Annotated in this window: 104 protein-coding genes and 2 pseudogenes (1 of these 106 cut by a window edge); 62 read left to right on the forward strand and 44 right to left on the reverse strand. The window is 61.7% G+C overall.

The genetic code is table 11. The annotated features are described in order from the left end of the window. The first annotated feature begins 169 nt into the window (after positions 1–169). The 6 genes from ACSBPU_RS09560 to ACSBPU_RS09585 all read left to right on the forward strand — a co-directional run bounded on the left by ACSBPU_RS09560 (position 170) and on the right by ACSBPU_RS09585 (position 4,381). Positions 170–661, forward strand: a complete 492-nt coding sequence (locus tag ACSBPU_RS09560; RefSeq protein ID WP_180070614.1) for a low molecular weight phosphotyrosine protein phosphatase — start codon at positions 170–172, stop codon at positions 659–661. Positions 662–844: 183 nt separating this feature from the next. After that, a complete protein-coding gene (gene iscR, locus ACSBPU_RS09565; RefSeq protein ID WP_180070612.1) occupies positions 845–1,348 on the forward strand; it encodes a Fe-S cluster assembly transcriptional regulator IscR in 504 nt (167 codons plus the stop codon). 19 nt (positions 1,349–1,367) lie between these two features. Continuing rightward, positions 1,368–2,585 carry an IscS subfamily cysteine desulfurase gene (locus ACSBPU_RS09570; RefSeq protein ID WP_442597584.1) on the forward strand — a complete coding sequence of 406 codons (1,218 nt, stop codon included), beginning with the start codon at positions 1,368–1,370 and terminating at the stop codon, positions 2,583–2,585. A 25-nt stretch (positions 2,586–2,610) separates the two neighbouring features. Next, positions 2,611–2,997, forward strand: coding sequence for a Fe-S cluster assembly scaffold IscU (gene iscU, locus ACSBPU_RS09575; protein ID WP_442597586.1), 387 nt, complete (start codon positions 2,611–2,613; stop codon positions 2,995–2,997). Between the two features lie 3 nt (positions 2,998–3,000). Beyond that, entirely contained in the window at positions 3,001–3,324 is a 324-nt protein-coding gene (iscA, locus tag ACSBPU_RS09580) for an iron-sulfur cluster assembly protein IscA (protein WP_442597588.1), read from the forward strand. A gap of 127 nt (positions 3,325–3,451) precedes the next feature. Next, a complete protein-coding gene (locus ACSBPU_RS09585) occupies positions 3,452–4,381 on the forward strand; it encodes a methylglyoxal synthase (RefSeq protein WP_442597590.1) in 930 nt (309 codons plus the stop codon). A gap of 71 nt (positions 4,382–4,452) precedes the next feature. Here ACSBPU_RS09585 and ACSBPU_RS09590 read toward each other — a convergent pair whose 3' ends face one another. The 5 genes from ACSBPU_RS09590 to ACSBPU_RS09610 form a co-directional block, all read right to left on the reverse strand. Then, positions 4,453–4,980 (reverse strand): DUF2799 domain-containing protein, encoded by a 528-nt coding sequence (locus ACSBPU_RS09590; RefSeq protein ID WP_442597592.1) that lies wholly within the window; start codon positions 4,978–4,980, stop codon positions 4,453–4,455. Between the two features lie 90 nt (positions 4,981–5,070). After that, positions 5,071–6,591, reverse strand: a complete 1,521-nt coding sequence (lysS, locus tag ACSBPU_RS09595) for a lysine--tRNA ligase (RefSeq protein WP_442597594.1) — start codon at positions 6,589–6,591, stop codon at positions 5,071–5,073. Positions 6,592–6,604: 13 nt separating this feature from the next. After that, positions 6,605–7,357 (reverse strand): SDR family oxidoreductase, encoded by a 753-nt coding sequence (locus tag ACSBPU_RS09600; protein WP_442597596.1) that lies wholly within the window; start codon positions 7,355–7,357, stop codon positions 6,605–6,607. A gap of 2 nt (positions 7,358–7,359) precedes the next feature. Continuing rightward, positions 7,360–8,464, reverse strand: a protein-coding gene (prfB, locus tag ACSBPU_RS09605; protein WP_442597601.1) for a peptide chain release factor 2 whose coding sequence is annotated in 2 segments (ribosomal slippage) — positions 7,360–8,382 and positions 8,384–8,464 — 1,104 coding nt in all. Because the reading frame shifts where the segments join, the coding sequence is not laid out codon by codon here. A gap of 84 nt (positions 8,465–8,548) precedes the next feature. Further along, positions 8,549–10,273, reverse strand: a complete 1,725-nt coding sequence (locus ACSBPU_RS09610) for a methyl-accepting chemotaxis protein (protein ID WP_442597603.1) — start codon at positions 10,271–10,273, stop codon at positions 8,549–8,551. A gap of 187 nt (positions 10,274–10,460) precedes the next feature. Here ACSBPU_RS09610 and ACSBPU_RS09615 point away from each other — a divergent pair, with 187 nt between their 5' ends. Continuing rightward, positions 10,461–11,714: a metallophosphoesterase family protein gene (locus ACSBPU_RS09615; protein WP_442597605.1), complete on the forward strand. Its 1,254-nt coding sequence runs from the start codon at positions 10,461–10,463 to the stop codon at positions 11,712–11,714. A 2-nt stretch (positions 11,715–11,716) separates the two neighbouring features. Beyond that, positions 11,717–15,253, forward strand: coding sequence for an AAA family ATPase (locus ACSBPU_RS09620; RefSeq protein ID WP_442597607.1), 3,537 nt, complete (start codon positions 11,717–11,719; stop codon positions 15,251–15,253). A gap of 96 nt (positions 15,254–15,349) precedes the next feature. On the opposite strand, the gene ACSBPU_RS09625 is transcribed toward ACSBPU_RS09620, so the two are convergent. Then, the gene (locus ACSBPU_RS09625; RefSeq protein WP_442597609.1) at positions 15,350–15,895 is read right to left on the reverse strand and encodes a hemerythrin domain-containing protein; all 546 of its coding nucleotides are present in this window, start codon (positions 15,893–15,895) and stop codon (positions 15,350–15,352) included. 74 nt (positions 15,896–15,969) lie between these two features. Between ACSBPU_RS09625 and ACSBPU_RS09630 the strand changes: the two genes are divergently transcribed. The 6 genes from ACSBPU_RS09630 to ACSBPU_RS09655 all read left to right on the forward strand — a co-directional run bounded on the left by ACSBPU_RS09630 (position 15,970) and on the right by ACSBPU_RS09655 (position 21,066). Next, positions 15,970–16,572 (forward strand): peroxidase-related enzyme, encoded by a 603-nt coding sequence (locus ACSBPU_RS09630; RefSeq protein ID WP_442597611.1) that lies wholly within the window; start codon positions 15,970–15,972, stop codon positions 16,570–16,572. Between the two features lie 99 nt (positions 16,573–16,671). After that, positions 16,672–17,445 carry an ABC transporter ATP-binding protein gene (locus ACSBPU_RS09635; RefSeq protein WP_442597613.1) on the forward strand — a complete coding sequence of 258 codons (774 nt, stop codon included), beginning with the start codon at positions 16,672–16,674 and terminating at the stop codon, positions 17,443–17,445. Further along, positions 17,442–18,437, forward strand: a complete 996-nt coding sequence (locus ACSBPU_RS09640) for an ABC transporter substrate-binding protein (protein ID WP_442597615.1) — start codon at positions 17,442–17,444, stop codon at positions 18,435–18,437. Before ACSBPU_RS09635 ends, ACSBPU_RS09640 begins: the two co-directional genes overlap by 4 nt. Positions 18,438–18,548: 111 nt before the next feature. Next, positions 18,549–19,322 (forward strand): ABC transporter permease, encoded by a 774-nt coding sequence (locus ACSBPU_RS09645; protein WP_442597617.1) that lies wholly within the window; start codon positions 18,549–18,551, stop codon positions 19,320–19,322. A 10-nt stretch (positions 19,323–19,332) separates the two neighbouring features. Then, positions 19,333–20,160 (forward strand): ABC transporter substrate-binding protein, encoded by an 828-nt coding sequence (locus tag ACSBPU_RS09650; protein ID WP_442597619.1) that lies wholly within the window; start codon positions 19,333–19,335, stop codon positions 20,158–20,160. Between the two features lie 147 nt (positions 20,161–20,307). After that, a complete protein-coding gene (locus tag ACSBPU_RS09655; RefSeq protein ID WP_442597621.1) occupies positions 20,308–21,066 on the forward strand; it encodes an aspartate/glutamate racemase family protein in 759 nt (252 codons plus the stop codon). Between the two features lie 35 nt (positions 21,067–21,101). Here the strand turns inward: ACSBPU_RS09655 and ACSBPU_RS09660 are convergent, their stop codons facing one another. Continuing rightward, entirely contained in the window at positions 21,102–22,004 is a 903-nt protein-coding gene (locus tag ACSBPU_RS09660; RefSeq protein ID WP_442597623.1) for a LysR family transcriptional regulator, read from the reverse strand. Positions 22,005–22,131: 127 nt separating this feature from the next. On the opposite strand from ACSBPU_RS09660, the gene ACSBPU_RS09665 reads away from it, so the two are divergent. From ACSBPU_RS09665 to ACSBPU_RS09675, 3 genes are read left to right on the forward strand one after another with little or no spacing between them, the layout of a single operon-like run. Then, positions 22,132–23,469: an acyclic terpene utilization AtuA family protein gene (locus tag ACSBPU_RS09665; protein WP_442597625.1), complete on the forward strand. Its 1,338-nt coding sequence runs from the start codon at positions 22,132–22,134 to the stop codon at positions 23,467–23,469. A 1-nt stretch (position 23,470) separates the two neighbouring features. Further along, entirely contained in the window at positions 23,471–23,788 is a 318-nt protein-coding gene (locus tag ACSBPU_RS09670; protein ID WP_442597627.1) for an AtuA-related protein, read from the forward strand. A 41-nt stretch (positions 23,789–23,829) separates the two neighbouring features. Beyond that, entirely contained in the window at positions 23,830–24,795 is a 966-nt protein-coding gene (locus tag ACSBPU_RS09675) for a tripartite tricarboxylate transporter substrate-binding protein (protein WP_180070566.1), read from the forward strand. 72 nt (positions 24,796–24,867) lie between these two features. Here the strand turns inward: ACSBPU_RS09675 and epsC are convergent, their stop codons facing one another. Further along, positions 24,868–25,821 (reverse strand): serine O-acetyltransferase EpsC, encoded by a 954-nt coding sequence (gene epsC / locus ACSBPU_RS09680; protein WP_442597631.1) that lies wholly within the window; start codon positions 25,819–25,821, stop codon positions 24,868–24,870. Positions 25,822–25,947: 126 nt separating this feature from the next. Between epsC and ACSBPU_RS09685 the strand changes: the two genes are divergently transcribed. Next, positions 25,948–26,859 carry an EamA family transporter gene (locus ACSBPU_RS09685; RefSeq protein ID WP_180070562.1) on the forward strand — a complete coding sequence of 304 codons (912 nt, stop codon included), beginning with the start codon at positions 25,948–25,950 and terminating at the stop codon, positions 26,857–26,859. A gap of 96 nt (positions 26,860–26,955) precedes the next feature. Here the strand turns inward: ACSBPU_RS09685 and ACSBPU_RS09690 are convergent, their stop codons facing one another. Continuing rightward, on the reverse strand, positions 26,956–27,642 hold the full coding sequence (locus ACSBPU_RS09690) for a winged helix-turn-helix transcriptional regulator (protein ID WP_442597633.1): 687 nt from the start codon (positions 27,640–27,642) through the stop codon (positions 26,956–26,958). Positions 27,643–27,767: 125 nt separating this feature from the next. On the opposite strand from ACSBPU_RS09690, the pseudogene ACSBPU_RS09695 reads away from it, so the two are divergent. Together ACSBPU_RS09695 and ACSBPU_RS09700 are read left to right on the forward strand one after the other, a co-directional pair. Next, positions 27,768–28,157: pseudogene (locus tag ACSBPU_RS09695) on the forward strand (YybH family protein); the annotation flags it as partial. A 33-nt stretch (positions 28,158–28,190) separates the two neighbouring features. Beyond that, entirely contained in the window at positions 28,191–28,715 is a 525-nt protein-coding gene (locus ACSBPU_RS09700; RefSeq protein WP_442598291.1) for a VOC family protein, read from the forward strand. A 16-nt stretch (positions 28,716–28,731) separates the two neighbouring features. On the opposite strand, the gene ACSBPU_RS09705 is transcribed toward ACSBPU_RS09700, so the two are convergent. After that, positions 28,732–29,700: a bile acid:sodium symporter family protein gene (locus tag ACSBPU_RS09705; protein WP_442597635.1), complete on the reverse strand. Its 969-nt coding sequence runs from the start codon at positions 29,698–29,700 to the stop codon at positions 28,732–28,734. Between the two features lie 297 nt (positions 29,701–29,997). Here ACSBPU_RS09705 and ACSBPU_RS09710 point away from each other — a divergent pair, with 297 nt between their 5' ends. After that, on the forward strand, positions 29,998–30,897 hold the full coding sequence (locus ACSBPU_RS09710) for a DMT family transporter (RefSeq protein ID WP_442598293.1): 900 nt from the start codon (positions 29,998–30,000) through the stop codon (positions 30,895–30,897). A gap of 48 nt (positions 30,898–30,945) precedes the next feature. Here the strand turns inward: ACSBPU_RS09710 and recJ are convergent, their stop codons facing one another. Together recJ and ACSBPU_RS09720 are read right to left on the reverse strand one after the other, a co-directional pair. Continuing rightward, positions 30,946–32,688, reverse strand: a complete 1,743-nt coding sequence (gene recJ / locus ACSBPU_RS09715; RefSeq protein ID WP_442598295.1) for a single-stranded-DNA-specific exonuclease RecJ — start codon at positions 32,686–32,688, stop codon at positions 30,946–30,948. Then, positions 32,634–33,578, reverse strand: a complete 945-nt coding sequence (locus tag ACSBPU_RS09720) for a hypothetical protein (protein WP_442597637.1) — start codon at positions 33,576–33,578, stop codon at positions 32,634–32,636. Before ACSBPU_RS09720 ends, recJ begins: the two co-directional genes overlap by 55 nt. 40 nt (positions 33,579–33,618) lie before the next feature. Between ACSBPU_RS09720 and ACSBPU_RS09725 the strand changes: the two genes are divergently transcribed. The 3 genes from ACSBPU_RS09725 to ACSBPU_RS09735 are packed head-to-tail and all read left to right on the forward strand — an operon-like array spanning position 33,619 to position 36,442. Then, complete coding sequence (locus ACSBPU_RS09725) at positions 33,619–34,890, forward strand: lipoprotein-releasing ABC transporter permease subunit (RefSeq protein WP_442597639.1); 1,272 nt, start codon at positions 33,619–33,621, stop codon at positions 34,888–34,890. Continuing rightward, positions 34,883–35,599, forward strand: a complete 717-nt coding sequence (gene lolD, locus ACSBPU_RS09730) for a lipoprotein-releasing ABC transporter ATP-binding protein LolD (protein WP_442597641.1) — start codon at positions 34,883–34,885, stop codon at positions 35,597–35,599. Before ACSBPU_RS09725 ends, lolD begins: the two co-directional genes overlap by 8 nt. A 12-nt stretch (positions 35,600–35,611) precedes the next feature. Continuing rightward, positions 35,612–36,442 (forward strand): TatD family hydrolase, encoded by an 831-nt coding sequence (locus tag ACSBPU_RS09735; protein WP_442597643.1) that lies wholly within the window; start codon positions 35,612–35,614, stop codon positions 36,440–36,442. Position 36,443: 1 nt separating this feature from the next. Here the strand turns inward: ACSBPU_RS09735 and ACSBPU_RS09740 are convergent, their stop codons facing one another. Both ACSBPU_RS09740 and ACSBPU_RS09745 read right to left on the reverse strand, forming a co-directional pair. Further along, on the reverse strand, positions 36,444–37,442 hold the full coding sequence (locus ACSBPU_RS09740) for a Bug family tripartite tricarboxylate transporter substrate binding protein (RefSeq protein ID WP_442597645.1): 999 nt from the start codon (positions 37,440–37,442) through the stop codon (positions 36,444–36,446). A gap of 30 nt (positions 37,443–37,472) precedes the next feature. Continuing rightward, positions 37,473–38,342 (reverse strand): fumarylacetoacetate hydrolase family protein, encoded by an 870-nt coding sequence (locus ACSBPU_RS09745; protein ID WP_442597647.1) that lies wholly within the window; start codon positions 38,340–38,342, stop codon positions 37,473–37,475. 148 nt (positions 38,343–38,490) lie between these two features. Between ACSBPU_RS09745 and ACSBPU_RS09750 the strand changes: the two genes are divergently transcribed. Next, complete coding sequence (locus ACSBPU_RS09750) at positions 38,491–39,204, forward strand: FadR/GntR family transcriptional regulator (RefSeq protein ID WP_442597649.1); 714 nt, start codon at positions 38,491–38,493, stop codon at positions 39,202–39,204. 87 nt (positions 39,205–39,291) lie between these two features. Here the strand turns inward: ACSBPU_RS09750 and ACSBPU_RS09755 are convergent, their stop codons facing one another. Genes ACSBPU_RS09755 through ACSBPU_RS09765 form a run of 3 tightly spaced genes read right to left on the reverse strand, consistent with a single transcriptional unit; the run spans position 39,292 to position 42,013 of the window. After that, on the reverse strand, positions 39,292–40,263 hold the full coding sequence (locus ACSBPU_RS09755) for a Bug family tripartite tricarboxylate transporter substrate binding protein (RefSeq protein ID WP_442597651.1): 972 nt from the start codon (positions 40,261–40,263) through the stop codon (positions 39,292–39,294). Positions 40,264–40,295: 32 nt separating this feature from the next. Next, a complete protein-coding gene (locus tag ACSBPU_RS09760; protein ID WP_442597653.1) occupies positions 40,296–40,766 on the reverse strand; it encodes a DUF3237 domain-containing protein in 471 nt (156 codons plus the stop codon). Then, on the reverse strand, positions 40,763–42,013 hold the full coding sequence (locus ACSBPU_RS09765; protein WP_442597655.1) for a flavin-dependent oxidoreductase: 1,251 nt from the start codon (positions 42,011–42,013) through the stop codon (positions 40,763–40,765). The genes ACSBPU_RS09760 and ACSBPU_RS09765 overlap by 4 nt, the downstream gene beginning before the upstream one ends. A 117-nt stretch (positions 42,014–42,130) precedes the next feature. Here ACSBPU_RS09765 and ACSBPU_RS09770 point away from each other — a divergent pair, with 117 nt between their 5' ends. Continuing rightward, the gene (locus ACSBPU_RS09770; RefSeq protein WP_442597657.1) at positions 42,131–42,628 is read left to right on the forward strand and encodes a MarR family winged helix-turn-helix transcriptional regulator; all 498 of its coding nucleotides are present in this window, start codon (positions 42,131–42,133) and stop codon (positions 42,626–42,628) included. A 51-nt stretch (positions 42,629–42,679) separates the two neighbouring features. On the opposite strand, the gene ACSBPU_RS09775 is transcribed toward ACSBPU_RS09770, so the two are convergent. From ACSBPU_RS09775 to ACSBPU_RS09800, 6 genes are all read right to left on the reverse strand, one after another. Continuing rightward, the gene (locus tag ACSBPU_RS09775; protein WP_442597659.1) at positions 42,680–43,573 is read right to left on the reverse strand and encodes an alpha/beta fold hydrolase; all 894 of its coding nucleotides are present in this window, start codon (positions 43,571–43,573) and stop codon (positions 42,680–42,682) included. Positions 43,574–43,631: 58 nt separating this feature from the next. After that, positions 43,632–44,114 (reverse strand): GNAT family N-acetyltransferase, encoded by a 483-nt coding sequence (locus ACSBPU_RS09780; protein ID WP_442597661.1) that lies wholly within the window; start codon positions 44,112–44,114, stop codon positions 43,632–43,634. Between the two features lie 73 nt (positions 44,115–44,187). Further along, positions 44,188–45,414 (reverse strand): hybrid sensor histidine kinase/response regulator, encoded by a 1,227-nt coding sequence (locus ACSBPU_RS09785; protein ID WP_442597663.1) that lies wholly within the window; start codon positions 45,412–45,414, stop codon positions 44,188–44,190. Continuing rightward, complete coding sequence (locus tag ACSBPU_RS09790) at positions 45,411–45,986, reverse strand: chemotaxis protein CheB (protein WP_442597665.1); 576 nt, start codon at positions 45,984–45,986, stop codon at positions 45,411–45,413. Before ACSBPU_RS09790 ends, ACSBPU_RS09785 begins: the two co-directional genes overlap by 4 nt. After that, positions 45,983–46,807, reverse strand: coding sequence for a CheR family methyltransferase (locus tag ACSBPU_RS09795; protein WP_442597667.1), 825 nt, complete (start codon positions 46,805–46,807; stop codon positions 45,983–45,985). The genes ACSBPU_RS09790 and ACSBPU_RS09795 overlap by 4 nt, the downstream gene beginning before the upstream one ends. Before the next feature lie 4 nt (positions 46,808–46,811). Continuing rightward, positions 46,812–50,252 carry a response regulator gene (locus ACSBPU_RS09800; protein ID WP_442597669.1) on the reverse strand — a complete coding sequence of 1,147 codons (3,441 nt, stop codon included), beginning with the start codon at positions 50,250–50,252 and terminating at the stop codon, positions 46,812–46,814. A gap of 167 nt (positions 50,253–50,419) precedes the next feature. Here ACSBPU_RS09800 and ACSBPU_RS09805 point away from each other — a divergent pair, with 167 nt between their 5' ends. Then, positions 50,420–51,037 (forward strand): HD domain-containing protein, encoded by a 618-nt coding sequence (locus ACSBPU_RS09805; protein ID WP_442598297.1) that lies wholly within the window; start codon positions 50,420–50,422, stop codon positions 51,035–51,037. 61 nt (positions 51,038–51,098) lie between these two features. Here ACSBPU_RS09805 and ACSBPU_RS09810 read toward each other — a convergent pair whose 3' ends face one another. Then, positions 51,099–51,425: a hemagglutinin gene (locus ACSBPU_RS09810; protein WP_442597671.1), complete on the reverse strand. Its 327-nt coding sequence runs from the start codon at positions 51,423–51,425 to the stop codon at positions 51,099–51,101. 73 nt (positions 51,426–51,498) lie between these two features. On the opposite strand from ACSBPU_RS09810, the pseudogene ACSBPU_RS09815 reads away from it, so the two are divergent. Continuing rightward, positions 51,499–53,042, forward strand: a pseudogene (locus ACSBPU_RS09815) (FAD-dependent monooxygenase). A gap of 169 nt (positions 53,043–53,211) precedes the next feature. On the opposite strand, the gene ACSBPU_RS09820 reads toward ACSBPU_RS09815, so the two are convergent. Both ACSBPU_RS09820 and ACSBPU_RS09825 read right to left on the reverse strand, forming a co-directional pair. Continuing rightward, positions 53,212–53,514 carry an addiction module antidote protein gene (locus ACSBPU_RS09820; RefSeq protein ID WP_442597672.1) on the reverse strand — a complete coding sequence of 101 codons (303 nt, stop codon included), beginning with the start codon at positions 53,512–53,514 and terminating at the stop codon, positions 53,212–53,214. A gap of 29 nt (positions 53,515–53,543) precedes the next feature. After that, complete coding sequence (locus ACSBPU_RS09825; RefSeq protein ID WP_442597674.1) at positions 53,544–54,158, reverse strand: ABC transporter ATP-binding protein; 615 nt, start codon at positions 54,156–54,158, stop codon at positions 53,544–53,546. Between the two features lie 147 nt (positions 54,159–54,305). Between ACSBPU_RS09825 and ACSBPU_RS09830 the strand changes: the two genes are divergently transcribed. The 10 genes from ACSBPU_RS09830 to guaB all read left to right on the forward strand — a co-directional run bounded on the left by ACSBPU_RS09830 (position 54,306) and on the right by guaB (position 70,296). After that, a complete protein-coding gene (locus ACSBPU_RS09830) occupies positions 54,306–56,792 on the forward strand; it encodes a DNA internalization-related competence protein ComEC/Rec2 (RefSeq protein WP_442597676.1) in 2,487 nt (828 codons plus the stop codon). Between the two features lie 128 nt (positions 56,793–56,920). Beyond that, positions 56,921–58,156, forward strand: a complete 1,236-nt coding sequence (locus ACSBPU_RS09835) for a 3-methyl-2-oxobutanoate dehydrogenase (2-methylpropanoyl-transferring) subunit alpha (protein WP_442597678.1) — start codon at positions 56,921–56,923, stop codon at positions 58,154–58,156. Positions 58,157–58,158: 2 nt separating this feature from the next. Next, the gene (locus tag ACSBPU_RS09840) at positions 58,159–59,250 is read left to right on the forward strand and encodes an alpha-ketoacid dehydrogenase subunit beta (protein WP_442597680.1); all 1,092 of its coding nucleotides are present in this window, start codon (positions 58,159–58,161) and stop codon (positions 59,248–59,250) included. A gap of 2 nt (positions 59,251–59,252) precedes the next feature. Further along, on the forward strand, positions 59,253–60,635 hold the full coding sequence (locus ACSBPU_RS09845; RefSeq protein WP_442597682.1) for a dihydrolipoamide acetyltransferase family protein: 1,383 nt from the start codon (positions 59,253–59,255) through the stop codon (positions 60,633–60,635). A gap of 5 nt (positions 60,636–60,640) precedes the next feature. Next, a complete protein-coding gene (gene lpdA, locus ACSBPU_RS09850) occupies positions 60,641–62,038 on the forward strand; it encodes a dihydrolipoyl dehydrogenase (RefSeq protein ID WP_442597684.1) in 1,398 nt (465 codons plus the stop codon). Positions 62,039–62,104: 66 nt separating this feature from the next. Beyond that, a complete protein-coding gene (locus tag ACSBPU_RS09855) occupies positions 62,105–63,055 on the forward strand; it encodes an alpha/beta fold hydrolase (RefSeq protein ID WP_442597686.1) in 951 nt (316 codons plus the stop codon). Between the two features lie 30 nt (positions 63,056–63,085). Beyond that, positions 63,086–63,916, forward strand: coding sequence for a 3',5'-nucleoside bisphosphate phosphatase (locus ACSBPU_RS09860; protein WP_442597688.1), 831 nt, complete (start codon positions 63,086–63,088; stop codon positions 63,914–63,916). Between the two features lie 12 nt (positions 63,917–63,928). After that, on the forward strand, positions 63,929–64,483 hold the full coding sequence (greB, locus tag ACSBPU_RS09865) for a transcription elongation factor GreB (protein ID WP_442597690.1): 555 nt from the start codon (positions 63,929–63,931) through the stop codon (positions 64,481–64,483). 213 nt (positions 64,484–64,696) lie between these two features. Then, positions 64,697–68,752, forward strand: a complete 4,056-nt coding sequence (gene purL, locus ACSBPU_RS09870; RefSeq protein ID WP_442597692.1) for a phosphoribosylformylglycinamidine synthase — start codon at positions 64,697–64,699, stop codon at positions 68,750–68,752. An 83-nt stretch (positions 68,753–68,835) separates the two neighbouring features. Next, complete coding sequence (gene guaB, locus ACSBPU_RS09875) at positions 68,836–70,296, forward strand: IMP dehydrogenase (RefSeq protein ID WP_180070510.1); 1,461 nt, start codon at positions 68,836–68,838, stop codon at positions 70,294–70,296. Here guaB and ACSBPU_RS09880 read toward each other — a convergent pair whose 3' ends face one another. Next, a complete protein-coding gene (locus ACSBPU_RS09880; RefSeq protein WP_442597694.1) occupies positions 70,297–71,457 on the reverse strand; it encodes a YbfB/YjiJ family MFS transporter in 1,161 nt (386 codons plus the stop codon). A gap of 108 nt (positions 71,458–71,565) precedes the next feature. Here ACSBPU_RS09880 and guaA point away from each other — a divergent pair, with 108 nt between their 5' ends. Continuing rightward, positions 71,566–73,158 (forward strand): glutamine-hydrolyzing GMP synthase, encoded by a 1,593-nt coding sequence (guaA, locus tag ACSBPU_RS09885; RefSeq protein WP_442597696.1) that lies wholly within the window; start codon positions 71,566–71,568, stop codon positions 73,156–73,158. Positions 73,159–73,501: 343 nt separating this feature from the next. Here guaA and ACSBPU_RS09890 read toward each other — a convergent pair whose 3' ends face one another. The 4 genes from ACSBPU_RS09890 to ACSBPU_RS09905 all read right to left on the reverse strand — a co-directional run bounded on the left by ACSBPU_RS09890 (position 73,502) and on the right by ACSBPU_RS09905 (position 78,579). Further along, positions 73,502–76,378: a hypothetical protein gene (locus ACSBPU_RS09890; RefSeq protein ID WP_442597698.1), complete on the reverse strand. Its 2,877-nt coding sequence runs from the start codon at positions 76,376–76,378 to the stop codon at positions 73,502–73,504. Further along, on the reverse strand, positions 76,345–77,337 hold the full coding sequence (locus ACSBPU_RS09895; RefSeq protein WP_442597700.1) for an SIR2 family protein: 993 nt from the start codon (positions 77,335–77,337) through the stop codon (positions 76,345–76,347). The genes ACSBPU_RS09890 and ACSBPU_RS09895 overlap by 34 nt, the downstream gene beginning before the upstream one ends. 202 nt (positions 77,338–77,539) lie before the next feature. After that, entirely contained in the window at positions 77,540–78,115 is a 576-nt protein-coding gene (locus ACSBPU_RS09900) for a PIN domain-containing protein (protein ID WP_442597702.1), read from the reverse strand. Then, positions 78,112–78,579, reverse strand: a complete 468-nt coding sequence (locus tag ACSBPU_RS09905) for a helix-turn-helix domain-containing protein (RefSeq protein WP_442597704.1) — start codon at positions 78,577–78,579, stop codon at positions 78,112–78,114. Before ACSBPU_RS09905 ends, ACSBPU_RS09900 begins: the two co-directional genes overlap by 4 nt. A gap of 218 nt (positions 78,580–78,797) precedes the next feature. Here ACSBPU_RS09905 and ACSBPU_RS09910 point away from each other — a divergent pair, with 218 nt between their 5' ends. The 5 genes from ACSBPU_RS09910 to ACSBPU_RS09930 all read left to right on the forward strand — a co-directional run bounded on the left by ACSBPU_RS09910 (position 78,798) and on the right by ACSBPU_RS09930 (position 82,056). Next, on the forward strand, positions 78,798–79,046 hold the full coding sequence (locus ACSBPU_RS09910; protein WP_442597706.1) for a FitA-like ribbon-helix-helix domain-containing protein: 249 nt from the start codon (positions 78,798–78,800) through the stop codon (positions 79,044–79,046). After that, the gene (locus ACSBPU_RS09915; protein ID WP_442597708.1) at positions 79,043–79,468 is read left to right on the forward strand and encodes a type II toxin-antitoxin system VapC family toxin; all 426 of its coding nucleotides are present in this window, start codon (positions 79,043–79,045) and stop codon (positions 79,466–79,468) included. Before ACSBPU_RS09910 ends, ACSBPU_RS09915 begins: the two co-directional genes overlap by 4 nt. A gap of 247 nt (positions 79,469–79,715) precedes the next feature. Next, on the forward strand, positions 79,716–80,264 hold the full coding sequence (thpR, locus tag ACSBPU_RS09920) for an RNA 2',3'-cyclic phosphodiesterase (RefSeq protein ID WP_442597710.1): 549 nt from the start codon (positions 79,716–79,718) through the stop codon (positions 80,262–80,264). Positions 80,265–80,270: 6 nt separating this feature from the next. Beyond that, entirely contained in the window at positions 80,271–81,062 is a 792-nt protein-coding gene (locus tag ACSBPU_RS09925; RefSeq protein ID WP_442597712.1) for a DUF72 domain-containing protein, read from the forward strand. 43 nt (positions 81,063–81,105) lie between these two features. After that, entirely contained in the window at positions 81,106–82,056 is a 951-nt protein-coding gene (locus ACSBPU_RS09930; RefSeq protein ID WP_442597714.1) for an aldo/keto reductase, read from the forward strand. A 28-nt stretch (positions 82,057–82,084) separates the two neighbouring features. Here the strand turns inward: ACSBPU_RS09930 and ACSBPU_RS09935 are convergent, their stop codons facing one another. Continuing rightward, positions 82,085–82,891, reverse strand: coding sequence for a DUF72 domain-containing protein (locus ACSBPU_RS09935; RefSeq protein WP_442597716.1), 807 nt, complete (start codon positions 82,889–82,891; stop codon positions 82,085–82,087). Positions 82,892–83,010: 119 nt separating this feature from the next. Here ACSBPU_RS09935 and ACSBPU_RS09940 point away from each other — a divergent pair, with 119 nt between their 5' ends. Continuing rightward, a complete protein-coding gene (locus ACSBPU_RS09940) occupies positions 83,011–83,214 on the forward strand; it encodes a hypothetical protein (RefSeq protein ID WP_442597718.1) in 204 nt (67 codons plus the stop codon). Positions 83,215–83,526: 312 nt separating this feature from the next. On the opposite strand, the gene ACSBPU_RS09945 is transcribed toward ACSBPU_RS09940, so the two are convergent. From ACSBPU_RS09945 to ACSBPU_RS09955, 3 genes are all read right to left on the reverse strand, one after another. Then, the gene (locus ACSBPU_RS09945) at positions 83,527–84,402 is read right to left on the reverse strand and encodes a lipid A biosynthesis lauroyl acyltransferase (protein WP_442597720.1); all 876 of its coding nucleotides are present in this window, start codon (positions 84,400–84,402) and stop codon (positions 83,527–83,529) included. 106 nt (positions 84,403–84,508) lie between these two features. Continuing rightward, positions 84,509–85,120, reverse strand: a complete 612-nt coding sequence (locus ACSBPU_RS09950; RefSeq protein ID WP_442597722.1) for a superoxide dismutase — start codon at positions 85,118–85,120, stop codon at positions 84,509–84,511. Between the two features lie 41 nt (positions 85,121–85,161). Beyond that, entirely contained in the window at positions 85,162–85,638 is a 477-nt protein-coding gene (locus tag ACSBPU_RS09955; protein WP_442597724.1) for a hypothetical protein, read from the reverse strand. A gap of 88 nt (positions 85,639–85,726) precedes the next feature. Here ACSBPU_RS09955 and ACSBPU_RS09960 point away from each other — a divergent pair, with 88 nt between their 5' ends. Genes ACSBPU_RS09960 through ACSBPU_RS09975 form a run of 4 tightly spaced genes read left to right on the forward strand, consistent with a single transcriptional unit; the run spans position 85,727 to position 89,323 of the window. Beyond that, positions 85,727–86,626, forward strand: a complete 900-nt coding sequence (locus ACSBPU_RS09960) for a metal ABC transporter substrate-binding protein (protein ID WP_442597726.1) — start codon at positions 85,727–85,729, stop codon at positions 86,624–86,626. 5 nt (positions 86,627–86,631) lie between these two features. After that, on the forward strand, positions 86,632–87,522 hold the full coding sequence (locus ACSBPU_RS09965; protein ID WP_442597728.1) for a manganese/iron ABC transporter ATP-binding protein: 891 nt from the start codon (positions 86,632–86,634) through the stop codon (positions 87,520–87,522). Then, complete coding sequence (locus ACSBPU_RS09970) at positions 87,519–88,376, forward strand: metal ABC transporter permease (RefSeq protein ID WP_442597730.1); 858 nt, start codon at positions 87,519–87,521, stop codon at positions 88,374–88,376. The genes ACSBPU_RS09965 and ACSBPU_RS09970 overlap by 4 nt, the downstream gene beginning before the upstream one ends. Next, entirely contained in the window at positions 88,373–89,323 is a 951-nt protein-coding gene (locus tag ACSBPU_RS09975) for a metal ABC transporter permease (protein ID WP_442597732.1), read from the forward strand. The genes ACSBPU_RS09970 and ACSBPU_RS09975 overlap by 4 nt, the downstream gene beginning before the upstream one ends. A 1-nt stretch (position 89,324) precedes the next feature. Here the strand turns inward: ACSBPU_RS09975 and ACSBPU_RS09980 are convergent, their stop codons facing one another. After that, positions 89,325–92,555, reverse strand: coding sequence for an autotransporter domain-containing protein (locus tag ACSBPU_RS09980; protein ID WP_442597734.1), 3,231 nt, complete (start codon positions 92,553–92,555; stop codon positions 89,325–89,327). Between the two features lie 182 nt (positions 92,556–92,737). Between ACSBPU_RS09980 and ACSBPU_RS09985 the strand changes: the two genes are divergently transcribed. Continuing rightward, the gene (locus tag ACSBPU_RS09985) at positions 92,738–93,685 is read left to right on the forward strand and encodes an aldo/keto reductase (protein ID WP_442597736.1); all 948 of its coding nucleotides are present in this window, start codon (positions 92,738–92,740) and stop codon (positions 93,683–93,685) included. A 34-nt stretch (positions 93,686–93,719) separates the two neighbouring features. Here ACSBPU_RS09985 and ACSBPU_RS09990 read toward each other — a convergent pair whose 3' ends face one another. Beyond that, complete coding sequence (locus ACSBPU_RS09990) at positions 93,720–94,646, reverse strand: alpha/beta hydrolase (protein ID WP_442597738.1); 927 nt, start codon at positions 94,644–94,646, stop codon at positions 93,720–93,722. Between the two features lie 160 nt (positions 94,647–94,806). Between ACSBPU_RS09990 and otsB the strand changes: the two genes are divergently transcribed. Beyond that, positions 94,807–95,568, forward strand: a complete 762-nt coding sequence (gene otsB, locus ACSBPU_RS09995) for a trehalose-phosphatase (protein ID WP_442597740.1) — start codon at positions 94,807–94,809, stop codon at positions 95,566–95,568. Positions 95,569–95,651: 83 nt separating this feature from the next. On the opposite strand, the gene ACSBPU_RS10000 is transcribed toward otsB, so the two are convergent. Together ACSBPU_RS10000 and ACSBPU_RS10005 are read right to left on the reverse strand one after the other, a co-directional pair. After that, positions 95,652–97,022: an alpha,alpha-trehalose-phosphate synthase (UDP-forming) gene (locus ACSBPU_RS10000; protein ID WP_442597742.1), complete on the reverse strand. Its 1,371-nt coding sequence runs from the start codon at positions 97,020–97,022 to the stop codon at positions 95,652–95,654. 134 nt (positions 97,023–97,156) lie between these two features. After that, positions 97,157–97,579 carry a BON domain-containing protein gene (locus ACSBPU_RS10005; RefSeq protein WP_442597744.1) on the reverse strand — a complete coding sequence of 141 codons (423 nt, stop codon included), beginning with the start codon at positions 97,577–97,579 and terminating at the stop codon, positions 97,157–97,159. Between the two features lie 144 nt (positions 97,580–97,723). Between ACSBPU_RS10005 and ACSBPU_RS10010 the strand changes: the two genes are divergently transcribed. Further along, positions 97,724–97,960, forward strand: coding sequence for a hypothetical protein (locus ACSBPU_RS10010; protein WP_180069740.1), 237 nt, complete (start codon positions 97,724–97,726; stop codon positions 97,958–97,960). Between the two features lie 49 nt (positions 97,961–98,009). On the opposite strand, the gene ACSBPU_RS10015 is transcribed toward ACSBPU_RS10010, so the two are convergent. Then, positions 98,010–98,687, reverse strand: a complete 678-nt coding sequence (locus ACSBPU_RS10015; protein WP_442597747.1) for a thiopurine S-methyltransferase — start codon at positions 98,685–98,687, stop codon at positions 98,010–98,012. A 169-nt stretch (positions 98,688–98,856) separates the two neighbouring features. On the opposite strand from ACSBPU_RS10015, the gene ACSBPU_RS10020 reads away from it, so the two are divergent. Then, positions 98,857–99,288 carry an ester cyclase gene (locus tag ACSBPU_RS10020; RefSeq protein WP_442597749.1) on the forward strand — a complete coding sequence of 144 codons (432 nt, stop codon included), beginning with the start codon at positions 98,857–98,859 and terminating at the stop codon, positions 99,286–99,288. Positions 99,289–99,325: 37 nt separating this feature from the next. Here ACSBPU_RS10020 and ACSBPU_RS10025 read toward each other — a convergent pair whose 3' ends face one another. Next, on the reverse strand, positions 99,326–99,535 hold the full coding sequence (locus tag ACSBPU_RS10025; RefSeq protein ID WP_442598299.1) for a DUF3079 domain-containing protein: 210 nt from the start codon (positions 99,533–99,535) through the stop codon (positions 99,326–99,328). Positions 99,536–99,814: 279 nt separating this feature from the next. On the opposite strand from ACSBPU_RS10025, the gene ACSBPU_RS10030 reads away from it, so the two are divergent. After that, positions 99,815–100,570: a sulfite exporter TauE/SafE family protein gene (locus tag ACSBPU_RS10030; RefSeq protein WP_442597751.1), complete on the forward strand. Its 756-nt coding sequence runs from the start codon at positions 99,815–99,817 to the stop codon at positions 100,568–100,570. A 66-nt stretch (positions 100,571–100,636) separates the two neighbouring features. Further along, complete coding sequence (locus ACSBPU_RS10035; protein ID WP_442597753.1) at positions 100,637–101,017, forward strand: RNA-binding S4 domain-containing protein; 381 nt, start codon at positions 100,637–100,639, stop codon at positions 101,015–101,017. A gap of 1 nt (position 101,018) precedes the next feature. Here the strand turns inward: ACSBPU_RS10035 and ACSBPU_RS10040 are convergent, their stop codons facing one another. Then, on the reverse strand, positions 101,019–101,834 hold the full coding sequence (locus ACSBPU_RS10040; protein ID WP_442597755.1) for a hypothetical protein: 816 nt from the start codon (positions 101,832–101,834) through the stop codon (positions 101,019–101,021). Between the two features lie 78 nt (positions 101,835–101,912). Between ACSBPU_RS10040 and ACSBPU_RS10045 the strand changes: the two genes are divergently transcribed. From ACSBPU_RS10045 to ACSBPU_RS10060, 4 genes are read left to right on the forward strand one after another with little or no spacing between them, the layout of a single operon-like run. Beyond that, positions 101,913–102,665 carry a DUF3348 domain-containing protein gene (locus tag ACSBPU_RS10045; RefSeq protein WP_442597757.1) on the forward strand — a complete coding sequence of 251 codons (753 nt, stop codon included), beginning with the start codon at positions 101,913–101,915 and terminating at the stop codon, positions 102,663–102,665. Positions 102,666–102,680: 15 nt separating this feature from the next. After that, positions 102,681–104,687 (forward strand): DUF802 domain-containing protein, encoded by a 2,007-nt coding sequence (locus tag ACSBPU_RS10050; protein WP_442597759.1) that lies wholly within the window; start codon positions 102,681–102,683, stop codon positions 104,685–104,687. Then, the gene (locus ACSBPU_RS10055; RefSeq protein WP_442597761.1) at positions 104,684–105,331 is read left to right on the forward strand and encodes an OmpA family protein; all 648 of its coding nucleotides are present in this window, start codon (positions 104,684–104,686) and stop codon (positions 105,329–105,331) included. The genes ACSBPU_RS10050 and ACSBPU_RS10055 overlap by 4 nt, the downstream gene beginning before the upstream one ends. Beyond that, the gene (locus ACSBPU_RS10060; protein ID WP_442597763.1) at positions 105,324–105,716 is read left to right on the forward strand and encodes a DUF2894 domain-containing protein; all 393 of its coding nucleotides are present in this window, start codon (positions 105,324–105,326) and stop codon (positions 105,714–105,716) included. The genes ACSBPU_RS10055 and ACSBPU_RS10060 overlap by 8 nt, the downstream gene beginning before the upstream one ends. Here ACSBPU_RS10060 and ACSBPU_RS10065 read toward each other — a convergent pair. Beyond that, complete coding sequence (locus ACSBPU_RS10065; protein ID WP_442597765.1) at positions 105,713–106,666, reverse strand: LysR family transcriptional regulator; 954 nt, start codon at positions 106,664–106,666, stop codon at positions 105,713–105,715. The two genes, ACSBPU_RS10060 and ACSBPU_RS10065, sit on opposite strands and share 4 nt — an antisense overlap. A 124-nt stretch (positions 106,667–106,790) precedes the next feature. On the opposite strand from ACSBPU_RS10065, the gene ACSBPU_RS10070 reads away from it, so the two are divergent. Continuing rightward, complete coding sequence (locus ACSBPU_RS10070; RefSeq protein WP_442597767.1) at positions 106,791–108,251, forward strand: N-acyl-D-amino-acid deacylase family protein; 1,461 nt, start codon at positions 106,791–106,793, stop codon at positions 108,249–108,251. Between the two features lie 35 nt (positions 108,252–108,286). Then, entirely contained in the window at positions 108,287–109,261 is a 975-nt protein-coding gene (locus ACSBPU_RS10075; protein ID WP_442597769.1) for a tripartite tricarboxylate transporter substrate binding protein BugE, read from the forward strand. Between the two features lie 67 nt (positions 109,262–109,328). Here the strand turns inward: ACSBPU_RS10075 and ada are convergent, their stop codons facing one another. Beyond that, entirely contained in the window at positions 109,329–110,519 is a 1,191-nt protein-coding gene (gene ada, locus ACSBPU_RS10080; protein ID WP_442597771.1) for a bifunctional DNA-binding transcriptional regulator/O6-methylguanine-DNA methyltransferase Ada, read from the reverse strand. 136 nt (positions 110,520–110,655) lie between these two features. On the opposite strand from ada, the gene ACSBPU_RS10085 reads away from it, so the two are divergent. Then, a protein-coding gene (locus ACSBPU_RS10085) for a M20 family metallopeptidase (RefSeq protein ID WP_442597773.1) crosses the window boundary here: on the forward strand, positions 110,656–111,218 show its 5' end (the start). The gene runs 907 nt beyond the window's last position; only the first 563 of its 1,470 coding nucleotides appear in the window; the start codon lies at positions 110,656–110,658; its stop codon lies beyond the right edge, outside the window.

A 111,218-nucleotide genomic window follows, 5' to 3' on the forward strand; every position in this document is an offset into this window, starting at 1 on the left:
CGCTACGTGGCAGCGAACCCTGCTGTCCGATGTTATTGAAAGTTCACGCGATTAGCCGGTAACGCCTTATCACCATTAAGTTTTTGCAATTGTCAATCGATAAGATTCGATAAATGTGGTATTGCAAAAACTCTTGCTATATAACGGGTTTTCCCTCACACTCTCGTCTATGATGACTAAGGTACTTTTCGTTTGCATGGGTAATATCTGCCGCTCGCCGAGCGCAGAGGGTGTTTTCCGCCGTCTAATAGACGAAGCGGGGCTCTCTGAGGTGGTGGGGGTGGATTCCGCTGGCACCCACAGCTTTCATATCGGCGAGCCGCCCGACGCACGCGCCCAAGCCGCTGCGCGCAAGCGCGGGTATGAACTTTCGCACTGTGTCGCGCGGCAAGTCACCGCCGATGACTTCCGCGAATTCGACCTGATTCTGGCCATGGACTGGGAAAATCTTTCGGCTTTGCAGCAGCAATGCCCCAAAGTATACCAGCACAAGCTCATGCTGCTCATGCGCTTCGCCAACGAGTTCGAAGAGGCCACTGTGCCCGATCCTTATTATGGCGGTCCCGACGGTTTCGGCAAGGTGCTTGATTACCTCGAGGACGCCTGTCAGGGCGTTATTGAAATGGTGCGCAAGCGGGCGCTGCAATACCAGGCGGCCTAGTTTTCAACTTGTCCGACTCTAAAAAAAACCGTGCGCCGCACGGTTTTTTGCCGTTTGGGCCCTGTGTCCTGGCTGTAATATCCTAGTAAATTAGTCGGGAATTTGCTATACTTGACTATATTAGTCGGGTAAAGCGCTGGCTAATTTCCCTAGTAATAAACAGGCTTTGGCAAGGACATCACCATGCGTTTAACGACCAAAGGGCGTTTTGCGGTGACCGCCATGATCGATTTGGCGTTGCGGCAGCAAAGCGGGCCCGTTACCCTGGCGGCCATCAGTCAGCGTCAGAACATTTCCCTTTCCTACCTCGAGCAACTGTTCGGCAAGCTGCGCCGGCACGAACTCGTGGACAGCATGCGCGGCCCGGGCGGCGGCTACTCGCTGGGGCGCCTGGCTCGCAACATTACCGTGGCCGACATCATCTTCGCGGTCGACGAACCGCTCGACGCCACCAGTTGCGGCGGCAAGGAAGATTGCAATATCGGCCGCAACGGCGGCACCGGCAAATGCATGACACACGAACTATGGGCAACACTCAATCGTAAAATGGTCGATTACCTCGATTCGGTGTCCTTGCAGGACCTGGTCGATCAGCAGCGCATGCGTCAACTGCACGAAGCCAACGAGGCCAGGGCCGCCATGCGTATTGCGCGCTCGCCCGACATGATCATCGCCAACCCGGTATAACGCCCACAGGAGCCCAAGCATGCAGCACAGCCGCCCCGTTTATTTCGACTATTCCGCCACTACGCCGGTCGACTCGCGTGTGGTCGAAAAAATGGTTCCCTGGCTGTCCGAGCGCTTCGGCAATCCGGCGTCCAACAGCCATGCCTATGGCTGGGAAGCCGAAGAGGCGGTCGAGCAAGCCAGGGCGCAGGTGGCGGAGCTGGTAGGCGCCGACCCGCGCGACATCGTCTGGACTTCCGGTGCCACGGAATCCAACAACCTGGCAATCAAAGGCGCGGCCCAGTTTCATGCGGGGCGGGGCAAGCACATCGTTACCGTCAAGACGGAACACAAGGCGGTGCTGGATACCTGTGCGGAATTGCAACGGCAGGGCTTCGAGGTCACTTATCTTGATGTCGGCGCCGACGGGCTGCTGGACTTGGACGCCTTCCGCGCGGCGCTCCGCCCCGACACCATCGTGGCGTCGGTCATGTTGGTCAACAATGAAATCGGTGTGATTCAGGATATTGCGGCCATCGGCGATATCTGCCGCGAGCGGGGTATCGTGTTCCACGTCGACGCCGCCCAGGCGACCGGCAAAGTTGCCATAGATCTCCAGGCTCTGAATGTAGACCTCATGTCGTTCTCGGCTCATAAAACCTACGGCCCTAAAGGCATAGGCGCCTTGTATCTGCGCCGCAAGCCGCGGGCGCGCATCGCGGCGCAGATGCACGGCGGCGGCCATGAACGCGGTGTCCGATCAGGGACGCTTCCCACCCATCAGATTGTCGGCATGGGAGCCGCCTTCCAGCTGGCCGGGCTCGAAATGGCCGCCGAGCACGCGCGCATACTCGCACTGCGCGACCGTTTCTGGGCCGGGCTGTCGGCAATTCCCCAGGTCTACCTGAATGGCGACCTGCATCGGCGCGTGCCGCACAACCTGAACCTCAGTTTCAGCTACATCGAGGGCGAAGCACTGATCATGTCGCTCAAAGAGCTCGCCGTGTCCAGCGGTTCAGCCTGCACGTCCGCCAGCCTGGAGCCTTCATACGTACTGCGCGCATTGGGCCGCAGCGATGCGCTGGCCCACAGTTCGCTGCGCTTCTCGATCGGGCGCTATACGACCGAACAAGATGTGGACTTCGCCGTCCAGGTCGTCACGCAGCGCGTGGCCAAACTGCGCGACATATCCCCCCTGTGGGAAATGCACCAGCAGGGGGTGGACGTCGAAGCCTATCAGTGGGCGGTCAATGCATAGTTCAGGACGGGCAACAGGCAGCATCATGGCGATATACAGCGACAAAGTGCAAGATCACTACGAGCATCCGCGCAATGTCGGCGCATTCGATGCGTCCGACCGCCGGGTCGGCACCGGCATGGTGGGCGCGCCGGCGGAGGGCGGGGTCATTCGGCTGCAGATACAGGTGGGCGAATCGGGTATCATTGAAGATGCGCGCTTCAAGACCTACGGCTGCGGCTCGGCCATCGCTTCGAGCTCTCTTGCCACCGAATGGGTAAAAGGCAAGACACTGGGCGAAGCCTTGCAGATCCGCAATGTCGATATCGCGAAAGAGCTGGCGTTGCCGCCAGTAAAGATTCATTGTTCCATCCTGGTCGAAGACGCCATCAAGGCGGCCGTTCGTGATTACCAGGACAAGCATCAGGACTAAGACATGGCTATTACGCTTACACAACAGGCGGCTGACCATATCAATCGCTACCTCCAGAAACGTGGCGCAGGCCAGGGCTTGCGTCTGGGCGTAAGGCTGACGGGTTGCTCCGGCATGGCCTACAAGCTCGAGTACGTCGACGAGCCCAAACCAGATGATCAGGTCTTCGAGCAGCGGGGCGTGAAGGTATTCGTGGACCCCAAGAGCTTGCCGTTCATCGACGGCACCGAGCTCGACTACGGACGCGAAGGCCTGAACGAAGGTTTCAAGTTCTCCAACCCCAACGAGAAAGCATCTTGCGGTTGCGGCGAGTCCTTTACAGTCTAAATTGATGTTCTGGGGTCAGAACCCGCATGGGGTCAGACCCCATGCGGGGTCTGACCCCAGGCATAGTCTTCCATTACATTGTTTCAGGGGTCAGACCCCATACGGGGTCTGACCCCGCCTCATTCTCATGACGACCACACCTCCCGTTTTGCGGTTCGGCCTGGCCGCCAATCGCCTGCACCACGAAACCTATGGCGCCGCGATCTTCCGCTGGCTGGAGCAATCGGCGGTCGGCATCCGCGAGCTCGGGCTCGAACTGTACACCGTCGGCCGCACGCTGGATGCCATTGAACGGTCGGATCTCCTCAAAGGCTATCCTGGCCTCATCCGCTACCCCTACGGCCGGGAGGGCGGGCTCATGAAGCTGGTTGCCCGGGTCACCGAAGGCGCGGGTGACGAACGCCCGTTCGACGGTGCCATCTATCTGATCGATCCGGTCGATCCCTCATCCATTTTTCCCGAAGCGCTGGCCCTGAAGCGCCAATGCATCACCCACGGCCGGCCTTTTGTGTCGACCCTGATGGGCGCCATAGAGTGGGTAGAGGTCGAGCGCCTGTGCCGGGGCTTGCCGGCTGATCCCAAGCTCGATCCGATTTTCGATTTCTCGCGGCAGACCCTGGCCTTGATCGCGCACGATGCGCTCAAGGATGAAATGGTTGAATATGCGGCGCAGCATTTCGATTTGCTGTCCAGATTCGCGCACCGGGTCGGTACCGGTACGACCAGCGGCCGGCTGAACGAATTGGCGAAATCTCGTGGCTGGCCGGCGGACCGTCCCTGGGTGCAGCCTTTCTTGAGCGGCCCCCTGGGCGGCGATGCGCAGATTGCGGAACTGGTGCTCGAAGAACGCTGCCAGCGCGTGATCTTCTTTGAGGACCCTCACGTTGCGCGCCAGCACGAGGCCGATATCCAGCTGCTGGAACGCGCGGTCAGGGTCGTCACCGACAAGGCCTGCTGCATCGCCTCGCCCGCAGTGGCGCGCAAGTGGGCGGACGCAGTAGCGCGGCGGGGCCTGGGGTCAGACCCCGTACGGGGTCTAACCCCTCACAATCCTTAGGGACAGACCCCATGCGGGGTCTGTCCCGTCACAGTCTTTAGGGTCAGACCCCGTACGGGGTCTGACCCTGCCTAGTATCGCAGCCGGCGCTCGGCCTCGTAGACGTCGTTGCGGGCGTTTCGCAAACTCCAGTCCAGGTCACGCAGTTCCTGGCGCAGGCGCTTGCGCTTGTCATCGTCTTTCTCTTTCTCCAGGCGCCGTTGCAGGTCGCGCGCGCGGCTGTCGAGATTGTTGACGCGCTGTTCCGCGTCATATACGCGCTTGCCCGCCCGGTAATGATCAAGAAAGCGACCTTCCAGTTCAGGAGGGCAGGCGTTTCGGTAGCTGGCGCCGCGCCGTCCTTCCCTGACGCCGTTATCGGCGGTGCAGTATTCCAGAATGCCTTTGGCGCGGCCGGCCTTGTATGCTGCAAGATCCGGCGCAACCCCCACTTTGGCGCAGGCTTCGCGATGGTCTTCAATACGCGACAGGGATTGGCCGTTGCGGCCGTCCCGGTAGCCTTGATCATGCCAGTCCGCGGACAGGCATTCTTTCTCGGACATGCTGGCGCAGCTTGCCAGGAGTGCGGCTGCCGCAAGCGCGGCGCCCAGTCTAACCATTCGAATCCCGCGATTCATCGTCGCCCTTGTTACGTTATGTATCGATAGCTCGAATTATGCAACAAAGGACGGGAGGCGGTAAAGTCCGGGTCAGTCTTCCGGCCGGAGATGAGGAAAGAGAATGACGTCGCGGATGCTGGGGCTGTCGGTAAGGATCATGACCAGGCGATCTATGCCGATGCCGCAGCCTCCCGTGGGGGGCATGCCGTATTCCAGGGCCCGGATGTAATCGGCGTCGTAGTACATGGCTTCCTCGTCGCCGGCGTCCTTGGCTTCGACCTGCGCCTGGAATCGGGCGGCCTGGTCTTCGGGATCGTTGAGCTCCGAAAACCCGTTGGCGATTTCCCGTCCGGTGATGAAGAGCTCGTAACGCTCGGTAATGCCGGCCTGGGCGTCGGAGGCGCGCGCTAGCGGGGAGACCTCTATGGGATAGTCGACGATGTAGGTGGGATTCCAGAGCTGCGATTCCGCGGTTTCTTCAAAGAGGGCGAGCTGCAAGGCGCCCAGGCCCGCGCGAGACAGCACAGGACCGCCCACGTCGGCGCCCAGGCGCTTGAGCTCGCCGCGCAGGAAGGCTGCATCAAGCAATTGTTCTTCGGTGTAGCTTGGCGCGTACTTCAGGATGGCCTGGACGATGGTCAGACGATCGAAGGGCCGGCCGAGGTCCAGCGGCTTGCCCTGGTAGGTAAGCATGGCGCTGCCGCAAGCGGCAATGGCGGCCTCGCGTATCAGGGCTTCGGTGAAATCCATGAGCCATTTGTAGTCGGTGTAGGCGGCGTAGAACTCCATCATGGTGAATTCGGGATTATGCCGTGGGCTGACGCCTTCGTTGCGGAAATTCCGATTCACTTCGAAGACGCGCTCAAAGCCGCCCACGATGAGCCGCTTGAGATAAAGCTCGGGCGCGATGCGCAGGAACATTTCCATGTCGAGCGCATTGTGATGGGTGACAAAAGGCTTGGCGGCGGCGCCGCCGGGAATCGGATGCAGCATGGGCGTCTCGACTTCCAGGAAGCCGGCGTTCAGCATGTGCTGGCGGATGCTGCCGATGGCCTTGCTGCGCGCAATGAAGGTATTGCGCGTTTCTTCGGTCATGACCAGATCGACATAGCGCTGGCGATAACGCAATTCCTGGTCGGCCACGCCGTGGAACTTGTCGGGCAGGGGACGCAGGGACTTGGAGAGCAGCCGTATCGCCGATGCATGAACCGAGAGCTCGCCCTTGTTGGTCTTGAACATCGAGCCCTCGACAGCGATGATGTCGCCGATGTCCCAGGTCTTGAAATGCGCATACGCGTCCTCGCCCACGGTGGCCTTGTCCAGAAAGATCTGGATGCGGCCGCTGCCGTCTTGAAGCGTCGCAAAACTGGCTTTGCCCATGACGCGCTTGAGCATCATGCGGCCCGCCACCTTCACGGTGGCCGCGGTCGTCGCGAGCGAGTCCTTGTCTTGAGCGCCGTAAGCGGCATGCAGATCGGCCGCCTTGCTGTCGGGCTGGAAGTCGTTGGGGTAGGCCACGCCATCGGCGCGCAGTTTCGCCAGTTTGCCACGGCGTTCGGCAATGAGGTGGTTTTCGTCCGTGACTGAGCTGGATGGCGTAGGTTCGTTCATGATTCTGATTTGCTTATGCGTAATTTCTGATGTCGTCGAGTACGGTCGCGCCGAAGTCGGGTTCGTCGACATAGCGCAGGATGCGCGCCGCGACGTCGGCGGGGGCGGCAAGCTGTTTCTGTTCGTGCAGTTGCTCGAAGCGCTGGACGTTGGGGAAGTCCTGCGGGTCGCTTGCGCGGATGGCCTGCTGCATGCCGGTATCGATGACGCCCGGTGCCAGCGAAACGGCGCGTACCCCATGGTTTTCGGTATTCAGCACTTGAGTGTAGTGATCGAGCGCTGCCTTGGTGGCGCAATACACCCCCCAGCCAGGCGTTGCGCTGCGTCCGGCGCCGGACGAGATGTTCACGATGCGGGCATCGGCGTCCAAGGGCTTGACGGCCTTCAGGAAGGCGGAGCAGAGCAGGATGACGCTGGTGACATTCAAGCTGAACGCGGCTGAAATGGCATTGGCGCTGTCGAGGTCGCTGGCTTGCCTGACGGGGTCGACCATACCGGCATTGTTGATCAGCAGGTAGCGCCCCGCATCTTTCGGCAAGCCGTCCGCCAGTTGTGCGGCGACGCGCTCGGCCTCGGCCGGGTCGGAAAGGTCTGCCTGGATTTGCTGCAGGCTGCCCCGGCCAAGGTCCGCAATGCGTTCGAGTTCGGCGCTGCGGCTTCGAGCTATGGCGATCAGGTGCGCGCCCTGCTCCAGCAGTGCGGCGGCCAGCGCCTGGCCCAGACCCCGGCTGGCCCCGGTGACGATGGCGACGGTGCGTTCTTTCATGGTCATACCCCTTGTTTCAAGCTTGCTTGGATGAACGGGTCCAGGTCTCCGTCGAGCACCTTCTGGGTGTTGGAGATTTCGACGTTGGTGCGCAGGTCTTTGATGCGGCTCTGGTCCAGGACGTAGGAGCGGATTTGATGGCCCCAGCCCACATCCGTCTTGGCATCTTCCATTTTCTGCTGCTCGGCCATGCGCTGCCGCATTTCGAGTTCGTAAAGCCGCGAACGCAGCATCTGCATGGCTTCTGCGCGGTTGCGGTGCTGCGAACGGTCGTTCTGGCACTGCACCACGATGCCGGACGGCATGTGGGTGATCCGGACGGCGGAGTCGGTTTTGTTGATGTGCTGGCCGCCGGCGCCGCTGGCGCGATAGGTGTCGACGCGCAGGTCGGCGGGGTTGATCTCGACCTCGACGGTGTCATCGACTTCAGGATAGACGAACACGCTGGCGAAGGAGGTGTGCCGGCCGTTCGCGGAATCGAAGGGGCTTTTGCGCACCAGGCGATGCACGCCGGTTTCGGTACGCAGGAAGCCGAAAGCGTAATCGCCCTCGATCTTGATGGTGGCGGACTTGATGCCGGCCACTTCACCGTGCGATTCTTCCAGGATCTCGGCCTTGAAGTCCTTGCGTTCGCAGTACTTGAGATATTGGCGCAGCAGGATGGACGCCCAGTCCTGCGCTTCGGTGCCGCCCGCGCCGGCCTGGATGTCCATGAAGCAGTTGAGCGGATCGGCGGGGTTGGAGAACATGCGCCGGAACTCGAGTTCCTCGAGCTGTTCGCCGAGCGCTTCGGTATCGTGCTCGACCGCCAGCAGGGTTGCCTCGTCGTCGTCGGCGGCGGCAAGTTCAAAGAGTTCGTGCGCGTCCTTCAGGCCGATGGCGATGTCGGACAGCGTGCCGACGACATTCTCCAGGCTTTTCTTTTCGCGCCCAAGTTCCTGGGCGTGCTTGGGGTCATTCCAGACGTCGGGGTTCTCGAGTTCGGCATTTACGACGTGCAGGCGTTCCGCTTTGGCATCGTAGTCAAAGATACCTCCGAAGGGCAGCCTGACGCTCCGCGTAGTCTTCAAGGCGGGCGGCGAGTTGGTTCTGGCGTTCGGCTTCCATAAATGTTCCTGAGTTGCGAAGGCGCTCAAAGCGCCTTCATTGGGTCAACCCAGTATTTTAACCTGTTACTGCGTTCGCCAGTTGTCAGGCGTAGCCCGCCGCCGTCAGACTGCCTGCGCCATTCTGCAGCAGGCCCACAGGCCTTCTCGCCGCGGTGGCGGCGGTGGAGGCATGCGCGGCGTCGGCCGGCGCAGATTGCCGGCCTTCTTCCTCGAGCCTGAAGCGTGAAAGCGTAGCAATGAGTCCTTCCGCCTGCTGTTGTTGGCTATGGGTGGCATGCGCTGCCTCCTGCACCATGGCGAGGTTCCGTTGCGTGATCGTGTCCAGGTGAGAGATCGCCAGAGTGACTTCGCCGATGCCCGTCGCCTGCTCGCGCGATGCTTCGGCGATCGCGCTCATGATCGCCTGGACCTCGCTGACCGATTCCACGATTTCGTTCATGCTTTTGCCTGCGCCGTCGACCAGGCTGGCTCCCGCATCGAGCTGGGCGACGGACTCGGCAATCAGGGTTTCGATCTCGCGCGAAGCCTCGGCCGAGCGCAAGGCCAGGCTGCGGACCTCGGCGGCGACCACCGCGAAGCCTTTGCCGTGCTGTCCCGCCCGCGCCGCCTCGACCGCGGCGTTCAGGGCCAGGATGTTGGTCTGGAAGGCGATGCTTTTGATCAGGCCGGTGATGTCCTGCACTTTGCGCGTATCCTGACAGATCTGCCGCATGCTCCGGACCGCGTCATGGACGATGCGGCCGCCGCGGTCGGCGCATTCGGACGCTTGTGCCACGATGTCCCGGGACTTGCCGGTGTTTTCGGCGTTCTGCTGGACGGTGTCCGCAAGCTGCCGCATGGCCGAGGCGGTTTCCGTGACATTGGCGGCTTGCTCGTTCGTCCGATGGGAAAGATCGATGTTGCCGTCTGCGATCCGGTGCGAGGCGGACGCGATCTGTTCGGCTCGCGCATGCACGTCCTGCACCGCTGAGCGCAGGCCGTCGCCGATGCCGTTCAGGGCCTGCAGCAATTCACCCAGTTCATCGCGCCGCAGGACGTCGGCGTGTGCGGTCAGATCGCCTCCCGCCAGCCGCTGCGCCAGGCGCACGCCCTGGTCCAGCGGGCGCTTGACGGAGCGGTAAAGGCTCCACAAGGCCAGGGCGCTGCACAGCAGGAGGGCCGCGATGGCGGAAACAGCGATCCGGCCGGCCAGTGCGCTTGCCGCGCTCGCTTTCTCCACATCCAGCGTGAGCCGCTGAGACTGCATGGCATCGAACTGGTCGATCGCTTTGGCGATGCCGGCGGTGGCTTCGGCATACTGCTGGCCGAAGATCATGACCTTGGCCATCAGCGCATTGGGCAGGGCGACGCGCACGCCTCCTTCGCCGTCGTCGAACTCGCCCTTGGCCGTGCTGATGGCCTCGACTTCGGTCTTGGCCAGCTCGATGATCTGCTCATGGGCGGATTGCAGTTGCGCCAGCTCGTCATCCGTAAAGCCCGCATTGTGGAAGCGTTCGATCATGGCCTGCTGCGTTCCGCCCTGGTCGGGCGCCTTGCCATGAAGCACGGCGGTCAAATGCTTGTAGCTTTCGTGGAACTCGGGTTGTTCGCTGGCCACGAAGGCCATCACGTCGCGGGTCATGGCCTGCGTCAGGTTCTTGTACTGGGTGGCCAGCGCGGTGGCCTGCTCGCGCTGGCGCTCGATGTCTTTCAGGTAGCCTATGCTGCGCGTGAGATTGTGAACGGCTGTCAGCACCAGCGCCGACAACAAGGTCAGAATGATCAAAAAGATGATGAAGCTTTTCTTCAGGCTGAAAATACTCTTCATGCCGCTATGCCCGTTTTCTAAAGGTTGCCGCCCGGGATCTCGTGAATCCGCCGGACGCATGTTACGGCGGCCATTATTGCCTTGCAGCATTACAGGCTCATGACGGGGCTCTGCGCTGCGTAGTAGTATTGACCGGCTTGCGCTCAGCGAGCATGCCTTCCACATGGTCATAGATAGGAAACCGTTCGTGAGATTCATTCATGCCGCCGACATTCATCTGGACAGCCCGCTGGTGGGCTTGAGCGCCTACGAGGATGCGCCAGTGGAAATGCTGCGCACCGCCACCCGGGAAGCCTTCGACAAGCTCGTGTCCGTGGCGGTCGACGAGGAAGTCGACTTCATGGTGATTGCGGGAGACCTGTACGACGGCAACTGGAAGGACTACAACACCGGCCTGTTTTTCGTCGCCCAGATGGGTCGGCTGAAGCGGGCGGGCATACCCGTTTATCTGCTGCACGGGAATCATGACGCGGAAAGCGAAATGACGCGCAAGCTGCTGCTGCCGGACAACGTGCATGTGTTCGATGCTCGCAAGCCTTGCACCTACGTGATCGACGGCTTGGGCGTTGCGCTGCACGGCCGCAGCTTCAAGGTGGCGGCGACGACCGAAAATCTGGCAGCCACCTATCCCGATCCGGCGCCGGGCATGTTTAACATCGGCGTACTTCATACCGCCCTGGAGGGCAGTGCGGCGCATGCCACCTATGCGCCATGCTCTTTGCAGGAGCTCCAGGCCCGAGGCTACCAGTACTGGGCCTTGGGGCATGTCCACGAGCATCGGGTCTACCCGCTCGGAGATGCGCTGGCCGTGTTTCCGGGCAATCTGCAGGGGCGCAACATACGCGAGACCGGGCCGAAGGGCGCGGTGCTCGTCACGGTGGACGACGCCGGCCGCCCCGAGGTCGAGCGGCTGTTCGTCGATGTGCTGCGTTGGCATCGTCTCGAGGTCGACGTCAGCGCTTGCGTTTCTTTCGAGCAAACCGTGCGCACCATAGGCGCAGAGCTGGAGCGCCTGAGCAGCGAGACGCTGTCGGATCATCCCCTGGCGCTGCGGATCGAAGTGACCGGCCGCAGCGAAGCGCACGGCGCCTTGTTCGGCCTGGAGCGCCACCTGCGCGAGGAAATCCTGGCGCAGGCGGGCGCCCTGGGACAGGAACGCCTGTGGGTCGAAAAAGTGAAGCTGAGAACCGCGCCGCCGCAGGAAACCGAACCGTCGGGCGACCATGCCGAGGCCCTGTCCGATCTGCGGACCATGATTGCCGAGGCGCATGACGACGAGGCATTCCTGGCCGGCCTTCAGGCGGGCCTGATGGCGCTGGTCGCCAAAGCGCCGCAAGAGCTCCAGGACGAAGTGGAATGGTTTCGCGACATACGCAACGGTGATGTGTCGGGACTGCTGCGCGAGGTCGCCCCGGGCTTGATGGCGCAGTTGGACGAGTAGCCATGCGATTCAAGCGACTCGATCTCATCCGTTACGGCAAGTTCACCGATCGCCGCCTGGAGTTTCCCTTCCGGGAGGCCGATTTCCATCTGGTGATCGGGCCGAACGAAGCCGGGAAATCGACATTCCGGATCGCCGTCCTGGACCTGCTTTTCGGTTTCCCGCTGCGTACGCCGCTGGATTTCCTGCATGCCAAGGCCGACCTCCTTTTAGGAGCCGCCATCGAACGGAATGGAACCGCACTTGAGCTCCTGCGGCGGAAGGCCAATCGCAATACCTTGCGCACGCCAGACGAGGCCCCCTTGCCGGACGACACGCTGGATTCATGGCTTGGCGGCGCCCACCGGCCATTCTTCGACAAGATGTTCGGCCTGGACCACGAGCGCCTGGTGGCCGGCGGCAACAGCATCCTGAACGCGCAGGACGACGTCGGCCAGGTGCTTTTCCAGTCGGCATCGGGCATTGCGAGCCTGGGTAAGGTGCGCGACGCCCTGGAAGCGGAAGCGGATGCCTTGTGGGCGCCGACCAAGTCTTCCAAACGCGTCTACTATGCCGCGCGCGATCTTTACGACCAAGCGAGTTCGGACCTGAAGAACGCTATTGTCCGCACTCGCGACTGGGCTTCGGCCAGCGAACGCGTGCAGGCGCTTTCGGAGCGCAGTGCCGAACATCGCCGGGAACAGTCGGCCCGTCAGGAGACGCGTGCCAGGCTGGAGCGCTTGCGCCGGGTCATCCCGCTGCTGCACGAGCTCGAGGAATGCGAAAGGGAACTGAAGGACCTGGACGGCGTGGCCTTGCTTCCATCCGATGCGGCGCAGGTACTGGCTCAGGCGCAGTTGTCGCTGGCCAGGGCGGGCCAGCGCCTGGAAATCCATCGCGGCGAACTCGATCGATTGAAAATCCAGGCCTCTGCCTTGCAGGTCGACGACAAGGTATTGAGCCTGTCGGAGGACATCGAGTCCCTGGACGCGTTGCGGCATCGCTATGCGGGCCACGAGGCGGCCATCATCCAGGCGGAGGGGCAGAGCGCATTGCTGCATGGCGAATTGATGCGCATGGCCAAAGAGCTGGGCTGGCAGATCGCCGATCCCGCGGCCCCGGACGCGCTGTCGATGCTGCGGGAACGCATGCCCGGCTTGCCTTTGCGTGAGCGCCTGGGGCAACTGCTCCGCGAGCATGAAACCATCTCCTTGGCCATTGAGGCGGCGGACGCTGTCCATGCGAACCGGCTGGCCGACGCCAAGGCTCTTGACGCCAAGCTGAAGAACCATGCCGCGCCCGAGCCCGGAGCGGATCTTCGTTCGGCGCTTGCTCAGGCGCAGAGCTTGGGCGATGCGGAGCTGGCCTTGAGCAGGGCGGACTTGGCGGTCCGGCGTCGCAGGGAAGCGCTGGAACAGTCCATGGCGCGCCTGGGCCCATGGAAACGTGCGCCCGAAGCGCTGGCGGCGGTGGTCTGGCCGACGCCGCAAAGCGTGGCGGCATGGCTGGCGGAAAGGCAGTCCTGCCAGGCCGATCTCAAGTCGATCTCCTCACGGCGCGACGACAAAGCCGCCACGGTGCAGCGTCTGTCCTTGTCGGTCGAACAATTTCAAAGGCTTCACCAGCCCGTGACCCAGGAAGACGTGATTGCTGCGCGCGAACAGCGGAACGCCGTCTGGCGCTCGATCCGGGAAGGCGGCCGGCCGCTGGCCGCGTCGGCCGATGCGTACGAAGCCAAGGTGCAGCATGCTGACGCGCTGGCCGATCAACGCCACGACAAAGCGCGGGAAGCTGCCGAGTTCCAGGCGCTGGACCAGCAACTGGAACAGGAGCGCACCGCTTATCAGGATATCTTGCGCCGCCACGAGGCCTGCGCCTCGGCGTTGGACGTTCAGGAAAGCGCATGGCGGGAGCGGTCCATCGGACTGGCCTTGGACGGCATGGCTCTGGAAGAGCTTCCCGACTGGCTGGCCCGAAAGGATGCAGCGCTCGAGGCGGCCGGCGCGCTCGCGCTGGCGCAGGAAGAGCTGGATGCCCTGGCCGGCGCCCATTCCCGGGCGAAGGAAGCCTTGGGACGCGCGCTCTTGCGGCATGGGCATGCCATGGACGCGGACGCGGAACTGGCGGACTTGCGCACGCAGGCGCAAGTCCGCATACGAGAGGCGGATGATGCCCGTGTTCTTCGCCAGGAGTGGGAAGCGCGGCGGGTTGAGGCGCGCCCCATGCTGCAGGCGTCGGAGCAGGCGGCAAAGGCCGCCCGAGGCAGGCTGGAAGCCTGGCATGCCGAATGGCGGGAAGCGGCGACCCGAGCCGGCCTGGCCGAAGGAACTTCCATAGGCGAGGCCGTCGGCGCGCTGCAGCTTTTGTCCGGCATGGTGGACAGACTGGACGAGCTGCAGCGTCTGCGGCAAGAACAGATCGATGCCCGGCGGGGCGACTTGCATGGATTCGCCACGCGTGCCGTTGCGCTATGCCGGGCTGCGGACCTAGCGGTGCCTGACGGTGGCGTCGACATCGAAGCCGCGTTCGCGATGTCGCGCGAATTGATGCGCCGGGTCGCGCAAGCGCGCCAGGCCCAGGAGCATGCCGGGGCCACGGCACGGGCCATCCAGGAAGAGCAGGCGCAATTGCGCGCGGCGGAGCATAGCGCGGCCGAAGCCCAGGCGCAGCTTCAGCCTTTGCTGGAAAGTTCGGGAAGCAATGATCCGGCGGCCCTGGCTCTGGCCATCGCCCGTTCCGATCGGCTGCGCGCGCTCAAGTCTAAATTGCAGGGTGTTCAGAAACGCCTTGCAGAGGACAGCGATGGCATCAGCCGCGAACGTCTGCTTGCCGAGATGGCGGAGGTGGACGCCGCGCGGCTGCAGGTAGACCTGGCGGCGATCCAGGAAGAAATGGCGCAGGCGCAGGAGCAGCAGAACGCGCTGGCGGTGGAGCTGGCTCAGGCGGAAGCGGAGCTGGCCTCCATTGCAGGTTCCGACGATGCCGCGCGCGCCGAAGCCAGGCGGCAGGAAGCGCTGGCGACGATGGCCGACGCCGCATCGCGCTACGTCAAGGTCTATACGGCAGCGCGTCTGTTGCGCTGGTCCATAGACCGGTATCGCGAGGAAAAGCAGGGGCCGGTCCTGGCGCGCGCCAGCGATATTTTCTCGAAGCTGACATTGGGCGCATTCGAAAGGCTGCGGGTGGATTTCGAGCGGGAACCCATGGCGCTGCAGGGCCAGCGCGCCGATGGAAGGCTGGTCGGCATAGAAGGCCTGAGCGACGGCACGCGCGACCAGCTGTATCTGGCCTTGCGGCTGGCTGCGCTCGAACTTCATCTGGATCAGTCCGCGCCATTGCCCTTCATCGCCGACGACTTGTTCATCAATTACGACGATGCGCGCGCCGAAGCGGGATTGAGGGCGCTGGCGGACCTTTCGCGGCGCACTCAAGTGATCTTCCTGAGCCATCACGATCATATTGAAGAGCTTGCCCGATCGGTTTTCGGTGATGAATTGAGCGTGATCCGGCTGGAGAGGCAGGCGGATCCTGCTCGGGGTCAGACCCCGAACGGGGTCTGACCCCTGGCCTAGGTGTGGAGGGGTCAGACCCCATGCGGGGTCTTACCCCTTGGCTCAGGTCCGGCTGGGGTCAGACCCCGTACGGGGTCTGACCCCTCACTCCCGGATCCCGCGCCGTTCCCGCATGGCGCGTCCGATCCGGTCGATGTCGTGATCGGACAGCAGCCGAGCCGCCATGGGCAGGAGTTCGTCGTCCTCCCGTTTCGTATGCGAGGCATAAAGCTCATTGAATTGCTCCAGCGCCTCGGGCGGCAGGGTGGCGTCTTCGCCGGCCGCGATGCGTTCCAAATAACGCCGAAGGTTGCGCCACAGGGCCTCGAGCCGGCGGTGTTCGGCGCTCAGGCCGTCGGTCAGTCCCTTGATGCAGACCGCATCCGATCCCGCCATGGATTCCAGCAGCGCCGGGAACAAGTCGGTTTCTTCGTCGGCATGGTGCTGGACGGCGGCGGTGTCGAAGTAGCGGATGATGTTGCTTGCCGCAAGCCGTGCCTGGTCGTCGCAGCCGTGGGCCGGAAGGTGCGCCGCCAGGCGCTCCAGGGTGGCGCATTGGCGCTCTATGCGGATGTGGCAGGCCGCCAGCATTTCCAGTGGCGCTTCGGTGCTGGCCGAGGGGCCCGAGAAGCCCGGGAATTCAGTGCCCATACGGCCTCCTTGGGGTAGTGATAAAGTACGATTCACTATACCAAGAATCACAAGCCCGAGAGGAGAGGAAAGCCATGCCGCAACCTGATTATGTTTCCGCGCTTGGTGCGCCCGACGCCGGCACACTGGATCCCGACCTGCAGGAGGTCTTCCAGAAATGCGTCGAGAAGTTGGGCCTGGTCCCCAATGTGCTGGCCGCCTACAGCCTGCGTCCCAACAAGCTGCGCAACTTCATGGCCATGTACAACGAGCTCATGCTGGCGCCGTCCGGGCTCAGCAAGCTGGAACGCGAAATGGTGGCGGTGGTGGTGTCCAGCGCGAATCGCTGCTATTACTGCCTGGTTGCACATGGCCAGGCGGTGCGGGCGCTTTCCGGCGACCCCCAATTGGGCGAAATGCTGGTCATGAACTACCGGGTGGCGCCTTTGGATGCTCGTCAGCGAGCCATGTTGGATTTCGCCTGGAAGCTGACCCGAACGCCCGACGAGGTTGTACAGGAAGACCGCAAGCGGCTCAAGGATGTCGGCCTCAGTTCGGAGGATATCTTCGATCTTGCCGATACGGTGGGTTTCTTCAATATGTCGAACCGCATGGCAATCGGAATGGACATGATCCCGAATCCGGAATATCACGGCATGAACCGGCCCGCCGCCTTTCAGCCGCCTGAAAAGAAATAGTTTTATAACTGAAAGGCATAAGTATAGAGCGTAAAAATTCTTGTCCGGCATTTGGCGTGTCGCTAAAGTTTCATATAACTATTTGGAACACGTCCACGCATGAAACTGTCGTTCAAGAATATAGAGAAGGAATTTTCCGATCTCCGGGTCATCGATGAGTTCAGTCGCGACATCGCCGACGGCGAGCTGGTCGCGCTGGTCGGACCGTCCGGTTGCGGAAAATCCACACTGCTGCATATGGCGGCCGGGCTGGAAACACCTACTCGCGGTCAGGTTCTGGTGGACGGAGCCCCGGTGCGCGGGCCCCACCCGGAACGCACCCTGATGTTCCAGGAAAACGCCTTGTACCCCTGGCTCACGCTTGCGCAGAACGTGGCGCTCGCCCTCGAATTCCAGGGGTCCGACAAAGCGGCTGCCTTGAAGCAGGCGGCTTTCTGGCTGGGCAAGGTCCAGTTGCAGGGTTTTGAGCAGTATTACCCTCACCAAGTCTCGGGCGGCATGCGCCAACGCGCGGCGCTGGCGCGTGCGTTCATCTCCCATCCCAAGGCCCTGTTGCTCGATGAGCCCTTCGGGGCGCTCGATGCGCTCACGCGCATGACGCTGCAAGATGTTCTGCGCCAGCTGATCCGCGAGGCCGGCCCTACTGTGTTGCTCGTTACGCACGATGTCGACGAGGCTCTGTTCCTTGCCGACCGGATCCTGGTGTTCAGCGCCCGGCCGGCCACCGTGCTGAAGGAATTCAACCTGGCGCATCACGAAAAAACACACGACTTATCCGAATTCGCCGCAATGCGACGAGAAATACTCGGCTTGCTCGGTATACACGCGGAAGCGGGTGAAACGGCAGCCCAACCAGAGGAAATAGAAGCATGAAGTTTGCACGATTCATATTGCCCGTCGTGGCGGCATTCGCCATTGCCGGCCAGGCCGTTGCCGCAGAGAAGTTCAAGGTAGGCTACCTGCGCGTCATGGACGATGCGCAGGCCATCGCCGCCTACGAGGGCGGCTACTACAAAAAGCACGGATTGGACGTGGAGCTGGTGGAGTTCAAATCCGGCACCGACCTGATCAAGGCCATCGTGGGCGGGCAGCTGGATACGGGCGTGCTGGGATTCACCAACGCGGCATCCTGGTCTTCCAAGGGCGCTGACCTGAAAGTGGTCGGTGGCGCGCAGCATGGCTTTCACGCCATCGTCGTCCGCGACGACGCCGATATCAAGGACGTGGCGGGCCTGAAGGGCCGCACCCTCGCATCCCAGAAAGAAGGCAGTACCGCCGACACCGTGCTGCGGGGCGTAGTCCTCAAGGACGCGGGCCTGAAAGCCGACGACCTGACCATCATGGGCGTGAGCCCGCAAGTGGCGGTGCAGTCGCTGGTGGGCAAGCGGGTGGAAGCGGCGTTCCTGTTCGAGCCCCAGGCACGCATTGCGCAGCTGGTCGCTCCCGTCACGCAAATCTATGAGATCGGCGAAGTCTGGCCTTTCCCATGCATGGTGGTGATCACGTCCGGCGACACGCTCAAGAAGCGCAAGGAAGACGTCTGGAAATCCCTGGACGCCCAGCGCGATGCCATCGATCTGCTGCAGAACAAGCCGGAAGAGGCCGCCAAGCTGATTGCCGGCTACTTCATTTCCGAGCCCACGCTCAAAACGCTGAAGCACGGCGAGGTGCCGCGTGAAGACATCATCCGCGACGCCATCAAGAGCCAGACCTTCAGCCCCATCCTGACAGACAAGGAACAGGCGCGCATGCAGGAGATCGCCGACATCATGCAAGGCCAGGGCGCATTGAAGACGCGCGACGGCCAGCCGTTCAATGTCAGCACTATCATCGACCTCGAATGGCAGAAGGCCCGCAATCTGTAAGATAGCGAAGCCCCGGCGGCGCAGGCCGCCGGAGTGCCCAGACCATGGCAGAGTCCCAAAATCCAGAGATGGCCGGCATTTGCTCCGGCCGTCTTTCATTTCAAATTACACATGAGCACCCAGAAACGTATCTCCGGTTATCAAAAAAAGCTTGCTATGGTGATAGCGGTGCTTGCCATCCTGCTGTTGTGGCAGTCGGCGGCATGGACGCTGCCCGACTTTCTCATGCCGGGGGTTCCGGCCGTCGTCGTCAGGCTGTGGGAGGACATCCGGGCAAGCGAATTCCAGGCGGCGCTGTCGGGCAGTTTGCTGCGGCTCGGCCTGGGGTACGGCTTCGCGCTGCTGTTCGGCATTGGCTTCGGCCTGATCGGCGGCATCCTGTTCTTCTTCCGCGAAGTCCTGAAGTCCGCCATCATCATCCTGCAGTCCATCCCTTCCATTGCCTGGGTGCCGCTGTTCTTGATCATGATGGGCTTCGGCAATATGCCGATGATCGTCGTGATCGCCTTGTCCGCCTTCTTTCCGGCGGCGCTGTCAGTCATGAACGCGACGGAAAGCGTGCTGCAGGTGCACGTTTCGGCGGCGCGGGTCATGGGCGCGGGGCGTTGGGACATGCTCAGGCGCGTATACCTGCCGGCGGTGATGCCGGAACTGATCACCGGTGCGCAGCTGGCTTTCGGCAATGCCTGGCGCGCCTTGATTTCCGCCGAGATGCTGATCGGCTTCGGGCAGGGCCTGGGGCGATCGCTGGCCTATGCGGGCGAGACCGCCGACATGGTCGGCGTGATGGCCAACATCCTGACCATTGCCGTGCTCGCCACCCTGATCGACCAGGTCATCCTGGAAAACCTCAAGCGGCGCGTGCTTCGCTATCAATACGTATAGTTCGTCCAACATGAATAAAGCCGGTCCTCTGATCCGTTCTTCGTTTTCACCCGCGTCGTGGATCGTCGCGGCGGCTACCGCGTTGGCTTTTGTCTCCAGCGGGACTGTCGCGGCGGGCAATCCGCAGCCGGATCCCGGGCCCTTGACGGTCGGCTTGCAATACGTGGTCCCGCCTTTTGTCGGGGGCTCCAAAGTCCGCACGCCTGAATCTCTGGACGGCGATCTTGCCGAGGCGCTGGCGGGGCGGTTGAACAAGCCATTGCGTGCCGTGGCGCTGGATGAGTCCAAGGACGCCGTTTCCGCGCTCGAAGGCCGGGACATCGAGCTGGCCGCGCTCGACGCGGCCCAGCTTCCGGACGGTGCCGTCGCCGTTCCGTCAGGCTATGTGGCGCGGCCCATGGCCATCATGCGCACGGACACCGACATCAAGACATGGGGTCAGTTGAGGGGCCGCACGGTGTGCTTGTCCGAGGGTGGCCTATATGTCGGAAGAATGGCGGCGCAGTTCGGCGCGATCGAGAAAGTGCAGCGCGCGCCGGCGGATTCCCTGCTTGCGCTGCGCATCGGCGAATGCGACGCGGCGGTGCATGACGACATCATGTTAAAAGAACTGCTGAAGCTTCCCGAGTGGAAGAAGTTTTCCGCCAGCCTGCCGCCGGGGCCCGCAAGGCCGCTGACCTTCGTACTTGCCGGCGAAAATGCCGATGCCGTTGCTGCGGCAAGGAAGCTGGCCGTGGAATGGAAGGCGCGCCGCTATCTGGCCGAGCTGACCCGCCAGCGCGTGCACGACATCGCGTTCGAGGTCTATCTGGATCAGGTCGTGGCGGATTGCCATTGAAAGAGTGGTACCGGGGTCAGACCCCGTACGGGGTCTGACCCCTCGCACAACAGAAGCAGGCCATTGGGGTCGGACCCCGCATGGGGTCCGACCCCATGACGCAAGATTAGTCCCATGCGGGGTCCGCCCCCCTTTGATGGAGCCGACATGAAGACGATAGGCCTTTTAGGAGGCATGAGCTGGGAAAGCACCGTGGACTACTACCGCGGCATCAATACCGGCATCAAGCAAGCGTTGGGCGGCCTGCACTCCGCGCGTATCGTACTGTACAGCGTAGACTTTCAGCCCATCGAGCGCCTGCAGCATGCGGGCGATTGGCCGGCTGCCGGCCGGCTCTTGGCGGATGCGGCCGGAAGCATCGAAGTGGCGGGCGCCGATTGCCTGCTGCTTTGCACCAATACCATGCATAAAGTGGCGGATGAGATCGAGCATGCCGTCTCGATTCCGTTCCTGCATATTGCGGATCCGACCGCCGCCGCGCTTGCCGCAGACGGGGTCGAAAAAGTGGGATTGCTGGGAACCGGCTTCACGATGGAGCAGGACTTCTACAAGGGGCGCCTGCGCGACCTTCACGGCCTGGATGTGATCGTGCCCGGCGACGATGACCGTCAAGCGGTGCACGACATCATCTATCAGGAGCTATGCCAAGGCAGCATCTTGCCCGAGTCGAAGCAGCGCTACCTTGGCATCATCGACGGGCTGGCGCGGCAGGGCGCCCAGGCGGTCATACTGGGTTGCACCGAGATCGGCCTGCTGGTCAAGCAGGCGGACACTGCCGTCCCCCTTTACGATACGACCCGACTGCATGTCGGTTGTGCGGTGGACTTCGCGCTGGGAAGGGGGCAGGAGGGGTCAGACCCCGTACGGGGTCTGACCCCAGAAGAGGCGAATCGGGGTCAGGCCTGATCCAGGGTCTGACCCCCAGAATGGGCGAATCGGGGTCAGACCCCATCCGGGGTCTGACCCCATGCTTCGATCAGCTCCAGCATGGCCTGGGCGGCCAGGGACAGCGACTGGTCCTTGCGTTTGACGAGCAGGATGGGCCGCTTGTGATTCGATTTCAAGGGGATCGCCACCAGATCCAGCTGCCTGAACTGATACAAGGTCAGTTCAGGAACCAGGCATACGCCCAATCCTTCCTTGACCAAGCCGGCGGCTGTCGCGAGGTGTTCGACGTCGAAGCCGGAATCCAGGGCGTTGGCGTCGCCCAGCAGCACGTCCACGTGCTGGCGTACGCTGGATGACTTGGCCAGATGCACGATCTCCTGGCCGGCGAGTTCCGCAGGCTTCACGGCTTTCTTGCGCGCCAGGGGGTGGTCGCGCCGGCACACCACATAGAACGGATCGCTGAGCAGGGTGCGTGAATCGAATTCGGCCACCTTGGGTCCCGCAGCGGTAAGAGCCAGGTCGGCATTGCCGGCGCGCAGCAGAGACAGGCATTGGTCGGAAAGCGCGTCATGCAGGCTCACCGCCACGCCTGGGTGGCGCCTGCGATATTCGGCAATGACCTTGGGCAGTACCGTGGCAGCCAAGGACGGCAGGGCGGCGATCGATACCCGTCCGCGCCGGCGTGCCACATAGTCCGCCATGTTCTCGAAGGCCGATTCGATTTCCGCAATGAGCGAACGCGCGGCTTCGAGAAACAATTCTCCTTCCGGCGTCAGCGCGACCTTTCGGGTATCCCGCTCGAAGAGCCGCGTGCCGACTTGCGCCTCGAGCTTCTGGATCATCACGCTGAGCGCGGATTGCGATGTATTGCAGCGCTCGGCCGCACGGGTGAAGTGCTTCAGTTCCGCCAAGGCGACAAAGGCATACAGCAGCCGGGACGAAATGTTGGCGGGCATGTATTGATATTAAAAAACGATCAATTGATCGAAGATTTTCATTTTACTTAATTTATCGTGCGCTCCACAATCATCACATTCTCCCTTCAACTCGCTGGCCATTGCCGCGGAAACCTCAGGGGTTTGCATGAGATGCATAAGAATCGGTTCGGGCGCAGGCTACTCGGGTGATCGCATCGAGCCGGCCGTAGAGCTCGCCGAGCGCGGTGATCTGGACTACATGATTTTTGAATGCCTGGCCGAGCGCACCATTGCGTTGGCGCAGCGTGCGAAGGCCTCCGACCCGGCCTCGGGCTTCGACCCCTTGCTCGAAGACCGCATGCGCGCGGTATTGCCAGCGTGCCGACGGAACGGAATCCGGATCCTCACCAACATGGGGGCGGCCAATCCACTGGCGGCCGCCGAGAAAGTACGGGACATCGCCCGTTCCCTGAACCTGACGGGAATGAAGGTGGCGGCCATTCTCGGCGACGATGTCCTGGACCGCATACGGGCCGATGCCCATATTGACGATACGGGCCAGCCCATCAGCCGTTTCGGCGGGCGCCTGCTGTCCGCGAACGCATATATCGGCGCAAGGTCGCTGGTCGATGCCCTGGCCCAGGGCGCCGACGTCATCATCACGGGCCGTGCCGCGGATCCGGCGCTGGTACTGGCCCCCATCATTCACGAATTCGGCTGGGCCATGGACGATTGGCACAGGCTGGGGCGGGGCACGCTCATCGGGCATTTGCTGGAGTGCGGCGGACAGATCACAGGAGGCTATTTCGCCGACCCCGGCTACAAAGACGTACCGGGCCTGGCGCGGCTGGGTTTTCCCATCGGGGAAGTCTACGAGGACGGATCCGCCGTCATCACGAAAGTGGCGGGCAGCGGCGGCCAAGTCACGGCGGCTACCTGCAAGGAGCAGATTCTCTACGAAATCCATGATCCCGGCTCCTACATCACGCCCGATGTGATCGCGGATTTTTCCGGCGTCCAGGTCGAGGCCCTGGCTCCCGACCGGGTGCGCATCGACGGCGCTAGCGGTCGGCCGGCACCCGACACGTTGAAGGTCTCGGTGGGCTATGTGGACAGCTATGTCGGGGAAGGCCAGATTTCCTATGCCGGACCTGGCGCGCTGGCTCGGGCGCGACTGGCCCTGGACATCGTGGCCGAGCGCCTGGAGCTGACCGGCGTCCGGGCCCGGGACCTGCGCTACGACCTGATCGGCGTGAACGCCATGCACGGAGAAGGCTTGTCCGCCCTGGCGGCGGAACCCTATGAGGTAAGGGCGCGCGTCGCGGGACGCACGGATAGCCTGAAAGAAGCCATGCGCATCGCGAACGAGGTGGAAAGCCTGTACACCTGCGGTCCTGCGGGCGGGGGCGGCGCGACGAAATCGGCCAAGGACATCGTTGCAGTGGTTTCCACATTCCTGCCGCGCGAGGAAGTGAAGACTTCTGTGCATTTGAGGGAGAGCTGACATGCTTCTAAGAGACATCGCACATTCCCGCGCCGGCGACAAAGGCAATATTTCGAGCATAGCCGTGATCGCCTACGACCCGAAGGATTATCCCCTGATCGAAAGACATCTCACGCCGGAGCGCGTGAAGGATCATTTTTCAAGCCTCGTGCAAGGCACGGTGAAACGCTACGCCGTGCCCAGCCTTGGGGCGCTGAACTTCGTGATGCACGATGCGCTGGCGGGCGGCGTCACACGGTCGCTGGCGCTCGACGCGCACGGCAAATCATTGAGCTCAGCCATTCTGAGCATGGAAATTCCCGAGACCCCGGTCGACTGAAGACGACCGTCACCATTGACGACTACAAAAGGAGACATCTCATGCGTTCAATGAAATTACCTTATCTGGCCGCCTTGTGCCTGGCACTCGCGGCGGGACCCGCAGCGGCCGAGTATCCCGACAAGCCCATCCGCCTGGTGGTTCCGTTCGCGGCCGGCACGGCCACCGACCAGCTGGCCCGCGCATTGGGGCAGGCCATCACCGAAGAGTCCAAGCATCAAGTCGTCGTCGACAACCGGCCCGGCGGCAATGGCTTCATCGGCGCCAACGAAGCGGCGCGCGCCGCGCCCGATGGCTATACGGTATTCATCACCACCAATACCACGCATGCTGCGGCCGAGCACCTGTTCAAGTCACTGCCTTACGACCCGGTAAAGGATTTCGAGCCGATCACCGGGCTCGGCAAGGGCGGCCAGATCATGGTCGTGAACAGCCAGTCGCCCGTGAAGAGCGTGAAGGATTTCATCGCTTTGGCAAAGAAGGAACCCGGCACGCTGACTTTCGGCAGCGGTAGCTCCTCGAGCCGCGTGGCGGGCGAGCTGTTCCAGCAACTCGCAGACGTGAAGATCCTGCACGTGCCGTACAAGAGCAATACTTTCGCCGTGACGGACCTGCTGGGCGGGCAGATCGACATGATGATCACCGATACCTCGACGGGACTGCCGCACATCCAAAGCGGCAAGCTGCGAGCGCTGGGCTATTCAGCCAATACCAGGTCGTCATTGGCGCCCGACGTGCCCACCATTGAAGAGGCGGGCGTGCCGGGCTATGGTATCGGCTACTGGTTTGCGGCCTATGCGCCCGCCAAGACGCCCGAGCCCATCATCGCCAAGCTGAACGAGCTGCTGACGCGCGCCGCGCAAAGCCCCAGCGCCAAGTCCGCGTTCTATGGCCGCAGCGGCGTCGACGTATTCGTGACGACACCTGGCGAGCTCGCTAAATTCCAGGCGGAGGAAACCCGGAAGTGGGGTGAGATCATCAGCAAGGCGGGTATAGAGAAGGGTTGACGCAGTGGGGTCAAACCCCGTTGGGGGGAGGGGTCAGACCCCGTACGGGGTCTGACCCCAGGAAACCCAGGGTCAGACCCTTGCAGGGTCTGACCCCTCATCCGCCCCTTCAACTGCGGGATCGCAGGTGCGCGTTCCCTGCGAGTCGGCTTGGGTGACATGGCTGCCAGGGGGCACGTCGTGGATCAGCCAGACATTGCCGCCTATCGTACAGCCGCGGCCCAGTGTGACGCGGCCCAATATCGTGGCGCCGGCATAAATGACCACGTCGTCTTCGACGATGGGGTGGCGTGGCAGGCCTTTTTCGAGCTTGCCGCTTGCATCGGTGGGAAAGCGCTTGGCGCCCAGGGTGACGGCCTGGTAGATGCGGACGCCTTTGCCGATGATGGTGGTTTCGCCGATCACCACGCCCGTGCCGTGATCGATGAAGAAGCTTTCGCCGATCTGGGCGCCCGGGTGGATGTCGATGCCGGTCAGGGAGTGCGCGATCTCGGACGACATGCGGGCAAGCAGTGGCAGCCCCTGCTTGTAGAACTGGTGCGCGACGCGGTGATGGATCATGGCCAGCACGCCCGGATAGCAAAGCAGGACCTCGTCTACGCTGCGTGCCGCCGGGTCGCCTTGGTATGCCGCGAGTACGTCGGAGTCGAGCAGCCGGCGGATATCGGGAAGAGAGCTGGCGAAGGCCTGTACCACCGATATGGCGCGCGCCTCGACGTCGATCTGCGCCTCCGGTTCGAGGCGGGCCTGGTATCGCAGTTCGAGCATCACCTGGCCCAGCAAGGCATGCAGGGCCGAGTCCAGCGTATGGCCGATGTAGAAATCCTCGCTTTCCTGGCGCAGGTCGAGCGGACCGAGGCGCATGGGAAACAAAATGCCTTTCAGGTCGTCCAGAATGCGGGTCAGCGCCTGCGGTGACGGGAACTCGCGCCCGCCAGGCTCGCGCGAGCGTCCTTGCCGGATGCGCCAATCCTGCCGGATCGCATTGAGGGACTGGACGATAGGGTTGATCTCGAAAACAGCCATGTGGGGATTCTCCTGCGGGAAACAATTATGATACCAACTGCCTGGGCCGGGGGGTCGGGCCCCATACGGGGTCTGACCCCGTTCTGCTCTATTTCTTCAAACAAACCGCAACCGTTACACGCAACAATGGATCATAAGCTCAGCCCTTCGACCGTCCTTCTTCTGCTGATTCCGCCATTACTTTGGGCCGGCAATGCAGTGGTGGGGCGGCTGGTCATTGAAATGATTCCGCCGATCACGCTCAACTTCCTGCGCTGGGCCATCGCCGCCGTCTTCGTGCTTCCCTTGGGCTATTCGGTGTTCAGGAAGGGCAGCGGACTGTGGCGGCTGCGCCGCCGCTACGCCATGCTGGGATTGCTGGGCATCGGGCTGTACAACGGAATGCAATACCTGGCCCTGCATAGCTCCACGCCCATCAACGTTACGCTGGTGGGCGCCAGCATGCCGATATGGATGCTGCTGATCGGCATGCTGTTCTTCCGCAGTCGTATCGCCGGACGGCAGTTGCTGGGCGCCTTGCTGTCCCTGACAGGGGTGCTCGTGGTGCTGGGGCGTGGCGAGTGGCAGCAATTGATGCAGCTGCGTTTCGTTGCGGGCGATATTTTCATGATCGTCGCGACCATCATCTGGGCTTTTTACAGCTGGATGCTGGTGCAGTCGACCGATACGCCCGAAATCCGGCGCAACTGGGCGACGTTCCTCGTTGCGCAACTGTCGTTCGGCATGATGTGGTCGGCGCTGTTTGCTGCGGGGGAATGGGCGTTGACCGACGCGCGGATCGAATGGAGCCTGCCGCTGTGGGCGGCCTTGATGTATGTGGCGATAGGCCCCGCCATCATCGCCTTCATGTGCTGGGGCATAGGCGTGCAGCGGGCCGGCCCGGCTACGGCCGGCTTCTTCAGCAACCTGACGCCTTTGTTCGCCGCCTTGATGTCATCGGCCTTTCTGGGCGAGATGCCGCATCTGTATCATGCCGCGGCTTTTGCTTTGATCGTGGGCGGGATCCTGTTTTCCACGCGGCGCCGGGACAGAGGCTGAATCTGGGAGGTCAGACCCCATGCGGGGTCTGACCCCTGTCCAGTCGGCGGGCGGCGGTAAATGGGGTCAGACCCCGTACGGGGTCTGACCCCAGGACTAAACGGGGTCGGACCCCGTATGGGGTCCGACCCCTGGCCCGGGCAGCGAGAACAGATCAAAGAAGCCCTGAAGCACCGCGGCATCCCCCGACAGAGAAATCGTGCCGGCGCGCTGCGCCTCTTGCAGGCTCCCCTTGCCGTATGCCAGGCGCAGCATGGTCTGTGTATCGCTCACGACGCTGACCTGGGCATGCTGGTCCTCGCCCCGGCGGACGTTCAGCGCGCCGCCACTTGCTTGCACACTGAAAACCTGGGTGTCGAACCGCATTTGAAGACGGAGCTCGCATCCGGCAAGCGCTTGCGGATCGGCCAGGGCCTTGAACGAAAGCACCAAGGGATCTATACCCAGCGGAGCGCCGCGGATGAAAGCGGGCGAGCGCAGTCCCCAGCGTACTAGCTCCAGGATTGGAGGCTCGAGTTCTCGCCCCCAATCCGTCAGTTCGTAGGCCCAGGCGCTGGCGGGAGGAGGAAGCCTGCGGCGTCGGACCACGAAAGCGGATTCCAGTTCACCGAGCCGTTGGGTCAATACATTGGGGCTGATGCCCGTCAAGCCGGCGCGAAGGTCCGTGAATCGCTTGGGACCCAGGAGCAGCTCGCGAACGATGAGCAGCGCCCAGCGTTCGCCGACGAGATCCAGTGCGTGGGCCGCGGCGCAGCCATCCGCGTAGCTTCGTTTTATTGCCATACGTAACAGTATACCTGATGAAACTCCTGAATAAATTTTAATTGGTTGTTTATTAGGACTAAGTGATGATAAATTGATATCAAGGGTGCATGCATCCTTTTTCTTATCAACGATGGGAGACAACAATGCAGGAAACAGATATCAACACCGCGCGCGCTGGCGTTGAGCGCACCATAAAAGCCTGGGCGGATGCCGTCGGCAGGTCGGACGTTCCGGCCATCATGGCGCACTACGCCGACGACGTGCTGGCGTTCGACGCCGTGCAGACCTTGCAGTTCAAAGGTGCGCGGGCTTACGGAGAACACTGGAAAGCGTGCATGGAAATGTGCCCGGGCCCCATGGTCTTTCAGCTGCGCGATCCGGTCATACATGTCGCGGGCGACTTCGCCACCGCCTATGGGCTGATCCGCTGCGGGATGATCGACGAGCAGGGCAAAGAGCAGGCCTCATGGATGCGCATGACTTCGGTCTATCGCCGCAAAGGCGACAGATGGCTGATCGAGCATGAGCATTTCTCGGCGCCTTTCGATATGAAGTCGTGGAAGGCGATGTTCGACCTTCAGCCGGAGGGCAACGAGGCGGTGCGCCCGATACCGTCGAGCATGAACACCATCACGCCGCATCTGGTCTGCGAGGATGCGGCTGGTGCCATCGAGTTCTACAAGAAAGCCTTCGGCGCCATGGAGGAAGGCAGGCTGCACGCGCCGGGCGGGAAGATCGCCCACGCCTGCCTGCGTATCGGCGACTCCACCGTCTTCCTGGTGGACGAAACTCCTGAATGGGGCGCGATGGGGCCCAAGCAGCTTAAAGGTACGCCGGTCAGCATCCACCTCTATGTCCGCGATGTGGATGCACAGGCGAAGAAACTGGAAGAGGCCGGGGCAACGGCCATGCTTCCCGTCCAGGACATGTTCTGGGGCGATCGCTACGGAATGTACGAGGATCCTTACGGCCATCGCTGGTCCATCGCCAGCCATATCAAGGACTTGAGCCTGGAAGAAGTTGAAGAGGCCGGCCGCAAGGCGATGGCCTCCGGAGAAATGTGCGCGTCTCAGGCGCAGGCCGGCGCCTGACCTGCGCACGCCGGCTTCATTCCGCGGCGGCGGCTCCGCCCGTCACGGCTTTACCGGGCTCGTTCTTGAAGCGCTGGAAGAGCGTAGCGACCAACGGACCCGAGATGTTGTGCCAGACGCTGAAGATGGCGCTGGGCACCGCCGCCAAGGGCGAAAAGTGAGCGGAGGCCAGCGCCACGCCCAGTCCCGAGTTCTGCATGCCCACTTCGATCGACAAGGTCTTGCGCTGGGCGACGCTCAAGCCGGACAGCTTGGCCAGCCAGTAGCCCAGCAGCAGCCCCAGGCCATTGTGCAGCACCACCACGGTGAAGATCAGCAATCCGCTGGTGGCGATCTTCTGCTGGCTGCCTGCGACCACGGCGGCCACGATGGCCACGATGGCGATCACCGACACCAGCGGCAGCACGTCGACGCAGGCCTTGACCTTCTCTTTCAGTAGCGACTGGGCGATCAGACCCAGGATGATGGGCAGCACCACGACCTGGACGATGGACCAGAACATCGCTGCCGCGCTCACTTCCAGCCACTGGCTTGCCAGCAGATAGATGAGCGCGGGCGTCACCACGGGCGCCAGCAACGTAGTGACCGAAGTGATGGCCACCGACAGGGCCACGTCTCCGCGAGCGAGGAAAGCCATGACATTGGATGCGGTGCCGCCGGGACAGCAACCCACCAGTATGACGCCCACGGCGATCTCGGGAGGCAACTGCAAGGCGGTGCTGAGCAGCCAGGCCAGGCCCGGCATGATGATGAACTGTCCGAGCACGCCGATCATGACGGTGCCGGGCCGCTTGAACACTTCGGCGAAATCGTTCTTGGACAAGGTCAGGCCCATGCCGAACATGATGATGCCGAGCAGAGGCACGATGTAGGGAGCGATCCAGCGAAAATGGTCGGGCGAGAAGAAAGCGAGAATGGCGAACAGGAGCACCCAGACGGCAAAAGTCTTGCCGACGAAGCTGCTCAAGCGGGCGATGGCCTGCATGACAGAGTCCTTGATTGGTATATTGCGGAGAGCATGGCGGCACGCGGGCAGGCGCGCACCTGGCGCGAAGGCGGCTACCTTGATAGGCCGCCGTATGGCAAGCAACAGTGGGGTGTCGTGCTGTCTGCCTGTGCCGCGCAGATCATGCGCCGGCCGGGGACGCGGTCCGTGTAGGACCGGTGCGATGGCGGTCGGTTGGTATTGTACGCTTATGATATTTTTGGAAGAAACACGTTGCTAAAGCATCAGTCCGTTCCCGCAACCCGTCTGGCCGCCTACGGCTGCCTGGCGCTCAGCATGTCGCTGGTGGGAGCCTACGTGGCGCTCAGCAAGCCCCTCGCGACCGTGTTTCCGGTATTTCTGCTGGGTTGGCTTCGCTTTGGCATCGGCGGCGTGGCCATGCTGAGCTGGATACGGAAGCCGGCCCACGAGCCCGCGCTTTCGTCGCGCACACGTTGGCTCGTTTTCCTGGAATCGTTTCTCGGCAATTTCCTCTTCACCTTGTGCATGCTGGCAGGGGTCAGCCTGACCTCCGTGGTCTCCGCTGGCGTCATACTGTCTTTCATTCCGGCCGCCGTGGCGCTCTTGAGCCGGATTTTCCTCAAGGAGCGCATCGGGTGGCGGATATGGGCCGCCGTTGTCTTCGGAGGGCTCGGCATGCTGGTGCTTTCGCTCGCACAGGCGCAGTCCGGCGGCGCTTCGTTGCCCGCTTCCGCGAAATCCGACGACCTAGCCTGGCTGGGCAACCTGCTGATCTTCGGTGCCGTGCTTTGCGAAGCGTCGTACGCCGTCATCGGCAAGCGGCTGACGGCGGTGATGGGGCCGAAGCGCATCAGCGCCGTCATCAATCTATGGGGATTCGTGCTGATGACGCCCTTGGGCCTGTATGCGGGCGCGAGCTTCGATTTCTTTGCTGTTCCCGCGACGATGTGGCTGTCGCTGCTGTTCTACGGGCTGGCTGCCAGCGTATGGACGGTATGGCTGTGGATGACCGGACTGAAGTCGGTTCCCGCTTCGCGGGCCGGCGTCTTCACCGTCATGCTGCCCGTCGCCGCCGCCTTGGTGGGCGTGGCGGTGCTGGGCGAAACATTCAGTCCCATGCAATTGCTGGCATTCGCGATGGCGTTGGCCGGTTTGCTGCTGGCGACCCTGCCTGCGCCCGAGGGGTCAGACCCCGTACGGGGTCTGACCCCATGATTCTTGCCAAGGGGTCAGACCCCATTCGGGGTCTGACCCCTGCTCAGGCTAGGCCCCGCAGGCGTATTCGATGATCAATTGCGCCGACACCGTTCCGTTCCACACGTTCTGGTCGAGCCGATAGGCGGCATCGACGGTTTCGGGCAGCATTTCGGCGCGATTGAACCAGATTGCGTCGAAGCGCTGGTGGCCGCGTTCCAGGCTGAGCTTCAGATGCTTGTCCTTCAGCAGGCGTTGCTGCCTGACGTAGAAGGTATCGCGGAAGATGGGCGGCGGAAAGCCGGCTCCCCAGACTTGTTGCTGGAGCAGTCCGGCCACGTCGGCATTGGCGTAGCCCGTTTCAAGCGATCCGTCGGTTTCGATGACCGGATCGAAGCTGTTTTTGCCGCTCAGTTCGCGTACGGCCTGATCGAATCCTTGCGTGAAAAGCGCGTAGGCATCCTCGCGCAGCGTCAATCCCGCGGCCATGGCGTGGCCGCCGAATTTCAGGATGGCGCCCGGGTGCCGCTTCGACACCAGATCCAGCACGTCGCGCAGGTGTACGTCTGGAATGGAGCGGCCCGATCCGCGCAGTTCGCCGGTGTCCGAGCGTGCGAAGGCGAGCGTCGGGCGCCAGTATGTTTCCTTCAGGCGGGATGCCACCAGGCCCACCACCCCTTGATGCCAGTCGGGATGATAGACGCACACGCTTGCTCCGACGGTCGGCGAGGCGGCCTCCAGGGACGCAAGGGCTTCTTCGCGCATGGTCGCCTCGATGCCGCGCCGTTCATGGTTCATGGCGTCCAGTTCGCGCGCGAGCCGCAGCGCCAGGGATTCGTCGTCCGTGGTCAGGCAATGGATGCCCAGGCTCATGTCGGCCAGACGGCCGGCGGCATTGATGCGAGGACCGATGGCGAAGCCCAGGTCGAAGCCGTTGGCCTGCCGGGGCTCGCGTCCCGCGACGGCGAACAGCGCGCGGATGCCCGCCTGCATGCGGCCGCCGCGCATTTTCTGCAGCCCCTGCGTGACCAGCAGGCGATTGTTGGCGTCCAGCTTCACCACGTCGGCCACCGTGCCCAGGGCGACCAGATCGGCCAATTGATCCAGGCGCGGCCCGCCGTCCGATGGGAAGACACCGCGCCGGCGCAATTCGGAACGCAGGGCCAGCATCAGGTAGAAAATCACGCCCACGCCGGCCAGGTTCTTGGAAGGAAAACCGCAGCCGGGCTGATTGGGATTGACGATGGCCAGCGCCCGCGGCAATTCGTCTCCGGGCAGGTGGTGATCCGTGATCACGACGTCCATGCCGGCGTCACGGGCGGCATCCACGCCGTCCACGCTGGCGATGCCGTTGTCCACCGTGATCAGCATGTCCGGCTTGCCCGACGGATGCCGGACGGCCAGTTCGACCACGGCGGGCGAAAGCCCGTAGCCGGTCTCGAACCGGTTCGGCACCAGGAAATCCACGCGGGCGCCCATGCCGCGCAGGGCACGCAGGCCCACGGCGCAAGCCGTGGCGCCATCGCAGTCGTAGTCGGCAATGATGAGCAGTTTCTTCTGTGCTTGGATGGCATCGGCCAGTACCTTGGCCGCATGCTCGGCCTGGGTAAGGCGGCCCGGCGGTATCATCGCGGCCCAATTCAGTAAAAGATCTTCCGCGCATTCGACCCCGCGCGCCGCCCACAGGCGAGAGAGCAGGGGATGTACGCCTGCCTCTTCAAGCGCTTTGGCGGCCGAGTGATTGACCGTCCGGGTACTCAGTTGGGGGGTGACCACCATTTTCTCCATGCTTCGCGGCTGCCGGGCAGCCATTGTTTCCATTTGTTCCACCGGGCGGTCTCGAGTTCGACCAGCCGGGTTCTGCCGGTCAGCACCAGCTTTGGCGTTTCGTGACGGGCCAGCGGCTGGAAAACGCCGGCTTCGAGCTCGCCCAGCGCTGCGAGCCAGCCTGCCCAGTCTTGTGCGACCGACGCGGCCAGCAGCGTGCCGTGCACCTGGACGTCGGATGGCGCCGAGCGAAGCTGCTCCGGCCGGCCGCCTCCGTACAGCCACAGGCTGTTCACCGGAAGCAGCCCTTGCTGGTAGCGTTGCTGATTGACCGGATGATCGAACCACAGCATCTGTACTTCGTTGACGAGCTTGCGCCATGGCCGCGCGTTCATGTCTTGCGGCCACCAGTCATTCACCGACGTCAGGCTGACCACGACCGGGCTTGCACACTGCGGCCTGAACGAACCAGGCAATTCCACACGCCAGAAATCGCCGCCCGCCTCGTGCAGCATGAAGCCGGCGTCGGCGAAGCTTTCGCGCACGGAAGCGAACAAGGCTACACTTTGTTCAGGAGTGATGGTCAGTTCCCGGGCGGGCAGCAGCGCCGCGCCGTCGCGCGCCGGCGAAACGTGCACGAGCTCGGTGAGCCACACCGCGTCTTCGGGCGCGACAGAAGCATTTTGCAACGCCGATGCCCGCATGGGGCCCAGCCCTGTGGCAAAATTCTGTCCATCTTCCGGCTCGAAGCCGCGGGCCCGCAACTGCCAGTACTCGAACGGCGTGCAGCCTGTTCTGGCGGGGTCGGCGTCCAGGATGCGAGCCTGAGCATGTTCCAGCCATCCGAACAGGGTAGGGGCGGTTTTTTGAAGATATGGGATCAGTTCGCGCGCTTCGCGCGGATCCGGCAGAGCGCCTGGTAGTACGATTCGCATTCCTGAATTGTAGTGTTAATGGGAAACGGTGGCTTGAATAATGTCTTATGAATGGTGGATAGGGGCCCGGTACGCAGGCCTGGCGCGCTCCAGGCGACGAGGAGGGCGCGGCGACCGCTTCGTGTCGTTCATCGCGGCCAGTTCCATGGCGGGCATTGCATTGGGCGTTGCGGCGCTCATCGTCGTGTTGTCGGTCATGAACGGTTTCCAGACCCAGGTTCGGGACCGCATGCTGTCGGTGCTGCCACACATAGAGCTCTATGTGCCCAGGGTGTCGGCCGACGATGCCTTGTCGCAATGGCGCCAGATCGCCGACATCGCCTCCAAGAATCCGGCGGTCCGCGGTACCGCGCCGTTCGTGGCGGCGCAAGGCATGATCGTGCGTGGGGAAACCTTGGCCGGCGTGCAGGTGCGCGGCATCGATCCAGCGGCCGAAGGGGCCGTGTCCGACATTGCCGGCCAGATGGTCTCGGGCCGCCTGGACGCGCTCAAGCCTGGAGGATTCTCGGTGGTGCTGGGCAACCAGCTTGCGGCCAGCCTGGGCGTCGGCGTGGGCGACACCGTGCTGCTTCTGGCGCCGCAAGGCTCGATATCGCCGGCCGGATTCACGCCGCGCATGCGCCAGTTCACGGTGAGCGGCATTTTTTCCTCGGGCTATTACGAATACGATGCCTCGCTTGCCTTCATCGATGTCGAAGACGCCGCGAAAGTTTTTCGCGACAGCGGCTCGAGCGGCGTGCGCCTGCGCATTACAGACATGCAGCAGGCGCCTCTTGTCGCGCGCGAGCTGGGCGGGCTGCTCCCGCCTTATGTCCATGCGCAGGACTGGACACAGAACAACCGCACCTGGTTTGCCGCCGTACAGACGGAAAAGCGCATGATGTTCCTGATTCTGGCGCTGATCGTGGCGGTGGCCGCCTTCAACCTGCTTTCTTCCCTGGTCATGGCGGTCAAGGACAAGCGGTCCGACATCGCCATCTTGCGCACCATAGGCGCGACCCCGCGTGAAATCGCCCGCATTTTCCTGGTGCAGGGATCGTTGATCGGGGTCGTGGGCACTTTGCTGGGGGTGGGCTTCGGCATGCTGGTGGCCTACAACATCGATGTGATCGTGCCGCTCATCGAACGCATGCTGGGCGTGCAGTTCCTGCCCCAGCAAATCTATTTCATCAGCGAATTGCCGTCCAATCCCCAGGTCAGCGACATCGTCGTCGTGGCCTTGACGTCGCTGGTGCTGTCCCTGCTGGCAACCTTGTATCCCAGCTGGCGAGCGTCCAGCCTCCAACCCGCCGAGGTATTGCGCCATGACTGATTCCTTGCCAGTGCACGCGCTCAGCGCCCGCAATCTCGTCAAGACCTATCAGGAAGGCGGCCGCGAGGTTCCCGTGTTGCGCGACGTAAGCTTGCACGTGGACCAGGGCGAAATGGTGGCCATCGTGGGCGCCTCCGGATCGGGCAAGAGCACCCTGCTGCATACCCTGGGTTTGCTTGATCGCCCCACTTCGGGCTCGGTTTTCATCAATGGCGAGCCCGTCAAGGGCTTGTCCGAGAAGCAGCGCAGCCAGTTGCGCAATCGCAACCTGGGCTTCGTCTACCAGTTCCACCATCTGCTCGCCGAGTTCTCGGCGCTGGACAACGTGGCCATGCCGCTGATCGTGCGGCGCGAAAGCCGCAAGGCAGCGCGCGAACAGGCCCAGGCAGTGCTGGAACAAGTCGGGCTTGCCGAGCGCATCGATCACTACCCGGGGCAACTGTCCGGCGGCGAACGGCAGCGCGTGGCACTGGCCCGCGCCCTGGTGACGCGGCCGCGCTGCATATTGGCCGACGAACCGACCGGCAACCTGGACCGGTACACGGCGGAAAGCATGTTCGAGCTGCTGCGGCGCGTGAACCGGGAGTTCGGTACGGCATTTGCTATCGTGACCCACGATCCGGCGCTCGCCGCGCTGGCCCATCGGCAACTGGCCATGGAAAAAGGACGCTTGATCGATCCCGAGACACCGCCGTTGCCACTGTCCTAGAAGAGGGGTCCTATGTTGATCGATACGCATTGCCACCTTGACGCGGCAGAGTTCGCGCATGACCGCAAGGAAGTCATAGAGCGCGCCGGAGCGGCTGGAGTCAGTGCCATCATCATTCCCGCCATCGACACCGGCAACTTCGATGCCGTGCGGTCGCTGGCGCATTCTTTCAAGGGCGGCACTTACGCGCTGGGCATACATCCCATCTGCGTGCCGCATGCTCAGGATCAGGACCTGGAGCGCCTGGATTCCTGCATCCAGGAAAACCTGGAAGATTCACGCTTCATCGCCATCGGGGAAATCGGCCTGGATTTTTTCCTGCCGGCGCTCAAAGAAGATACCATGCGCGAGAAACAGGAGCGCTTCTACAGCGCCCAACTCGACTTGGCGCAGCGTTACGGGTTGCCGGTGCTATTGCACGTAAGGCGTTCCCAGGACCTGCTTTTGAAGCATTTGCGGCGCAGACCCTTGATAGGCGGCATTGCGCACGCCTTCAACGGCAGTTTGCAACAGGCGAAGCTGTTCATCGAACATGGCTTCGCGCTGGGCATGGGCGGCGCCATGACGTTCACGCGGGCGCTGCAGATACGCCGGATTGCCCGGCAGGTGCCGCTGCGCGACCTGGTGCTTGAAACGGACGCGCCCGACATTCCGCCGGCTTGGCTGGGCGGTCCCGGAAAGCCGGCGGCGCGCAACGAGCCGGCCCAGGTGGGACGAATTGCGCAGTCGCTGGCGGAAGTCCGGGAGATAAGCCGCGAGGAGGTGGTGTTCGCCACCGCCGCGAATGCGAAGCGGGTATTGCCCCGGCTGGCCGGCTACGCGGTGCCGGCCATGGCGGGTTGACTCAATCGACCTTGCCCATTTTCTGAACGGCCTTGGCGATCGATTGCGAGTCCGCTTTCCAGTAGGCGTCGAAATCGGCGGCGTTCTGGAAGTCGAGCGGACTGCCGGTTCCAAGCATGGTCTTCTGGAAGTCGGGGTTGGCTGCGATCTTTTGCACCGCGGCGCTGAGCGTGTCGATGGCCTCAGGCGGCGTGGCGGCGGGAACGAACACGCCCGACCATTGGATGAACTTGGCGTCGTAGCCCAGGGAGCTCAGGCTGGGGACATCGGGCATGGAGTCCAGCGGCTTGTCGCCCCAGTGCGCCAGGGCGCGCAGCTTGCCCGCCTTGATCTGCTGGAGCGCGCTGGCCGGCCCGGTTGCCAAGGCCTGGACGTGACCGCCCAACAGGGCAGCCACCGCCGGGCCTGCGCCCGTATAAGGAATGTGCGAAAGCTTCACACCCGATGCCTGTGCGAGCATTTCCATGGGCACGTGCATCGTCCCGTAGATGCCCGAACTGCCATAAGTGATGTCTTCCGGGTTCTTGCGGGCGTCTTCGATGAATTCCTTGGCGGTTTTCCAGGGCGCGTCGGCACGGACGACCAGGACGGTCGGGTCCGCCGTGATGCGGCCGATGGGCTTGAACTGATCGAGCTGGAAGGCCGCCTTGCGCTCGAGAATCTTGTCGGCCTCGGGCAGGATGGAAATGGACGACAGGCTGAGCAATATGGTGTAGCCGTCGGGCTTCGCGTTGGCGGCGGAACCGATGCCGATGGCACCGCCGGCGCCCGCCTTGTTCTCGATGACCACGCTTTGGCCCAGTTCCCTGGACAATGCATCGGCCACCGGCCGCGCGACCGTGTCGGCCACGCCTCCGGGCGGGAAGGGCACGACCATGGTGATGGGGCGCTCGGGGTACTGCGCCAGCGCATGGCTGGACAGCGTCAGCGCCGCCAAGGCGCAGGCTGTCTTCAGCCATGCCACTGCGCCGGTCGGCCTGCAAAGGGATGATGCGTTCATGAGTCTCCTCCGGATGCGGAATACGCTTGCTTACTTGAATGTGTTTTCCAACACGCCGATACCGTCGATCTCGATGCGGACCACGTCGCCAGTCTTCAGGTATTGCGGCGGATTCAGGCCCATGCCGACCCCGGCGGGCGTGCCGGTGGCGATGATGTCGCCGGGATATAGCGTGATGCCGCGCGAGCAGGTTTCGATCAGCGAGGGCAAGTCGAAAATAAGGTCGGGCGTGGCGCCGTCCTGGCGAAGTTCGCCATTCACCCAGCAGCGGACCCGTGTGTTGCTGCCGTCGAGCTCATCGGCCGTGACGATCCAGGGGCCCATGGGGCAGAAGGTGTCGAAGGACTTGCCCATGTCCCATTGCTGGTGGCGCATTTGCACGTCGCGGGCGGTCACGTCGTTGACGATGGTGTAGCCGAAGACATGGCTCATGGCATCGGCGCGAGAAATATTCTTGCCGCCTTTGCCGATGATGATGGCCAGTTCGGCCTCGTAGTCGATTTGCTCCGAGACGCCCTTGGGCAGCTCCACGGCATCGTTCGGGCCGACCACGGACTCGGGCACCTTGGTGAAAACGATGGGCCAGGACTGCACGTTCTTGTCGTTGTCCTTGAAGACCGAGCTGGATAGTTCCTTGGCATGCGCGTGGTAATTGCGGCCGACGCAGAACACGTTGCGGAACGGGCGCTCGATGGGAGCAAGAAGCAGGGAGGCGTCCAGCGCTTGCCCTTCGCCGCGTGGCTGAATCTGGGCACGGATTTGGTCAAAGTTTTGTACCAACTGGTGCATGTCGGATTTGAATCCGGGAACGAGGTCGGAGAGAGGCCAGTAGCGTTGCTTGTCGGCATCGATCAGGCATACTGCCGAACCGCCATTGAGCTTGAGAGTAGCGAGCTTCATATTGCTTCCTGTATGTTGTGAGCCAATGGCGGTAATGTAGCACAAAAATAAGACCAAATTGGATCTAAAAATTCAGTTTTTTGATCGATATATTGACCAATTGGTTCAATTTAGTAGAATAGGAGCAATTTCATACAAGGAGCCGCCAGTGCAGGAACGTTTTGCCGTACCCGGAGCACGCGCGGAGGGTATCCGTGCGCTTTCCGATCATTTGTTGAAGGAGATGTCCGAAGGCGGTTTGCGGCAAGGGGTGAAACTGCCGCCCGAGCGCGAACTCAGCGAGCGCTTCGGCATTTCACGCGGCTCCGTACGGCGCGTGCTTGCGCATTTCCGTGAACAAGGCCTGATCACCCAGACCGTAGGCAGCGGTACTTTTGTGTCGGCGCAGGCCGAAGCGCTGCGCCAATCGCTGCCCGAGCCCCAGTCCGGGCCGGTGCACACCAGCCCGGCCGAGCTCATGGTGGCGCGCCTGCTGATCGAGCCCCTCATGCCGGGACTGATCGTGCAAAATGCCACTGCGGCAGACTTCCACGAAATGTTCCACTGCCTCGAGCAGTCCGAGGCGGCGGGCAGCATCGAAGAATTCGAACACTGGGACGAAGCCCTGCATCGCTCTTTTGCGCATGCCACCCACAACAGCTTCTTCGTGCAGGTCATGGATCTTACCAACAAGGTCAGAGAGCAAGGCGAATGGGGCAGGCTGAAACGCATTTCGCTCACGCCCGAAACACGACGCCAGTACGAGGTCCAGCACCGCGCCATGGTCGAGGCCTTGAAGGACCGCGACGCGGTCCTGGCGCGCCGGCTGCTGGTCGAGCACCTGGAACAGATACAGCACAATCTGTTCTCCAGGGCCTTTTAGGGTAGCGGGCCCCGGCATGCTGTTCGGCCGGGCAGCATGCCGCGCCGGACGTCTGATCGCGCGGCCGGTTTCGGGCCGCGGCTTCACTCAGTTGATCTTGAATCCGGTTTTCTTGACCACTTCAGACCAGGTCTTCTGTTCGGAAACCAGCAGCTCTTTCAACTGATCTCGCGAAGATGCCGTGATGACGAAGCCGGCGTTTTCCAGTGTCGTCTGCACTTGCTCATGCTTGAGCGCCGCAACGATCTTCTGGTTCAGCGTATCCAGGACCGCGTCGGACGCGCCGGCCGGCGCGAAGAACGCGAACCAGGCACCGAAGTTGACCGAGGGCATGCCCTGTTCCTTGAAGGTCGGGATGTCGCCCAGCATCTTGGTGCGTTCCGAGCCCGTGATGGCCAGCGCGCGCATCTTGCCGCCGGCCAATTGGGGAGCCGCCATGGCGGTCGTGATGAAGGCTGCCTGCACCTGGCCGCTGACGATGGCGGTGACGGCATCGCCGGTCGAACGATAGTGCACCGGCTCGATCTTGAAGCCGCCGGCCTCGGCCAGCATTTCCGCGCCAAAATGGCCTGGCGTGCCGGCGCCGAAGGTCGCCATATTGAATTTTTCCGGATTCTTTCGCGCGTTGTCCACGAAATCCTTCAAGCTCTTGTAGGGCGAGTCGGCCGGCGTGACGAGCACGAAGTTGGCACGGACCGCCTCGGTGATGGGCGCGAAGTCTTTCTGCGGCTTGTACGAAAGCGTGGAGGTGGTTTCGGGCGAAATGCTGATGGAGCCCACCTCGCCGAGCAAGATGGAATACCCGTTGGGCGTGCTGGTGGCCACCGATTGCGCGGCGATCTGCCCGCCTGCGCCCGCCTTGTTCTCGACGACCACGGATTGCCCGATCTCCTTGGACAGTTGGTCGCCGACGCTGCGGGCGACGATGTCGGGGCCGGTGCCGGCGGGAAAGCCCACCGTCAATCGTATGGGCTGCTCGGGCCAGCTCGCCGCCAGCGCGGATAGCGGAATTGCCATGCAGGCCGTGAATACCAGCTTGCCGAGGAATGTGGGCTTCATGGATGGGTCTCCTGTTTGTTTTATTGGATCAGTCAGCGGATCAGAAAGAAGTTGAGTTCGACGCGGTCCGGGTGGCGCGCGCCGGTGCCTACGAACAGATGCGTGTTGAGCCATTGCAGCCGGGGAGCCGCGGTTTCGAAATGGGGATAGCTGCGAAAATAAATGCGCGCCGGATCAACCGGTATGCCTTGAGCCAGCGCGGCAATGTCCTGGGCGGATCCCGTCCGTATCCCGGTGTTTTCGACATAGACGGTTTCCCCTTGTTCGGTTTCGATCACATAGCGCGCGTGAATATCGGTGAACTCGGGCGAGCGTATGGATTGGAAGTCGGCGCCGCCCGGCAGAATGGTGCCGGTAAGCTCGCGGCCTTTCACGGTGCCGCCGACAATGGGAATGACGCGCCGCTTCCCGCCGGGCGTTTCACCCACTTCAATCGGAGCGGCGACGTCCACGATCAAGGTTGCAAGGTGTTCCAGCCCGGGGGCGGTGGCAAGAGTATTCATGGCTTTTTCAGTGCCTTGGGATCGAAGCCCGCGAGCCGCTTGTAGCGCGCCGCAATGCCGTTCAGTTCGGTGTCCGGGATGACGTCGTGGATATGATGAAAACCTTGGGGCGCGCGCTCATGGGCGAGCTGCATGACTTGCTCCGGACCGTTCAGGCGGTTGCGCAGGACGATGCCGGCGGTTGCCGGCAAGCGTTCCGCTTCGTATTCGAGCAGGGCGAGCTCGATGCCGGTCGGTGTCCGCGCTTGCGCTTCGGCCAGGCGGTCGGCCAGGCAACGCGCATCCAGTATGGCTTGCGCCGACCCGTTCGAACCGATGGGATACATGGGATGCGCGGCATCCCCCAGCAGAGTGGCGCGTCCGTAGGTCCATTTCGGCAGCGGATCCTTGTCGACCAAAGGGAATTCGTAGATGGCGGGTGCCTTGCGGATGATGTCCGGGATGTCGATCCAGTCCCAGCGCCAGTCCGAGAATCGCGCCGCGAACACCGACGCATCGACTTCCCGGTTCCAGTCGGTGGCGGGCAGGTCCGGCTCGGGCACGCGCAGTTCAGCGATCCAGTTGATGAGCGAACGGCCTTGCCGGCGCAGTGGCTCGGAAATCGGATAGCACACGAATTTCTGGTCCTGGTGGCCGGCCATGAACATCGTCTTGCCATCCAGATAGGGTGGGGCCTCCGTGGTGGCACGCCACAGCATGCGTCCCGAAAAGCGCAGTCTGTCGGCCTCGGGATGGAACTGTCGCCGCAGCGCCGAATGGATGCCGTCGGCGCCGATGAGCACGTCGCCGCGCACCTGCCGAACCTGATCGGCGTTGCGATCCAGGAAGTTGACGGTCACGCCACGGGCATCCTGGCTGAAGGACTGGAAGGACATGCCGGTGTGCAGGCAGCCATTGCCCAGGCGCGCGCGCACCGCGTCGGCGAGCAGCAACTGCAGTTCGCCGCGATGGATGGACAACTGCGGCACCGGATAGCCCGCCGCCAGGCCGCGCGCTTCCTGCCAGATGGCCTGCCCATATTGGTTGTAGTAGTGCAGCGCGGAAGTGGCCACGGCGCTTTGTGCAAGCGTGTCCACCATGCCAAGTTGCTCGAGCTCGTTGACGGCATGCGGCAGCAGATTGATGCCGACACCCAGCGGTTTGATCTCGCGCACGCTTTCATAAAGCTCGCAAGCGATGCCGCGCCGTTCCAGCATGAGCGCCAGGGTCAGGCCGCCGATGCCGGCGCCCGCGATGATGACTTTCAAGCGTATGCCTCCTCGATTATTTGTTATGTATCATAACAATCTGATCGGGGGATATGCCTATACGGATAAACCCGACATTCTGATATGGTTATTGCCCTATTGTGCGCAGGAAATTCCGTGAGCAGAAAATTGAGATCCCGTCCCAACAATCGCCGTCCCGATCAGCGCGGCGAGCCCTTCAATGCGCAAGTGCCGGGCGTGGACTACGGTGTGCTCGATGAGCTTGTCGGCTACTGCCTGCGCAGGGCTCAAATCCGCATTTACCAGGACTTCCTGGATGCGCTCGGATCCTGGTCCATCACGCCGCCGCGCTTTTCCGCCATGACGCTCATCGGCAACAACGCCGGCATGAAACTGACAGAACTGGCCCGCGCCATGGGCATCGCCCGATCCGGCGCGGTCGAGGTCGTGAATTCCCTGGAAAAGCTGGGCTACGTCGCCCGCGGCGCCTCGCAGAGCGACAAGCGCGCGCACTCGCTGGCCTTGACGCCGGAGGGCGGGCAGGCGCTGGCCGGCATCACGCAGGCCATACGCGAGCACGACGCGCGCATCAGCGCATCGCTGAGCCTGGAAGAACAGGGGGAGCTGAGGCGGCTGCTGAACAAGCTGGGGTGAGCACGTCGCGGCCCATTATCTGTTTTGAGTATCGGATGCAACAGCGGCGCGCTAGGCGGCCTTGCTCAAAAAGAACGTCATCATTTCCTGCAAGATGGCATCAGGGCGTTCTTCCGCCAGGTAATGGCCGCAATCCACCGAGCGGCCGCTGACCTCGCCATGGGATACGTTTTTCCATAGCGACAACACGTCGAAGTTCTGGCCGACAGCGCCGTGTTCGGCCCACAGCACGCGCAAGGGCATGGACAGATGCCTGCCGGCATCCCGGTCGAGCGCGTCATGCTCCAGATCCACGCCCGCCGATGCCCGGTAATCGCTGCATATGCTTCTGGCGGTGAAGGGCAGGGCAATGCACCGTTCGTATTCCGACAGCGCTTCGGGCTGGAAGGCGGACAGGCCCGCATGCCGGCGGCCTGACACATTGTGCAGGTAGGCGACGGGATCGGCCTCGATCAGCCTTTCCGGCAAGGGCGCGGGTTGAATCAGGAAGAACCAGTGCCAGTAGGCGCGTGCAAAGGCCATGGACGTGCGCTCATACATGGCCAGGGTGGGCGCGATATCCAGAAACAGCAGCCGTTCGACCTGGCCTGGATGATCCAGCGCGAGGCGATGGGCGACTCGCGCGCCCCGGTCGTGGCCTCCGACCATAAAGCGATCGAACCCGAGCTGTTGCATGAGCTCGACCATGTCCTGCGCCATGACGCGCTTGGAATAGGCGACGCTTTCCAAGCCGGGCTCCGGCCTGGAGGAATCCCCAAAGCCCCTCATGTCGGGCACGACGACGGTATAGCGCTCTGCCAGACTGGGGGCGACCCTGTGCCACATGACATGGGTTTGAGGGTGGCCGTGCAGCAGTAGAAGGCCGGGCCCATTTCCGCCGACGCGCGCATGGATGCGCACACCGTCCTTGACACTGAAGTTTTCGCTGGAAAAGTTGTCGAACATGCTTGCATTACCTTTGCTGCGTGTTTCGGGTGCGGGCCCCGAGACCTTGATGTTGGAATCAGATGCCGCGCGGCGGTGGGGCGAGCCCCTTGCGCATCAGTGCATTTTCGAGCGCCACGCCACGGACGATAGGAAAACCTCGTTCGACAATTCGGAACCCATGAAGCGCGAAAAATGGCTGGGCGGTCTTGCTGACCCGGGACCTTAGTTCGCTCAGGCCCAGCGATGCCGCTTCTTCATGAATGCGACTCATCAGCCGAGTCCCGATTCCTTGTCGCGGACGAGAGCCGGACACGAAGAAATGGTCGATATATCCGTCCGGCTGCATGTCCGCATAGCCGACGATATCGTTGCCAAGCAGCGCCACGAAGGGCTGAATCGCCTGAATTCGATTGGCCCATAACACCATATCGAAGTTCGCCGGCGCCCAGGCGGCAATTTGCTCGTGGGAGTAATCGCGCGAAGCGAGTTCGTGGATGGCTGTGAAGTACACGCGGAATAACGCAGCCTCGTCGCCGGGCTTGAATCTACGAATCTCCACAGTCTCTTTCCAATGTGATGGGTCGAATCGCGCCTGTGTCACATCCGCCATCCGGTCGGGTCAGACCGCAGCCTTAGTCCCTGCTTGAATCGACAGCTGCCGCGTCGATGTGATCCAGCGCCGGCGTAGTATCGACGTTGTCGCTGGATGAAGCGGCGAGCCTGCCTTCCAGCGGAATCTTGACCACGAAGGTGCTGCCTCGGCCGCGGCCTTCGCTTTCGACCTCGACGGAGCCATCATGCAGGGCGACAAGCTGCTGCACCAGCGCGAGACCGACGCCCAGGCCACCCGCCGATTGAGTTCGATGCTCCGCCACTTGCGAGAAAATTTCGAAGATGCCGGCCTGCATATCTGGAGGGATACCAATACCGTCGTCCTTCACTTCGATTTCCGCAAAGCCTGAATGGCTGCGCGCTACAAGCGTAACGGTGCCGCCACGCGGCGTATATTTGGCGGCGTTGTTCAGAAGGTTTGCCACGACCTGTGCGAGCCGGGTGTGATCGGCTTCGAGCCAGACAGGCTCATGAGGCAAATGGGCCGTGAACGAGTGTCCGGCGGCGTCAAGATTAGGCCGGCTGGATTCAATCGCGGAATGCAGGATTTTTTTCAGCTCGACGCGTTCCTTGCGCAGCGAGATCTTGCCTCCGCTGATCCGCGCGATGTCGAGGAGGTCATCGACAAGCCGCAAGAGATGAAAAACCTGCCGTTCCATCCGTGAACGGATGGCTTCGGCGTCGTCGCGTTCCCTGGGCTGCTTCAGAAGTTCGACGCCTAGGCTGAACACAGTAATGGGGTTGCGCAGTTCATGCCCAAGCATGGCCAGGAACTCGTCCTTGCGGCGGTCTGCTTCGCGCAGGGCCTCCGACACCGCTTTCAGCTCATCGCGCTGGACGGCAATCTGCTTGCGCTGTTGATACAAATCGAAGAATACATTCGCCTTGCTGCGCAGGATGTCGGCTTCTATGGGCTTCTGGATGAAGTCGACGGCGCCTGCCTCATAACCGCGAAAGCGGCGCTGGATGTCTCCGGATCCCGCTGTTACGAAGATGATTGGAATGTGGCGAGTGCGCTCGCTGCCTCGCATGAACTCCGCCAGCGCGAAACCGTCCATGCCGGGCATCTGCACATCCAGCAGCGCCAACGCAACTTCGTGTTGCAACAGCAGTTCCAGCGCTTCGTCGCCTGATCTGGCCTTGAGCATTGTAAGGCCGTCGCGCTTGAGCAGCGCCTCTAGCGACAGCAGGTTTTCCTCGAGGTCATCGACTAGCAGAAAATGAACGGGTTTGGTCGGGCTTTTCATTTTTCGCACTCCTTCACGAGAAAGTTTACAATTTGTTCGAGCGTTGTCGAGCGCGCCGACGCACATTCCGATAGCGCCGCCCGTGGCATCGCGCTTGCATATGCGGTCGCAGGCTCCTGGACCAGTGCCGTGCCGCCCGCGGCCGCAATGGCTCTCAAGCCTTTTGCTCCATCGCTGTTGGCCCCGGTAAGTATGATGCCGACGACCGCCGGGCCATAGGCGTCCGCCGCGCTCTCGAACAATACGTCGATCGAGGGACGCGAATACATCACTTCCTCGTCGCTCGATAAGGAAAGCGTTCCTTCCTCTTCAACGAGCAGATGGTAGCCCGCAGGCGCAAAGTAGATGACGCCGCCCAGCGCCGGCTCCTTGTCTTCCGCCTCGCGAACCGCCATCCGGCATTTTTTTTCGAACAAGGAAGCCAGAATATTGTCGCGATCGGCCGGGACATGCACCACGATCAGTATCGGAAGCGGGAAATCGGCGGGCAATGCGGGAAGGATTTCCGACAAGGCCTGGATGGCGCCGGCTGAAGCGCCGATGACGACGGCACGGGGGGCGGCATTGCTCATGGCTCGCGCCTTTGATAGATTTTTTCTTCCCGCACGAACTCTCCGAACGCTTCGGCGTGGCGGGAAAAGCGCAGGCTTTCCTTTGCGCCGAGGCCCAGAAACCCGTGCCGGGGGAGGGCATCACGAAACAGCCCGATGGCGCGGTCCTGCAGCTCACGATCAAAATAAATGAGCACATTGCGGCAGGAAATCAGGTTCATTTCGCCGAATACGGCGTCGGTGACCAGGCTGTGATCCGAAAATACAACCCGTTTGCGCAGGCTTTTGTCGAATATGGCGTTGCCGTAGGCCGTGCTGTAATAGTCGGACAGCGACGATTTGCCGCCGGACATCCGGTGGTTTTCCGTAAACGACTTGATCCGGTCCAAGGAATAAATTCCGCTTGCCGCCCGATCCAGCGCGTCCGAATTGATATCGGTGGCATAGAACAATGTGCGGTCCTCTAGGCCTTCTTCCCGGAACAGTATGACGAAAGAGTAAAGCTCTTCTCCGGCACTGCATCCGGCAATCCACAGCTTAAGAGACGGGTAAGTCCGCAGAAGCGGCACCACTTTTTCCCGGATCGCACGGAAATAAGAAGGGTCGCGGAACATCTCGCTGACCTGAACGGTCAGGTATGGAAGCAGGCGCGGCAACAAGCTTGGGTCGTGCAACAGTCTTTCCTGCATGGAGGAAAAATTCACGAAGCCCATCTGCTCGCGGGCCTGCCGCAAGCGCCGCTTGATCGATGCGCGCGCATAGCTACGAAAATCGTAGTGATAGCGTTGATGGAGCGCTTCGAGCAGCAGCCGGATCTCGATATCCTCGATGGCGTCCGACATAGGCTTATCTCGGCATCCAGACCCGCACGAGCGACAACAGCTTGTCCACGTCCAGCGGCTTGGCCATGTAGTCGTTCGCGCCCGCATCGATACAGCGCTGTTGATCGTCGGACATGGCTTTGGCGGTCAAGGTGATGATCGGAAGCTTCTTCCAGCGTTCGTCCTTGCGTATCTCGCGCGTTGCCGTCAGACCGTCCATGACGGGCATCATCACATCCATGAGCACCAGGTCGATTGCCTTTCCGGTCTCGCCCGCGGATTTATCGAGGGCGTCGATCGCCTCCCGGCCATTCCTCGCCACCTCTATGCTTGCGCCACGCGGCTCGAGGATGTTGGTGAGCGCATAGATGTTGCGGACGTCGTCTTCGACCACCAGAATGCGCCTTCCTTCGAGAAGGGCATCGCGGTTGCGCGCTGTCTGAATCATTCTCTGATGCTCGGCGGGCAGATCGGTCACCACCTGGTGCAGGAACAGCGAGACCTCGTCCAGCAAGCGTTCCGGCGAGCGAGCCCCCTTGATGATGATCGAGTCCGAATAGCGGCGCAGGCGCTGTTCGTCGTTAGCCGACAAGTCGTGTCCGGTGTAAACGATGACTGGCGGGAAGGACAGCCTGTCGTCCTCGCTCAAGGTCTCCAGCAGCTTGAAGCCGGATGTGTCCGGCAAGGTCAGGTCGAGCACCATGCAATCGAATGTCTCGTTGCGCAGCCGCTCCAGGCACTCGGCGGCGGTGCCGACCCCCACAGTTTCGACGTCTCCCGATGCAAGCAGTGTGGCGACGGCATCACGTTGAACCGGATCGTCTTCGACGATGAGCACCCGCCGCACGGAACCAGCCAGCTTCGCGGCAAGTGTCTCGAGGACCCGGGCGAGGTCTTCGCGCTTGACCGGCTTAATGAGATACCCGATTGCGCCCAGCGACAGCGCGGTATGGGCATGATCATGCGCGGACACGACATGTACGGGGATATGCCGCGTTTTGATGTTTCCTTTTAATTGATCCAGCACGGCGAGGCCTGATTGGTCCGGCAGGCCGACATCAAGCACGATCGCATGAGGCTGATGTTCGGCCGCCAATTCCAGGGCTTCGTGGGCCGATGCTGCAACGAGGCATTGGAAATCCATTTCATGAGCCAGGTCCCGGACGATGCCCGCAAAGGCGTTATCATCCTCGATGACAAGCAGCACCCGAGCGGTCTGGTCTAGTTTGTCGCGGTCGTCCTCGATCTTGCGGACCTGCTGCGTCTGCGGTTTTGACGTCACAGGGCGTTCAGGCTTGAACGGCACCTCCATGCTCTGTGGCGGGGTTTTCTGGCGTGGAGCCACCAACGCGGGATCGTACGACAGCGGGATGGACAAGGTGAAGCGGCTGCCTTCGCCGGGCTTGCTGCTGACTGTGATGTTTCCGCCAAGCAGGCGTGCCAGTTCGCGCGAGATCGACAGCCCAAGTCCCGTGCCTCCGTACTTGCGGTCGATGGTGCTGTCCGCCTGCTGGAAGGCATCGAAGATTTCACGCAGCTTATCTTCTGCGATGCCGATGCCTGAATCCGTGACTGCAAAGGCAATGCGATCCTTACCGTCGCAAGTCATGGACAGTTCGACGCTGCCGGCTTCAGTGAACTTGAACGCATTGGACAGCAGGTTCTTGAGGATCTGTTCGAGACGTTGGCGATCGGTGTCGATCGTTGGAGGGCAGTGGGCCATTCCCTGGATGCTGAAGCGCAACCCGCGTTCATCCGCGACAGGCTGGAAAATCTGCTGCATACCCGCGCTCAACGCTTCGAGCGACACTGTTCCAGGCTGCATTTGGACGTGTCCGGCCTCGATCTTGGATAAATCCAGGATATCGTTTATCAACGTGAGCAAATCGTCGCCCGATGATCGGATGGTGTGCGCGTACTTGACCTGTTCTTCAGTGAGGTTGCCATTCGGATTGTCGGCCAGCAACTTGGACAGGATCAGCAGCGAATTGAGCGGCGTTCTGAGCTCGTGCGACATATTGGCAAGGAAGTCGGACTTGTAGCGGCTTGCCTGTTCGAGCTCTCGCGCCTTCAGTGCGACGGCGGCATTGGAGCGCTCGAGTATGTCTTGCTGGACTTCCAGTTGCTGCGCCTGCTGCTCCAACTGCGAGTTGGTCTGTTCCAGTTCGACCTGTTGTTGCTCCAGACGGCTCTGCGATTCCTGCAGCGCCCGCCCGCGTTCCTCGAGTTCTTCGTTGGACACCCGCAGTTCTTCGCTTTGCGCCTGGAGTTCTTCTGACTGTCGTTGAGTTTCCTCAAGCAGATTCTGCAGCGCAGCGCGAAGGCGGGCCGAACGCAGGGCGATCCCTATCGAGGCCGATGTCTCTGCCAGGAAGGTCAGCACTTGCTCGCCTACTGGATGAAAAAATCCCAGTTCCACCACGCCGTGGACGGTGCCGTCCGAGATTGCGGGAGAAATGACCAGATGGCGAGGCCTGTCTTGCCCGAGAGCCGAGCCAATGGTGAGATAGCCGTCGGGAATATCGCTCAGGATCGTCGGTTCGCGGTCCGCTGCGACCCGGCCCAATAATCCTTCTTTCAAGGAGAAACGGTCCACCACCTTGGCCTCGGCCGGGATGCCGTCGGTTGCGATGCGACGGAATTGTCCGTCATCCTCCGTGAACAAGGCGCCGCCCTGGGCACCCAATAATTTCACCAGATAGCCCAATATGTTCTGGCCTAGTTCGTGGCTTGCCTGATCTCCCAGCATGACGGACGCCAGATGAGCCTGGCCGGATTGCAACCATTGCTGTCGTTCGCGCGCCGCGGCCTCACGGCGGATCAACGCGCCGACGAGGAACGTCAGCAACACGCCGATCAAGCAGGTAAGCACGGTGCTGATCCACGCCATCCGGTAGGCGTCGGCCATCTCGTTGACCCAGGACTGGCGCAGCCGGGTTTGCTCTTGTCCGAGCAAATTCAGCTGTGTGCGGACTGCATCCATCTGGGCTTTACCATGATCGCTGACGGCAACATCGAGTGTCCATGTTGGATCGCCCGGACGATGCTTGTCGAGGTTCTCTTTCAACGCGTCAAGTTTGGCTTCGGCATGCCGGCGAAGCAATGTGATATTGACCTGCTGACTCTCGGCATTCCCAATGAGCGATTCCACCTCGTCGAGTCGCGTCCCGATCTCCGCCAGCGCCGATCTATAGGGCACCAGATACTGCTGCCTGCCCGTCAACAGAAATCCACGTTGCCCGGTTTCAGCATCCAGCAGCGTCGAGAACACCTTCTCCAAAGCGAGGATCACCGAATGCGTGGCCTGGATTCTTCGGGAATCATCACGCAATGCCGTAATGTTCAAGTAAGAGATCGCACCGCTGATGATGAAAAAAAAGATGACGGCCGCAAGTCCGAAGACGGGCCGAACAGATCTCTGATATACAGGCGCTGTAGAAACCGGCGCAGAATCACTTGATGTCATTTGCATCCTGATGTTTTTCTATAGGTGGAAGACCAGCTATGCTGCCGGGCCTGGAGGCCAGGCAGGCATTCTATCATTTGCTCCCATTGGGCCGCAGCAGCATAAAGATGTACCCTGTTGGCACAAAAAATCGTTGCCGTTTCCCGAATTGTCTGACGTTCAAGGGTATGAGACCACTTTCAGGCGTGCAGGCCACGCAATCGACCGCGTTGGAAAAGCAGCTGGCCTTTCTCAGAGAAATCGACCGGCTGAAAACCGTCGTACGACAATCACCGCTGCTCGATAAAAGCCGGAAGGAAAACTCCGCCGAGCATTCCTGGCATTTGGCGATGTATGCCTTGGTATTGAACGAGTATGCCTGCGGGGCCGTGAATACGAATCGAGTCATGCAGATGCTATTGCTTCATGACATTGTCGAAATTGATGTCGGCGATCACCCGATCCACGGTGGGTATTCCAGTAAATTGCAGGCTGAGCAAGAATCCAGTGCGGCAGAGCGCTTGTTTGGCCTGTTGCCACAGCCCCAGTGCGATGAGTTTCGTCGCCTGTGGAAAGAATTTGAACTTGCAGAGACGGAAGACGCGAAGTTCGCGAAAGCGCTTGATCGTTTTCAGCCGCTCCTCGTAAATATATTCACTGACGGAGGAACCTGGAAGGAAAGCGGCGTTTCACTTGAACAGGTTCTTCGTCGATATGGACCCGCCATCAAAAAGGGCGCCCCTCAACTGTGGGCGGTGTGCGAGCGATGGGTGACCCAATATTTTTCCGGCCAGGTGCCAGAATAGACGAGCAAAATGGCCGAGTGCGAGGGTGACAAGGGCTAGGGCCTTTTAGCATTAACAGGCCCTAGCCATCTCGGAAAAAATCGTCGTCGTGATCTCCCGCACGTGTCGCAGAATGGATGATTTGCCGCCAAGACTTACCGGCGGACCGGAGGTCGTCGACGCTGGGCCCCATTTCGTTGCCGTAGCGCTCTAAAGTCCTGGCAACGATGCGGCCAAGAACCGATTCAGGCGTGAGATCGCGATAGGCCTGCTTGAGAATGTTCCTTTCAGCCACCGCCCACCGGGCAACGTCCTCTTCGGACACGCCTGCATCAAGCTTCGACACTGCCGCATTCGACAGTTCAGCCACAGCGGCCTCATACATCATGCGCAGGGATTGTTTTGACATTGAAGGTATAGCGGGGTTTTTCAACTGAAATACTATCAGAGACTTCGGCTAATTTTAAAAATGGGAGCAGCGTATGAACAACGTACTAATCGCGGGCGCAGGCCCTACAGGCCTTGCCTTGGCATTGTGGCTGACGAAGCAGGGTATCAGCGTCCGGATCATTGACAAAAGTGCGGGACGGGCGAAACCTCCAGGGCCATGATCGTGCAGGCACGTACGCTGGAGCTTTATCGCCAGTTGGATCTGGCAGAGGCGGTCGTTTCGGCGGGGCATGAAAACCCCTCCATTAACATGTGGGCGCGTGGCAAACATCGAGCCAAGATCGTTTTCAAAGATGCCGGTGCCAATATGACACCATATCCATTCGTGACGGTCTATCCCCAAGATCAGCACGAACGACTATTAATCGAAAAACTGGCGACGATGGGTGTCACGGTTGAGCGGGAAACCGAGCTGCTTTCTTTCCAGGATGAGGGAGAAAGCGTCACTGCGCTTCTCCGGCTGGCGGATGGAACCGAGTCCACGGCGCCAGTTCAATTCCTTGCTGGCTGCGACGGCGCGCGTTCTACCGTCCGCCAACAGTTGGGAACCGGATTCGAAGGAGGAACTTACAAACACGCGTTCTATGTCGCCGACGTGCATGCAAGCGGCCTGGAGCCGGTGGACGAAGCGCATATTGCATTCGACAGCGGTGATTTTGCGCTCGTATTGTCGTACGGTGCGAACGGACAGAGACGCCTTATCGGCACTGTGCGGGACGAGCGCGCCGATAAGGCGGAGACGTTGACGTTCGCGGATGTGCAGCAGGACGCGATCAAGCGCCTGGGGCTGCACGTTCACACAGTCAATTGGTTCTCCACCTATCGCGTCCACCACCGGATCGCTGACGAATTCCAGCGCGGTCGTGTCTTCTTGTTGGGGGATGCCGCGCATATCCACAGTCCGGCCGGTGGACAAGGAATGAATACGGGCCTTCTTGATGCGAACAACCTTGCATGGAAACTTGCCGATGTCATCAAGGGTGCTGCTCCAGCCAGTCTGCTTGAAAGCTATGCCGTTGAGCGGCAGGCATTCGCTCGAAAGCTGGTGAACACCACCGACCGTTTGTTTACGTTAGCGACTAGTGACGGGAGCCTAGCCGACTTCATCAAAACCCATATTGTTCCGGCAATTGCAAGCGTGGCGTACAAGATCGGCAACGTGCGTGAGTTTCTGTTCAAGACGGTTTCGCAGACAACCCTGCATTATCGGGACAGTAAGCTCAGTTTGGGCAAGGTTGGGCATGTGCATGGTGGCGACCGGCTTCCGTGGACTGGTTCGCAAGGTTTCGACAACTACAAAGCGTTTGACACGATCGGTTGGCAGGTTCACGTCTATGGCGAAGCCGACCCGGCGCTCCGCGAATGGTGCGAAAGGCATCATGTCAAGCTCCAGGTCATCGAATGGAAACTTGACTATCAAAGAGCATGCATAGAACGTGATGCCATGTATTTGCTCCGGCCTGACACGTATGTGGCTTTGGCAGCGGCCCAGTCATCGCCGGATTCACTGGACCGGTATTTTGACTTGCAGGGCTACCGACAAATCATCTATGCTGCCGACGATCAGACCAATTGAAGCTTCGACGCACCATGTTTACTCAGTGCTCTCGCCTACACCGCAGTACTGTTGGCCTTTGCTATTGGAGAGGCTCGGTGCTGAAATATGGTTAAAGCAATTCGGTTAATCGGTGAACTTCCGCTTTGGGTTGCGAAAGCCGCTGCTCCAGTCGCTTTTTTTGTTGCGGTCAAGTGTGAGTAGCGGCTTCAGGGTGCAGCTTGATACCGAGCGCGTGCATGACCTTCAGGATGGTGCCGAAGCTCGGGTTGCTTTCGCCGGAAAGAGCCTTGTAAAGGCTTTCGCGCCCCAGCCCCGTATCCTTTGCAAGTTGCGTCACGCCTTTGGCTCGGGCAATGTCGCCGAGAGCCGCCGCGATTAAGGCGGCATCGTCCCCAGCCTCATCCATGCAGGCTTGCAGGTACATCACCATATCTTCCTCGGTCTTGAGGTGTTCGACGGTATCCCACTTGCGCAGTTTGATGGTCCCCATGACGTTCTCGCCTTACAGTTGCCGCCGTGCTAACGCAGCGAAGCAACATCGACTTGTTTCGCTCCGCAGTTCCGCGCCAGTTCAGAATCATGGCTGGCGAACAGCACGACGCGGTCCTGCGACCAGATTTTGAACTGCTCGGCCAGCACGGAGCGAGCTCCGGTATCCAGGCCGTTGCTGGGCCCGTCCGCCACTATGACGGCCGGGTCGCCCAAGGCGGCGGCCGCCAGGTAGACCTTGCGGCGCGTACCTGTCGACATCTGCTCGAAGCGTTTGTCCAGATGCGGCTCCAGTCCCAGCTTTTGCGCCAGGTCGAGCACGGCATCGTCGAGCGTCGTGTTCCTTTCCGAGGCGACGTGCTGAAGCATTCCACGCCCCGTCTGCATGGGAAAAGCCAGACAGTCGTCAGGCACGTAGGCGATGCGGGACTTGGCCTGCTGCGGCGTGTCGGTTAACGAGCGGCCATCGATCCAGACGTCTCCGGTATCCGGCGGGAGGAGGCCCCCGATGATGGCCAGCAAGGTGGATTTGCCGGTGCTGGCTTCCTCGCATAGCGCCACGCACCCTGGCGAAAAGGTGTGGGTCAGGCCCTGGAATAGCACATGGTCGCCGTAGCGCTTGCTGAGATTTTCGATGCGTAGCATGACGGAAGTGTACGCATGAATGCGGTGTGCGACCAAGTCTTTGATCGCTTATCGTAGGCCCGTACTTCCCACAGTGGCGTTTTGAACTCACGTAGCCCCCAGTAAACCGTCCCGCCGACTACGCTTCCAGATTTAAGGCGTATCGGGATGACGGGTCGCATATCCTTGCTCGCGTTCGTGGCTGCCAGCGGGGCAGTCCATGTATTGCCGGCCATGCCGGCAACGGGGCTATGGGCGATGGTGCTCATTGGCGCCGTGCTGGTTTCGATATTCGCGTGGCTGTTTCTTCCCGCCCCATTGCCAACGTGCATACTGTTTCCGCTCTGGGCCGGCCTCCTGGGCTTCGCAATAACGGTCGCGCGTGTCGAGCACCGCTTGAGCGACGCACTCGCTCCCGACAATGAAAACAAGGTTACGCGCGTCGAACTGCGCATCGCGGGCCTGCCGCGACTGTCGCCGGATGGCCGCCAGTTCGAGGCGGACGTGATTTCTTCCATGCCGGAGGGCGTGCCCAGCCGCATCCTGGTGTCCTGGCAGGCACCGGGCTGGGCGGGGCCGTATGGTCGGGCCGATCGGGCGCCCGCTGAGTTCCCCGACCTGGTGCCCGGCCAGGTGTGGCGCATGGCGCTGACGCTCAAGACACCCGTGGGGCGTCGCAATCCGCATGCCTTCGACTACGAATCCTATCTGTTCGCTCAAGGCATACGGGCCACGGGTTCGGTCAGGGGGCAGCCGCGCCATCTCGACACGCAGGCCTGGGCCAGCCTGGAGATCATCGCCAATCGGGCACGCCATCATGTGCGGGCCGCCATGCAGCCGTATCTGGAGGGCAAGCGCTATGGCGCTGTGTTGCTTGCGTTATCGATCGGTGACCAGGCCAGCGTGGAGCCAGGCGACTGGCAGGTCTTCAACCGCACGGGCATAACGCACTTGGTTTCCATCAGCGGCTCGCACATCACGATGATCGCGGCGATGGGCGGGATGCTGGTTTTCTGGATATGGCGACGCATGCGCTGGCGCGGCCGCTATCTGGCGGAGCGCATGCCCGCGCAGGTTGCGGCCGCGCTCGGCGCGCTGCTCATTGCGTGGCTGTACTGTTTGCTGGCGGGCTGGGGCGTTCCGGCGCGGCGCACCTTCTTCATGCTTGCCGTGCTGGCGATGGCTTACGTCCTGCGCATGCCTCTCAGCGCTTCGCGTCTGTTGATCGTGGTTGCGTTCGTGGTGGTGCTGCTTGACCCATGGTCTTTGCTGGCCAGCGGCTTCTGGTTGTCATTCGGGGCGGTCGGCGTGCTGCTGGCGAGCTCGGGGTGGTGGGGTCAGCGGGTAGGCGGGGAGCAGCCGACCCGTGTCAAAAGCCTGAAGCGATTTTTGATGCAGGCAGCGCATTTGCAGCTTGCCATCACGGTGGCGCTCATGCCGGTGCTGGCGCTGATCTTCCACGAGGTCTCGCTCGCTTCGCCGCTGGCCAATGCATACGCCATTCCGTTGATCAGCTTGGTGGTGACGCCGCTTTCCTTGTTGCTGGCCGCGACGGCCTTGGTTCCGGTCCTGAGCCCGGTCGCGCAAGTCCTGGCATGGGTCGGCCACGCTACTCTGGATGCGATGATGGCGCCCACGGTATGGCTGGCAGGGTGGCGGGCGGCCAGCTTCACGGTGGCCGCGGCACCCTTGGCGCTTACGCTCCTGGCGCTGGCTGGCATTGTCCTGGCGGCCATGCCTTATGGCTTGCCCGGGCGGCGCATGGCCTGGCTGTTGATTGTTCCGGCGCTGGCGTGGCGATCGCCCAAGCCGCCGGAAGGCGGCTGGACCTTGCATGCGCTGGATGTGGGGCAGGGTGGAGCCATCGTCATCCAGACTGCTCGCCATGCCTTGCTGTTCGATGCGGGCTTGCGCAGCAGCGCGGTGTCGGATGCCGGCGAGCGCATCGTCCGGCCTTTTCTGCGCGCTCACGGCATTGGTCGCTTGGATGTGCTGGTTGTCTCGCATGCGGACATCGACCATGCGGGCGGCGTGCGCAGCGTACTGGAAGGTGTGCCGGTGGAGCAGTCTTTCAGCTCATTCGATCTTCAGGCCTATCTGCACCGGGAATCGCGCCTGCTGGGCCGGCCCGGCGACATGCCGCCGCTGCCTTTGGCGGTATCGCCGTGCCGGTATGGGCTGGCTTGGCAGATGGACGGCGTTTCCTTCGAGTTCCTGTGGCCGCTTGCATCCTGGGAGGGCGCGCCCGCCGAAACCGGCAGTAAAGAGCGCAATGACCAGTCTTGCGTATTGCGCATGCGCGGCCGCTATCACTCGGCCTTGCTGCCGGCGGATATCGGCGCGGGGCCGGAGTCCGAGCTGGTGGCACGGGAACTGGGGCCGATCGATGTGGTGCTGGCGGCGCACCACGGTTCCAGGACGTCGTCATCCGCCTCCTTCGTCGAGCATGTGGGCGCGGCGCATGCGATCGCCCAGATGGGGCCCTGGAATCGCTATGGCCATCCGCATCCCGCCGTCGAGGCGCGCTGGGAGCAAAGCGGGGCGCGGTTCTGGCGCAGCGACCGCCACGGGGCGGTCAGGGTGGCATCCCGCTCGGGCGGCCTGGAGGTGCACGGGTTACGGCAAATGGCCCGCCGGTACTGGCAGGCCTATTGATGCGTTCGGGCAAGGGACTTGCTTGCGTCGGCGCGTGGAATCGGCGATGATAGTTTGCGCCCACAAGGCGGAAGAACACAAAACAAGCCGGTACCGAAAATTCCATAAGATATTTTCAAGAGCCAACCATGAGACAAACACCTGCACTACGGCTGCACGTGCCCGAGCCATCCGGGCGCCCAGGCCACGCAACCGACTTTTCCTACCTGCGCCTGGCGCCGGCGGGCGAACTTCGCAAGCCGCCGCTGGATACTTCCTGCTACGACATCAAGGACATGGCTTTTTCGCTCGTCCGGGTGCTCGATGACGAGGGCAATGCGGTGGGACCCTGGGCCGATCCCATCATCGATCCCGATCTGTTGCGGCGCGGCCTGCGCGCCATGATCAAGACGCGCATCTACGATGCGCGCATGCAGATCGCCCAGCGCCAGAAAAAGATCTCTTTCTACATGCTCAGCCTGGGCGAGGAAGCCATTGGCACGGGCCAGATCCTGGCGCTCGAGAAGGGCGACATGTGTTTTCCTTCTTATCGTCAGCAGAACCTGTTGATCGCGCAAGACGTATCCCTGGTCGAGATGATGTGCCAGCTATTCTCTAACGACCACGACCGCCTGAAGGGCCGTCAGTTGCCGGTGATGTATTCCATGCGCGAGCACGGGTTCTTTTCCATATCCGGCAACCTGGCCACGCAGTTCGTGCAGGCGGTGGGCTGGGCCATGGCGTCGGCCATCAAGGGCGACACGAAGATCGCGTCGGCCTGGATAGGCGATGGCGCGACCGCCGCTGCCGACTTTCAAACAGCGCTCACCTTTGCGCACGTCTATCAGGCGCCGGTCATTCTCAACGTCATCAACAACCAATGGGCCATTTCCAGCTTCCAGGGCATCGCGGGAGGTGAAAGCACGACCTTCGCCGCGCGCGGCGTGGGCAGCGGCATTGTGTCCCTGCGTGTCGACGGCAATGATTTCCTGGCTGTGTACGCGGTATCCAAATGGGCGGCCGAACGTGCCCGCAACAACCTGGGTCCCACGCTCATCGAATGGGTGTCCTATCGCGCCGGCCCGCACTCCACGTCCGACGACCCCTCCAAGTACCGGCCGTCGGACGACTGGGCGCGATTCCCCCTAGGCGATCCCATCGACAGGCTCAAGCGCCATCTGATCAACATCGGTGCCTGGTCCGACGAAGAGCAGCACGCCACCCAGAAGAAGCTCGAGGCGGAAGTGATCGCGGCCCAGAAGGAAGCCGAAAGCTACGGCACGCTGGCCACAGGCCAGACCAGCAGCGTGGCGACGATGTTCGAGGATGTCTACAAAGACATGCCCTGGCATCTGCGCCGCCAGCGCCAGCAACTGGGGGTATGAACATGGCTCATCGCACAGAACAGGGCGCCATGACGCCCATGACCATGATCCAGGCCCTGCGTTCGGCCATGGATGTCATGCTCGGACGCGACGACAACGTGGTGATATTCGGCCAGGACGTCGGCTACTTCGGTGGGGTGTTTCGCTGCACCGAAGGCTTGCAGGCCAAGCACGGCAAGCACCGTGTGTTCGATGCGCCGATTTCCGAAGGCGGCATCGTGGGCGCGGCGGTGGGCATGTGCGCCTACGGCCTGCGGCCGGTCGTCGAGATCCAGTTCGCCGACTATTTCTATCCAGCCACCGACCAGATCGTTTCCGAGGCGGCCCGGCTGCGCTATCGCACTGCGGGCGAATTTATAGCGCCGATGACCATACGCATGCCCTGCGGCGGCGGCATCTACGGCGGTCAAACCCACAGCCAGAGCCCGGAGGCCATGTTCACCCACGTCAGCGGCCTGCGTACGGTCATGCCGTCCAATCCCTATGATGCCAAAGGGCTGCTCATCGCCTCCATAGAAAACGACGATCCGGTCATTTTCCTGGAGCCCAAGCGCCTGTACAACGGCCCCTTCGACGGCCATCATGACCAGCCGGTGGTGCCGTGGTCCAAGCATCCGCTGGGCAAGGTGCCGTCGGGTTATTACACCGTTCCGCTCGAATCGGCTTCGATATTCCGGCCGGGATCCGACCTTACCGTGCTCACCTACGGCACCATGGTGTTCGTGTCCGAGGTCGCCGCCAGGGAGTCGGGCGTCGATGCCGAAATCATCGATCTGCGCAGCCTTTGGCCGCTGGACATCGACACCATCCTGGCTTCGGTCAAGAAAACCGGGCGCTGCGTCATCCTGCACGAAGCAACGCAAACCGGCGGTTTCGGCGGCGAACTCACGGCCCTGGTCCAGGAACACTGCTTCTATCATCTGGAGGCACCCATCGAACGTATCGCGGGGTGGGACACGCCTTATCCGCATGCGCATGAATGGGCGTATTTTCCAAGCCCCAGCCGGGTTGCGCGGGCCTTCCGGAAAGTCATGGACGAGACCTCTTCGCCCGTCTTCCAGGGCGTGGATCTTCCCTTGCGCAAGGAGGGCTGAGCATGGGCCTGCACATCATAAAAATGCCCGATATCGGCGAGGGCATTGCCGAAGTCGAGCTGGTTGAATGGCACGTCAAAGCCGGCGATGCCGTCAGCGAAGACCAGATCCTGGCCGACGTGATGACCGACAAGGCCACGGTCCAGGTGCCTTCCCCCGTAAACGGAAAGGTGCTGGCGCTGGGCGGAAAAGTCGGCGAGGTCATGGCGGTGGGATCCGAGCTGATCCGGCTGGAGGTCGAGGGCGGAAACGCTGCCGAATCGCCACTTGCGGAAAAGCATAGGAATGCGGATGCCGCTCCATCCGCCTCTACGCCGGAAGCCGCCCATCAGCGGGACGCCAGGCAGCAAGAAACCAAACAGCAAGAAACCAAGCGGCAGGACGCCCCTGTTTCCGCCGGAACGAATGCGGCGGAACAAAGGGTCGATTCGCCCCCGACGGCCCGTCTGTCCATCGTACCGTCCGCACACGGAGCCGGCGCGGCGGTGGCGGCGCGTCCCGAAGGCGGCCGTCCGCTGGCATCGCCGGCAGTGCGCCGGCGTGCTTGGGAACTGGGCATAGACCTGCAAGCCGTGCGTGGATCCGGGCCGGCGGGCCGTATCAGCCATGCCGACCTGGATGCCTGCCTGTCTCGCGAACCCTCGCCGTCGGCAACCGCGCCGCGCGCCGCCGCCTACGAGCGGCGCGATGACGAAAAAGAAGTGCCCGTTATCGGGCTGCGTCGCCGCATTGCCGAGAAAATGCAGGAGTCCAAGCGGCACATCCCGCATTTCACGTATGTCGAAGAGATGGATGTGACCGAGCTCGAAACGCTGCGCGCACGCATGAACGCGCAATGGGGCGAGACGCGCGGCAAGCTGACGGTCCTGCCTTTCCTGGCGCGCGCCATGGTGCTCGCTCTGCGCGAGTTTCCTCAGATCAACGCGCGCTACGACGATGAAGCGGGCATCGTGACGCGTTATGGGCCTGTCCACCTGGGTGTTGCCGCGCAGACCGAGGCCGGACTGATGGTTCCCGTGCTGCGCCACGCCGAAGCGCTGGACCTCTGGGCCTTGGGGCGCGAAGTGGCCCGCCTGGCGCAGGCCGCGCGCGATGGCTCGGCCACGCGCGAGGAACTGACCGGATCCACGATCACGCTGACCAGCCTGGGGCCTTTGGGCGGCATCGTCTCCACGCCGGTCATCAATTACCCGGAAGTCGCCATCGTGGGCGTCAACCGTATCATTGAAAAGCCGGTGGTGATCCAGGGTGCCATCGCGATACGCAAGACCATGAACCTGTCTTCCTCGTTCGACCATAGGGTGGTGGACGGCATGCACGCCGCGGAGTTCATCCAGAAACTGCGCGCTTATCTGGAATGTCCGGCATTGCTGTTCGTGGAGTAGGAAATATGCAATCGACCACTTTATTGATCATAGGCGGGGGCCCGGGCGGGTACGTGGCCGCCATCCGCGCGGGGCAGCTGGGCATACCGACCATCCTGGTCGAGGGCGGTCAACTGGGCGGCACCTGCCTGAATGTCGGCTGCATTCCTTCGAAGGCGCTGATACATGCCGCGGAAGAATTCGACAAGTTGCGATCCTATGCGGGCGATTCCGGCCTGGGGATCAGCGTCGACAAGCCATCCATCGACATCGCCCGGACGGTGGCCTGGAAGGACGGCATCGTCAAGAGGCTGACCAGCGGTGTCGAGGCGCTGCTCAAGAAGAACGGAGTCCAGGTGCTGCGGGGTTGGGCGCGCATCATCGATGGCAAGACAGTCGAAGTGGACGCGGCAGGCAAGGATGGCAAGCCCTTGCGCATCGGGTGCGAACACCTGCTGCTTGCGACCGGCTCGCAGGAAATCGAGCTGCCCGGGCTGCCGTTTGGCGAAACCGTCCTTTCATCCACCCAGGCGCTGGCGCCGGCGTCGCTGCCGGCCAGCCTGGCGGTGGTGGGCGCAGGCTACATCGGCCTGGAGCTCGGCATGGCCTACAGCAAGCTGGGCGTCAAGGTCAGTATCGTCGAGGCCCAGGAACGCATTCTGCCCGCCTATGATGCCGCCTTGTCCAAGCCCGTACAGGCTCGGCTGGACAGCCTGGGTGTGTCCGTCCATGTCAAGCATCGCGTCCTGGGCATGAAGGACGGGGGCGGGGCGCTGCGGCTGGAAGATTCGGGCGGCAAGGAAATCGAACTGCCGGCCGAGCAGGTACTGGTGGCGGTGGGTCGGCGTCCGCGCACCGATGGCTACGGCCTGGAATCGCTGATGCTCGATATGGAGGGCCGTGCCGTCCGCGTGGATGACCGCTGTCGGACGTCGATGCGCAATGTGTGGGCGATTGGCGACCTGACCGGCGAGCCCATGCTGGCGCATCGGGCGATGGCTCAGGGCCATATGGTGGCCGAGCTGATTTCCGGCGCACCGCGCCGCTTCGTGCCGATGGCGATTCCCGCCGTCTGTTTCACGGATCCCGAAATCGTCGTGGCCGGGCTAACGCCCGAGGCGGCCGCGCGCCGGGGCGACGATATCCTGCAGGCGACTTTTCCGTTCACGGCGAATGGCCGGGCCATGACGCTGGAGTCTACCGACGGCTTCGTGCGCGTGGTCGCGCGCAAGGACAATCACCTGATCCTGGGATGGCAGGCTGTAGGGCGCGGCGTTTCCGAGCTCAGCACCGCCTTCTCGCAGTCGTTGGAAATGGGAGCCTGCCTGGAAGACGTCGCCGGCACCATTCATGCGCATCCGACGCTTGGCGAAGCCGTTCAAGAGGCGGCGCTGCGCGCGCTGGGCCAGGCCTTGCATGCCTGATGTGCCGCCGCGCGCCGGCGGTACAATCCATTGGTTTTCTTGTTGCAAATCGCGAGCGAGTGCCTGATGACAGACAACAATGCAGAGCCCGGCCGGGAACCCAGGCTGGGCTACGTGACCTGCGCGAGCCCCGCCGGCACGCACCGGATGGCTTACCGTGAATGGGGCGATCCCGATAACGACAAGGTCTTGCTGTGCGTGCACGGCCTGACGCGCACCGGCCGGGATTTCGACCAGCTGGCCCGCGAACTGGCTGCGCATTACAGGGTGGTCTGCCCCGATGTGGTGGGGCGAGGCATGTCCGACTGGCTGATCGACAGCGCGCATTACGTCATCCCGCAGTACGTGGCCGACATGCTGACCTTGATCGCCCGCTTGCGCCCGGCCCGGCTGGACTGGGTGGGGACTTCCATGGGGGGCTTGATCGGCATGGGCTTGGCGGGAACGCTGGCCTTTTCCGCCGCCATGCGTCCCAACCGGGACGGCGCGGGGCTGCCGCCAGAGATGAGCCTGAAGCTGGGCAAGGTCGTGCTGAACGATATCGGCCCGACCTTGAATTACCAGGGCCTTGCCCGCATCGGCGAATATGTGGGCCGGCCGGGCGAGTTCGCGTCCTTCCAGGAAGCCGTCGACTACGTGCGCAGTGTTTCCTACGGCTTCGGCGAGCACGGCCAGGCGGCATGGGAGGACATGACGCGCAGCGTGATGCAAGAGAAGGACGGGCGCTGGATCAAGCATTACGATTTGCGTATCGCCGAGCCCTTCGCCACGCAGTCCGAGGCCGAACTCAAGGCTTCGGAAGCCTTGTTGTGGTCCGCCTATGAAAGCCTGCCGGGGCCGTTGCTGATCGTGCGCGGCGAGCAGTCGGACCTGCTCACGCCGGAGACTCTGCAGGAAATGTTGCGGCGCCATCCCCAGGCTGTGCAGCATATCGTGCCGCGAGTGGGCCATGCCCCGACATTTCGGGATGAAGCCGAGATCGCGCCGGTCCGGCGGTTTTTACTCGAGCAGGATTAGCGTAAACTGGACTTGTTTCCCGGAGGTCCAGTGAAAGTCGATCTGCATTGCCATTCCATCGTTTCCGACGGCGTCCTCGCGCCCGCGCAGGTTGCCGCGCGCGCGCATGCCAACGGCGTGCAGATGTGGGCGCTGACCGATCACGACGAACTCGGCGGCCTGGCCGAAGCGCGCGCGGCCGCCGAGGGGCTGGGCATGCGTTTCGTGACGGGCGTCGAGATCTCGGTGACCTGGGCGGGCCACACCGTCCATATACTGGGCTTGAACCTCGACGAGCGCAACCAGGCCATTTTGCAGGGCCTGGCGGATATCCGCATCGGCCGCGAAACGCGCGCCCGGCAAATGGCCGGTCGTCTCGAAGCCCTGGGTATCCCGGGAGGCTACGAGGGCGCGTTGGCCTATGCGGCCAATCCTGCGCTGATCAGCCGCACGCACTTCGCGCGCTTCATGGTTGCGCAGGGCTATTGCAAGAACATGCAGCAAGTCTTCGATAAGTACCTGGGCGACGGCTGCCCGGGCAACGTTCCCATGCAGTGGTCCACGCTCGAACAAGCCGTGCTCTGGATCACAGACGCCGGCGGTGTTGCCGTCATTGCCCACCCGGGCCGTTACGACTACACGCCTACGCAATTCGGCGCCTTGTTCGATCAGTTCAAGGACTTGGGCGGGACAGGCATCGAGGTGGTCACCGGCAGCCATAGCCCTGCTCAATATGCCGAGTACGCACAGGTTGCCCGCCATTATGGCTTTCTCGCCTCTTGTGGCTCCGATTTTCACAGTCCCCAGGAAGGCAAGCTCGACCTGGGGGCCATTCCGCCCCTGCCGTCCGACTTGACTCCAGTCTGGCGGCATTGGGCTTGACGTCACGATGTTATGAACAAGGCTTTTGTCAAAGAATCCGACCAGGACGACGATGAGGATCTCGGTCCCGAAGCGGTAAAGCTGCCCTCAGGCACCAAGAACTACATTACGGTGGAAGGGTATCGGCGCCTGCGCGCCGAACTCGCGCATCTCATGAACGAAGAGCGGCCGGCCGTCGTGCAGGTGGTGTCTTGGGCCGCCTCCAATGGCGACCGTTCTGAGAACGGCGATTATCTTTACGGCAAGAAGCGCCTGCGGGAAATCGATCGGCGCATGCGTTTTCTTACCAAGCGGCTCGAAATCGCCGAGGTCGTCGATCCTGCGCAGCAGCCCAACAAGGATCAGGTTTTCTTTGGCGCCACCGTGGTGTATTCCGACAAAGAAGGCGAAGAGTTCCGCGTGACCATCGTGGGCGTCGACGAGGCCGAGCCGCTGCAAGGGCGGATCAGCTGGATATCGCCGGTCGCCCGCGCATTGCTCAAGGCCCGAGAAGGCGACACCATCACCCTGCGCACGCCCGCGGGCGTCGACGAGCTCGACATCCTGGAAGTGATCTATCCGGACTAGGGGGCGGGGCCAGACCCCGTACGGGGTCTGACCCCAAAAGAACTCCGGCCGCAAGGGGTCAGACCCTGGACAGGGTCTGACCCCAAAAACTCGGCTTGACAGGGGGTCAGACCCCATTTGGGGTCTGACCCCACATGGCATGGATCGACCTCATGCGGGGTCTGACCCCGTAGGCTAAAATAGAGGTTTCCCTCCTTTTCGCCCGCCATCGTCGTGAATTCCGTCCAGTATTTTCAAGGTTCCCCGGTTCTGTCTTCGTTCCGTCGCGAACGCCTGCTCAAGCGCTTTGCCGAGCTTGGCCTGCCTGTCTCCGACATCCAGGGCCGATTCGAGCATTACGTCTGGCTCGAGGGCGAGCTCGATGCTCAAGAGCAGGACCGGCTCGCGCAGCTGCTGGATTACGGCACGCTCGAAGACGATGGCAAGGAAGGCAAGAACGCACTGGTCCTGCGCGTCGTACCGCGGTTCGGCACAGTGTCGCCCTGGGCCAGCAAGGCGACCGACATTGCCCATAATTGCGGTCTGTCTGCCGTGCGGCGCATCGAGCGCGGCATACGCTACGCGATCACGCCGGCGCGAGGCCTGCTGGGCAGCAAGTCCATCGATGCACAGCAACTGGCCGCCATCGCCGCCTGCCTGCATGACCGCATGACCGAATCCGTGGTCGACGCCGGCTTCGACGGCCGGGCGCTGTTCGCGGCGCTGCCCGGCAAGCCCATACAGACGGTCGACGTAATCGGCCTGGGCAGCCAGGCGCTGGAAGACGCGAACCGCAGCCTGGGGCTGGCGCTGTCCGACGACGAAGTCGAATACCTTGAAGCGGCCTTCAGGCAACTGGGCCGCAATCCCACCGACGTCGAACTGATGATGTTCGCCCAGGCCAATAGCGAGCACTGCCGGCACAAGATATTCAATGCCCAATGGGTGATCGACGGCCAGGAGCAACCTAACACCTTGTTCGGCATGATCCGCGCCACGCATGCCGCGCAGCCCGAAGGCACGGTCGTGGCCTATTCGGACAATGCCGCCATCATGGCGGGCGGTCCGGCGACGCTCTTTCACGCGGGCGACCCCCAAGCGGCGGGCAGCTACGGCCATTACCCCGCCATGGTCCACACGCTGATGAAGGTGGAAACGCACAATCACCCCACGGCCATTGCGCCTTTCCCCGGGGCGGCCACAGGTGCCGGCGGCGAGATCCGTGACGAGGGCGCCACGGGCCGGGGTTCCAAGCCCAAGGCCGGCCTCACCGGTTTCACCGTATCCAATTTGCGCTTCGCCGATGCCGTCGAGCCTTGGGAAACCGACGCGCACGGCGCGCCGGACCGCATCGCCAGCCCTCTGGACATCATGATCGAAGGGCCGATCGGCGGTGCGGCGTTCAATAATGAGTTCGGACGCCCCAACTTGCTGGGCTATTTCCGTACGTACGAACAAAGCTCCGGCGGCACGCGCTGGGGCTATCACAAGCCCATCATGATCGCGGGCGGGCTGGGCTACATCGATGAACTCCTGACGCACAAAGACCCGATTCCACCCGGCGCCTTGCTGATCCAGCTGGGCGGGCCCGGCATGCGCATCGGCATGGGGGGCGGCGCGGCGTCGAGCATGAGCGTGGGCGCCAACACCGCCGAACTCGACTTCGATTCCGTCCAGCGCGGCAATCCCGAAATCGAGCGACGCGCGCAAGAGGTCATCGACCGCTGCTGGCAGCAAGGCAGCGGCAATCCCATCATCGCGATCCACGACGTGGGCGCGGGCGGGCTGTCCAATGCTTTCCCCGAACTCGTCAACGATGCGGGGCGGGGCGCGCTGTTCGAACTGCAGCAGGTTCACCTCGAAGAGTCGGGTTTGTCCGCCGCCGAGATCTGGAGTAACGAATCGCAGGAACGCTATGTACTGGCGATACTGCCCGAGGACCTGAACCGGTTCGACGCCATCGCCCGCCGGGAGCGCTGCCCCTACGCCGTCGTGGGCGTCGCCACCGAAGACCGCCAGTTGCGCGTGACTTTCGGCGAAGGCCTGCCGGGCGTCTCCGACACCTTGCAGCCCCAGCCGGAAGGCGAGCCGCGGCCGGTCGATGTCCCCATCGACGTGATCCTGGGCAAGCCCCCTCGCATGACGCGCGATGTCCAGCGGCAAGATGCGGTGCATGGCGACCTGGATCTGGTCGGCATCGGCCTGGGTGAAGCGATCGAGCGTGTATTGCGCCATCCCACGGTGGCCAGCAAGAATTTCCTGATCACCATCGGTGACCGTACGGTGGGCGGACTGTGCAGCCGCGACCAGATGGTGGGGCCCTGGCAGGTTCCCGTGGCCGACTGCGCGGTCACGCTGGCCGATTTCGAAAGCGTGCGCGGCGAAGCCATGTCCATGGGCGAGCGCACGCCCATTGCCGTCATCGACGCGCCGGCGTCCGGACGCATGGCGGTCGCTGAAGCGCTGACCAATCTGGTTGCCGGCGACGTGCGTTCGCTGAAGGACATCAAGCTCTCCGCGAACTGGATGGCGGCTTGCGGCGTGGCCGGGCAGGATGCCGCCCTGTACGACACGGTCGCCGCGGTCAGCGAGTGGTGCCAGAAGCTCCAGCTTTCCATTCCCGTCGGCAAGGACTCGCTGTCCATGCGCACCAGCTGGGACCAGGAAGGCGAGGCGCGCCAGGTCGTGGCGCCGGTTTCTCTGATCGTCACGGCCTTCGCGCCGGTTGCCGACGTGCGTGCCACGCTGACCCCGCAGTTGCGAACCGATGCGGGCGACACCGCGCTGATCCTCATCGACCTTGGCTTCGGCAAGCAAAGGCTGGGCGCATCGGTGCTGGCACAGGTGTTCAACCAGGTGGGTCAGGCAGTTCCCGACATCGATGACGCCGACGCCTTGAAGGCATTCTTCGCCGTTCTCCGCCAATTGGCCGATGAAGGGCTGATCCTGGCCTATCACGACCGCTCCGACGGCGGGCTGCTGGCCACCGTATGCGAAATGGCGTTTGCCGGGCGTGTCGGCGTGTCCGTCAATCTGGACATGCTGACCATCGATCCCGTCGCGGCCGACTGGGGCGACTACAAGATACGGCCCGAGCAGATCGCCGTTCAGCGCGACGAAATCACGCTCAAGGCCTTGTTTGCCGAAGAGGCCGGCGCGGTCATCCAGGTGCCGCTGTCGCAGCGCGACCGCGTGATGCAGGCCTTGAGGGCCGTCGGCCTGTCGGCCCATTCCCACGTCATGGGCAGCCTGAATACGCTGGACGAGATCCAGATCTACCGCGATGGAAAGTGCATTTACCAGAAGTCGCGCGCAGAGCTCGGCCAGCAGTGGGCCGAAGTAAGCCGCCGCATCATGGCGCTGCGCGACAATCCCGCCAGCGCGCAGGCCGAGTTCGACATCTGGAAAGACGCTGCGGATCCCGGACTGTCGCCATCGGTGGCATTCGATCCGCAAGAAGACGTCGCGGCTCCGTTCATCGCCACCGGCAAGCGCCCCAAGGTCGCCATCCTGCGCGAGCAAGGCTGCAACAGCCAGGTGGAAATGGCCTGGGCGTTCGACAAGTCCGGATTCGAAGCGCTGGACGTCCACATGACCGACCTTCTGTCCGGACGGGTCAGCCTGGACGGCGTGCAGGGTTTGGTCGCGGTGGGCGGCTTCAGCTACGGAGACGTCCTGGGCGCGGGCGAAGGCTGGGCCCGGACCATACGCTTCAACGACAGGCTGTCCGATCAGTTCGCGGCTTATTTTGCGCGTCCCGATACCTTCGCGCTGGGCATTTGCAATGGCTGCCAGATGATGGCGGCGCTGGCGCCCATGATTCCCGGCGCCGATCATTGGCCGCGCTTCACGCGCAACCTGTCCGAAAAATACGAGGCCAGGCTTTCGCTGGTCGAAGTGCCCGAGTCGCCGTCCATCTTCCTGCGAGGGATGGCGGGCGCGCGCATTCCCATCGCGGTGGCGCATGGCGAAGGCTATGCAAACTTCTCGGCCCAAGGCGACCTTTCCAAAGTGGACGGCGCTTTGTACTTCGTCGACAACCAGGGGACGCATACCGAACGCTACCCCTACAATCCCAATGGCAGTCCGCAGGGACTTGCGGGCGTCACCACGTCGGATGGCCGTTTCACCGTCCTGATGCCGCATCCCGAGCGCGTGACCCGTAATGTAATGATGTCGTGGGCGCCGGAAAAATGGGGCGCGCAAGACCGTGGCGGCGAATCGGCGGCACACGGCGGATTCAGTCCATGGATGCGCATGTTCCGTAACGCCAGGGTATGGCTGGGATGACGATTGCGCGAGGCAATGTGACGCAGGGCTAGGTAAAAACCCTGTCTTGAGCTTATAATTCCGCTTTGCACGGAGCTTAGTTCATGCGTCTCATCAAAAAAGCGCTCACCTTCGACGATGTGTTGTTGGTTCCCGCATATTCCAACATCTTGCCTCGCGACACGTCTCTTGCCACCCGCTTCACGCGCGACATCACGCTGAACATCCCTCTGGCCTCTGCGGCCATGGATACCGTTACCGAATCGCGCCTGGCCATCGCCATGGCGCAAGAAGGCGGCATCGGCATCATCCACAAGAACCTCAGTGCCGACCAGCAGGCCCGCGAAGTAGCCCGCGTCAAACGCCATGAGTTCGGCATCGTCATCGATCCGATTACCGTCACGCCCACCATGAAGGTGCGCGACGCCATTACATTGCAGCGCCAGCATGGCATCTCGGGCCTGCCCGTCGTCGAAGCCGGCAAAGTGGTGGGCATCGTCACCAATCGCGACCTGCGTTTCGAAGACCGGCTCGACGTTCCCCTGCGTGATGTCATGACGCCGCAGGAACGCCTGGTCACGATGAAAGAGGGCGCCACGCTGGAAGAGGCGCAGTCCTTGATGCACAAGCACAGGCTTGAACGGGTGCTGATCGTGAATGACAGCTTCCAGTTGCGCGGCCTGGCCACGGTCAAGGACATCGTCAAGAACACCGAACACCCCAATGCCTCGAAAGACAGCCAGGGCCAACTGCGCGTCGGCGCCGCGGTCGGCGTGGGCGAAGGCACCGAAGAGCGTGTCGAGAAACTCGCCTATGCGGGCGTCGACGCCATCGTCGTCGATACGGCGCACGGCCATTCCGCCGGCGTCATCGAACGGGTGCGCTGGGTCAAGAAGAACTATCCCAAGATTCAGGTCATCGGTGGCAACATCGCCACGGCCGCCGCAGCGCGCGCGCTGGTCGAAGCGGGCGCGGATTGCGTCAAGGTCGGCATTGGTCCCGGATCCATCTGCACCACGCGCATCGTCGCCGGTGTCGGTGTGCCGCAAATCACCGCCATCGCCGATGTCGCCAAAGCGCTGGAAGGCACGGGTGTGCCGCTCATTGCCGACGGCGGCATCCGCTATTCCGGCGACATCGCCAAGGCGCTGGCGGCGGGCGCCTCCGCTTGCATGATGGGCGGCATGTTTGCCGGCACCGAGGAATCCCCGGGCGAAGTCGTCCTGTTCCAAGGCCGCTCGTACAAGTCCTATCGTGGCATGGGCAGCCTGGGCGCCATGGCGGACGGTTCCGCCGACCGTTATTTCCAGGATCCGGCCAACAACGTCGACAAGCTCGTGCCGGAAGGCATCGAAGGCCGTGTGCCATACAAAGGCAGCGTGATCGCCATCATCTACCAGTTGGTGGGCGGCATACGCGCTTCCATGGGCTATTGCGGCTGCGCATCCATAGACGAAATGCGGAACAAGGCGGAATTCGTCGAGATCACGGCGGCGGGCGTGCGTGAATCGCACGTGCACGACGTGCAGATCACGAAGGAAGCGCCCAACTACCGCGCGGACTGATCACCGCGCCGCCGGCCGCCACAGCAAGGCGCTGCCCAGCAGCAGCGCCGCGGCGGCCAGGAACAGGCTGTTTTCCAGGCTCAGGCCCAGCCAGGCATTGCCCAGGCTGAACACCGCCGGGCCGGCCAACTGCCCCAGCGCAAAAGCCGCCGTCAAGGCGGCGATCAGCTTTTGCGCATGGCGGCCTCCCACCGCATGCGCCTCCTGCATGCCCAGCAGCGTCACCACCATGAAGGTTCCGCCCACGCACAGTGCGGCCAGCGCTATGGATGCGATGCCCGGATGAATGGCGGGCATCAGCACGCCAACGGCCATGATGAACTGGGCCACGGCCCAAAGCCGCCTGCGGCTCAGCAAGGTCAGCAGGCGCGCGGTCAATAGAGTGGAAACGGCGGCGGCCAGCCCGAACAGCGGCCACGCCAGGCCGAATATGGCCGGATCGTCGATCAATTGTTTGGCCTGCGCCGGCAGGAAGGTGGCCGGCAGAATGTAGCCAAACCCGAATAGCCCATAGGCGAAGATGATCAAAACATGCCGCCTGGCGACACCCGACGCACCGTCGGGCACAGTCGCTGTCGCTTGCTGTGTTGCCGGAGCGGCAGGCGCGCTCCACAGGCGACGGGTGCACAACATGCCTGCCAAGGAAAGGGTCCCCATGATCAGCCAGGTTGCGGACGAACCCGCCTGGATGACTTCCAGCGCCAGACAGGTCAGTCCTACGAAGGCAATGCTTGCCCCGACGCCCGCGAAAACGAGGCCGCCCAGCCGACCCTGGCCCAGGGCGGCGAGACGCGCCAGACACAGTGTTGCCGTGCTGACCAGCGCCCAGGCGCTTGCCAGGCCGGCCAGAAAGCGCAGCGCGAGCCAAAGCGGCCAGGCGGAAGTGCACCCCATCAGCAGGGTGGTCGCGGCCACCAGCAACAGCGCCGTGACAAGCTGCATGGAGGGCTTCCAGGGCAGGGCGGCGCTCGTCAGCGCGCCTGCCAGATACCCCAGATAGTTGGCACTGGCCAGCCATCCCGCCAGCGCAAGATCCAGCCCGAAGTCCCGCTGCATGATGGGCAGGATGGGAGTGAAGGCGAAGCGGCCTATGCCCATGGCGACCGACAAGGCGATGAAGCCCGCGAAACAAAGCTGCAGAGCGGACGGTTGACGGGACATCAGGACTCCTGAACGACAGAAAAAAGGGTGGATAAAAGGGGCGGGCGCCAGCGAAAACGGCGCCGATACGGTACATTAACGCCTTGATTTCCTATTTCTTCTTCAGCCATGCATCAGCGTATCCTTATCCTCGACTACGGTTCACAAGTGACCCAATTGATTGCGCGCCGCGTTCGCGACGCCGGCGTGTATTGCGAGATACATCCGGGCGACGTCGACGATGCCTTCATCGAAGCGCAAGCGCAGCAAGGTTTGAAGGGAATCATACTCTCCGGCAGCCATGCCTCGGCTTACGAGGAAGATGCACTGAAAGTGCCCGCCAAGGTCTTTGACGCGGGCGTGCCCGTGCTTGGCATCTGTTACGGCATGCAATCCATGGCGGCGCAACTGGGCGGCAAGGTGGAATGGTCCGACCATCGCGAATTCGGCTATGCCGAAGTGCGTGCCCACGGCCATACGCAGCTGCTGGACGGCCTGCAGGACTTTGCCACTTCAGAAGGGCATGGCATGCTCAAGGTCTGGATGAGCCACGGCGACAAGGTCACCGCGCTGCCTCCAGGCTTCAAGCTGATGGCCTCCACACCTTCCTGCCCCATCGCCGGCATGGCCGACGAAGATCGCGGCTTCTACGGACTGCAGTTCCACCCCGAAGTGACGCATACGGCCCAGGGCGAAGCGATAATTGCCCGCTTCGTGACCGAAATCTGCGGCTGCGCGCGCGACTGGAACATGCCCGACTACGTGGAAGAAGCCGTTGCGCGCATTCGCGAGCAGGTCGGCAGCGACGAGGTCATCCTGGGACTTTCCGGCGGCGTGGACTCGTCCGTTGCCGCGGCACTGATACACAAGGCCATCGGCGACCAGCTCACTTGCGTATTCGTCGATCACGGCCTGCTGCGCCTGAACGAAGCCAAGCAAGTCATGGCCACCTTCGCCGACCACTTCGGCATCCGCGTGATCCACGTGGACGCGACCAATGCCTTCATGGGGAAACTGGCCGGTGTCTCCGACCCCGAAGCCAAGCGCAAGATCATCGGCAAGGAATTCGTCGAAGTCTTCCAGGACGAGGCCGGCAAACTCAAGAATGCGCGCTGGCTGGCCCAAGGCACCATCTACCCCGACGTCATCGAATCCGCCGCGTCGAAAACCGGCAAGGCGGTCGCCATCAAATCGCACCATAACGTCGGTGGCCTGCCCGAAGACATGAACCTGCAATTGCTCGAACCTCTGCGCGAGCTTTTCAAGGACGAAGTACGCAAGCTGGGCGTGGCCCTGGGCTTGCCGCCCAACATGGTCTATCGCCATCCCTTCCCGGGACCAGGCCTGGGCGTGCGCATCCTGGGTGAAGTCAAGAAAGAATACGCCGACCTGCTGCGCCGCGCCGATGCGATTTTCATCGACGAACTGCGCAATACCGTGGACCACAACAGCGGCAAGAATTGGTATGACCTGACTTCCCAGGCGTTCGCAGTGTTCCTGCCCGTGAAGTCGGTCGGCGTAATGGGCGATGGCCGCACCTACGATTATGTCGTAGCGCTGCGTGCCGTGCAGACATCCGATTTCATGACCGCCGACTGGGCGGAATTGCCGTATGCCTTGCTGAAAAAGGTGTCGTCCCGCATAATCAACGAGGTGCGGGGAATCAATCGCGTGACATACGACGTATCGAGCAAGCCGCCTGCGACGATTGAGTGGGAGTGAAGGCTGTTTTATAAGTTATTGATTTTATTTAAAAATAAAATCAATAACTATGTTTACCACATCATCAATGGTATTTTTCATGGCATGCGAAGGGCTTGCCATAAAGAAATCGCCGATACCATCGCTAGATGAATGACGCTGACATGGTATCGGGAAAGGGCATCGGCCATTCCTGACGAGAGACATGGGGTGTTCTTGAGTTTTATGGCATCAAGATCGCACCCCGTCTCGTACCGCACGGGTGGCGACACAACTCCCCTAACGATAAAGCCTTTCGACAACGGTAAAGACGCAAAGAACAGAAAGGCAATGTGGTTCGCGAACCATATGGGCATGTCGTGCATCACCTCGCGTCCCATCGTCGCTTCAGAGAAATCAGTCTATCGTCGCTATTTAGTGCGCTGCTTGCCTCTCCAATTTGTTTCAATATCCCTTCTATACCATAGGGCCATGCCAGCGCGTTGTCTGGCAGAACGGCATGGAGTAGAGCCAGCGCCTGTTCCGGGTACCGATTTACTATGTTGTCTCCGGATCGACGAAGCTCTGGCAGCATCAAATGGTCACGCTCGATTCTGCCCAAGAGCGGCAAAACCAATGCGGTTATGGTCGGAAATTCATCTCCGCTGGAGAAAGCCAATTCACAGAGGCGGGCCGACGTGTTGGGCGATCTGGCTGACAGTTGGCGCGGCCAAATCTGCAGCAGTTCGGGAAGCTGTCCTCTCCATCGCTTGTGTGAGTTTTCGTTCTTCTCGTCAGACCATCGTTGAGCCTGCCATAGTACCCGTGAGCGAAACTCGTCATCGACCGTCAAAAGTAAGCTATGCATCTCATCATTGGAGATACGGCGCTCGCCGGTAACGCTGTCGACAGTTCCCCACCCGGCAAGAATCATACCTGCGATGATTTCACCATATGAGCGGCGCGATGGGAGAGGATTAGCGGCGAACTTGAGCATGTCGTTCTTCAACCGCATATAGAGCTCTCGATTTGGAGTTCTCGCCCCCCATAAGAAGCCCGACCATGCTGCGTCGCGGTCGTCCGTGTCGTTACCTTGAATCGCAGGCAACAAATATTGTTCCGTCCATTTCGGATCGACAGCGAAAAACCAGTTGAGGTTGTAAAACAAGATCACAATCGCATGTCTGCGCAAGTCGTTTGGAAGCGCTAATAGGGCCTCAGCGTGAACGAGCCATTCAGAAGGAAAGCCTTGATTTCGATTCAGATTATCTTTGCGTGGATCGTTAAAAAGCGCCTGCGCGATCTTACCCGTAGGAGAATTAAGCGCTTCCATCGTCCAGTCTGGTTCCTCGGAACTCCGAACAATACCCGAACGTCCTTCGTTCGGCGATTCACGGAGGACGCCGGCCAGCTTCCTCAAAATGCGGTCGAAAACAGGAAGGCAGTCTTTGCTTAGTTTCGCACTGGTATCTTGTAGCCAATCGGTCGCAGGGCGGAGGATCGTTGCAAGCTGCGCATTTGGATAACGAGCGAGTCGTTCGGCAATCAGCCAGGTTAATCTGGCCTTGTCATTCTTCCGTGCCTCTGAATTAAGGAACCGTTGCCATGCCCAATTTTGGAAATTTCCTCGTTTAGCTGCATAGGTCAACGCAGCAAAAGCGCGCGCAGGGCGTTGAGCAGCGAGGCCAGAAAAAGGATCGTTCTCGACGAGAAAATCGTCTGATCGACCGCTACGTTCCTTGGCTCGAAGCAGTACTAGTGAAAGGGGCGTTTCTGCTAGTTCCTCATGACTGGTGTTAGTCCTGACCCATCCAGTCCGACCTTCCAACGACTCAGCAGCCTTCTCGCCATAAGCCTCTTTCCAGTCGGGCACAGTAGCACGGAGCAGCTTCGCTTGTCTACGGGTGCTGGCAAAAAGCTTGCATCCTGAGTTTTGAAGCCACTGAATGCGATTTAGAATCGACCAAGCTCGTCTGCTATCGAAGGCTGCAATCTTCTCGCGCCGCCATCGCTTTGGGCCTATCACCAGCTTTTCTTCGATTAGTTTGCGAGACTTCCCGCTGAGTTTCGTCCATCGATTTGCGAGGACCAACAAAAGATCTCGCTGATGATAGCTATTCCAGAATGCGTCATCGCTCAAAGACGCTATAAGTTGTCCGAAGTCATCATCTGAGACGACGCTTCGCTTTCCTGATGCCCATATTCGCAATCGTGCGAAGATGGTGTCATCGTCCGTAGGCCAAGACAAAAACTCGCGCTTAGCGGCAGCTCTATTGGTTTTGCTCAGTTGCGAAAAAAGTTCGGCAAATCGGATAATTGCAGCCGAAAGCCCGTGCGTTCGATGATAGTCGGCACCTTCGATACTGTCCTGAACTATCGGGCTTATATTGCTAAGGCCGTAACCTCCTATTTCGTGCTCAAGTGCAAGGGCCAGCTCAAGATTGTGTCGCAGGACTCTAACGACAATTGCACACCACTCGTCCGGTACCGTAACTGCTTCATGCGTTTCAGGATATTTGACGTCCATCCGCAACAAGCGAGCGCCGTCCTCTCTATCTGGCACCAGTGCAGGCGGCTTTGGGCCACCCCAGAAATCCGGCTCCGCAGAAAGACGGGGTCGAAGCACTTCCCCAAGCCGCCGAGTGACAGCGCTACTCCATCCGTCGGCCTTAATGACAGTTTGCAACGCGTACCAATCTCTGTGGAAATCTTCGACGTAGTTCCAAGCCTCAAAAAGCGATCGCCAAGCGTTGCGAATGTCCTTGTGGATGGGGCGATTGCTTCGCTCTAGCTCCCATGAAATGTGTTCTTGAATGCTCCGATTAAGTGACAGCTGATGAGCCGCCCACCACACAGCGGCAGGTTGGTCGCAGACCTTTGCTAGCCATACTCCCAGCTGACCTATCCGCGGGACAAGACGTGGGGAATGGTTAGCCCAATGCCCGCGAAGCGCGGCAAGATTTTCATCGCGGATCGGTGATCGATCAAGGCGATTAAGTTCGAAGGCGTCCCACGCATCGGTTGGAGCCTCGCGCTTAGCATAATGATCTTCAGGATCAGGTTTGCTGGGCGTGATGTCTGAATCGAGACCGTATAGATCGAACGGATCAACATAGGGTCCTTTGCGGCCCAATGAGCCTGAACTGCCCGGCTTTGCAAATCGGCGATACTTGTCGAACACACAAAGCCATTCAGCAGGTGGAAGAACTTCGCCGACGCAGAACTTCTTCACACCTTCATAGGTGGAAACGACATGTGCCACCTGACCCCGCTCATGCGGCTGAACTGCTGCTGGCCCTTTCTTGGATGCGTCAATAACCTTTGCATACCAAGCATCAGGATCACGCGCACGCTCTGCCCAAGCTTCGAGGGATTGCCATAAAGCAGCGTGTTCGTTATCAGGGCTATAGGGAATAGCTTCAACACCTTTGTGCTGCCATCGTGCAGCAGCGCCATCGTAGTCACCGGACTGAAAAGCATAAGCGTTCTCAACCTTCTTGAAGCTTTCCGCAATGCTTCAAGGAGATATTGAACGGGCGGATCGTCAGCCGTATACCCAACGAATACAACGACATACTTGTTAAGTATTTCACGAATGAATGTTGTTGCCCATCCGTCCGATAGATATGCACGACCAAATTCGGAGCTTGAGAGAACAAATCCGTCACCCTCAGCGCCGGTATAAGTCGGCGTAGATCGGCCATGAAGATACACTACTCCATTGATCTCATTTTGGCGCAAAGGGTCTGGTAACCTCGGCGGTTGCCATGTTGGAAGTTTTCTACCGCAGTCGTCAAACAATCTGTCGAAGTTCGTTGTGACCAATTGAACAGCGCCCTCTGGCGTGGTCGCTAAGTCGAGCAAAATCCTATGTGCAGTGAGATCACATCCCGTGGACGGCTTCAACGCAGATGCTACCGCCTCCTCAATGTCACGCGATGCAAAGTCTCTCTCCAGAAGTCCGAAGACCCGGTCGGCCGATATAACGCCGGGAACGTCAATGCGTCGATCAATTTCCTGAGCTTCTTGGATCAGCTTATAGGCTGGACTGTTCTTATCAACGCCAAGCTTGGAAACTACCTTACGAGCTAAGCCAAAGAAATCAGGGAGTTTCGCACGCGCTCTTGATACTCCCGCACCACAGAAGAAAATTACGCGGCCCTGATCTCTGGCCAGGAGGAGGTCATCGGGGATTGATGGCCCGTCAGCTAAGAATCGCAAATTCTAGTCTCCGTTGATTATCTTAGGCTGCTAAAGTCTGGTGTTCCTCCAATTTCTCTGCTGGCTACTAAGCACAGCATCGTTTGGATAAAGTTCAGTCGAATCGGACCAGCGTTGGGGCGTCAAAACCAGTTGCAGTTCACGGCACAGTATCAAAGCCTGGCGCTGCTTCAGTGATACTGCTGTTCAGAATGGTGCTCGATTAGAGAATGGAGCGGTAGGTCGTTAAGTTTTTGACCGTCTGAACTAGTCCTTGCCGGAATAGGATCTCCAGATAATGGTCGACGTCGATAGGTGGATTCCTGAGTTGTGCTCGCTGGCGTTGCGCGGCAGCTACCACCGCTGCTGCATCAAGATCGAAGAGATTCTCCACAAATTCGTCGGGATGTTGAGACTCTACTCCGTAGGAAGCGAGCGCGTCCGCAGGAAAATCCCGTTGATTGAAAGTCACGATCACACTGGCACCGCAGCGGATGGCCGCAGCCAGCACATGGCGGTCGTCGGGATCGGGTAGCGTCAGTCCTGCAATGAGCTCTTCATACCCATCCACCAATCCCTCGGAGATAGCGCAATCCATCAGGTCTGAAGTGCGATCTACCTGCGCACGTGTCAGATCGGGCCTGTTGAGTAGTAGATTGCGTTTCCACTCCTCATGAATGTCGCGACTCCAGCGGGCACGGAATCGTCCCGACAGCCCTAGCCACATTAGAAAGTCACGCAGCGGCGCAGGATAGAGAACGCAGGCATCGAATATGGCGGTGAAGGGCGAGTGCCTCATTCGTACCCCATGCCTGATTCCTGTGCCTGACGTGCGAGTTCTGCCATGGCTTCTTCGCTAGCGTGATCGCGTGCTTCTTTGTATTGCATCAGGTCTGCGAACCGCACTCGGCGGTGTTTCCCCGTTCGGTGGAACGGCAGCACACCATCCTCCAGCAGCTTGACCAGGTGAGGGCGGGAGACGTTGAGCATGTCTGCGGCCTCCTGTGTCGTCAGCTCCGCATGGACGGGCACGACTTTCACGGCATTGCCATCGGCTAACTCAGCCAGGATATCAATGAGCAAACGCAGCGCGGAGGTGGGCAACTCCACCCGGTGAGCTTGGTTTCGGTCATCGAAGATCTGGATGTGTTGCGTTTCGAAGCGTGTTGCCAGGTAGGCAGCCAAGGCGCGTTGACCCTGCATGGCTGCCTGAACTTCCCGTTCTGCGGGCAGTGTCATCTTGGTCTGTGTGATGGTGGTCATGGCTAATTCCTAGGCTATGTAGCAATTTCAGGAGTTAGTGTATTCGAAACAAACGAAAATCGCAATAAACGAAAATAGTCCGAGCGATGACTGAGTCAGATCGTATCCGGGGAGCCGCGTATGGCAAGTTGGCGCAAGAGGCATGGTCGGTAGTCCTTGATATGCTTGAATGCAGTTTGTACAATTGATTTCACAGCAATCAATAGGAGGTTGCAGACATGAGAGCAGTAACGATAAGGAATGTGCCCGAAGAGGTGCATCGAGCCATTCGGGTTAGGGCAGCGCAGAACGGACGTACATTGCAAGCCGAGATGTGCGAAATATTGGCTGCCGCAGTGAAGCCGGAAGGCCGGGTAAAGCTGGGTGACTTGCTGGCAAGCATCGGGCGTAAAGTGAAACTTACCGACGAAGAAATGACGGTTTTTGAACGTGACCATTCACCAGCCCGCGCAGCGAGTTTTGAATGATTTTGCTGGATACGAACGTTATATCGGAGCAGTTTCGAGCCGTACCCGATGAAACGGTGATTGACTGGTTGAATCGTCAGCCGCTGGAAACGCTTTACCTGGCATCCATGACCGTGGCCGAACTGCGGGCCGGTATTGCCCTGATGCCCGCAGGCAAGCGCCGGACAGTGCTTAATGACAGCATCGAACACCAGGTGTTGCCGGTATTTGTGGGCCGGGTGGTGCCATTTGATATGGCTTGCACACGCGCCTATGCCGAGGTGCTGGCAGCCGCCCGTAAGGCCGGCGGCGGCATCGAGGCGGCTGATGCCGTCATAGCGGCGATTGCCCTGGATAATGGTTTCAGCGTGGCTACAAGGGATGTAAGCCCGTTCCTGGCGGCCGGTGTGAAAGTCATCAACCCTTGGGAAGATCAAGAGTAAAGCAGTCATTCTTGCAGGGTTGCACGGCACACACCGACCCTCAACAAAAACGTAAGCCCGGCGTGACGGTGTCGCAAGGGCGGGTAAGCGAACCGATATGTCATGGTTCTCATGGCCTTGACGCCGATATATTGGATTTATACTTTAAAGTGCATCCTGCGCCGCAAGAATCGTGGCGCTCCATGAGAACATGCCATGCAACAGCAGAATTTATTCGGCAACGCAGCGCTGCCTGCGCCGCGTCCCAATGAGTCTCGCAAACCAGCCGCTCGGTTTTCACACCTGTTTCTTCGCGCTACGCCCGGGCCCTGAAGATGCGGCCCGCATCCACGAGTTCGCCGGGAAACTGCTGATGTCCTGCGGCATTTCGGGTAGTCGCATAACGCCGGAACGCTTGCATATCACGCTGGAGCTGGTGGGCCACGATGCGAACGAAACCGTGGTGGATGCCGCCTGCCGCGCGGCGGACGCTGTCCGTGTTTCTGCCTTCAAGGCGCAGTTCGACACTGCGGGGTCTTTCTTGGCGCCAAATGGGCCATTTGTCTTGGTGGGCACCGAAGGTATGGATCGGGTGCGAGTCCTGCGCACATCGCTCGGTTGCGCGATGGCTGATCAGGGCTTTGCGCCGTCGCGTGCCTACCAGCCTCACATGACGCTTTGTTACGACCAGAGGCATCGTGTCGCTTTTGCACCCATAGCATCCATCGGTTTCCACGTCAGTGAGTTTGCGCTTGTCAAGAGTCACATTGGACAGTCCCGCCACGAGGTGCTGCGCACTTGGCAGTTGGCGAGCTGAAGCGATATGGCCAACCCCACCCGCCACGCAAGCATTCCCGGACCGCTGCCGGTGTACGTGGGATGCGCCGGTTGGGGGCTGTCTTCCAAGGTCGCTGCGCATTTTCCTGGCGAGGGCAGCCATCTGGAACGATACGCCCAGGCGTTTCCCTCGGTGGAGATCAACTCTTCGTTCTATCGTCCCCATCAGTCCAAGACCTATGCCCGATGGGCGGCGAGCGTGCCCGACGCGTTCCGCTTCAGCGTCAAGATCCCTCGTACCATCACGCATGAGCTCCGGCTGCGTGGCGCGGACGCCGCCGTGCAGGGATTCATCGATCAAGTTTCTTCATTGGGCGACAAACTCGGGTGTCTGCTGCTGCAGCTTCCGCCCAGCCTGGCGCTGAACATGGCGGACGCCTCGGGCTTCTTTTCCACGCTGCGCGGCTTGACGAAGGTGCCGGTGGTTTGCGAGCCGCGCCATGCAAGCTGGTTTACGCCGGCGGCTGCGGAAGCGATGACGAATGCGGATGTGGCTTGCGTCCATGCGGACCCATTGCCGGTTCCCGGCATCGCGCCGGCCGGCGATGCTGCTACCCTGTACATTCGATTGCACGGCTCGCCTCACGTCTATTATTCGACATATAGCGACGCTTACATCGATGCCATGGTTGAAGAGATCTCCGACGCGTGCGCGGCGGGCCGCCAGGTATGGTGCATTTTCGACAACACTGCGCAAGGCGAAGCCATACCCAACGCACTGACGTTGATGGCGCGATTGCGGGCTGTGGGCGTGATGGAATGGGTAAAGCAGCGATAAGATGGCGCAAGTGCCGACAGGCACACCACCACAAGGATACGTGATGACAAAGCGAGCATTGGGAAATACCGGAATATCCATTTCACCCCTGGTTTTTGGCGCCAACGTTTTTGGCTGGACGGCGGACAAGCAGAGATCCTTTCAGCTGTTGGATCGTTTTGCGGATGCCGGCTTCGAAACCCTGGATACCGCCGATGTGTATTCGACCTGGGTGCCCGGCAACCAAGGCGGTGAGTCGGAAACCATTATTGGAGAATGGTTGAAGGCGCGCGGTGGCCGCGACCGCATGGTGCTGATTACCAAGGTTGGGATGGAGATGCCGTCGGAGGGCAAGGGGCTCGCTTCCGCCAGGATCCAGCGTGCCGTCGAGGAATCTCTACGCCGGCTCCAGACGGATCATGTTGACGTCTATTTTTCGCATGTGTTCGATGAAAGCATCCCGGTGGAAGAAACCTTGCAAGCGTATGACCGTCTGATCACTGCAGGCAAAGTGCGCGCAATCGGCGCGTCCAATCACTCGGCCGCGCAGTTGGCAGCGGCATTGAAGGCGGCGAATGACGCGAAGTTGCCTCGGTACGAGGTACTGCAGCCGCAATACAATCTTTACGACAGGGCTAGCTACGACGGCGACTTGCGCGATCTTGCAATGGCGGAAGGCCTGGGGGTGATTACCTACTACAGTCTGGCCAGCGGTTTTCTGACGGGCAAGTATCGCGGCCGCGATGACTTAAAGAAGAGCACCCGGGGCGGTCGCATCGAGTCCTATCTGGATGACAGGGGCATGGCCATACTTGGCGCGCTCGACGAGGTCGCCATGGCTCACAATGCCGAACCGGCGGAGGTCGCGCTTGCATGGCTGATCTCCCGCGATGGCGTCACCGCGCCCATTGCCAGCGCGACCAGCCTGGATCAGCTTGAAAGCCTCATCCGCTCGACTCGCCTGTCGCTGTCCGCGGCGGATATCGCGCGCCTGGACCGAGTCAGCGCGGTTTGAACGGGCTTGGGCATGGCCGGCTGCATCCTTAAGCAAGCTGCGCAATGAGCGACATCGCGGCGCTGGGATTGGAAACCTTGTTCCCACCGATCACGTACAGATAGACATCGCGTGCGATGCTGCCTGGCTGGTCAGGCGCGAGTCGATCCAGGCCGTCGGGTGTCGCGCCTTTGGCCCAGGTCTTTGCACGCTTGGCCCATAGCGCGAGCTCGGACTTGGGATAGCCCAGCGGTTCGCCTTCCTGTGTCCCCATCAGGCGGATGTAGACAAAGGCTGCGGTAAGGTCCGTGATGAACGGGTGCTCTGAATCCGCAGCCACCACCACGGCGACGCCATATTGTTCGGCCAGGGCGATGAATTCGGGCCTCTGGAAGCTTGGGTGACGGACTTCCACCGCATGCCGCAAGGGCAGGCCGTCAATGCATTGGGGAAGCAGTTTCAGGAAGGCTTCGAAGTCGTCGGGATCGAACGTTTTGCTAGGCATGAATTGCCAGTTGATCGGTCCGAGCTTGTGCTTCAGCTCCGTCAAGCCGCCCGTCAAGAAGCGCTCGATCGTTTCGCCGGCGTCGCCCAGGACTTTCCGGTTCGTCGCATAGCGCGGCGCCTTGACGGAGAAGACGAAGGTGTCGGGCGTTTCCGCGTACCACTTGGCGTAGCCCTCGGGCTTCGGCGCGCGATAGTATGTGCTGTTGATTTCTATGGAAGTGAGCTGCCGGCTGGCGTACTCGAGTTCGCGCTTGCGAGGATGGCTTTCTGGGTAGAAGGCGCCTCGCCATGGATCATAGATCCATCCGCCGATGCCGACCCGGATAATGCCGCTGCTTTTTTTTCGCATAAGGACTCCTTCATCAGCGATACGGGCGCGCCGCGTGACGGGGCACGCGGCGCGCCGCGCTAAAATCGTTGAATGTCAGGCATGCAATTACGGTGCCGTGAATCTTTTGGAAGTGATAAATGACAAGTACGGCCAGCGGTATCATTCTCGTGGCGGCATTCGCAATCACCTTTATTATCGCGCGGCTCATCATGAAAAGGAGGGCGGCGCGCGCCGCTGCGCAAGAGCGGGCACGCCTCGAATTCCTGCGGCGAAACATGCCGCCGCCCGAGCCCTCGAAAAATAAAAGCAAAAGGCGCCGGCAGCAGCGCATGCAGGGCTGAGCGTCACCACCGATAAGTCAGCGTTGCAAGCGCAGTGCGTCCGTAGCCCCAATAGCAAGAAGTCAGGCGGCCCGCGCAGCCCGCTTGCGATCGAAGCGGTCGAAGGATGGGTCGCCGTCAAAGAAATCCTTCGGAATTCGCCCAGCGGGTTGGGCAGCAGGGTGCCTTGTGCCGGCACCCTGCCGTGCCAGCCGTTCTCCGGATCGTGCTGATATGAAAAAAGCAGCGTCAGCTTTGTTAAGCGAATGCGAAGCTGCCCGCGTATCAGGGGAGCTAGGGCTAGTGCCGCCTGCCTTCTAGCGTTAACAGGCCCTAGTACACCGGCGCTTCGCCTTGCGGGCGTCGCTTGAATCTCCGGTGTACCCAATAATATTGATCAGGGGTTTCTCGTATGCGCGCTTCAAGAAACTGATTCATCGTCAACGCGTCAGCCCGGACGTCGCCACTCGGAAACGCCGCCAGGGCCGGATGTATTTGAAGCTTGTAGCCGCGATAGTCGGGAAGCACCTCTGAGACGAAGGGAACGACACGCGCGCCGCTCAATTGCGCCAAACGCGACACCGCGGTCAAGGTGCAGGCCTCTACGCCGAAGAACGGTACAAACACCGAGTCGCGCAGTCCGAAGTCCATATCTGCGGCCAGCATCACGGGCTTGCCCGACTTCAGCACTTTAAGGATGTCGCGGGCGCTGCCATGGCGGGGAATCATTTCCGTGCCGAATCGCGAGCGCTGGCCTTTTGATATGGCATTGGTCACTTCATCGGACATCGGCGTGTAGAGGGAAGCCATCGGGTGCAATATCGAGTAGTACAGGCAGGTGGCTTCGATCGCGGCGAAATGGAACCCCAGGAATATGGTCGGCTGATCATAGCGGTCCTGGAGATCGATCGCGCTGTCCACCTGCACCAGCCGCGAGAGGGCTCGGGCGCTGCCATACCATTGCGTGCCTCGCTCCAGGTAGCTGCGTATCACGTGCTGGAAGCTCGTACGCGCCAAGCGGTCGCGCTGAGCGGCCGATTGCTCGGGAAAACAAAGGCGCAGGTTGGTGCGCAGGATATGCCGGCGCCTGCCGGGAATGAGGTACAGCAGGTAGCCAAGCGCTTCGCCCAGACGGGCGACCAAGCCATACGGCAGGACGGCAAAAGTGCGAAGAAGACCTGATATCAATGCGGTTTGGAGGTATTTCATGGGCGGGGCCGATCCTTTGCAGGAGGCCCGAGTCAGGTCAGGTAGGCATCCTATCATGTCGGATCGACCGCCATGTAAATTTTTGCGCCCTGGCGTAAGCGCGAGTTCAGCCGATGGCAGCCTGATAGCGGCGCGCGACTTCCGGCCAGTTGACTACGTTATAGAACGCGGCGATGTAGTCCGGTCGGCGGTTCTGATATTTCAGGTAATAGGCGTGTTCCCATACGTCCAGGCCCAGCACCGGCGTGTTGCCGGCCATCAGCGGGCTGTCCTGGTTGCCGGTGCTTTCCACGACCAGCTTCTTGTCCGGCGTCACGCTCAGCCAGGCCCAGCCGCTGCCGAACCGGGTCAGCGCCGCTTTGGTGAAAGCATCCTTGAATTTTTCGAGCCCGCCGAGCTGGCTGTCGATGGCCTTGGCAAGTTCCCCTTGCGGAGTCCCGCCGCCTTGTGGAGACATGACGGTCCAGAACAGACTGTGGTTTGCGTGGCCGCCGCCGTTGTTTCGTACCGCTGCGCGCACCGATTCAGGCAGCGCGTCGATATTCGCCACCAGCTCTTCCACCGGTGGAAACGGAAGCCCCGCGCCCTCAAGCGCTGCATTCACATTGTTGATGTAGGTCTGGTGATGCTTCGTGTAGTGGATCTCCATGGTTTGCGCATCGATGTGGGGTTCGAGCGCGTCGTAGGCACAAGGCAGGGGGGGCAGTGTGTAAGACATGAGTTACTCCCATTGAAAGTTCATGTGGCTGAGCGATAAGATCAAGAAAAGTGGCGGTACGCTGCTTGCTTCGCACCCAGCGCAAGCGCGGCCTGTGCGCGTGCGTGCTCGGGATGGCTGCCGACGAAACGCAGCAATTCGGCATAACTGCGCTGGCTGTGCCGCAGGGCAGCCGAGCGCCAGGGTTCGTCCAGCCCGGCGTCGTCGATGGCATGGCACAGCTTTTCATGCACCGCGCATAGCTGCGAACCCTGCTCGGATACCCGGCCCAGGTGTTCGTAGGCGTCGGCCAGGTTGTGGCAGGCAACGACCAATGCGGCGATGCCTGCGTCGATGTCGTCCACGCGTGCGAACAGTCGTTCGGCGATGGTCCGGGCCAGGCGGTAGTGGCGGATGGATCCGGAATAGTCGGCCGCGCCGAATGCGCTGTTGCCGCGTGCAATGGCCGTACGCCATTGTTCCAGAGAGGCGGCACTGCGTCTGAATGGGCTGGCTTTGCGGTGCGTTGCAGTTTGCATGCTGTTCTTCCGAGTTCCAGTATTTGTCATTTAAAACACTATCGTAAATAATAATGATTTCCATTTCTAATATCAAATGTGGGTGCCGATGTCCTCGTTTTCACTTGTACGCGCGGTAGGCTGGGCGCTTGCCGCGCTGTTGGCGATGGGTTGCATGCCTGCCCAGGCCAAGAAATTCAAAGTCGTCACCACTTTCACGGTGATTGCGGATATGGCGCGCCATGTGGCGGGCGATGCCGCCGAGGTGATCTCGATCACCAAGCCGGGCGCGGAGATCCACGACTATCAGCCTACTCCGCAAGACTTGGTCCGGACGCAGGGAGCGCAGCTGGTGCTTTGGAACGGGCTGAACCTGGAGCGCTGGTTCGAACGTTTCTTTCAGCGGTTCAAGGGCGTGCCCGGGGCAGTGGTGACCCGGGGAATCGACCCCATCGGCATCGATTCGGGACCTTATCAAGGCAAGCCCAATCCGCATGCCTGGATGTCGCCCGACAATGCTCTGATCTATGTCGACAATATCCGCGACGCGCTGATTCAGCATGACCCGGAACACGCCGACATCTACCGCGCCAATGCCCAGGCCTACAAGACGCGCATCCGCGAGGCCATAGATCCGATACGGGCGCGTTTTCAGGCCATCCCGGTCGAGCGCCGATGGCTGGTGTCCAGCGAGGGGGCTTTCAGCTACTTGGCGCGCGATTTCGGCCTGAAGGAACTCTACCTGTGGCCGATCAATGCGGATCAACAAGGTACGCCGCAGCAGGTGCGGCGCGTGATCGACGCCGTAGTCGCCCATCGCATACCCGCCATATTCAGCGAAAGCACAGTGTCGACGGATCCGGCCCGGCAGGTCGCTCGCGAAACGGGCGCCCGCTACGGTGGGATACTGTATGTCGACTCGCTCAGCCCGCCGGATGGGCCGGTTCCCACTTATCTGGATCTGTTGCGGGTAACAACCGAAACCATTGCCAAGGGGCTGGAATCTTGACCTCTGTGAACCAAGCCTCCGCCACGGAGCCGCCCGGGCTTTGCGTGGACGGCGCCAGCGTCACCTATCGCAACGGCCAACAGGCATTGCGCAATGCAAGCTTCGAGACGCCGGCCGGCTCGATCACCGCGCTGGTCGGCGTGAACGGCAGCGGCAAGTCGACGCTGTTCAAGGCCATCATGGGCTTCCTCCGGCTTGCGGGCGGCCGCATCACCGTGCTGGGATTGCCGGCGCGCGAGGCCTTGCGGCGCAAGCTGATCGCGTATGTGCCCCAAAGCGAAGACGTCGATTGGAATTTTCCGGTGCTGGTCGAGGACGTAGTCATGATGGGCCGCTATGGGCACATGGGATGGATGCGCCGGCCCAGGGCGGCGGACCATCAGGCGGTCGATACGGCGCTTGCACGTGTCGGCCTGCAGGCCTTGCGCACGCGCCAGATCGGCGAGCTTTCCGGCGGCCAGCAAAAACGGGTCTTTCTTGCGCGCGCGCTGGCGCAGGATGCGAGGGTCATCTTGCTGGATGAACCGTTCACCGGGGTGGACGTGACGACGGAAGACGCCATCATCGAACTATTGGGCCAGCTGCGAAGCGAGGGCAGGGTGATGCTGGTTTCCACTCACAATCTGGGCAGCGTTCCCGAGTTCTGCGATCGCGCGGTGCTGCTCAATCGTACGGTGCTGGCTTATGGGCGCACCGCCGATGTCTTCACCCGCGCCAACCTGCAGGCGGCATTCGGCGGCGTGCTGCGCCATTTCGTACTCAGCGAAACGGATGAGCGGCGCGCCCAGACCGTCGGAATTTTCTCCGATGACGAGCGGCCGCTGGTGTTCTACGGAGACCAGGCAACCGCGCGCGAACACCCGCGCGATGGGGATGAACCGGAAGGCAAGCCATGATCGCCCTGCTGATCGAACCCTTCGGCTATGACTACATGGTCAATGCCATGTGGGTGTCGGCCCTGGTAGGTGCGGTGTGCGCGTTCCTTTCCGCATATCTGATGCTCAAGGGCTGGTCCCTGATCGGTGACGCCTTGTCGCATGCCATCGTGCCGGGCGTGGCCGGCGCCTACATGCTCGGGCTGTCGTTTTCTGCCGGCGCCTTCCTGTCCGGCATGCTGGCCGCGGCTTCCATGCTGCTTCTGAACCAGCGTACGCGCTTGAAGGAGGATGTCATCATCGGGCTGGTCTTTTCGGCCTTCTTCGGCTTCGGCCTGTTCATGGCCTCGCTTGCACCCGTATCGGTCAACATACAGACCATCATATTGGGCAACATCCTGGCCATCACGCCGGAGGACACGCTGCAATTGGCGATCATTGGCGGGGTCTCGCTGGCTGTCCTGCTTTTCAAATGGAAGGCGCTCATGCTGGTTTTCTTCGACGAGAACCACGCGCGTTCCGTCGGCATCAATCCGTTTTTCATCAAGGCGCTGTTCTTCGTGCTCTTGTCCGCATGCACCGTGGCGGCCATGCAGACCGTGGGCGCCTTCCTCGTGGTGGCGATGGTGGTCACGCCGGGCGCCACCGCCTATCTTCTGACCGATCGTTTCCCGCGTTTGCTGACGATCAGCGTGGCCATCGGCGCAGCCAGCAGTTTCGCCGGCGCCTATGCCAGCTATTTTCTTGACGGCGCCACGGGCGGGGTCATCGTCGTGCTGCAGACACTGTGCTTTCTGGCGGCTTTCGTGTTTGCACCCAAGCACGGCATACTGGCCAGCCGCCGCCGCGCCGCGTCCGCCGGGGGAGAAGCATGAGCGTGCCGGACATTCTGCTTGTGCCGCTGCAGTTCGATTTCATGCGCCAGGCATTGCTGATTTCGGCGCTCGTGGCGATACCGACTGCTTTGCTGTCGTGCCTGCTGGTGCTGAAAGGGTGGGCATTGATGGGCGATGCGGTATCGCACGCGGTGCTGCCCGGCGTGGTGCTCGCCTATATGGCGGGGGTGCCGCTGGGACTCGGCGCCGTCATCGCCGGCATGGTCTGCGCAGTCGGCACGGGCTATATCCAGGCCAATAGCCGACTCAAGCAGGATACCGTGATGGGCGTGGTGTTCTCGGGCATGTTCGGCCTGGGCGTGGTGCTTTATACGGCCATACGCAGCGATGTGCATCTGGACCACATCCTGTTCGGCGATATGCTGGGCGTGGGCTGGCCGGACGTGGCTGAAAGCGGCGCCATCGCTCTGCTGGTTGGCGGCATCGTGGCCGTCAAGTGGCGCGATCTGCTTTTGCATGCCTTCGATCCCGTGCAGGCGCGCACGGTCGGACTGAAAGTGAATCTGCTGCACTACGGTTTGCTGGCCATGCTTTCGTTGACCATCGTGGGTGCACTCAAGGCAGTAGGCATCATCCTGGTCATCGCGCTGCTGATTGCGCCGGGCGCCATCGCTTTTTTGCTCACGCGCAGCTTTGGCGCCATGCTGCTGGTTTCCATGGCGATTTCCCTGGTTTCCTGCCTGACCGGCATATACCTGAGCTTTTTCCTCGACAGCGCTCCGGCGCCAACGATCGTGGTGACGATTTCGGCGTTGTTCGTGGCAGTGCTGCTGCGTTCGTTGTGGCGTGGACGAAAACCAAGGGGTCAGACCCGAACGGGTCTGACCCCACGCCGGGAAGAAAAAGGGGTCAGACCCAATGGGTCTGACCCCGCAGCGCTTAAAGAAACAGGGGTCGGACCCCGTACGGGGTCCGACCCCTTTTAGCCTACCACCGGTACTGCAGTCCGACCGAGAACGAGTTGGCGGTGGTGTTGTTGTCCACGGCCAGTTCGTAGCGTGCAAAAAAGCGCAGCTTCTCGTCGTTCTGCACCGACAGGCCGGCCGAGACCACCCCGATGTTGCGGCCCAGGCCGGTCGAGGTCACGGCAAAGCCGGGCGTGCTTGCCGGCGCGCCGATCAGCGCGGCCCGGGTATCCGAGGTGGTGTCGCCTGCGTTGTAGTAGTAGCGGGCCGAAAGCTCGGGCGTGAGCGTGCGGCTGCCGTACTCGTGCGTGGACGAGACGCGCACGCCCACGGAAGGCATCACCAGGTTCAGCTTCTCGGACTTGACATGCAGGCCGGCCGCCTCCGCGCCGCTCTCGGTGAACCCGTCGCGCTTCAGGTGATACCAATCGAAGCCCAGGCTCGGTTCGACCGTCACGCCGGAGTACTGCAGGTGCAGGCCGGACTTGAGCGACAGGCCGAAGTTGTCGCCCCGGGCCTTGCCGCGCGCACTGCGCGACATGTCGCCAAACTCCAGCGCGCGCTTGGTCTTGTAGTCGGCATAGCTATAGGCCACGGTGCCGTCCAGGAAGAGCCTGTCCTTGCGGGCCGAGCCATAGAGCGAGATCTGGTAGACGTCGGCATCGGTGTCGCCGCCCTGGTCGCCGTCGACCGAGAAGTTGCCATAGCCGAAGCTGGCGCCGACCAAGTGCTGGCCAAAGGATTTGTCCACGCCGGTCAGCACACCGAAGTTAGTCATGCTGAAGGCGCCCGAACCGCGAACCTTGCTGGGGCCGCCCATGGCGCGAGCCCAGACCGAGACTTCGTCCACAGAAGCGGTGGTGCCCGAACCGCCGGCGGCATTGGCGTGCGACACGGTGGAGGCTACGCTTTGCACAGCGCCGCCCAGGCCGTTGGAGCCCGAACGGGCCGCAATCGGCGTGGCGACCCCTTGCGAGGCATCGCGCCCGCCGCGCCGGGCGGCAAGCCGGTCTTCCAGTGCCCGGGTGAACTGCCCCTGCTGGATAGCGCTGGCCGTGAGCGCGTTGCCGATGGACTGGCCCGACAGGACTTCCAGCGCGCGGCGCGCAGCCGGCGCCGTGCCGACTTCGTCCAGGGCGTCGAAGACCTTGTTCAGGTCGCCTTGGTCCTCTTGCCGGAAGGCGGCGTTCAGGTGGGCGGCCATGGCGTTCTGGTTGGCGTTCTCGGCCGGCCAGGCGAAGTCGCGCGAGAACGCGATGTCGACCTGCTGGCTGCCTTGTACCAGGTCGGCCCTGAGGAAAGGGCTGACTTCAAGCGTCTCGTAGTCCAGGCCGGTGAGCGTGCCGGTATAGCCGAACAGCGGGTAGCGCTGGTCGGAGACTTTTTGCTCGGTCTCGACGCTGACCACGACGTCGCCGTCCATCACGACGTTGCCGGTGACGTGCAGGTAGTCGGCGCGGTGCGTGGCGGCCTCGAACTCGTAGCTGCCCCCCTCGTGGATGACCAGGTCGCCCACGATGTTCAGCGTGCCGATGGAGTTGCCCGGCTGGGCCTGGCCCTTGATTTCGGTCTTGCCGACGATGGTGCCCGAGCCTTGCAGGAAGGCGTTCTGTTCCACGACGATTTTTTCGGATTGGTAGGGCGTGCTGGTGTTGATGGCCAACGTGCCCAGGTCGACCTGGGTGAGCTTGCGCGAACCTTCGTCTTTGGAGCGGATGTCCAGTTCGCCCTGGCCCATCTTGCGGATGTCCCCGGTACCGGACAGCGTGTTGTCGGCAAGGGTGAGGACCACATTGGAGTCGACGTCGAAGGTGCCGCCAAAGGTGGAGCCCCCGATTTGGCCGATGGATTGCGAGGCGTTGACCTTTACGTCACGGTCCATGGTCATGCTGCGCGAAGCCTGCAGCGCGCCGCCTTGCAGCGTGAGCGCGCCCGAACGCGCACCCAGGTTGGCGTTGGAGGTGATCTGCACGGTGCCGTTGTCGATGCGGGTGCCGCCGACGTAGCTGTTGTTGCCGGCCAGTGTCAGCTTGGCCTCGCCCTGCTTGATAAGCGAGCCGGAGCCCGAGATGTTGCCATTGAAGCTGCGGTTGCGCCATTCGATGTTGGCGACATAAGGCTCGATGAAATTGACGTTCGAGCCGAACTCCACTAGGTCGGTGTTGCGGGCGTAGCGGGCGATCATCTCATGGCCCTTGGCTGTGGGGTGGAACTCGTCCCAGAACAGGAACTGGTTGGAGTTCGAGCCCGAGCAGCCATTGACATACTTGCCGGTTTCAGCCGCCACGCAGTTTTTCTTGGTTTCGGTGAAGCCGAAAGCGGTCGGCGATTTGATCGCTTCCGCCAGCAGTGCATCGAAGTCCACGACCACCAGACGGGTCTTTGCATTCTTGGCGGCGAATTCGTCGCCAAGTTCGAACAGGCTTTTCTTCAGTTCGCGGTTGGTTTCCTTGATGACCTTGCCGTATTGATCCTGCAGGCTTTGAGCCATCACGTTGACCTTGGGCGTCTGGGCGATATTGGGTACCGTGGCCACGTAATAGGTCACGCCATCCCGCGCGATGTCGCTGCGCGTGGCCAGGGCGTTGTTGATCTTGCGCAGTTCCGTGGGGACTTTGTTGAGTATGTCCCTCTTTGCCGTATTGGGGTCGCCGGGAACGTGAGTCTGTCCGAACGGAAAGCTGTACGACCACCTGTCTTCCAGCTCCTGCCTGAAGTTGTTCCCGCCGATGGCGAACGTCACCAGCGGCTTCGAGCCTGTTTCATTGGCGGTGATGCGCCCCGCGAAACCCATAGGGTAGCGGATGTTTTCCCATATGCCGGAGGGCTTGACATTGCAGCTGAGCGCCCAACCGGCACACGACACCTGGCCGTTGATTATGGTACCGAAAAAGTCCGTCTGTTCCTGAACGTTGTTGATGAAGGGCCTCATTGTTAATGAGACCAGATCACCGATCACTGCGCCGCCGTAGGCGAGGTTGTGGGTCTGGTTATATCCGAGGGCCGTGGAATTCAGCTTGTGAAGGTTTTCCACCCAGACGGGGCCGCTGGAGAAACGCCCGTTGTAGTAAAGCGGCCCTTTGGGTGCCTGTTTGACGATGGTTACTCCGCTTGAAACGTAGGTGCGACTCGTGTCGGAAAGGCTGTCACCGAATGACCATATCGAGGTGTAGTTGGGAGCTGCCGCTTGCGCCAGGGCGGTGCCTGAAAAAATAAATACGGTAGAAGACAGCAGAAGATATTTCTTGATCATGCCCGGGTATCCATTGGACGCTGAAGTTTTCAGAATGTTACCAGCCTGGATCGGGCAGACCTATTTTTATTTGGAATTTAATGCGATCATGGTGCGAGCTTTGAGAAAAAATGTTGTTTTTTTGAAGGCGTACAAGCAAGCAGGGCAGTCGTTCCCGAACAGATTCGAACAAGGATTTCCGCATGGTTTCCCGTCGCGACTATCTAAGGCTATGCGCCGCCACGGGTGCCGGCGCCATGCTGGCACCGGCGCTGTCATGGGCCGCTGAAAAACCAGGGGCGCTGATAACCCGCGCCATTCCTTCTTCCGGCGAGCGCCTTCCTGTGGTCGGCCTGGGCAGCTCCGCAACATTTTCCAGCGCCGCGGGCGGCGAAGGCACCGATGCACTGAGGCAGGTCTTCCAGGCGTTCGTCGAACACGGCGGATCCGTATTCGATACGGCGCCCGGCTATGGTGCGTCGGAAGCGGTGGCCGGAAAAATCGTCAACGAGCTCGGTATTCGCGACAAGATATTCTGGGCCACCAAGCTCAACGTCGCCGGTTTCGGAGGCGGCAAGGCCGACGTCCAGCAAGCCAAGGCCCAGATCGCGGCGTCCTTTCAGGCAATCGGAAAGCCGGCCATCGACCTCATGCAAATTCATAATCTGGGCGACCTGCCCACCCAGTTGCCGCTTTTGATGTCTCTGCGCGAAGAAAAGCGCATACGCTATCTGGGCGTGACCACCACCTTTCCACGTCAGTACGAGCAGCTCGAGCAAGTGATGCGCGACGAGCCTCTGGACTTCATCGGCGTGGATTACGCGATCGACAATCGGGTCATGGAAGAACGCGTCTTGCCGCTGGCTGCAGATCGCGGCATCGCCGTGCTGGCCTATGCGCCGTTTGGCCGCACTAGGCTGTGGAGCCTGGTGAAAGGGCACGAGGTACCCGATTGGGCGGCGGAAATGGGCATACGCTCCTGGGGGCAGTTTTTCCTGAAATTCGTGGTGTCCCATCCCTCGGTTACGTGCGCGACGCCGGCCACCAGCCGGGCAAAGAACGTCGTGGACAACATGGGGGCCGCATTCGGCGCCTTGCCGGACGCCGCCATGCGCGAGCGCATGGCACAGCACATACAATCGCTGGCGTGAGGCTTTCCTTGCCAAAGCCGGGCTTGAGCCGTGTTCAGGGTTCTATGGCGATCTGCAAGGCGCGCTCCAGCGAGACGCGGATCATCTCGCCATGCCCATGCTGCGGAAAGGTTTCATAGCTGACTTGGCCTTCGCCTTGCCTCAGGCCTTTGGCGATTTCCTCGATGGCGCCGCGGGTATCGGTCGAAGGACCCGGCGCCGGCCTGGCGGGGTCGCGGGGCTTGGTGCCTATCAGGATGGCGACCCGCTTGCCCGCGGCGCGTCCTTTTTCAAATGCGCGCCATTCGCGTATCACCGCTCCGTCATGCCACCAGACCGAAGGGTCGCCCATGATGTAACGTGCGAACGCATCGGGCTGTGTAAACAGTGTATGCAAGACAAAGAGGCCGCCATAGGAATGGCCCCACAGGTATTCTTTCTTCGGGTCTATGCTTCCGCGCGCACGCGCCAATGGCTTGACCTGATTATTGATGAACTCCAGAAAGACGTCCGCGCCGCCTCCGATGCGTCCGCGCACCACGGGCTGCATCAGCAGCTTGCCGTTTTCATAGACGGGCGGCGTATAGTCGTAGGCGCGCGAGACGACATCGTTGCGGACCGGAACGTCGTAGCCGATAGCCACGAGCACCGGCGGATTATCGTGGGAAATCGACGCAAGATCCTGCTCTGTCAGGGTGTCCATTGCCGCATTGCCATCCAGCATGTAAAGAGCGGAATAGCCGCCCTCTGGTGCCGGCGCCCGCGGAATCGATAATTCGATCCGGTAATGCCGTGCTCCGTCCGCCGAGTCGATGGTGTGTTTTTCGAACCGGTACACATCCGAAGGCATGTCCGCGACGGTTTTGCCGATCGGGCGGCCGGCCCAGTTCTGCGCGGGCGCGGCGGTCTGCGCCTGGGCGGCGATCTGTGCGCCGCATAGGCAAAACAGGAATAGCTTCATGAACAGCGTCAATCGCGGCACGGTGATCTTCTTTCTGAAATAGCGGATAAAAATGGCTCGGCGCTCAATATAACGAGAATGATTCTTGCTTGCAACGATAAAACCTTCTACGAGGCCGCTGTTATCATCCAGGCTGGACCTAGCAATGGTTCGCCTGTTTTTCTGTCCGGTACCGCAAGATATGACTGTTCCATCAAGTATTGGAAACTTCCTGCCCGACACGGCTGCCTGGGCGTTCTTCTTCGACTTGGACGGCACCTTGGCCCCTTTGGCCGAACGTCCGGATCAGGTCCGTGTACCCGATACCGTGCTCGCCAGCCTGACGCATTTGCAGCGGGCGGCAGGGGGCGCGCTGGCGGTCATCTCTGGACGCCCGCTTGAAACCCTGGATCAGTTGCTGCAGCCGCTGGTCCTGCCCCTGGGCGCCGAGCATGGGGCAATCATCCGGAATGCGGAAGGCCGCATCCAAGCGCCCGCGAACCCCGCCGATGCCGTTCGAGACTTGGCTGCCTGGCTGGCCAGCCGGCTCGATGGTCAACCCGGCGTACTGCTGGAGCGAAAGTCCTTCGGCGTGGCGGTTCACTACCGCCTGGCGCCGCAGGCGAAGGGTGCCGTGCAAGCGCTGATGGCGTCGGCGCTTGCACGTTTTCCCCAGTTCGAACTGCTGCCCGGCAAGATGGTGATCGAAGCCAAGCTGCCGTCCGTCGACAAGGGGAGAGCCTTGCTGCGGCTGATGCAGGAATCCCCGTTTGCCGGCCGAAAACCCTTGATGGTCGGTGACGACACCACCGATGAAGCGGCCTTTCGCCAAGCCAATGAAATGAACGGCAGCAGTGTCAAGATAGGCCCGGGCCCCAGCTGCGCAGCGTTGCGCCTGGACGAGCAAGGTGACTTGGAGGGATGGCTCGGACGTTTCAGGGATCAGACCCCGTACGGGGTCTGACCCCAAGCCTACACGCCCCCGTGCGTGGTCTGACCCCAGTTCTCCAAGGGGGTCAGACCACGCACGGGGGTCTGACCCCAAGCCTACACGCCCTTCAGGTCGTCCATGAAACGCTCGCGCCAGGCCGCCAGGCTGTTCTTGCGCAGGACGTCCATCATGATTTCGTGGCGATGCTTGCGTTCGCTTGATTCCATATCCAGCGCGGTGTGCAGCGTCCTGGCCATGCCGGCGGTGTCGTAAGGGTTGATCAACAGTGCTCCCTCGGCGAGTTCGTGCGCCGCGCCGGCAAACTCCGACAGGACGAGCACGCCGGGATCGTCTTCGGGCTGGGCCGCGACATATTCTTTTGCCACGAGATTCATCCCGTCACGCAAAGAGGTCACCAGGCCCACCTGGGACGCGCGAAAGAAGGACATCAGCGTGGGCCGGTCGAACGAGCGGTTCATGTAGCGTATGGGCGTCCATGACAACTCGGTCCAGCGACCGTTGATGCGTCCCGCGGTTTGTTCCAGTGTCCGGCGCAGGTTGCGGTACCCATGTACGTCGGCGCGCGATGGCGGTGCGATCTGTACGAAGGACACATGTCCCCTGAACTTCGGCCGCGTGTCGAGCAGGCATTCGAATCCGCGGAAACGCTCGACCAGGCCTTTGCTGTAGTCCAGCCGGTCTACGCTGATGATCAGCCGACGATGTTGAAGGCCGGATTTGAGCTTGATCAGTTCGCGGCTGTTCCGATGTTCGCGGGACAGGCTTTGGATGTCTTCGGGGCAGACTCCAATGGGGTACACACCCATGCGCGTCGCCTTGCCGTTCAGAACGACGGTGTCGTGGCTGGTGGAGGCCCCCAGGTGCCGCTCGTAATAATCGCGCATGGCCAGCAGGTCGTCGTTGGTTTGCAGGCCTATGAGGTCGAAGGCCGCCATGGCACGCGCCAGATCGGCATGATGGGGAATCGTCCGGAAGACTTGGTCGCTAGGAAACGGGATATGCAGGAACAGGCCGAATTTCTGCTGCATGCCCAACTCGCGGCAATACTGAGCCAGGGGCAGGAAATGATAATCGTGAACCCAGATCAGGTCGTCGGGTTGTGCCACGCGCCGCAGTTGCTCGGCAAAAATTCGATTGACGCGCTTGTAGCCTTCGTAATCTTCGTCCCGATAGTGCAGCAAGTCGGTGCGGAAATGGAAAACAGGCCACAGGACGCTGTTGGCGAAGCCCCGGTAAAAGGTGTCGTAGTCATACTGGGACAGCGGCCAAGTGATCAACGAGAGTCCGCCACTGCCTTGTTCGGCGCGCGGGGTGCCGGACTCGCGGGCGATTTCGCCGCTCCAGCCCATCCATATGCCGCCGACTTCCTTCAGCGCGTCGAGCACGCCGACTGCAAGCCCTCCTGTGGCAACTTGCCCTTCCGCCAACGGCGCAACCCGATTAGAGACGACCAGAATCCGTGCCATGCGACTTCCCCGTTCCCAATGCATGCAATATAGCCAACCTGGCGCGGTCATGCAAAATTGCGCCTGATAGAGCCTTTGCAAACGGATTTCGACGGCGGCAACGGCTTGCTGCCGCGGACCGTCGATTCCGGCCTTCAGCGTTTGCTCATTTCATCGCTGTCTGCGCTGGCGCCCAGATCCGGCTGCACGCCGCGGCGTATCCGTATCAGGTTCCGGACCTGGCGTATGCCGGCATGCGTTCCGGCGCATTGCTCGATGGCGTTACGATTGGATTCGTCCATGGTATCGCCATCGAGGGTGATGCGGTCGTCCGCCACACTGATTTCGACGTTCGCGACGTCCAAGCCGCTTTGGTCGAGCCGTTGGCGGATGCTGTCGCGTATGCTGTCCTCATCTTCTATCCGGCGGCCGGTTTCCGTTTCATCGCCGCTCCTGCGATCCAGCTGGGCATTGTCGCCCTGGCCATATTGCTGATTGCGGCTGTAGCGCTCATCCGCACCGGAAGGACCATCGTACTCAGCTTCCGGCTGTTTGGTCTTGGGGTCTTTGTCGGGCATGGCGTTCTCCTTGGCGTTCAGGCGGGATTCGGCGCTTTCCTTGCAAGACTCGTGCCTGGCGCAGCCTCCGCCCGCGGCCGCATGGCCAGGGGCACGGCGTTTGCTGCCCGGGACTTCAACTTGTTTTTTCGGCAGGAGAGAGACATGGCGAAATGCGACCAGTGCGGCAATGATTACGACAAGTCCTTCGATGTGACCGTCTCCGACGGCCAAACGTACACGTTCGACAGCTTTGAATGCGCCATCCAGACCCTGGCGCCGCTTTGCGAGCATTGCGGCGTTCGCATCATCGGACATGGGCTGGAAAAAAGCGGACGCATGTTTTGCTGCAACCACTGCGCCGAGGGCGAGGGAGTGAAGGAGCTGCGGGATCGCTCTTGACGGGGTCAGACCCTGCGAGGGGTCTTGCCCCTAGAAGTCAGGAACGGGGTCAGGCCCCATGCGGGGTCCGACCCCTGCGCTCCAGCCGATACACGACGGTATCCAGGCGAGTGACGCCTTGGGACTGGAACTTCGGATCCTTGTCGAGAATGTCGCGCCGATCGATGACAATCGCATCGGAGTGCGGCGAGTAAAGGCGCTGGACTTCTTCGTCGACGACCGAGAAGGGGGGGCCGTCCAGTTCGTCTTGCGGATAGTCGAGCGTGAGCAGCAGCCCGCGGTAGCCGTCGGCAAGCTGTCCATAGACATGGTCGACATAGCGCGGGCGCATGTCGGCCGGCAGCGCGACCAGGGCGGCTCGATCGTACACCCCCGCGCATCCGCGAAGCGTGGCGGCGTCCATATCGAAGATGTCGCCGCAAAGTATCTCGATACTGCCAGAAACATAGTGGACGCCCATGTCGGAGCGGTGGGTGGCGACCGGCAGATTGTTTTCGGCAAAGAACTGCTGAACAGCCTGTTCCGCCAGTTCGACGCCCAGCACCCGAAAGCCCTGTTCGGCCAGCCACAGCATGTCCAGCGATTTTCCGCAAAGAGGCACCATCACCGTAGCGCCGGCCGGCAGATCCAGGGACGGCCAGTATTTTTGCAACAGCGGCGTGATCCGCGTTTGGTGAAACCCGATGCGTCCGTCGCGCCACCGTTCCAGCCAGAATTCCGCTTCCATATCGTCCCTTTTATGCAATCCATTGCTGAAAGCAGCATTGTAGATAAATTCGCAATCCGCCGAATGTCGCTGGTCTCATCCGCTGAATATCGCGATGACAAGCGCCGCGCCTTGCGCCAAAGTATCGGTGAGCGGGCAATTCCGTTCCAGACAAGCGAGGCATAGCGCAATGCAAGACACGACGAACCGTCATGCCGTCCGCCGATTTACGGAGGTCGTGCTGAATCAGGGCGAAATAGACGCGGTGGCCCAGTTCTTCTGGGACGACGTCATAGAGCAGGAGCAAGCGTACCTGCCGATGCGGGGTCACGGCCTGCGCGGGCTGAAACAAATGCTGCGCGGCCTCAGGACCTCGTTCCCCGACATGCACTGGACCATCTACGAACAGATCTCCGAAGTGGACAAAGTCCTGTCCCGGTTCGAGTGGACCGGCACGCATCATGGCGTGTTTCTAGGCATACCGCCTACAGGCCGATCGGTAAGAGTCTGGGGAATGGTGGTGGACAGGTTCGTCTTGGGGAAAATAAAGGAGACTCGCATCATCATGGATACATTGGGCTTGATGATGCAGTTGGGCGCCGTGCCGCCGCCACGGGTCTGACAGCGCAAGCGCATCCCGGCGGGACGCGCAGCGCGGCCTAAGCCGTAGCCGTCCCGGCCACGGTTTCCTGCTCGGGCTCCAGCCCCCAGTCGCCGACGGTATACCAGTCATCGCCGAGGACTTCAGAGGGATGCATGGTCCGGTCGGAGCCATTGCCACAGGCGAGGGAGTCCACCGGGCAGTATTTGTCGCAGCCCCAGCAGATGCGTTCCGGGTGAGAGGGATTGAGGGGAAACTTCTTGGCCATTTCCGTGCCTTGGAAAGCGTTCGATGAGATACCAGCATAGCGATCTTCTTTCGTGGCGTAATTGATGTGTCTCAATGTTTTTGAGGGGTCGGACCCCATGCGGGGTCCGACCCCGTTGTGGTTTTGGGGACAGACCCCATACGAGGTCTGATCCCCCAGTCCCGCTCAGCTACTGGGGTCAGACCCCGCATGGGGTCTGACCCCTCGGTCCCGCTCGGCCCTCCCTTATGGAATAATTCCCCCTTTCGGAGCCTGGCCAAAAGAACCAGCGGGGGGAAGATGGAGTCGATTTATATCGTGGCCGTCGTGGGAGCAGTGGCCGCCGCGTTCGTGCAGGGCTTGTCGGGCTTCGGCTTCGGCCTGGTGGCCATGTCGATCTGGGCGTGGGTGCTCGAGCCGCGCCTGGCGGCTGCGCTGGCGGTGTTCGGGGCTTTGACCGGACAGGTCATTGCGGCCGTGACGGTGCGCCGGGGGTTCGACCTGAAACGATTGGCGCCCTTCGTACTGGGTGGCTTGCTTGGCGTGCCGCTGGGGGTGGCGCTGCTGCCCAAGCTGGATATCGTCTGGTTCAAAGCCATACTGGGCGCTTTGCTGGTCGTGTGGTGTCCCGTCATGCTGATGGCCAGGCGTTTGCCCCATGTCGAGGCGGGCGGCCGGCTGCTGGACGGCGCAGTTGGCGTGACCGGCGGCATCATGGGAGGACTGGGCGGCTTTACCGGCATCGTACCGAGCTTGTGGTGCACCTTGCGCGGACTGGGCAAGGACACGCAACGCGCGGTGATTCAGAACTTCAATCTTTCCATGCTGATCGTGACCATGGGAAGCTACATTGCCACCGGCATCGTGACGCGCGACATGCTGCCCGTGTTCGGCATGATGATTCCAGCCATACTGGTGCCCAGCCTGCTTGGCGCCCGGGTCTATATCGGCATCAGCGAGAACGCTTTTCGGCAAGTGGTGCTGGGATTGCTGACGGCATCGGGGATCGCAATGCTGGCCGCATCGGTCCCGCAAATCATGGCGCGTTCGTTCTGACACGGCCGAAGGCCGCCGGAGCAGGACTCGGACATTTATATTTTCCCGACCGCGGAGCGGTATGCAATGGACAAGATACGACTCGACAAATGGCTTTGGGCGGCGCGCTTCTACAAGACGCGCAGCCTGGCCGTGCAGGAAATCGGCAAGGGCAGGGTGCAAGTCAATGGCCAGATGGCCAAGCCGGCCCGCGAGGTGTCGGCAAACGACATAGTCTGCATACGCAAGGAAGACCCGCCCATCCACGTGCGCGTCTGTGGCGTGAGCGGTGTGCGCGGACCGGCCCCGGTGGCGCGTCTGCTGTACGAAGAGACCCCCGAAAGCGTTCAGGCAAGGGAACGGGCGGCAGAAATGCGCCGGCTGGCGCCCGAACCCGGGCAAGACCTGTCGGACGGCCGACCGACCAAGCGTGATCGCCGCTTGATCGACCGCCTGCGGGGCAAGTGAATCAGTGCCTGCCTCGCGCTTCGGCCAAGGCGATGGTCAGATGCTGCACTTTCTGTTTCAGCTGGTCGCGTTCGGCCTTGAGTTCGGCGAGCTGCAGTTGAAGGCGATGGATTTCGATGTCTTGCGGTGTGGGATCATCCGGCAGCGGCGGAGCAGGCGGTTTGGGCGGCACGCGCGCTTCGCGCAGCTGTTTCGCGACCGAGCGCAGCTCTTTTTTCCCGCCCTCGACCGCGGCCAGCTGTTTCTCTTCCGGCAGGCTTGCCACTTCGGCGGCCGCACTGATTGAAACCGTGCCCGATCTTACGGCTTCCACCAGTTTCGGCGTCGCCGTTTTTTGAATTCTTTCTATCTGGCCCAGGGTGGTGCCGCTGAGGCGCGCGGCCCGCGCCATCGCCTCCCGTGTGAGCGCAAGCTTGGGCGCGGGCGCTTCGGCGTCTTCCGCGCTGGGCGTTGCTCCGGCCAGGCCGGGTTTATCCGACGCCTGGGCCAGGCGGGCGGCAAGAATCTCTTTCTTGCGCAAGGCGAGCACGCCCCGCTGGAAATCCGATACGCTGCGCCGGCCCAGGTGGTTGTCGATCATCCATAAATAAACGTCGTCCAGGGATCTGAACGAGGTATTCTGGATCGTCTTGTAGGGAATGCCGTGTTTGCGGCAGATTGCATATCGGTTATGGCCATCCACCAGCAGATCTTCCCACAGTACAAGTGCATCTCGGCACCCTTCTGCGAGCAGGCTGCTTTCCAGCGCCGCATATTCGTCTTCGGTCAAGGGGTCGATGAAAGCGCGCAGCGCTTCGTTGATGATGATGGTCGCCATGGTGGAGTGGACAGGAGTGGCAGCGGCCGTAGTTTACTTCCCATTGAGTGTAAACTCATGGGTTTTTGATCTGCGGGTATGGCGCAAGAACTGCCCCGGCGCACGAACTTCAGCGGGCCGCCGCTCATTCGCTTGTTATCCCGGCTTCTTGATGCCAATGTCCAAGAGCCAGGGCAATTGCTGCCCGACCGCCTGAGCCAGTGGCTGGGCTGGACCAATGCGATCGATTTGGCATCGGCGCTGGGCGCCTCCCCGGCGGCGGGCGCGCGGGCGGGCTCCGACCGCCAGGACATCGCCGAGGCGGAACAGGACTGCGCGCGTGTCAGAGCGATGCTCGAACGTGCGATAGCAGGTCTGGGCGAGCCGGCGCCTGCGCGTGCTCGCGCCCGGCCGAAGGCCGCCATCCCGCGGGATGGCAGGCATGTGCCGCCCGTCGAGTATTCGATTTACCGCCAGCGCTATGGTTCGCTGCAGCAAAATATGGAAAGCGCCATCACCGCCCTGAGGGCGCGCTTGAGGGCAATGCTTGCGTCCGGTTCGCCCGGCTCGGCGCGCCTGGCGGTGCTGGACGCGGTCATGGAGCAGGCGCTGAGTGAGCGCGAATACGAGTTGCTGTCCGCCATACCGGGATTGCTCGAGCAGCGTTTTCTTCGCCTGCGCCCGGCCGGATCCGGCGCGGAAGAAGAGGGCGTCCCGGAACAGTCGCCGGCATCCGGCGACTGGCTGGGCGTGTTCTGCAAGGACATGCAAAGCGTATTGAGCGCGGAACTGGATCTTCGTTTACAACCCGTAGAGGGACTGCTTGGGGCGCTGCGGGCCGACAGGCCTTAATTGAATCAGGACGATATGAATCGACTTCTACATTTTCTTGTGTTCGCGACCGGGCTTGCGGCGGTAGGCTGGATCGGCGCTGGCTATGTGGGCAGCCATTTGCTCGCCCTGAGCGTGACGGTGCTGGTCGCGATCGTGTATCTGGCCGGTGCATGGGAGCTGTATCGCTCCCGGCGCGCCGCGCTCACGCTTCGACAGGCCTTGTCCGAGCTGCCGGAGCCGCCTCCCGATCTGGATGCTTGGCTGTCCAGGCTTCACCCAAGCCTGCGCAATGCGGTGCGGCTGCGGATCGAAGGCGTGCGCGTGGCCTTGCCGGGGCCGTCCTTGACGCCTTATTTCGTCGGTCTGCTCGTTCTATTGGGCATGCTCGGCACCTTCCTGGGCATGGTGGCGACCTTGCGCGGCACCGGGTTCGCCCTGGAAAGCGCCACGGACCTCCAGGCGATCCGCGCGTCGCTGGCCGCACCGGTGAAAGGCTTGGGATTCGCATTCGGCACATCGATCGCCGGTGTGGCGGCTTCGGCGATGCTGGGCCTGCTTTCAGCGCTTCATCGAGCCGATCTGGCCGTGATCGCACGGGAACTCGACTCCCGGATCAGCACGACCTTGCGCCGCTATTCGCTTGCGCACCAACGCGAAGAAAGCTTCCGGCTGATGCAGCGGCAGTCAGAGCTCCTGCCCGCCGTCGTCGAGCGCATGCAGTCCATGGCCGAAGCGATGGAGCGGCATGCGCAAAGCCTGAATGAGCGCTTGCTTGCCGGGCAGGCGCAATTGCATGAGAAAACGGAAACCAGCTACGCGAAGCTCGCACAGGCCCTGGAGCATTCCTTGAAGGAGAGCATGGTCGAAGGCGCGCAGGCGCTCAATGCCGCGGTGCAACCCGCAGTCGAGGCCACGATGGCTGGCCTGGCTCGCGAGGCCGACGCCCTGCACGGGACAGTGTTGCAAGCCATGGAGCGCCAGTTGAAAGGGATGTCGACAAGCTTCGAGGCGACGACGGCTGCCGCGGCCGATGCCTGGAAAAGCGCCGTCGGCGGGCAGCAGGCGGCGAACGAATCCTTGAGTGCGGAACTGCGCCTGGCGTTCGACGGCGTCGCGCAAGGTTTCGAGCAACGGGCGGCAACGCTTCTGGAGGGCGTCGCGAGCCGGCTGGATGGTGCCGCAACGGCGATGTCCGAAAGCTGGAGCGGCGCGCTGTCCCGCCAGGAAGACGCATGGAATCGATCGCGGAGCGATCTGCTGCAGGCGGTGGCTGAGCAGGACGAGCAGCGGCTGAAGGCGTGGACCGGCGCGCTGGAACATACGGCGGCCGAGCTGGGCAGAGAGTGGGAAGCCACGAGTGCCCGGGCGGCGTCGCTGCAGCGCGATATAGGAGAAAGTCTGGCGCTGACCGCAAGCACCATCTCGGCCGACGCCCAGGCGCAGGCGGGCCGGACCATCGCCCAGATCGAACAACTGGTTCAGACCGCTTCGGAAGCGCCCAGGGCGGCCACCGAAGTGGTCGTCGAGGCGCGCCGCATGCTGTCGGAAAGCGCGGCGCGCGACAACGATATGCTGAAAGAGCGCAACCGCATGCTGGCCGCGCTCGATACGCTATTGGCTGCCGTGAGCGATGCATCGACCGGGCAGCGCGATGCGGTGGACACGCTGCTCTCCCGCTCGGCAGAGGTGTTGGAGCGCGTCAGCGCGAACTTCACGCAGCGGATAGAGTCGGAAACAGGCAAGCTGACCGGCGTGGCAACCGCACTCACCGGTGCCGGGAGCGAAGTCGCGGCGCTGGGCGAAGCATTTGGCGGTGCCGTGCGGCAGTTCAGCGAGTCGAATGCCGCACTGATGGAACGCCTGAACGGCATCGAAACAGCACTCGACAAATCCATGGCGCGCAGCGATGAACAGCTTGCCTACTACGTGGCACAGGCCCGCGAGGTCGTCGACTTGAGCATCCTGTCGCAGAAGCAGATCATTGAAGAACTGCAGTCCTTGGCGGAACAGCGGGCATCTGCGGCCTCCAGCGCCTCATGAGGGACGAGATCGACGCCGAACTGGAGTCGACGACGCCCGTCTGGGCAGTCTTCGGCGACTTGATGTCCGTGCTTCTGGGCGCATTCGTGCTCGTGATGGTGGGCGTCATAGGCCTTCAACTGGAACTGTCGGTCAGGCTGGAGGAAGAGGTCGAGCAGCACAGGGAAGAAACGCAACGCCGGATGACGCTCGAACAGGCGCTGGCGCGCCCGCTGGCGGAAGGGCGCGTCACCCTGGTCGACGGACGCATCGGTATCAGCGGCAGCGTGCTCTTCGCCTTGAACTCCGCCGAGCTGCAAGCGGAAGGACGCGATGTCCTTCGATCCTTGGTCGAGCCGCTGTCCGGCTATCTTCAATCAAACGATCTTGTGCTGATGGTAAGCGGCTTTACCGACGACCAGCAGGTACATGAAGGGAATCGACGCTTTGCGGACAACTGGGAGCTGTCTGCGCAGCGCGCGCTGACCATCACCCGTGCGCTGATCGATGAAGGCATACCGTCGTCCTCCGTCTTTGCCGCCGCGTTCGGGTCCGAGCGACCCGTTGCCTCGAACTCGGACGAAGAGGGAAGGGCCAGGAACCGCCGGGTCGAGATCACACCCGTTCCGAAATCGGCCACGATACAGGCTCCCGGCCATGAGTGACCGGAATCATCCGGAAACGCCCGGCGCCGATCCGGCCCACCCGGTCAAGCGACATTCTGGGTCGTTGGAAGAGTTGCTGGCGCATATTGCCGCCCAGACCGTTTCCAGGGATGCCTATCCGGAACTGCCGGAGATGGAATATTTTCGGCGAGCCTGGGCAAAGTCGGGCACCACCCGCCTGCTGCGACATTCGCAGAAGCAGGTACCGGAAAACGCCGGCCCGCTCAATTCGAGCAACCTGGTGCACCGCTCGCTGTCGCTCATGCGCGAGCAGTCGCCGGCGTACCTGCAGCATTTCCTGGCCTATCTCGATGCCTTGTCTTGGATGGAGCAGCTGAACTGGGGCGGCGCGCCCAGGAAAGGCGGACGGAACAATGGGCGTTAGCGGCCTTCCGCCAAGACGGGCTCGCAACCCATGGGAAGATCGAGGTTGCGGATGAATTCCAGCACCATGTCGAACAAGGCCTGCGCCATGGGTGTCAGCCCGTAATGTGCATGCGTGATCAGGCACAGCGTGCGCCTGACCGTCGGCTCTTCCAGTAGCGTGTACGACAAGCCGTCGCCCAGCACCCGGTGCGCGGCCAGGGCCGGCAATACCGCCACGCCCATGCCGCTGCGCACCAGCGCCGCCTGCGACGTCGTGCTTGAGGCCTCATAGAAAGGCGCGGTCACGTCTCGCGGCAGGTCTATCCTGCTGCGCAGGATGCTGAGGATGCCTGTTTCGTCGACCAAGCCTATCTGTTTTCGGCCTATGAGCTGGCGCCATTGAACCCGGTCTTGTTTGGTGGGCCATTTTTCCGTCGACGGATAGATGAGTCCGAACTGATCGATGAGACATGGCTGGAATACCAGCAACGGATCTTCGAGCCAGCGGCTGGTCAATCCGAAATCCGCAACGCGGGTGCTGACGCTGGTCTGGATGAGACGCGAATTGCTGTCATGCAGGTTGATGCGTATGCCGGGATACCGCTGGCTGAACTGGTTGACGACGGGTGCCAGGATTTCGGTGACCGCCGATGGAGCGGCCGTGATCGTGACCTGGCCGCGTTCCAGTGCGCCATAGCGGATGACGTCGTCCACCGCGCCTTCGAACTCTTTCAAGACCGTAATGGCACGCGGAAGGAACTCCTGTCCGACCTGGGTCAGCACCACGCTGCGGCTCGTTCGCTCGAACAGCAGGCAGCCGAGCGACTGCTCCATTTGCTGGATGAGCCCCGTCACGGACGATTGCGTTTGACGCAACCGGTGCCCAGCCGCAGTGAATCCGCCCTCTTGCGCAACGGCAATGAAGGCGTGCAAATGCTTGAGTGTGACATGCTTGGGCAATCTATTCATTTCAAATCAAGATAGATGCATCGACTAAAACGATTTTACATGATTGATTGCTCCAACGATAATGGCGACCAGCCAGGAGGGTCGAGTTTCAGACCTGAAGCAGACAACGGTAAAGAGGACGTACTTGGAATCGATCCAGACATTTGATATTTTGCTGGCCAACGGCTGGATCATCGATGGGACGGGGACGGCGCGCCGGCGCGGCGACGTCGGTATCGTAGGCGATCGCATCGCCGCGATAGGCGAATTGAAGGCACAGGGCGCGAGCGCCAAGCGAACGATCGACGCGGCGGGCAAGGTGATCGCCCCCGGCTTCATCGATACGCACGGGCACGATGACCTGATGTTCGTCGAGCGCCCGGATCTGGAATGGAAAACCAGCCAAGGCGTCACCACGGTCATCGTGGGCAATTGCGGCGTCAGCGCAGCGCCCAGGCCCTTGACAGGCAACACCGCAGCCGCGCTGGCGCTGCTCGGGCAAACTGAGTTGTTCGACTCCTATCACGCGTACTTCCAGCAACTCGAACGCCTGGACCCCATGATCAACGTCGCGTCGCTGATCGGACACGCCAACTTGCGCCTGGCAGCGATGAAGAATCCGCTTGCGCGCCCGACCAGCGACGAGCTGGCGCGGATGCGGCAACTGCTGGAAGAAGCGCTGGACGCGGGCGTAGCCGGCATGAGCACCGGCCTGGCGTACGAACCGGGCTGTATGGCGGAGCGGGAAGAGCTACTGGCGCTTGCAAGCGTGGCGGCAAGGCGGGGAGCGATGCACACCAGCCATATCCGCAACGAGGGCGACGAGGTCGTGGCCGCCGTGGACGAGGTGCTGGAACTGGGGGCGGCATCCGGATGCGCCACCATCATTTCCCACCACAAATGCCTTACGCCCCGGAACTGGGGCGGCAGTGAAACAACGCTGCGCAATATCGACCGGGCGCGTGAATCGGGCCAGGCAGTCGCGATGGACGTGTATCCCTACAATGCGAGCTCCACGATCCTGATCGCCGATCGCGCCGAATTGATCGACGATATAAAAATCACCTGGTCCACCCCGCACCCGGAGTGCGGCGGACGATATCTGGCCGACATAGCCGCAGAGTGGGGCTGCGGGAGAACGGAGGCGGCGGAAAGGCTCTCGCCGGCCGGTGCGATCTATTTCGCCATGGACGAAGCCGATGTGCAAAGGGTATTGGCGCATCCATGCTGCATGGTGGGCTCGGACGGCTTGCCGAACGACGCCAATCCGCACCCCCGCCTGTGGGGCAGTTTCACGCGAGTGCTTGGCAATTACGTGCGCCGCTGCAGGCTGTTGTCGCTTGAAGAGGCCATATCGAAAATGACCGCGCTGCCGGCTTCCGTCTTTGGTTTGGCTGATCGCGGAATGCTGCGGGCCGGCGCCTTTGCGGATGTCGTGATTTTTGATCCCGACATCGTGGAAGACCGGGCGGACTGGGATCATCCCACGCTTCGGTCGGTCGGCATCGAGCATGTATTCATCAATGGAACAAGTGTTTTCCCCGAGCCGCCTTCGCGGCGGCCCGGACGCGTCTTGAAGCGCCATCAACAGCGGCGTGCGACGTAATGTTCATCTCATTTTTTTCAACGGAGACAAAAACCATGGTTACAGTCCGCAAGTTCATTGTGGCATCGATGATGATGACCGGCTTGGTCGCCGGCACGAATGTGTCAGCGGCCTATCCGGACAAGCCCATCACTCTTATTGTGCCGTTCTCGGCGGGCGGGCCCACCGATGTGGTGGGACGGGTGGTCGCCACCAAGGCAAGCCAGATACTGGGTGTCCAGGTCGTGGTCGAGAATAGAGCCGGCGCAGCCGGAGCGATCGGCGCCAATGCGGTCGCTCGTGCCAAGCCGGACGGCTATACCGTCGGGCTGGCCACGGTCAGCACGCATGGCACGGCTCCAAACCTGTATCCGGACCTTCCCTACGATGCCGTGAAGGACTTCACGCCGCTGACCAATCTGGTGGCGAGTCCGAACATCCTGAGCGTGCATCCCAGCTTCCCGGCCAAGGATCTCAATGAGTTCGTCGCCTATATCAAGGCCAATCCGGGCAAGCACGGCTACGCCAACGCCGGGGCGGGCGGCATCAACGATCTGGGCATGATCTGGTTCCTGCAGCGCATAGGCGGCGACATGATCAGTATTCCGTATCGCGGATCGGCGCCTGCGCTGACGGATACCGTGGGCGGCAGCGTGCCCGTGATATTCGACAACTTTCCTTCGTCGCTGCCGCACATCCAAAGCGGCAAGCTGCGCGCCCTGGCCATCACCGGATCCGAGCGCAACCAGCAGTTGCCCGAGCTGCCTACATTCAAAGAAGCAGGGCACACGGACTACGATGTAACGGCCTGGTATGGCCTTATCGGACCGGCCGGCCTGCCCGACGAGGTGCGCGATACCCTGTCGCAAGCCTTTGCGAAAGCGGTGAAGGATCCCGAGACTTCCGCGAAACTGACCGAAGCGGGCGCCTTCCCGGTAGGCAACACGCCGTCGGAGTTCGGCGAGCAAATCCGGAATGAAATCGCGCGCTGGAGCGATGTGGTCAAGAAAGGCAACATCAAACTGCAATAACGGCCTGGGGGGTCAGACCCCGAATGGGGTCTGACCCCTTGTCGATCTCAATAACGGCCTTACGGGGTCAGACCCCGAATGGGGTCTGACCCCCATGTCCATCCCAACAACGGCTGTATGGGGTCAGACCCCATTCGGGGTCTGACCCCAGGGTCCCCGGGCCGGCTTCGCGTTCCAGCAGTTCCCGCTTGCGCTCCACGCCCCAGCGATATCCGGACAGGTCTCCGTCGCGGCGCAGCACCCGGTGGCAGGGAATCGCGACGGCAAGGCGGTTGGCGCCGCAGGCGCTGCCCACTGCACGCACCGCGCGCGGCGAACCGATGCGCTGCGCGATATCGCTGTAAGTGGCGGTGCTGCCAGGCGGGATTTCGCGCAGCGCCTGCCACACACGTTCCTGAAAAGCGGTGCCCTGGATATCCAGTGGCAGCCCCAGCCCCAATCCGGGCTCTTCGACAAAGCCCACCACCTGGGCGACCAGGCGTTCGAACCGGCTGTCGCCCCCGATGAACTCCGCCTTCGGAAACATGTCCTGCAGATCGCGGACCAGCTTGTCGGGATCGTCGCCCAGCAGTATGGCGCAAATGCCGCGCTGGCTTTGCGCGACCAGTATGGCGCCCAGGGAGCATTGCCCCACCGCGAATCGGATCCGGGCATTGATCCCGCCTTGGCGATAGTCGCGGGGCGGCATGCCCAGCAGTCCGTCGGATGCTTCGTAGAAGCGGCTGCTGGAGTTGAAGCCCGCTTCGTACAGGGTATGGGTCACGCTATCGGCGTCGTGCCTGCCCAGTTCGCGTCGCAGACGCTGGGCGCGGGCCGCGTCGGCATATGCCTTGGGTGTCAGCCCCATTTCGGCTTTGAACAAGCGGTGCAGGTGGAAGGGGCTCAAGCCCGCTTTTTCGGCGAGTTCCTCCAGCCGGGGCGGCGTGTCGGCCTGTTGGATGAAGGCGCAGATTTCGCGCAGCAGCGCGCCCCGATGGGCCTGAAGTGCGCCATGGTCCGCCACGGCGCGGCGGCTGGCCCGGTAGCCCGCCGCCTCGGCCGCCTCGGGCGTATCGAAGAACTCGACGTTTTCCCGTTTTGGCCGGCGCGCCATCGAGCTGGGGTGGCAATATACCCCGGTGGTCTTCACTGCATACACGAAGTGGCCGTCGGCCTTCGGATCGCGCGCCGTCACGGCTTGCCAGCGAGCGGCTTCCGAGGCGTAGGGCGCGCCCTGGGTGGTGGGCTTGAGTTCGGGGGGCAACATTACGGTGTCCATGGCGTGTCCTGAGTCTTTGTCCATAATATGAGGATTACGATAGCCGTGCCAGTTCGGGCCGGCATCTCGTTTCTTGCGGTCGAATTTCCGGTCTTTGGGCGTAAAATCGGGCCATCCACCTTCCACAGGAGCCGCGATGAACGCCCCCATCCCCGACGCATCCTTGCAACCTGCGCTGGACCCCCGGGTCCTGCAGCAATATGTCGATGAAAAATGGGACAGCGACATCGTCCCCGCGCTTACCCACTATATCGCCATCCCCGCCAAGAGCCCGGCCTTCGACCCCGACTGGGACAAGAACGGCCATATCGAGCGGGTCGTGTGCGATGCCGCGCAATGGGTGCAGGCGCAGAAGGTGCATGGGCTCACGCTGGAAATCGTCCGTCTGCCGGGCCGCACGCCCGTCATCTATTTCGAGGCGCCGTCCACGCGAAGCGACAATGGCGATACCGTGCTGATGTATGGCCATCTGGACAAGCAGCCCGAATTCTCCGGCTGGCGCTCCGATCTGGGGCCATGGACGCCCAAGTATGACGATGGCCGCCTTTACGGCCGTGGTGGCGCCGACGACGGCTATGCCGTCTATGCCTCGCTGACCGCCATCATGGCGCTGGATCGGCAAGGCGTGCCGCGTCCACGCTGCGTGGGGCTCATCGAAACCTGCGAGGAGTCCGGCAGCTACGATTTGCTGCCTTACGT

This window comes from Parapusillimonas sp. JC17, from assembly GCF_052180245.1.
Classification (GTDB): domain Bacteria; phylum Pseudomonadota; class Gammaproteobacteria; order Burkholderiales; family Burkholderiaceae_B; genus Parapusillimonas.

What these genes read in the sequence shown, in the direction of transcription:
- ACSBPU_RS09560 (WP_180070614.1), top strand. Translation starts at nt 170, where the DNA reads ATGATGACTAAGGTACTTTTCGTTTGCATGGGTAATATCTGCCGCTCG.
- iscR (WP_180070612.1), top strand. Translation starts at nt 845, where the DNA reads ATGCGTTTAACGACCAAAGGGCGTTTTGCGGTGACCGCCATGATCGAT.
- ACSBPU_RS09570 (WP_442597584.1), top strand. Translation starts at nt 1,368, where the DNA reads ATGCAGCACAGCCGCCCCGTTTATTTCGACTATTCCGCCACTACGCCG.
- iscU (WP_442597586.1), top strand. Translation starts at nt 2,611, where the DNA reads ATGGCGATATACAGCGACAAAGTGCAAGATCACTACGAGCATCCGCGC.
- iscA (WP_442597588.1), top strand. Translation starts at nt 3,001, where the DNA reads ATGGCTATTACGCTTACACAACAGGCGGCTGACCATATCAATCGCTAC.
- ACSBPU_RS09585 (WP_442597590.1), top strand. Translation starts at nt 3,452, where the DNA reads ATGACGACCACACCTCCCGTTTTGCGGTTCGGCCTGGCCGCCAATCGC.
- ACSBPU_RS09590 (WP_442597592.1), bottom strand. Translation starts at nt 4,980, where the DNA reads ATGGTTAGACTGGGCGCCGCGCTTGCGGCAGCCGCACTCCTGGCAAGC.
- lysS (WP_442597594.1), bottom strand. Translation starts at nt 6,591, where the DNA reads ATGAACGAACCTACGCCATCCAGCTCAGTCACGGACGAAAACCACCTC.
- ACSBPU_RS09600 (WP_442597596.1), bottom strand. Translation starts at nt 7,357, where the DNA reads ATGAAAGAACGCACCGTCGCCATCGTCACCGGGGCCAGCCGGGGTCTG.
- ACSBPU_RS09610 (WP_442597603.1), bottom strand. Translation starts at nt 10,273, where the DNA reads ATGAAGAGTATTTTCAGCCTGAAGAAAAGCTTCATCATCTTTTTGATC.
- ACSBPU_RS09620 (WP_442597607.1), top strand. Translation starts at nt 11,717, where the DNA reads ATGCGATTCAAGCGACTCGATCTCATCCGTTACGGCAAGTTCACCGAT.
- ACSBPU_RS09625 (WP_442597609.1), bottom strand. Translation starts at nt 15,895, where the DNA reads ATGGGCACTGAATTCCCGGGCTTCTCGGGCCCCTCGGCCAGCACCGAA.
- ACSBPU_RS09630 (WP_442597611.1), top strand. Translation starts at nt 15,970, where the DNA reads ATGCCGCAACCTGATTATGTTTCCGCGCTTGGTGCGCCCGACGCCGGC.
- ACSBPU_RS09635 (WP_442597613.1), top strand. Translation starts at nt 16,672, where the DNA reads ATGAAACTGTCGTTCAAGAATATAGAGAAGGAATTTTCCGATCTCCGG.
- ACSBPU_RS09640 (WP_442597615.1), top strand. Translation starts at nt 17,442, where the DNA reads ATGAAGTTTGCACGATTCATATTGCCCGTCGTGGCGGCATTCGCCATT.
- ACSBPU_RS09645 (WP_442597617.1), top strand. Translation starts at nt 18,549, where the DNA reads ATGAGCACCCAGAAACGTATCTCCGGTTATCAAAAAAAGCTTGCTATG.
- ACSBPU_RS09650 (WP_442597619.1), top strand. Translation starts at nt 19,333, where the DNA reads ATGAATAAAGCCGGTCCTCTGATCCGTTCTTCGTTTTCACCCGCGTCG.
- ACSBPU_RS09655 (WP_442597621.1), top strand. Translation starts at nt 20,308, where the DNA reads ATGAAGACGATAGGCCTTTTAGGAGGCATGAGCTGGGAAAGCACCGTG.
- ACSBPU_RS09660 (WP_442597623.1), bottom strand. Translation starts at nt 22,004, where the DNA reads ATGCCCGCCAACATTTCGTCCCGGCTGCTGTATGCCTTTGTCGCCTTG.
- ACSBPU_RS09665 (WP_442597625.1), top strand. Translation starts at nt 22,132, where the DNA reads ATGAGATGCATAAGAATCGGTTCGGGCGCAGGCTACTCGGGTGATCGC.
- ACSBPU_RS09670 (WP_442597627.1), top strand. Translation starts at nt 23,471, where the DNA reads ATGCTTCTAAGAGACATCGCACATTCCCGCGCCGGCGACAAAGGCAAT.
- ACSBPU_RS09675 (WP_180070566.1), top strand. Translation starts at nt 23,830, where the DNA reads ATGCGTTCAATGAAATTACCTTATCTGGCCGCCTTGTGCCTGGCACTC.
- epsC (WP_442597631.1), bottom strand. Translation starts at nt 25,821, where the DNA reads ATGGCTGTTTTCGAGATCAACCCTATCGTCCAGTCCCTCAATGCGATC.
- ACSBPU_RS09685 (WP_180070562.1), top strand. Translation starts at nt 25,948, where the DNA reads ATGGATCATAAGCTCAGCCCTTCGACCGTCCTTCTTCTGCTGATTCCG.
- ACSBPU_RS09690 (WP_442597633.1), bottom strand. Translation starts at nt 27,642, where the DNA reads ATGGCAATAAAACGAAGCTACGCGGATGGCTGCGCCGCGGCCCACGCA.
- ACSBPU_RS09700 (WP_442598291.1), top strand. Translation starts at nt 28,191, where the DNA reads ATGTTCGACCTTCAGCCGGAGGGCAACGAGGCGGTGCGCCCGATACCG.
- ACSBPU_RS09705 (WP_442597635.1), bottom strand. Translation starts at nt 29,700, where the DNA reads ATGCAGGCCATCGCCCGCTTGAGCAGCTTCGTCGGCAAGACTTTTGCC.
- ACSBPU_RS09710 (WP_442598293.1), top strand. Translation starts at nt 29,998, where the DNA reads ATGTCGCTGGTGGGAGCCTACGTGGCGCTCAGCAAGCCCCTCGCGACC.
- recJ (WP_442598295.1), bottom strand. Translation starts at nt 32,688, where the DNA reads ATGGCTGCCCGGCAGCCGCGAAGCATGGAGAAAATGGTGGTCACCCCC.
- ACSBPU_RS09720 (WP_442597637.1), bottom strand. Translation starts at nt 33,578, where the DNA reads ATGCGAATCGTACTACCAGGCGCTCTGCCGGATCCGCGCGAAGCGCGC.
- ACSBPU_RS09725 (WP_442597639.1), top strand. Translation starts at nt 33,619, where the DNA reads ATGTCTTATGAATGGTGGATAGGGGCCCGGTACGCAGGCCTGGCGCGC.
- lolD (WP_442597641.1), top strand. Translation starts at nt 34,883, where the DNA reads ATGACTGATTCCTTGCCAGTGCACGCGCTCAGCGCCCGCAATCTCGTC.
- ACSBPU_RS09735 (WP_442597643.1), top strand. Translation starts at nt 35,612, where the DNA reads ATGTTGATCGATACGCATTGCCACCTTGACGCGGCAGAGTTCGCGCAT.
- ACSBPU_RS09740 (WP_442597645.1), bottom strand. Translation starts at nt 37,442, where the DNA reads ATGAACGCATCATCCCTTTGCAGGCCGACCGGCGCAGTGGCATGGCTG.
- ACSBPU_RS09745 (WP_442597647.1), bottom strand. Translation starts at nt 38,342, where the DNA reads ATGAAGCTCGCTACTCTCAAGCTCAATGGCGGTTCGGCAGTATGCCTG.
- ACSBPU_RS09755 (WP_442597651.1), bottom strand. Translation starts at nt 40,263, where the DNA reads ATGAAGCCCACATTCCTCGGCAAGCTGGTATTCACGGCCTGCATGGCA.
- ACSBPU_RS09760 (WP_442597653.1), bottom strand. Translation starts at nt 40,766, where the DNA reads ATGAATACTCTTGCCACCGCCCCCGGGCTGGAACACCTTGCAACCTTG.
- ACSBPU_RS09775 (WP_442597659.1), bottom strand. Translation starts at nt 43,573, where the DNA reads ATGTTCGACAACTTTTCCAGCGAAAACTTCAGTGTCAAGGACGGTGTG.
- ACSBPU_RS09785 (WP_442597663.1), bottom strand. Translation starts at nt 45,414, where the DNA reads ATGAAAAGCCCGACCAAACCCGTTCATTTTCTGCTAGTCGATGACCTC.
- ACSBPU_RS09790 (WP_442597665.1), bottom strand. Translation starts at nt 45,986, where the DNA reads ATGAGCAATGCCGCCCCCCGTGCCGTCGTCATCGGCGCTTCAGCCGGC.
- ACSBPU_RS09795 (WP_442597667.1), bottom strand. Translation starts at nt 46,807, where the DNA reads ATGTCGGACGCCATCGAGGATATCGAGATCCGGCTGCTGCTCGAAGCG.
- ACSBPU_RS09800 (WP_442597669.1), bottom strand. Translation starts at nt 50,252, where the DNA reads ATGACATCAAGTGATTCTGCGCCGGTTTCTACAGCGCCTGTATATCAG.
- ACSBPU_RS09805 (WP_442598297.1), top strand. Translation starts at nt 50,420, where the DNA reads ATGAGACCACTTTCAGGCGTGCAGGCCACGCAATCGACCGCGTTGGAA.
- ACSBPU_RS09810 (WP_442597671.1), bottom strand. Translation starts at nt 51,425, where the DNA reads ATGTCAAAACAATCCCTGCGCATGATGTATGAGGCCGCTGTGGCTGAA.
- ACSBPU_RS09820 (WP_442597672.1), bottom strand. Translation starts at nt 53,514, where the DNA reads ATGGGGACCATCAAACTGCGCAAGTGGGATACCGTCGAACACCTCAAG.
- ACSBPU_RS09825 (WP_442597674.1), bottom strand. Translation starts at nt 54,158, where the DNA reads ATGCTACGCATCGAAAATCTCAGCAAGCGCTACGGCGACCATGTGCTA.
- ACSBPU_RS09830 (WP_442597676.1), top strand. Translation starts at nt 54,306, where the DNA reads ATGACGGGTCGCATATCCTTGCTCGCGTTCGTGGCTGCCAGCGGGGCA.
- ACSBPU_RS09835 (WP_442597678.1), top strand. Translation starts at nt 56,921, where the DNA reads ATGAGACAAACACCTGCACTACGGCTGCACGTGCCCGAGCCATCCGGG.
- ACSBPU_RS09840 (WP_442597680.1), top strand. Translation starts at nt 58,159, where the DNA reads ATGGCTCATCGCACAGAACAGGGCGCCATGACGCCCATGACCATGATC.
- ACSBPU_RS09845 (WP_442597682.1), top strand. Translation starts at nt 59,253, where the DNA reads ATGGGCCTGCACATCATAAAAATGCCCGATATCGGCGAGGGCATTGCC.
- lpdA (WP_442597684.1), top strand. Translation starts at nt 60,641, where the DNA reads ATGCAATCGACCACTTTATTGATCATAGGCGGGGGCCCGGGCGGGTAC.
- ACSBPU_RS09855 (WP_442597686.1), top strand. Translation starts at nt 62,105, where the DNA reads ATGACAGACAACAATGCAGAGCCCGGCCGGGAACCCAGGCTGGGCTAC.
- greB (WP_442597690.1), top strand. Translation starts at nt 63,929, where the DNA reads ATGAACAAGGCTTTTGTCAAAGAATCCGACCAGGACGACGATGAGGAT.
- guaB (WP_180070510.1), top strand. Translation starts at nt 68,836, where the DNA reads ATGCGTCTCATCAAAAAAGCGCTCACCTTCGACGATGTGTTGTTGGTT.
- ACSBPU_RS09880 (WP_442597694.1), bottom strand. Translation starts at nt 71,457, where the DNA reads ATGTCCCGTCAACCGTCCGCTCTGCAGCTTTGTTTCGCGGGCTTCATC.
- guaA (WP_442597696.1), top strand. Translation starts at nt 71,566, where the DNA reads ATGCATCAGCGTATCCTTATCCTCGACTACGGTTCACAAGTGACCCAA.
- ACSBPU_RS09900 (WP_442597702.1), bottom strand. Translation starts at nt 78,115, where the DNA reads ATGAGGCACTCGCCCTTCACCGCCATATTCGATGCCTGCGTTCTCTAT.
- ACSBPU_RS09905 (WP_442597704.1), bottom strand. Translation starts at nt 78,579, where the DNA reads ATGACCACCATCACACAGACCAAGATGACACTGCCCGCAGAACGGGAA.
- ACSBPU_RS09910 (WP_442597706.1), top strand. Translation starts at nt 78,798, where the DNA reads ATGAGAGCAGTAACGATAAGGAATGTGCCCGAAGAGGTGCATCGAGCC.
- ACSBPU_RS09915 (WP_442597708.1), top strand. Translation starts at nt 79,043, where the DNA reads ATGATTTTGCTGGATACGAACGTTATATCGGAGCAGTTTCGAGCCGTA.
- thpR (WP_442597710.1), top strand. Translation starts at nt 79,716, where the DNA reads ATGAGTCTCGCAAACCAGCCGCTCGGTTTTCACACCTGTTTCTTCGCG.
- ACSBPU_RS09925 (WP_442597712.1), top strand. Translation starts at nt 80,271, where the DNA reads ATGGCCAACCCCACCCGCCACGCAAGCATTCCCGGACCGCTGCCGGTG.
- ACSBPU_RS09930 (WP_442597714.1), top strand. Translation starts at nt 81,106, where the DNA reads ATGACAAAGCGAGCATTGGGAAATACCGGAATATCCATTTCACCCCTG.
- ACSBPU_RS09935 (WP_442597716.1), bottom strand. Translation starts at nt 82,891, where the DNA reads ATGCGAAAAAAAAGCAGCGGCATTATCCGGGTCGGCATCGGCGGATGG.
- ACSBPU_RS09940 (WP_442597718.1), top strand. Translation starts at nt 83,011, where the DNA reads ATGACAAGTACGGCCAGCGGTATCATTCTCGTGGCGGCATTCGCAATC.
- ACSBPU_RS09945 (WP_442597720.1), bottom strand. Translation starts at nt 84,402, where the DNA reads ATGAAATACCTCCAAACCGCATTGATATCAGGTCTTCTTCGCACTTTT.
- ACSBPU_RS09950 (WP_442597722.1), bottom strand. Translation starts at nt 85,120, where the DNA reads ATGTCTTACACACTGCCCCCCCTGCCTTGTGCCTACGACGCGCTCGAA.
- ACSBPU_RS09955 (WP_442597724.1), bottom strand. Translation starts at nt 85,638, where the DNA reads ATGCAAACTGCAACGCACCGCAAAGCCAGCCCATTCAGACGCAGTGCC.
- ACSBPU_RS09960 (WP_442597726.1), top strand. Translation starts at nt 85,727, where the DNA reads ATGTCCTCGTTTTCACTTGTACGCGCGGTAGGCTGGGCGCTTGCCGCG.
- ACSBPU_RS09970 (WP_442597730.1), top strand. Translation starts at nt 87,519, where the DNA reads ATGATCGCCCTGCTGATCGAACCCTTCGGCTATGACTACATGGTCAAT.
- ACSBPU_RS09975 (WP_442597732.1), top strand. Translation starts at nt 88,373, where the DNA reads ATGAGCGTGCCGGACATTCTGCTTGTGCCGCTGCAGTTCGATTTCATG.
- ACSBPU_RS09980 (WP_442597734.1), bottom strand. Translation starts at nt 92,555, where the DNA reads ATGATCAAGAAATATCTTCTGCTGTCTTCTACCGTATTTATTTTTTCA.
- ACSBPU_RS09985 (WP_442597736.1), top strand. Translation starts at nt 92,738, where the DNA reads ATGGTTTCCCGTCGCGACTATCTAAGGCTATGCGCCGCCACGGGTGCC.
- otsB (WP_442597740.1), top strand. Translation starts at nt 94,807, where the DNA reads ATGACTGTTCCATCAAGTATTGGAAACTTCCTGCCCGACACGGCTGCC.
- ACSBPU_RS10000 (WP_442597742.1), bottom strand. Translation starts at nt 97,022, where the DNA reads ATGGCACGGATTCTGGTCGTCTCTAATCGGGTTGCGCCGTTGGCGGAA.
- ACSBPU_RS10005 (WP_442597744.1), bottom strand. Translation starts at nt 97,579, where the DNA reads ATGCCCGACAAAGACCCCAAGACCAAACAGCCGGAAGCTGAGTACGAT.
- ACSBPU_RS10010 (WP_180069740.1), top strand. Translation starts at nt 97,724, where the DNA reads ATGGCGAAATGCGACCAGTGCGGCAATGATTACGACAAGTCCTTCGAT.
- ACSBPU_RS10015 (WP_442597747.1), bottom strand. Translation starts at nt 98,687, where the DNA reads ATGGAAGCGGAATTCTGGCTGGAACGGTGGCGCGACGGACGCATCGGG.
- ACSBPU_RS10020 (WP_442597749.1), top strand. Translation starts at nt 98,857, where the DNA reads ATGCAAGACACGACGAACCGTCATGCCGTCCGCCGATTTACGGAGGTC.
- ACSBPU_RS10025 (WP_442598299.1), bottom strand. Translation starts at nt 99,535, where the DNA reads ATGGCCAAGAAGTTTCCCCTCAATCCCTCTCACCCGGAACGCATCTGC.
- ACSBPU_RS10030 (WP_442597751.1), top strand. Translation starts at nt 99,815, where the DNA reads ATGGAGTCGATTTATATCGTGGCCGTCGTGGGAGCAGTGGCCGCCGCG.
- ACSBPU_RS10035 (WP_442597753.1), top strand. Translation starts at nt 100,637, where the DNA reads ATGGACAAGATACGACTCGACAAATGGCTTTGGGCGGCGCGCTTCTAC.
- ACSBPU_RS10040 (WP_442597755.1), bottom strand. Translation starts at nt 101,834, where the DNA reads ATGGCGACCATCATCATCAACGAAGCGCTGCGCGCTTTCATCGACCCC.
- ACSBPU_RS10045 (WP_442597757.1), top strand. Translation starts at nt 101,913, where the DNA reads ATGGCGCAAGAACTGCCCCGGCGCACGAACTTCAGCGGGCCGCCGCTC.
- ACSBPU_RS10050 (WP_442597759.1), top strand. Translation starts at nt 102,681, where the DNA reads ATGAATCGACTTCTACATTTTCTTGTGTTCGCGACCGGGCTTGCGGCG.
- ACSBPU_RS10055 (WP_442597761.1), top strand. Translation starts at nt 104,684, where the DNA reads ATGAGGGACGAGATCGACGCCGAACTGGAGTCGACGACGCCCGTCTGG.
- ACSBPU_RS10060 (WP_442597763.1), top strand. Translation starts at nt 105,324, where the DNA reads ATGAGTGACCGGAATCATCCGGAAACGCCCGGCGCCGATCCGGCCCAC.
- ACSBPU_RS10065 (WP_442597765.1), bottom strand. Translation starts at nt 106,666, where the DNA reads ATGAATAGATTGCCCAAGCATGTCACACTCAAGCATTTGCACGCCTTC.
- ACSBPU_RS10075 (WP_442597769.1), top strand. Translation starts at nt 108,287, where the DNA reads ATGGTTACAGTCCGCAAGTTCATTGTGGCATCGATGATGATGACCGGC.
- ada (WP_442597771.1), bottom strand. Translation starts at nt 110,519, where the DNA reads ATGGACACCGTAATGTTGCCCCCCGAACTCAAGCCCACCACCCAGGGC.